This is a genomic window from Thalassospira australica (genome assembly GCF_000763295.1).
In the GTDB taxonomy this organism is placed as follows: Bacteria; Pseudomonadota; Alphaproteobacteria; order Rhodospirillales; family Thalassospiraceae; genus Thalassospira; species Thalassospira australica.
Map to the genome: position 1 here is coordinate 115,343 of NZ_JRJE01000006.1, position 115,343 is coordinate 230,685.

The window sequence follows — 115,343 nt, forward strand, 5'->3', positions numbered from 1 at the left end:
GCCGGCCCAGTCGGTTTCGCCCGGGGTTGTATTGTCGCTAAATGAAATCTTGTGGGTTTGATCAATCACCACCTGATCGTCGATACAATCAACCCGATTGGTCCAACGGCCATGGACGGAATCAAATTCCAGCAAATGAGCCGCAGTCTCGGCCCCGCCCTTGATTTCATTGATGTGGACGAATTCAAGATTCGGGTGTCCCCATCCGGCGCGCAAAACAAGGCGGCCCATGCGGCCAAATCCATTAATACCGACGCGGATTTTACGACTCATGTCAGGACTCCGTTACTTTGGACGTTGGGGTGTCGTGAAACCAGCCCCGTGATCGGTTGGCGATTGCCACCAGCGACAGCATGACGGGGACTTCGACCAGCACGCCAACAACGGTTGCCAGTGCTGCCCCCGATGAAAAGCCAAACAGGCCAATGGCCGTGGCAACAGCCAGTTCGAAAAAGTTCGACGCACCAATCATTGCCGAAGGGGCGGCAATCTTGTGTTCAACGCCAAGAACCTTGTTGGCGACATAGGCGATGGCCGCAATGAAATAGGTCTGCAAAATGATCGGCACAGCCAGAACGGCGATGATCATCGGTTGCGCGATAATCTGCTGGCCCTGAAAGGCAAACAACAAGACCAGTGTGCTCAGAAGCGCAATCATCGAGATCGGCTTGAGTTTGGCATCAAAGGCATTGAAATGGTCAATGCCCCCCTTCATGAGGCGGCTTCGGATTGCCTGACCGGTGATTACCGGAATAACGATAAAGGCGATAACCGAAATGGTCAGCGTTTCCCATGGGATGGTGATCGCCGAAATGCCCAGCAAAAGCGCGACAATCGGCGCAAAGGCAAAGATCATGATCGTGTCATTCAGTGCCACTTGCGTCAGGGTAAAGTTCGCATCGCCCTTGGTCAGGTGCGACCAGACAAACACCATCGCCGTGCAGGGGGCTGCACCTAACAGGATCAGACCGGCGATATAACTTTCAATCTGTGCTTCGGGCAAAAGCGGGCGGAACAGAAAGCCGATAAACAACCAGCCAAGGGCTGCCATGGTGAATGGCTTGATCAACCAGTTCACACCAAGCGTCACCGCGATGCCACGCCATTGACGGCGCATTTCATTAAGGGCACCGAAATCAACCTTCATCAGCATTGGTACGATCATCAACCAGATCAGTACCGTAACCGGCAAATTGATTTCATAGGCGGTCAGGTTTCCGATTGTCTGAAACAGGGTTGGGAACAATTGCCCCAACAGGATGCCAACAATGATGCTGGCCGCAACCCAGACGGTCAGAAAGCGTTCAAACAAATTCATGGTGGTGGCATCTTCCTTGTTTATTCGCGGTTCTCGGATGGGCTGGTCTGCCCGATTTTGTCGAGTTCGCTTTGCAGGGACAGACGATCAAGCGATTTGAACGGAAGGCTGGTGAAAATTGATATCCGATTACGCAGCATTCGATAGGTCTCGGCAAAGGCCAGACGCTTTTCCGCGTCACTGCCGGTCACGGCCGCAGGATCAGGAACCCCCCAGTGGGCGGTCATCGGAGATCCGGGGAAAATCGGGCATTCTTCATTCGCGGTTGCGTCGCAGACCGTGAAAACGAAATCAAATTTGATGTCGTCCTGCTCGGAATAGGTTTCCATCGCCTTGGATGAAAAGTCTGAAAGATCATGGCCAAGGCTTTGCAGAAGTTCTTGCGCATATGGATGCACGTCACCGCGCGGATGTGATCCGGCACTATAGCCAAAGAAATGGTCATGCCCCTCATGCTTGAGGATCGCTTCAGCCATGATGCTGCGTGCCGAGTTGGCCCGGCATAGAAAAAGCACGTTGTATGTACCAGCAGACATATCGTTTCGTCCTTTGAGGCGACAGTATGTATTAACAGCAGTCCGTCTGGACGGCCGGTGATAATCCGCAAAGTTCCGGGCGGCCGTGGCAACAATCGTCTGTCAGGAACCCCAATAGACTGCGCATGACTTCGGGCACGATGTGATAAATCATCGAGCGTCCGTCACGCGTTGCCTTGATCAGTCCCGCATGACTTAACGTCGCCAGATGCGACGACATCGTGTTGTGCGGGATGCCGATCTGACGTGCGAGTTCCCCTGCCGCCATTCCGTCTTCGCCGGTCTGGGCCAGCAGGCGGAATGCCGCCAGTCTGTGTTCCTGTGCCAATGCGCCAAGCGCGGCTATTGCGTTTTTTGTGTCCATATGTCGAGAATTATCGACATATTTAACGAAGCGCAAGTGACAATTGTATTTCAGCATCAATAGCGCTGTCGCGTGGCAGTTTTTTCTTTGTTAATCAGATGATTACGGGGCATCAAAGAAAACACTTTTAAATAACTAGAAATATAGTTATATTGTCGACATGATTGAAAAAGACATTGCACCAGCCTTTGCTGCATTGGGTCATGAGGCCCGATTGAAAATCTATCGTCAGTTGGTCAAGGCCGGTGATGACGGGTTGAATATCGGTGACATCGGGCGGTTGCTTGACCTTCCGGCATCCACATTGGCTCATCACCTGGGCACATTGGTGCAGGCCGGTCTTGTGCATCAGGAAAAGCATGGTCGTGAAACCCGCAACCGGGCCGATTTTGATGTAATGAGAGACTTGCTTGGCTTCATTGCCGATGAATGTTGCAGCGGTGTTGATCTTGGGGGCGGTGCTGCCCTCGCCACTGCCACCACCACGGAGTCTGAAACGGTCGCATAATGCGGTCTTTCGCTTAACTTTATATAACTATTTTTCTAGGGATATGGATATGACTGCGCTTGCCCTGAAACTTCGCCGTATCGGTACATCAGCGCGCCAGATTGACCGGGTCTTGCTGGCTGCAGTGGGCATTTTGCTCGCGGTTTATCTGTTGGACCGTGCGCAGTTTATCCCCAGCATCGTCTTTACGCTTGAGGCCTTTGTCGGAACCGCACCGTACCTTGCGCTGTCGATTGGGATTGCGGCTTATGCGACGGCGACGGGCGCTGATAATCTGATTTCACGCGCTTTTGCTGGCCACCCGATCCGCATGGTCTTTACTGCAGCGGCCTTTGGCGCATTGTCACCGTTTTGCTCTTGCGGCGTGATCCCGTTGATTGCGGCATTGCTTGCAATGGGTGTTCCACTCGCGCCGGTGATGGCGTTCTGGTTGGCATCCCCTGTGATTGATCCTGCGATGTTTGTTTTGACCGCAGGCACCCTTGGCACTGACTTTGCCGTCATCAAGATGATTGCTGCCATCGCCCTTGGTCTGATGGGGGGCTTTGTCACCATGTGGCTGATCTCACGGGGATTTTTATCTGACCCACTGCGCGAAGGTGTTGGCAATGGTGGCTGCGGTGGCGCAAAAGTGCGCTCGCACAAGGATGTTGTGTGGAAGTTCTGGCAGGAAGATGACCGTGTCGCCAAATTCCGCAAATCCGCCATATCAAACATGATTTTCCTGGGTAAATGGCTGGCGTTTGCCTTCCTGCTTGAAAGCATGATGGTCGCTTACGTACCCGCCGAAAGCGTCAGTGGGTTGCTTGGTGGGGATGGTGTTGGTCCGATTGCCATTGCGACGCTTGTCGGGGTTCCGGCATATTTGAACGGTTATGCCGCCCTTCCGATCATGGAAGGCCTGATTGGGCAGGGCATGCAGGCTGGTGCCGCCATGGCCTTTCTGGTGGCCGGCGGGGTGTCCTCCATTCCAGCCGCGATTGCGGTGTTTGCGCTGGTGAAAAAGCCGGTATTTGCGTTGTATCTGGTCTATGCGCTGGTTGGATCGTTTGCGATTGGTGTGATTTCGCAGGTTTGGCTGGGGTAATCGGGGCTTTACATGTCCGATATGACGATTTCACGGTGGCAATGGGCGTAAAAATCGCTACATTGCGCGCCAAGAAATTCATACGGATTAAAGTTGAGACATCATGTCGACGATTGACCAGCAGGTATCGCGTCGCCGTACCTTCGCCATCATTGCCCACCCGGATGCGGGTAAAACCACACTGACCGAAAAGCTGCTTCTTTTTGGGGGTGCGATTCAGATGGCCGGTGCGGTTAAGGCGAAAAAGGAACAACGGGGTGCCCGTTCGGACTTCATGAAGATCGAACAGGACCGCGGTATTTCCGTGTCGTCGGCTGTGATGACCTTCGAGTTTGAAGAGAACATCTTCAACCTGCTTGATACGCCGGGCCACGAAGACTTTTCCGAAGATACCTATCGCGTTCTGACCGCGGTTGACTCGGCCGTCATGGTGATTGACGGCGCGAAGGGGATCGAGGCCCAGACCCGCAAGCTGTTTGAGGTCTGCCGTCTGCGTGACGTGCCGATCACGACGTTCGTCAATAAGCTTGACCGCGAAGCCCGTGATTCGTTCGAACTGATTGATCAGATCGAACAGGATCTGGCCCTTGATGTGTCGCCGGTAACCTGGCCGATTGGCTCAGGCCGTGATTTCCATGGCTGTTACGATCTGGTCAATGATCAGCTTCTGTTCATGGAGAAAGGCGGCAATGTCGTCAAGGACGCTATTCCGATCAAGGGTCTTGATGATCCAAAGCTTGATGAACTGATCCCGGATTATCTTCTTGAGAAGCTGCGCGAAGAAGTCGAAATGGTGCGCGAAATGTGCCCGCCATTTGATTTGCAAAGCTATCGCGAAGGGCATCTGACCCCGGTCTTCTTTGGTTCGGCGGTCAATAACTTTGGCGTGCGTGAATTGTTGCGCGGCATTGGCGAAATCGCACCGACCCCGCGCCCGCAGGAAGCAGCAACGCGTCTGGTTGAGGCGGTTGAGCCAAAAGTAGCGGGCTTTGTGTTCAAGGTCCAAGCCAACATTGACCCGAACCACCGGGATCGCATCGCGTTTATTCGCCTGTGTTCGGGCCACTTCAAGCGCGGCATGAAGCTTAAACATGTCCGTGCAGGCAAACAGATGGCGGTGCATAACCCGATGCTGTTCTTTGCCAATGAACGTGACATTGCCGAAGAAGCCTGGCCGGGTGACATCATCGGTATTCCGAACCATGGGACGTTGCGCATCGGCGATACCCTGACCGAGGGCGAAGATTTACGCTTCCGCGGGGTTCCGGCCTTTGCGCCCGAATTGCTGCAAAAAGTCCGCCTTGATGATCCGCTCAAGGGCAAACATCTGCAGCGCGCGCTTGAACAGCTTGCCGAAGAAGGCGCATCCCAGGTGTTTAAACCGATGATGGGGGCGGACTGGATCGTTGGTGTTGTCGGGCAGCTTCAGTTCGAGGTTCTCAAGGAACGCATTTCAGCCGAATACGGCATCAAGGTGCATTTCGAACAGACCCCGGCCTATGCCGCCCGCTGGGTGATGGGCGATGATCCGCTGGAAGTCAAAAAGTTCCGCGATGCCAACCAGTCGGCGCTGTTTGAAGACCATGACGACACACTGGTCTTCATCGCACGCAACGCCTGGCATCTGGAAACCACACAACGCGATTGGCCGAACCTCAAGTTCGAAAGTACGCGTGAACAGAATTTGGTGGTGGTTTGATTTTCTTTTTAAAAAAATAGTGAGTGTATCTAAGTAAATTAAAATTTTATATTTTAATTGGTTTTAGCTAGATGGTGTTGTTTGTTGCGTTCCAATTTTCTGATTTTCTTTGATCATCGACAATACAAAATTATTTGTCTCAGATAAAGTTTCGGAGAACTCAAGGCTGTGTTTTTCGTAATTGGAAGGTAGTTGTAGTCCTGATATTCTTCTTATATTTGCTTTTCTTCCATAAGAAAATCGCCATTTGTGAGTGGTGTTAAATAATACAGCATAATAAACTATCTCTGGTAATGCTTTGAATTGTCGAGTCTTTAGTATGGTGCAGGAGTCCCCGCCATTCCCTTTGGGTAGAAATTCGCCAAAGTGTACGGTTGCATGTCCTAATCCTGAAATACAAATTGCTGGGCCTGTGAATACTTTGTCCCCAAATTGTGGTGATACGTAGGCTACAACACCATTGTTAAGTTCGGTGTTTGTCACAAAAGGTACGTCACCGTGATCGTAATCATCGATGCTACGTGATTTTGCGGTGGATAATTGAAATAACTTTTCTATTTTCATTTTTACTGCAAGGATTTTCTTATTTTCTGGAATAAAAACTCGGAATATAATTTTTTTGTTTCGTTTTTTATGTCTTCTTTTGATGCAGAGGGGCGGTCTAGGTATTTTTGGGGGACTATCTCAAGGTTCGGGTCGCTAAGATCAACGGTCTTAAGTTGGATGAAGCCAGGTTCCTCATTGACGATTCCTCCAGCAACAAAAGACTTCGCTTCTTTCTGGATTGTTTCTAGTTGTGAATCTCTTCCGTGCCTTAACCGTCTGCGTTTGAGTTTTGAGAAGCCATCATCTATAATCCTCGCAAACAGAGTTTTCTGGTCTTCTTTGTGAGGTTTCCCTTTTTCAATAATTACAATGACCGTTTCCACCGATGCTTGCGGGTAAAACAGATCGTTAGGCAGTGAAAATACAGCAAGGATGCTATTGCCCTCAATTGTTCTTTTTCTCCATGATTGATCTCGTCCCATCGAGCACATTACTGATATGGGAAGTACTGCCAATAAAAGTCCTCCTTCCTGCATCTGATCTATGGCGTGTTGGACGAACGTAAATTCCTGCTCATCGCTTCTTTTCAGGGAAAACGGCGGATTCATTAGGGTCTTGGTGACTGGGGGCCTAGTGGTGGTGGTGGTTATGTACTCTGCACTGGCTTCACCATTTCGAATTTTTCGGTTAAGGTTGAGTGCTAGGCAATCGTTATTGATGATGTTGTTTTTGCCGTCCCCTCGAAAAATCATATTGACAATGGCAAGGGTAGCTACATTGGCTTGTTGTTCAACGCCGAATATTTTGTGTTTCTTGAACATTTCGACTTGTTCTGGAGTGTCTCTTCGAACTTTGTCGTATGCTGCTACGAGAAATCCACCTGTTCCGCACGCCGGGTCGTATACAAGGTCGTCGCCGGTTATGTTCAGCACTTCGACGGCAAATTCAGCGATGTGCCTAGGTGTGAGCACGATTCCGATGTCTTTTGCTCCGTTTCCGTATTTAAGAAAAACTTCATAGAATTTGCCTAGTAGATCATGGCTTCCATCCATCGCTGCCTTAATGTTTATTTTACGTAACAGGAAAAATACTTTTATTATTGCAGATCTGTATTTTTCCTTCGCCGCATTTTCTTGGGGTAGGCGTAATTCGATGTATTCGGAGAACTCTCTCTTTGAGTGTGCAATTAAAACATCTTCAGATCTGTTGTTAATATCTTTAACTAGTACGTCTGGAGATGCATTGAAGTTTGGAAGTGTGTCTGAAACCATTGCCAGTAGAATTGCTGACATGACTGTTGCTCTGAGGTCTTTGTTGATTGACGCCTTGTGTAGTTCTTCGTTGATCTTTTCGGCTACTTTTAATAGAATAATCTCGCTTATGATTAAATCATTTAGTGCGTTTGTGTTGTTGTCTGTTAAATATTTAGCTTGATCTGGTGACAGCAAGCCTGTGATTGGTTTGCCATTGTATTGTACGTTCTGTATTGTTCCGTCGTCGAATATATATGCTGTTTTGACTAGGTAACCTTGATCGTCAGATCCTGCTACTCCCGTAACAATCTGTGCTTTGATAATCGATGAATTTTCATTGATTGATTTTGCATATTCCGCTGCCTCATGAAAGGCTGTGTCTATATCCTCAATTTTCGCTTTCGCTTCTATAACCCAAAATGATTGCTCTCTTACTTTTACTACATATTCAGGCCTTTTCCGATCAAGGCCATTTTTAATTTCAGGGTGGTCAAGACACTCTTGTTGTGTGTAAAGCTGGCCAGCGGCTACTCTGTTTGGATTTTTAGTAGTCCAGCCAAGAGCGTTGAGATCATTTTTTATGAAAACATAAGAGGAGAATTCGGATATTCTTGTCATACTACTCTCAACTTGTGAAAAATTTAATTTTTCTAGAAGAAGGCTACTTGTAAATTCAGTGATTTTGGAGAGTAGCTCTCCGTCTATAGAAATTTGCGGAATACAAGATATGTTGAATACCAATTAAACTACCTTTGATGCAATAAATCTTGCTTTTAAAGAGCTTAAGGTAATTTATCGATGTTTTTTTGGTAGGGATTTTCAGTTGGTTTAGTTGAAAGTATAGCGACATATAGTGACGAGAGTCATCCCAACCGCCATGGCGGCAAACAGGTTGCGCGCAACGGCCATGGTGATCACGGTGGCAGCCGCACCTGCGATGCCGATTGTGCCTGCCGAAAGGGCGCTTGGCACCCAGACGGAAATCAGGACTGCACCGGGCAGGCGTTCAAGCACATGTGCCCAACGGCCATGCTGCGGCAAACGGTCCGCCATCAAAAGACCGCCCAGACGCATGCCATATGTCACAGCTGCCATACCAAGGATGGTCAGAACGGATTCAAGGCTGAAGCTGGTCAGGTCAGGGAACTGGGTCATTTTCCTGTGTCCGTACCAAACCGGCCTTCGGGTGCGCCATAGACGGTAGTGCCGTCAACGGCAATTTCGGTTTCCGGGCTGGTGTCATCCATATCAGGCCGCCAAGTCAGGGCTGCGGTGATCACCCCCGCAGCAGCACCCAGCAAAACCGACCAGGTGCCCGGCAAGACAAAGTGACCAATGATCGATCCGATGGCGGCCGCGATCCATGGCAAAAGGTCAACCTTGCCCTTCCACATGCCAATGGTGAGTGCTGCAAAAACAGCGGTGAAAGCGAAATCAAGCGCATAGACTTCCGGGTCGGGAATACCTCCGCCCAACAGGTACCCCACCGTATTGCCTGTGGCCCAAACCACGCCAAGGAACATCCCGCCGCCCAAAAGGAAACCCGGATTGGCAAGGGTGGGCTGTGTCATGGAAACCGCCCAGTTTTCATCGGCTACCATATGCATGCCAACGACCTTGACCCAAAGCGGACGCCCACGAAATACCGGGCGCAGCGATGCCCCGATCAGGACATAGCGCATATTGATCACCGCAGTGGCGATGATGATGGTGGCGGCCGGAATGGTTTCGCGCCACAGATCGACCGATACAAATTGGGCCGATCCGGCAAAGACCGCCAGGCTCATGAAAAGAAGCTCGCCCAGCGACAATCCACGCTGGGCGGCAAGTACACCCAGAACTGCACCAAAGATGATGGTACTGGGCAGGAGCGGCAGACAGGCAAGTGCGCCGCGCCTGATGGTATCTGCATCGAAATGCCCGACTTCGGGCTGTCTGGGGCGTGACATTTTCGACGTTTCCTTTGTTCGTTTCGCGCCAGTTCATTGTGTGGGGCGACGGGCGCATTGTCGTGGTCATGGTGTGCGAGGGGACGTTTTAGTCCCTGCACCATGGTCGATGTTGCAGGGGTCGTATTGGACGAAATTGCTATTGCGATGTCGTTTGTCGATTTCTCTTAGTCGGGGTTTACGCCAAAATCCCTGATCAGCATATCGAGAAAAAGCTTGGTGATGGGGTCTGCCTGTTTGCTGTCATCAAGACTTGCCTGAAATGTGACAGTGACCCTGAGCCGATCTGGCTGGATCGCGCGCATGCGTCCGGCGTCGACGAATTGCTGCGCATAATGTTCGGGCAGATAGCCCAGAAATGCACCGGATAAAATCAGGCGGGCCTCTGCCTCCATGTCCGAGACGGTGGCATGGGGGCGGGCGACGGCGAATTCTTTCAAATCCCGGCCAAGCCAGGATTTGCGCCCGATCAGGCGATAACGCCGGATTTCATCAATGTCGATTTCCGCATCCAAACGGCCAAAAAGCGGATGATCCGATCCGCAATAAAACCGGTGGATTTCGTCATATAGCGGGATATAGCGCAGGCCAAGCACCGTTTTTGGAAAGCTGCAAATGCCGATCTGAATGTTGTCGGTGACAACTTCGCGCAGCAGATCGTTGGGTGGATAGGTCACGATGTTCAAAGTTACGTCGGGCGCGCGGTCCATAAACCGGGCGATGGTCTGTTCGATCCGGCGCGCTGCCGGATCGGTTATGGTATTATCGGTCAGGCCAATGGTCAGAGTGCCGCTGAGTTTGTCGCGCAGCGCCCGCATCTTGGTTTCATATTGCCCGATTGATTTGAAAAGCCGGTGTGCTTCTTCAAATGCGACCTGGCCCTCGGCTGTCAGGGCAAAACCGCTGCGCCCGCGTTTGCACAGCGTGAAACCCAGTCGGGCTTCCAGGGTGGTGATATAGCTTGATATTGTTGAAAGTGACAGATTGAGATCGCTTTGTGCTGCGGCAAATCCCCCTGCCTCAACAATGGTCAGGAATATCCGCAGAAGTTTCAAATCCGACTGTTCCGTGGTCATCGGGCCTTTTCCATACGCAATCGATCTTAGTTTGGGGATTCCCAAAGTAAGGTTCAGCATTACGTGATTTTTTCCATCTCGGCAATTTGATCTGATGGATGCCATCATCATTCAAAAGGGCTGTCGGCGGACATCCGAGCTGACCGACAGGCCCACCTGTTTCAGGAGGTTCCATGTTTACGGACGAAAAACTTGCCAAGCTGCGAGAAAAATACGGCAACACCAAAGGATCAGATGTGTTTGACCCGCATTTTAGCGCGGTCGCCAGGACGCAGTTTTCGGAAAATGGGGAACGTAAATGGCCGTTCTCCGGGGTGCCGACTTTCCTTGATGCCCCCTATATGGCGGATGCGGCGCAGAATAATTTTGCCGGGCTGGATGTCGCGCTTGTCGGGGTTCCCATGGACCTTGGGGTTAGCAACCGGGCAGGCGCACGTCTTGGTCCGCGCGCGGTGCGTAATATCGAGCGGGTCGGCCCGTATGAACATGTTCTGCGCATGGTGCCAAGTGCGCTTGCGCGGATTGCCGATATTGGTGACGTGCCGTTTCGCAGCCGCTATTCGCTTGAAAAGTGTCACGAAGATATTGAAGCTTATTTTAACAAGATCATCGAGGCTGGTGTCATTCCGATTGCGGTCGGGGGTGATCATTCAATCAGCTATTCGATTCAGAAGGCTGTTGGCAAGGATCGTCCGGTCGGCATGATCCACCTGGATGCCCATTGCGATACCGGCGGGGTTTATGACGGATCCAAATTCCATCATGGTGGCCCGTTCCGTCAGGCGGTAATGGATGGCGTGCTTGATCCCGAACGGACCATCCAGATCGGCATTCGCGGCCCGTCGGAATATATTTGGGAATTTTCCTATGACAGCGGCATGAGCGTTATCCACGCCGAAGAAGTGCCCAAAATGGGCGTTGACGCCGTCATCGCCAAAGCGCGTGAAGTGGTTGGCGACGGACCGGTATATCTGTCATTTGATGTGGATTGTCTGGACCCGTCGTTCGCACCGGGTACGGGGACGCCGGAAATTGGCGGTCTTACCACGCGTGAGGCGCTCGCAATTCTGCGGGGCTTGCGTGGCCTTGATTTTGTCGGTGCGGATGTTGTGGAAGTCGCCCCGCAATATGACGCCACCACCAACACAGCCCATGCAGGTGCACAGATATTGTTCGAGGAGCTGTGCCTGATTGCGGAGGCCCTTAATACTCGTCGCGGTTAGGTGCCAACTTGGTGTTTGAATTCTTATGTGGGGTGCGGTCAAGGCTTGCGATAAACGCGCCGGGGCTGACACCCCACATGGTTTTGAAATGCCGGTTCAGGTGACTTTGATCGGCAAAGCCGGTGGCGGCTGCTGCATCGGCAATGCTTGCGCCGTCAAACAGCAGCCTTTTCGCACGTCGTAACCGCATGTGATTGAAATAGGCGTGCGGTGGCAGGCCGGTTGCTTCGCGAAAGACGCGCAGCAAATGAAACCGGCTAAGCCCGGTAACCGCTGCCAGATCATCCAGTGCGATATTCTCATCAAGGTGGGCGGCCATATAATCAATTACGGCCTTGACCCGTTTGTCTTCTGATCCCGGACGATAAAGGTAGGGCGGCGCATCCGCATGACGCAGTGACAAGCGCGCAGCACTGTGTAAAAGGCAACTGTCACGTTCGAGAAGCGGCGCGCTATCAGCGTGTTCTGGCTGAAACATGCGATGAAGATTCTGCAACAGAAGATGCAGGTCAGGATCATCAACAACGCAATTGCCAAAGAACGGCAAGCCCGGGTTTTTGGGCGACAATTCACTGATCAGATCGCCGAATACCGCCGGATCAATGAACATGATCTGGTACTGGTATCCGTCATCGGATGCCGGGCCGCCGTCATGTACCTGCATCGGGTTCATCATCAAAAGCTGCCCGCGTGCGGCGACATAATTGGTCCCGCGTGACATAAAACGCTCCGCCCCGTTCAGAATGGTGCCAAACGCGTAATAGTCATGACTGTGCTTTGGAAATGAGAAATTCTTGTAATCGGCTTCGAACATATCAATACCGTCGGCTGCCCGCCAATGACGGGCAACCTCGCGAGGACGCAGATTGCCCTTGGGGCGGCGCCTCGGTACAGCGCTATGTCGCGATACTTCATTCATGGGGGCAGTATAACTGCGAATTTTAATCACAGCTTGTACAATATTGTCATGGCGACATTTCGAAATGTGATCAGACGCAAGTCATTTCGCAGCGCATCAATTCGTATCCGAACCGCCGATTCGCGCAATTTTCCTTAGAAAACGACCTTTTTTGGTCATTTTGGGCGTCATATGACACTTGTCTGTCTGTATAGGTGTATTTCGAATGAACATGAAAATGTTCATTCGTGCATAATTTTGCACTGCGAAGTTTTCCATTGTGGATACTTGGTCTAGACAAATCGAGAATTCATACAACTGTTACAAATAGGTGGCCCGCGGTCATGTATGGGTGGCGCCATATGTATTGATTACTGTTTGGATGCCCCATGTTCTTTGACCGAATTCGCATCGGATCGCGCATTTTTGCCGGTTTCTTTGTTCTGGTGGTCCTGCTTGTTGGTTTGTCTGCTTTATCTTCGACCTATCTTTTGGGCTTTGGTTCGCATGCGGATCGTATTGCCAAAAGCACCGGGCTGGTCGGACTTGCCAACGACTACGCGCTGAAACTTGAGCGCCTGTCGAATCAGGTTCTGCTGTATGCCCAGACCGTTGACCCACTTGATCGTGACGGCATTACCACGATCCGCGAAGCCGCAGAACAAAGTGGTGCAACACTGGTTGCGGAATTGCGTGAAACCGGTGATGCGGATCGCGCCGATGCGCTTGAAAGTCTGAGTTCCGATTACCTTGCAACGCTTGAGCCGCTTGTGCTGCGTGCGGAAAACCTTTCTGCTGCATCTGAAACCATGTTGCTGGGCGCCAATCAATTGGGCAAATCGGCTGCACGGCTTGAAGATTTCATTGCCAAGCGTGATCCGGCCATTGCCGAAAAATTTTCCGATAAACTTGGGGCAGCCAATCTGGCGGCAATTGTGAACTCCCTGCAATTCCCGATCCTGCGGACGCCGGAATCCCTTGAAGCCGCCCGTGCCCAGACATCGGCGTTAACCGATCTTCAGGATGAAATCAAATCGTCCTTTGACGGGCTGAAGCGCAGTGACAAAAAACTGTTTTCCTATGCGATCCGCGACAATGACCTCTTAAAGCAGGGTGCAAACCAGCTTGAAGGATCGATTGCCGGTTTCCGCCAGTCGATGGATGATTTCAAATCTGCCGTCCGTGAAGTTCAGACCATTACGCAAAACATTCGTGCTGAAGCGATGGCCAATCAAAGCGCCCTTGTAAGTGCCGCCTACAGCCAGTCTGAAAACTCAGCGCTTACCAACATTGTGGTTGCAGCCATTGGTGTTGTGATTGCCATTGCGCTGGCACTTGGCATTGCGCTAAGCATCCTGCGGCCGCTTAAGCGTGTGAACAGTGATATGACACGCCTGAGTGAAAACGACACCGATATCGACCTTGTTGATGTCAAACGCGGTGATGAATTTGGCGCCATGGCACGGACCGTTGCAATCTTCCGCGAAAACGCGCTCAAGATTGAAAAAATGGCCGAAGAACGTATTACCCTTCAACGCATCGAAGAGGAAAAACGCCGCGCATCGCTTGGCGCAATGGCTGAAACGATTGAAGGCGAAACCACTGGTCTTGTGAAATCGGTCAATCATCAAGTGACCCGCATGCGTGAAGCCGTGACCGAGGTTGCGGCTGCGGCTGAACGTGTCACCGTGCAAACAGAAACGGCAACTGGTGCCGCAAGCGAAAGCCAGGCGCATTCCAATGCGATTGGTGATGCCGCCAACCGATTGCGCGAGGCCATTGTATCGATTGCCAACCGTGTTGAACATCAGCGCGAAATTGCCCAGAACGCAGTCGGGTCGACCGAAGAATCAGCCAGAGCCGTTGACGATCTGCGCGAAGTGGCAAGCAGCATCGAACAGATTGTTGATCTGATCCGCGGCATTGCCGGGCAGACAAATATGCTGGCGCTTAACGCGACGATCGAGGCCGCACGCGCCGGTGAGGCGGGCAAAGGTTTTGCAGTGGTCGCAGCAGAGGTCAAAAACCTTGCAAGCCAGACCGAACGCGCAACCGAACAGATCACCGAACATGTCAATGCGATGGGGGCGGTGACAGATCGTTGCGTTGCATCTATGGAAGATGTTGGTGTGACCGTGCGCTCCATGATGTCTATTTCCGAAGAAGTCGCCGGTGATGTTGAACATCAACGCCGCGAAACAGAAGAAATCACCGGGGCCATTTCCCTTGCCGGTGATGCCGTACACAACGTTGGTACGGCCATTGGGGCGGTTTCCCAGGATATCGAAGTTACCCGCAAGCTTAGCCTTGATTTGAATCGTCGCGCGGATGAGGTCGATCGGAATGTGACCGAACTTACTGCATCACTGGACCGTGCCGTTGCCGCTGCGGCCGACAGTGACGACGCGGGTCCTGATGAAACGGATGTCGAAGGCCAGCATTCTGCGAACGGCGATAACCTGCTTGCCTTCCCCTCTGACGTTTATGGCAAGGAGCAGCGCGGCGCAGCCTGATACGCGGATCGCGGCACAATCTGCGTTATCGTTAGAACCTGATCAAGATGGGCCTGTACACCGTATTACCTGTGTACAGGCCCATTTTATTTGGATGGTCAGGCAGCTTGAAAACTACAGGGTTTTTTTGGTGTTCAGATACAAACCGCGACGTTTCTGATACACTTTTTCTGTGGTTCTGACAGGCAGGTTGCAATATCGTTTCCCATGCCGGTACTTTGCACGTCAGTTGTTAAACCCCTTTGGGTACTGATTTGAAATACCGAAGCTTTCTCTGTTTGGAAACAGGGGGCGTTGCTGCGAATTTGTCTGGTCAGACCGAGTTGGAAGTTCAATGTGATGGCGCGTAAATCAACGCTTCTGGTCGCAGGTGTCGCACTTATTGTTGTGGCGGCGTCGGCCTATATTTTTGCCAGGGACGAGATCACAGCTCTGATCTCACCCGAGGCACAACCTGCGCAGATCCAACAGCGTGGTGGCGGTAGTCGCAGCCTTCCGGTGATTGCGGAATATTCCAGCCTCATGGATGAAAAAACCGTGGTTGAGGCGGTTGGAACGGGCAAATCCGCCCTTGGTGTTGTGATCTATCCCGCTGTCTCTGGTGAAGTTTCTGACGTGCTGGTGCGTGCTGGTGATCGCGTTACCAAGGGACAGGTTCTTGTCATCCTGGATTCCGAACGTGAACGCCTTGCCCGTGACTTGGCCGCAGTTCAGGTCAAGGATGCCGAGCAACTTTTGGCGCGCTATGAAAAGGCCCGTCCACTGGGGGCTGTGGCCGACAGCGAAGTCGATATCGCCCGTACGGCCTTGGCCGAAGCCCGGATTGAACTGGATCAGCGTTCGGTCGATCTGGCTGATCGCACCATTTTGGCTCCATTTGATGGTATCGTTGGCATTCCGCAGATAGAGGCGGGGGATCGCGTTGACAGCTCCACTGTGTTGGTCACGTTAGATAACATTGAAAGCATCCTGGTCGATTTCGAGGTGGCTGAAACCCGCTTTGACAACGTCAGACCCGGTCAATCTGTCCGTGTCGAAACCTGGAGCCTGCCGGGAGAATTATTCACCGGGGTGATTGAATCCATTGGAAGCCGTATCGACCCGGTCAGCCGGACCTTTAGCGTCCGTGCCCGCGTGCCCAACCCCAGAAGCCGCTTGCTGGCGGGCATGTCATTTGCGGTTTACGTTGATATCGAAGGCAAACAGTACCCGTCAGTCCCCGAAATTTCGGTCCTTTGGGGCGAAGACGGTACCTATGTCTGGCGGATTGAGGATGACAAGGTCTCACAGGTTCCTGTCCGTGTCGTAAAACGTACCAACGGACGTATTTTGGTAGATGGCGGAATTTCCAAAGGCGATCTGATCGTGGTCGAGGGCGTGCTTCGTCTGCGCCCCGGACGAACGGTTTCCGCAACCATTCGTGGCGACAATCCGTCTGATGGTGGTGGCGACGGTGTTGCTGTCCGCGAAGGCGTTGGCGAGGGGTCCTGATCATGACGACGGGATCAGATCAACACGGTCACAATGACCTTGCATCGCTTAGCATTCGCCGACCTGTTCTGATCTCGGTCGTTGCGATGCTAATCATTTTGGCTGGTCTGGCCGCCATGCTGGGTGTGGAAATTCGCGAACTGCCCAATGTGGATCGCCCGGTCGTCACCGTGACGGCTGATTATGACGGGGCGTCACCGGAAACCGTTGATGCGGAAGTAACCGGCATTATTGAAAGTGCTGCGTCGCGAGTCAGTGGCATCAAGGAAATCAGTTCGCAAAGCGAAGAAGCCAATGCGCGCATTCGCATCGAATTCTATCCCGATATTGAAATCAACGATGCCGCCAGCGACATCCGCGAAGCCATCAGCCGTGCCGAACGCAGTCTGCCTGACGGGGTTGAAAACATTCAGGTCGTCAAGGCCGATGCCGATGCCAGCGCGATCATGCGCCTTGCCGTCGTCAGCAACAGTCTGACCGAAGAAGAACTTGCCAACATTGTCGATGATCAGATCACCCCGTCCTTGTTGTCTGTGCCCGGAGTGGCAGAGGTCGGGGTCAATGGCGATCGCGAACGGGTTTTACATGTGCGCATCGATCCGCTGCGCATGGCAAGTTACGGCCTTTCGGTTCAGGATGTGGCCGATCTGCTTGATACGGCACAGTTCGACATCCCTGCTGGCAGCTTTGATTCTTCTGACCAGACGCTTTTTGTCCGCGCCGATGCATCGGTTTGGGAAGTCGACAAATTAAATCAGATGCTGGTGCGCGACAGCGTTCTTCTGGGCGATGTTGCCGATATTTATTACGGGCCTGATGATGCCTCATCCTATGTGCGGTTGAATGGCCGCACCGTGATTGGCCTGAGCATTACCCGTCAGGCACAATCAAATACCATCGCCATTTCCAATGGTGTGCGCGCTGCGGTGGACCGCCTTAATGCGCAATATGACGACCTTGATGTTTTCGTGAATTCCGATGATGCGATCTTTATCGAAGGTGCATTGTGGGAAGTGATCTATAGCCTTGGTCTGGCTGTCCTGATTGTGATCGCCGTTCTGTATCTGTTTTTGCGATCCTTTACCGCGACCCTGATCCCGACCATTACCATCCCGATTGCGCTGATCGGTACGGTCGCGGCCATCTGGGCGATGGGCTTTTCGATCAATATCCTGACCTTGCTGGCGCTGGTGCTTGCGACCGGCATGATTGTCGATGATGCAATTGTCGTTCTGGAAAATATCCAGCGCCGCCGTCATCAGGGGCTTGGATCCATGGCGGCTGCGGTTCTTGGGTCGCGGCAGGTGTTCTTTGCTGTGATCGCAACCACATTGACCCTGATTTCGGTTTTCATTCCGATTTCCTTCCTGCCCAGCACCGCCGGGCGGCTGTTTCGCGAATTTGGCTTCGTGCTGGCCTTTGCGGTGGCGGTGTCATCCTTTGTCGCGCTTTCGCTTTGCCCGATGCTGGCGTCACGCCTTAAGCATATCGACCCGCATGATGGTAAGGTCGAACAAGCCCCCAACATGTTGGAGCGTATCGGTTTCTTCTTTGCCGACATCTATCGTCGCGTTCTCGAAGCAGCCCTTCGCAGTCCGGTCATTACCGTGATGATTTGTATCGTGTCCGGTGGGCTTGCCTTTGGCGTCTACGCCAGTGTGACACAGGAATTGCTGCCCGACGAAGATCGCGGTCGTATTCTGGTATCCATGCGCGGGCCAGATGGCGTGGGTATTGACTATATGGACCGGCAGGTCGAAATGGTCGAAGACATTCTGCGCCCGGTGGTCGATGCTGGTGATGCCTATAACATCTACACCATCGTTGGCCTGTGGGACCCGAACCGTGCATTGGTGATCGCGCCCCTTAAACCGTGGGAAGAACGAAGCCGTTCTCAACAGGAAATCACCGCATCCATTCAGGGGGGGCTGAATGCCATTCCGGGTGTGCAGGCATTCGTCTGGAAACCCAACAGTCTGGGATTGCGTGGTGGCACCGGCGAGGGGCTTCAATTTGCCCTGACGGGGACAAGCTATCGGACACTGGCGGAAAATGCCCGTGCCGTGCAGCGTGAGCTTGAGGCAAACTATCCCGGTCTGGTCGGCCTGCGGGTGTCCTATCAGACAACCCAGCCGCAGCTTCTGGTTAATATTGATCGCAAACGTGCCTTTGATCTGGGTATTCCGATCGAAGAACTCGATACCACCTTGCGTGCCATGATCGAGGGTTATGAAGTCACCGAAATCAATGTCGATGACGAGAATGTCCCGATTAAGCTGCGCAGTGCGCTTGGCAGCATCAATGACCCGTCCGATCTTGAAAACCTGTTTGTCACCGGCACCAATGGCCGGGTTCTGCCATTGTCCTCGGTCATCACCCTTAGCGAAGAGGCCGTGGCATCCGAACTTGAACGTGAAGGCCAGCAACGTGCGGTAACCATTTCGGCCAATCTGGCGCCCGGCTATACACTGGCCGAGGCCGTCGCGGATGTAAACGCCGTCGGGGATCAGTTGCTGCCGCCTGGTGTGGGTATCCTGTTCCTTGGCGATGCTGCTGCCTTGGGCGAAACGGCAAACGATGTGCAGATTACTTTCCTGATTGCGGTCCTTGTTGTTTTGCTGGTTCTGGCTGCTCAGTTCGAAAGTTTTACATCTGCTTTTGTTGTTGTGCTGACCGTGCCGTTTGGCCTGGCGGCGGCGATTTATGCGCTCGCCCTTAGTGGGACATCGATCAATATCTATAGTCAGATCGGGCTTGTGATGCTGGTGGGGCTGATGGCCAAAAACGGCATTCTGGTTGTTGAATTTGCCGATCAGCTTCGCGATGCCGGAAAATCCGTGCGCGAAGCCGTGCATGATGCGGCGATGGTGCGTTTGCGCCCGATCATGATGACGATGATTTCAACCGTTCTGGGCGGTTTGCCACTTGTCCTTGGCTCCGGCGCTGGCGCCGAGGCGCGGGCCGCGATTGGCTGGGTCGTGTTTGGCGGTCTTGGCTTTGCCACGGTCTTTACCTTGTTCCTGACCCCGGCATTGTATCTTTTGCTCGCACCGCTGGTGTCGGCCCGTGCCGATGGGGGTAAAAAACTGCAAAGCCAACTCCGTGCCGCAGAAGCCATTCCCGATACCGGCGAACTTCCCGAAGAGGCCATTCATGGTTCGCAAAGCAGTGGTATTGAAGGACATGCGAAATAACATGAAACATCCTCACATTTTCGCAATTTCCGGTTTGGCCCTGATGACCCTGCTTGCAGGGTGCCAATCGGTTGGTCCGAACTACAGCAAGCCAAACTTTGATCTGGTCGGGGCCTATACCCCGGAAATACCGGTGATTGCCGCGCAAAAATCCCAACAGGACCGGTGGTGGGAAAGCAGTACCGATCCGGTTTTAAATGGTCTGATTAATGAAGGCATCGCCAACAATCTTGATCTTCAGATCGCAATCAGCCGCATTCGCGCGGCCGCTGCAACCGCACGCGGTGTTGCCGGGGCCAATGGCCCGACCGTCGGGGCATCCATTGATGGATCGGCAGAACGTGCGACATCAAGCCGTGCAAGCGGTGACCAGGTAGATGATCTTGGCTTTGGCGCGGGGCTTGATCTTTCATGGACGGCCGATATCTGGGGCGGGCAGACCCGCGAGGAAGAAGTGGCCGAGGCCGACTATCTGCGTCAGGTTTATCTGCGCGAAGATGTCTATCGCACCATGATTGCCGACATCATCGGCAACTATATCGAGTTGCGCGGGGCCCAGCGGCGTTTGGGGTTGTTGCAGGACTCACTTGATCTGCAACGCCAGACCAGCAACATCGTTCAGGTGCGTTTGCAAACGGGCCTTGGCTCAGAACTTGACCTGTCGCGTGCCCGTGCCGAGGTTGCCGATATCGAAGCTTCCGTTCCGATCTTGCAGACCCGCATCGACAGATCAATCAACGCCATTTCAATCCTTGTTGGCGCGCAGCCGGGGGCCCATCGGGACCTGTTGCTGGATGTTCAGCCGTTACCGGAATTTCAAAGCAGCCCGCCGATCGGCATTCCTGCTGATTTGTTGCGCCGCCGGCCAGATGTTCGGGCCGCGGAACTCTCGTTGATTGCCGCGACGTCGCAAATTGGTGTGGAAACGGCAACACTCTATCCCGAATTGACACTGACGGGCTCTTTGGCGCTTGGCGCGACCGGTTATGGCACAGGGCCGATTGTGCGCACGGCCATGGCCGCCATTGGCGCATTGATTGACGTAACCCTTTATGATGGGGGCGAACGCCGGGCCAATATCACTGTTGCTGAAGAAGAAGCAGAACAGGCATTCCTGACCTATCGCCAGACGTTGCTGACAGCGATTGAGGAAGTCGAAAGTGCGATTTACGGCTATGTCGGGGCGATGGGGCAACGTGATTCCCTGATTGCATCCGTGCAGTATCACCGCGAAGCTTTTGAACAATCGCGCGTGCGCTATGTGCAGGGCTTGTCAGACTTTCTTGATGTGCTGGATTCCCAACGCAGCCTGACCATATCGTTGCAATCTTTGGCCGATGCGCAAACCGAACTGGAACTTGAAACCATCAACCTTTATAGCGCAGCCGGACTGAGCGTTGAGGATGTTGAACGCTATGCCGATGAGGCAGGCTTGGCTCTTGTGAACGGCTAAAGCATTTTACAAAAACACATATATCAGCAAACAGCGGCTTGAGTTTCTGTTCTGTTCGGCCTAGGTGTTTGGCAGACCAATGCCTTGGGGACGTCATGATCGGTGATCTGTTTGCCAATGAACCACCACGCAATCTTTTGCCGCATGACGGCGAAGTGTTGCTGCTGCGTGACATCATGGAACCTGATGATGCCGACCGGACCTTTGAACGTCTGAAAGGCACCATTGTCTGGCAACAGGAAACAGCCAAAATCCACGGCAAGGAAATCCCCGTTCCGCGTTTGACCGCATGGTATGGCGAAGTCGCCTATCGCTATAGCGGGGTTTATCACCCGGCAAGCCCGTTTCCATCAGCGGTGGCGCCGTTGCGCAAGTTGGCCGAAGACCTTTCGGGGGCTGAGCTTAACACGGTGTTGCTGAATTACTATCGTGATGGTCGCGACAGCGTTGCGTGGCATGCCGATGACGAAGAGGTCCTTGGCGAAAACCCGGTGATTGTCAGTCTGACCTTTGGCCAAGAGCGCCGGTTTCATTTCCGCCACAAGACAACCGGGGATCGCATCAGCATTGATTTGCCGCATAACTCGGCCCTGATCATGTCGGGTGCGACACAGCATTGCTGGTTGCATCAATTACCCAAAACCGCGCGTCAGGTCGGGCCGCGCATTAATCTGACATTTCGCAATACCTGCAGGGAAATGCGATAGGAAACGCATTATTGTCTTCTGGCTGACAGAAGGTCCTTCTGGCTATAGTGTGGCGAATTGAACATGATGGTTTCAGGGATACGGCACAGATGGCAAAGCGCGTAAAACTTCTGGATGTCGCCAAGGCGGCAGGGGTTTCGCAAGGCACGGCGTCCAACGCTTTTGGCAAGCCGGACCTCGTGCGCCCGGAAGTGCGCGAACGTATTTTCGAAGCCGCCAAGGAACTTGGCTATCGCGGGCCGCATGTGATGGCGCGTATGCTGCGCACCGGCAAGGCAGGCGCGCTTGGCGTGGTGTTTCCCGACAATCTTGAATATGCCTTTAGTGATCCGGTGGCGATTGAATTGCTGCGCGGGATCGGGCGCGAATGTGCGCGTCATGGTGTTAATGTCATGATCATTTCCGCTGAAAACCCCAAGCAGGCGATTGCGGCCGTCAACAATGCGGCTGTCGATGCCTTTCTGGTGCATTGCTATTCCGACAATAACGACATCATTGCCGCCATTCAGCGCCGCAATCAGCGCCTGATCAGCATTGATACTGATATTTCCGGCGCCGTTGGAACCGTGGTGCTTGATGATTTCAATGCGGCGAAAAATGCAGCCCGTCATTTGCTTGATTGCGGGGCGAAAAACTTTGCCATTCTGTCGCTTCAGGCGACCGAGCATGACCATTTCGGCCCGATGAACCCCAACCGACTGGGGGCGGCCAGCCACCGTGTCGTGCGTGAACGGATGGCGGGATATCACGCCGCACTCAAGGATGCCGGGATTTCTGCTGACGATATCGTGCATATCGAATGCGACAATCAGTCTGCCCACAGTGCCAAGATGACGGCAGAGATGCTGGCAAGCCACCCGGAAATTGATGGTATTCTTGCCATGTCCGATGTGATTGCCATCGGTGCGCTTGATGGCGCAAGGGCGACGGGACGCGCTGTTCCAAACGACCTGAAAGTCATCGGGTTTGATGGCATCGCCGCAGGCGAGCGGACCGACCCGCCCCTTAGTACGATGTATCAGGATACGGTGGAAAAGGGCCGTCTGGCGGCTGAAATGGCGCTATCTGAAGACGGTGGAAGAACCATCACGCTGGAAACCCGCCTTTTGTTGCGTGGTTCCAGTCAGCTAAGCTCGGCATAGCGATAACAATCGGTCGTGTGATCCATCACAATCCCGGTGGCTTGTAAGAACGAATAGATGATTGTGGTGCCGACAAATTTCATGCCGCGTTTTTTCAGGTCCTTGGAAATCCGGTCGCTCAGTTCGGTTGAAACCGGGACGTCGGACATCGTCTTCCAGTGATTGATCACAGACGTTCCGCCAACGAAATCCCAGATATAGGAATCGAAGCTTCCGAACTCATTCTGGATGGCGATGAATGTTTGCGCATTTTGAATAGACGCCGCGACTTTTAATTTATTTCGAATAATCCCGGGATCGGCCAGAAGGGCTTCTTTCTTGGCATCATCATAGGCCGCGATCTTTGTGACATCGAAATTGTCATAGGCGGCGCGATATGTGTCGCGCCGGGCCAGAATGGTCAGCCAGCTTAAACCCGCTTGCGCACCTTCAAGGATCAGCATTTCAAAGAAAAGTCGGTCATCATGCACCGGAACGCCCCATTCCGTGTCGTGATAATCAATGTAAAACGGTTTGGCGGCATGGATTTCGGCCCAGCCGCAACGGCAATGGTTGTCGTTATGCATGTTGATGGCTCCTTCAAGACGGGGCATTTTGAGCGGGAAATTTGCCAGGCCGCAAGCAGTAATCAGGCGGGATATGACATCTCCTGACAGTTTCTGGTGATTGGCAGGGTGACAGGGATCACAAAAGAGCGAAAACTTGGTGTCAATTGCATCAAAATCAACGCTGTGTGCTTGCGTTACACGGCATTGCCGACTAGGTTTTGCTGCATGCAAATATCTTACCGGGCGCAGACAGCTTGTCGCCCCGGCGATCGTAAGGAGCGGCGATGCTGGCGATTTTTTGGCTGATTGATACGGTAGTTGGAATCTACATTTTCATGCTGATTGGTTCTGCAATCCTGTCATGGCTTGTGGCGTTCAACGTGATCAATACCAGCAACCGGTTTGTCTATATGGTTGGTGATTTCCTGTATCGTGTGACCGAACCGGCCTTGCGCCCGATCCGGCGAATCATGCCCGATCTTGGCGGCATTGATATTTCGCCGATCATCCTGATTTTGGTGCTGCAATTTGCCAATATGCTGATCCAGACCGATGTTCGGATGGCTCTTGTCGGCTATTGATCGGCTGTTGATGTCTCAATTTGCCTGTTAAACTGTCTCATTCAGACAATGTCTGACCGCATGCCCGTGTTACGGTCCGAGCCATCAGGAGTTCGACTGTTTGTCAGGCTGACGCCAAAAGCATCGCGCAACGCGATTGGCGATGTGATGGTTGATGCCAACGGGCAGGAATACCTCAAGGCATCTGTGACGGTCGTGCCTGAAAACGGCAAAGCCAATCAGGCGCTGATAAAACTTTTGGCAAAAGCGGCCAAATGTCCTAAATCCTCGGTCAGGATCGTATCCGGGCAGACAGATCGCAGTAAAACGCTGCTGATCGACGGAGATCCCGACGCGCTGATGGCGAAATTATCCCAACTCACCGGGCGGACAGACATATGAGTGACGCGAAAATCATCGACGGCAAGGCATTCGCAGCCAACCTGCGCACCGACATCACAGCCGAAGTTTCCAAGCTTAAAGCAGAGCATGGCGTAACACCGGGACTGGCAGTGATCTTGGTCGGCGAAGACCCGGCCAGTCAGGTCTATGTGCGCAACAAGGGCAAACAGACCCTTGAATGCGGCATGAATTCCTATGAGCACAAACTCCCGGCCGACACCAGCGAGGAAGACCTTCTCGCCCTGATCGCCACGCTCAATGCCGATGAAAACGTTCATGGCATCCTGTGTCAGCTTCCGGTTCCCAAACACATCAACGAGCAGGCCATTCTGGCCGCCATCGACCCGGCCAAGGACGTTGATGGCTTCCACGTTGTCAATGCCGGTGCACTTGCCACGGGGGGCGAGGGCTTTGCACCCTGCACGCCCTATGGCTGCCTGATGTTGCTCAAAGACACCCTTGGGGATCTGTCGGGCAAACGTGCAGTGGTTGTCGGGCGTTCGAACATCGTCGGCAAGCCGATGGCGCAGTTGTTGCTCAAGGAAAGCTGCACGGTCACCATCGCCCATTCGCGCACCCGCGACCTTCCCGAAGAAGTCCGCCGGGCCGATATCGTCGTTGCCGCCGTCGGTCGCCCGAACATGATCACGGGTGACTGGATCGCACCGGGGGCTACTGTGATTGATGTTGGCATCAACCGGGTTGAGGGCGAAAACGGCAAGATGAAACTGGTCGGCGATGTCGAGTTTGAAACCGCATCGAAGGTTGCCGGTGCCATCACCCCGGTTCCCGGCGGTGTCGGCCCGATGACCATTGCGTGTTTGCTGAACAACACCCTGATTTCAGCCTGTCGGGCGAATGGTGTTGAAGTGCCGAACCTTGGTTTTGACAACTAAGTTGCAGCCAAATAATCTTAAGGCGGTCCATAGGGCCGCCTTTTTTATTTGTGCGGAGAATGCTTTGCGTGGGGCTTGTTGTCTTGTTCTTGCCGTTTTGATGCTGACTGGATGCCAAAGCACGGGGCATCAGCGAGGCAACTTTCAGTACATTGCCTTTGAGCAAGCATGCATCACGTATATCGGTGATGGTGTCGGTATGGCAGATGCGGTTCGCAAGGCACTGCCGTTTTATACTCCTGATATTGTGCCCGAGTGGCGCGACCATACAATGCGGGGGCCAACTACAATCAAAACCCGATGGTATACGATCCCGCATCGAGGTGATCTTGTGCATGCCGAGGATGGCAGTTACTGCAGGATTGGGCAATTCCGTGAAGACGCAATGCAGGTGATGGAAACTGTCGCAAACAATGACAGTTATGAGATTATTGAAAATCAAACATCGCCAAACGGCTACCGTCGCATGATCTTACGCCTGACAGAAAAGGATGGTGTTATCGTCCTGACAGAGGGGTCACATGCCAATTTCCTCCATGTGATGACATCGGAACTTTATATGCGACAGAAGCTCTATAACGACCCTGATATTCCTATTCAATCTGTGACACCTAACTCTTGAAGCGGCCTATTCCACAACAACATTGTTACGCCAACCGAAACGACGATGATTTCAACCGGCAAGACGATGCGCCAATAGTCGCTGAAGTGGAAGACGCCGGGGTCGAGGATGGGGATGTTGTTTGGCAGGCCTATTTTTACTTGTAATCGAAGTAAATGGATTATGGTTAAAGCACTGAATTAATGAGGTATTCTGGCGTCGATCCGAGCCGCTTTAAATCTATGAAGGACAGTATGACAGTTCCAAGGGAAAGCATTTGTTGTTTAGGTCTAAAGGCGCCTGTTGTGCTTTTAACTTTGCTGGCTATGGTCGTTTTACCCAACACCACGTTTGCGCAGGATACGTCAGAAGCAAGATTAGAAGCTGCTGAGCGGTATGCAAAAATCTTTGATGTGCCAAAAATGATGAATGAAATGGTGACACAGCTTGCACTTACTTATCCTGAAGATATGCGAGAGCCGTTCATCCAATTTATGTCAGAAGCATTAGACATCGAGATGGTCGAGAACTTGATCGCCACCTCAATGGTTGAGCATTTTACAGTTCGTGAATTGAATGCCCTTGCCGACTTTTATGGATCGCCTGAAGGTCTTTCAATAGTCGAAAAAATGCCAGATTACATGGCTGGTACTATGCCAAAGATCCAGGCACTCGTTTTTCAAGCATCGGAAAAATTTTGATAATTGGATTTAAGTTGATGTGAAAAAGGGCCGTTTTCTTATCCTCACAAATCTAGGGTCCAGACTCATTCAAATGATTTCTTTGAGGCCCGAATAGCTAGCCGCAAGGAGTGCGGCCTCACAACGGCCAGATCCACAACAACATCGGCACACCCACCGCAACGACGATGATCTCAATCGGCAAGCCAAGGCGCCAGTAGTCGCCAAAGCGGAAGCCGCCGGGGCCGAGGATGAGGGTGTTGTTTTGATGGCCGATCGGGGTCAGGAAGGCGCAGGAGGCGCCAATGGCGACCGCCATCAGGAACGGGTCGGAACTGGCATCCAGTTGGGCGGCACTGCCAATGGCAATCGGGCACATGACGGCGGCGGTGGCGGCATTGTTCATGAAATCAGACAGCGTCATGGTGACGACCAGTATCAGCCCGACGGCAATCACGGCGTTGCCTTGGGCAACCGATTCCAGCAGGAAACGCGCGATCAAATCGGCAGATCCGGTACTTTCCATGGCGTTTGCCACCGGGATCAGGGCGGCAAGCAGCACGACCACCGGCCAGTCAACCGCATCATAAAGGGTGCGCGGCGAAACCACCCCCATAAGCAACGAGGCCAGCACGCCAAGCGCAAATGAAATGGCGGCGGGCAGAATGCCAAAGGCGGCCAGGGCGATGGCAACAGCCATGATGCCGGTGGCCTTGAACGCGTCGGATTTGTCCCCCAGATGGAGCGAGCGTTCAGCCAAAGGCACACATCCCATGCGGTTGCCAAAGTCGCTGACGGCGTTGGGCGACCCTTGCATCAAGAGCACATCACCGGCCTGCATCTTCATGGTGCGCAGGCGGGTCATGGAGCGGTTGCCCTGCCGCGAAATCGCCAGAAGGTTGATGCCATAACGGCTGCGAATGCGGACATCGGCCGCTGATCGACCGATGAAGGCCGCGTTTGGCAGAACCGCGACTTCAATCAGCGAAATGTCTTCGGACTGCAGGACCTTTTTGCGGGCTTCGGCCTTGGCTTTTGCCGGGTCTATCGGGGGTTCTGCGTCTTCGGCAGCGGCGTCGCCCTTTTTCTCAGCGGCGCGTTGGGCCTTCTGGGCCTTGACCTGTTCCTTTGCCTCTTCCTTTTGTTCGGCGTTGGCTTCGTCGCTGCGAAATTCGGCTTCAAGCGTGAGTTCCAAACTGGTCAAAGCACTTGCCAGCCCTTCGGGTTCGGCTTCGATCAGAAGGATGTCGTCCTGCTGCAGTTCTCGATATGGGCTTGGTGCGGGAATGCGCCGTTCGTTGCGAATAAGGCCGATGATCTGCGCATCGGATTTATCAAGTTCAAGGTTGATGTCGCTCAGCAACATGCCGATGGATTTGCTGCCATCGGTAATGCGGGCCTCGGTCAGGTAGGAGCCGGTTTCAAATCCTTCTGCCCCGGCGCGTTCGCGGGTGGGCACCAAAAAGCGCCCCAGCAGAATGACAAACAAAAGCCCGGCAAGGGCAATCGCGATCCCCACCGGACTGTAATCAAACATGGCAAAGCCGGTGCCGGTTTGCTCGGCGCGAAAACCCGAGACAATCAGGTTGGGCGGGGTCCCGATCAGGGTCGTCATGCCGCCGAGGATCGAACCAAATGCAAGCGGCATCAAAATCTTGCCCGGCGGCAGGTTTTGCTTGTTCGCAATCTGAATGCCGATCGGCATCAAAAGGGCCAAGGCACCAACATTGTTCATGAAGGCCGACAGAATGGCGGCAAGCAAACTAAGGGCCGCCATGGTGACAAAGGGACCAGCCGATTGCGGCAGGACCGTGCGTGACAGGGTATCAACCGCGCCTGATTTTTGCAGGGCGGAGGACAGGATCAGGATACAGGCAACCGTGATGACAGCAGGATGGCCAAAGCCGACAAAGGCATCACCGGTTGGCACCAGACCCAGAACCACACAAACCAGAAGGGATGCCATCGCAACCATGTCATGACGCCAGCGGCCCCATAAAAACAGCACAACCGTGCCCAGAAGTACGGCCAGAATCATGATCTGTGGTGTCGTCATTTGGCCTGTCCTGTTGTGTGGCGCGCCATCGGGCGCAGGTCTTGCGAAAGCCTATGAGCGGGCAGCGGTGTGGTCAAGGTTCTCAGGCACAGAGATCAAAAATCCTCCTGCCCGGATTGTCAGGAGGATGTGATAGCATCATCCTGTTTTCATTTGCCAATTTGAATGTGTGCCCATGTCCGTTGACAATACCAAGATGCCGAGCACTTCGATAAAAATATCGGTTAAGCAGGCGCGCAACCTTGCGCTTGTCGGGCAGGGGTTTGATCGTGATGACAGCCGCCCTGTGACAAAACGCCAGATCATGAAGGCGATCCGCAAAACCAATATGTTGCAGGTCGATAGTGTAAACGTCCTGACACGTGCGCATTACATGCCGATCTTTTCGCGGCTTGGCGTTTATGACCCGAAACTTCTTGATGACATTGTTTGGGGCACATCACGCGACCGGAAGCTGGTTGAATATTGGGGGCATGAGGCGTCGATGATCCCGATTGAGGATTACGCCCTTTATCGCTGGCGGATGGAGGATGCGCGGTCCGGCAAAGGCATGTGGGGGCGGATCGCCCGCATGCAGCGTGAACAGCCCGAACTGATTGATGGCATTCTTGAACGGATTGAAAAGGAAGGTGCCCTTGCAGCCAGTGATTTGGAGCAGGAAGGCCCAAGCAGTGCCAAATGGTGGGGCTGGTCGGATACAAAAACAGCGATGGAATACCTGTTCTGGAGCGGTCAGGTTACCGCACGCAAACGGCGTAACAGTTTCGAACGGGTGTATGATTTACCCCATCGGGTGATCGGCGATGTGGCCCATGATCCGGTGCCCAACCGTCAGGACGCGATGTGTGACTTGATCTGCAAGGGGATCGCGGCCACCGGGGTTGCCGCCGAGATTGATCTTCGCAAATACTTCCGGATGCCCACCGATGAAACCAAGGCCTGTTTGGCGCGCCTTGTGGAAGAGGGGCGGTTGTTGCGGGCTGATGTCGAAGGATGGAAACACCCCGGTTATCTGTGTCCGAAGGTCAATCCGAGGTCGCGGGCGAAGCCAACCTGCCTGATGGTGCCGTTTGATCCGGTGATGTGGGAACGTGACCGGGTGGAGCGGATATTTGGCTTTAACTATCGGATCGAGATATATGTTCCGGCAGAAAAGCGTAAATACGGCTATTATGTCCTGCCATTTATGTTAAATGGCGAATTTGTTGCGCGCGTGGATTTGAAGTCGGATCGCAAGACAGGCGTTCTTTTGGTGCAAAGCGCGCATCTTGAAGATGGCTTTGCCAGGGGCGATGTCGCAGGCCCGCTTATGGATGAGTTGAACCGTCTTGCACGGTTCCTCGGTCTGGGCGGGGTCAGGGTGATGCCCGCCAATGACTTTTCAAAATATCTAGGGTCAGTGCCAGCCTTTTAGACAGGCAAAAGGTAAAAAGGCAAACGGGGCGCAGGTCCCACAACCGCGCCCCGTTTATCCGTCGTACTGGCCAACCACAAAAGCTTCAGGACAGTGTGGTTGCTTGTTGCACCCGGCCTTACCAGCAGGTGTAACCCCCATCGGCCAGAACGATGGATCCTGTCATCAGGCTGGAAGCGTCAGACGCCAGGAACAACACGACCGAGCCGACTTCGTCGGTTTCGCCCAGACGGGCCATCGGGGTGCCATTGATCCAGGCGTCATACATTTCCGGCTTGGATTTAACAAACTCATTCAGCGGTGTTGCGATATAGGTCGGTGCGACCGCATTGACACGCACGCCACGCCCGCCCCATTCGGCGGCAAGTGACTTGGTCAGTTGATGAACACCCGCCTTGGAGGCGTTGTAAAAAGCCTGTTCTTGCGGCTTGTTGACGATAAAGCCTGACATGGAGCCGACGTTGACGATGACGCCGCTTTTCTTGTCGAGCATCTGTTTGCCAAACTCGCGGCAGCACCAGAAGGTGCCGTTCAGATTGACGTCAATGACATTTAGCCAATGTTCATCTGCGACGGTTTCTGCCGGGGTTTCCGAACGCGCAATACCGGCATTGTTGACAAGGATATCAACGCCGCCCTGCTTTGCCATTTTTTCGGCACTGTCACGGACCTGATCGGTATTGGTGACATCCATGATGTCGATATCGGAAGAATAGCCTTTGGATTTCAGGTAATCGCGACCTTCTTCGGCGACACCTTCGGAGACGTCACCGATGATGACATGGGCACCCGCTTCGGCAAGGGCTTCGCAGCAGGACAGGCCGATGGCGCGACCGCCGCCCGTGACATAGGCACGACGGCCCGTAAGATCGAACTTTTTCAGGTACATTTTGGACTCGCAGTTATTTTTATTGGTAAGGCGGGACGCAATGGATGTGAGACATTGCGGCCCGGTTTGTTCACGTTTTAAGGGGTTCAAGCCCCCGAAAGCGTCAGGCCATGCTGGTCAAAGCGATGGATGCGATCCTGTTCCGGGGTCAGGAAAATCCGGTCATTTTCGCCAAGATCCACTTCACCGGTGGCACGCACTGTCATCGGGCCAAGGCCATCGGCTTCGACATGAAGGTATGTCTCAGCGCCAAGATGTTCGGCGATCTTGACGGTGGCCGCGATTTCGCCGCCGTCGGTCGAGACAGCCAGATGTTCGGGGCGCACGCCGATTTCATGGCAATCATGCTTGGCGGCAATGTCCCCCCCCAGAAAGTTCATCTTGGGGGATCCGATGAAGCCGGCGACGAATTTGTTGGCCGGGTTGCTGTAAAGATCCATCGGCTTGCCAACCTGTTCGACGCGACCAGCTTGCAGAACCACGATTTTGTCGGCCATGGTCATGGCTTCGACCTGATCATGGGTCACATAGATCATGGTGGTTTTCAGTTCCTGATGCAGACCGGTGATCTCAAGGCGCATGTTCACGCGAAGGGCGGCATCAAGGTTTGACAGCGGTTCGTCAAACAGGAAAGCCGCCGGATTGCGAACAATCGCACGGCCGATTGCAACACGTTGACGCTGACCACCCGAAAGCGCGCCGGGGCGGCGTTCGAGATAGTCGGTCAGGTTAAGGATCTTGGCCGCAGACTGGACTTTCTCGTCGATAACATCCTTGCTTTCGCCCGCCATTTTCAGGCCGAAGGCAATGTTGTTATAGACGGTCATATGCGGGTAAAGCGCATAGGATTGAAAGACCATTGAAAGGCCGCGTTTCGCCGGGGCTTCGTTGGCAACATCTGTTCCGTTGATCAGGATTTTGCCATCGGTGACATCTTCAAGTCCGGCAATCAGGCGCAAAAGCGTTGATTTGCCACAGCCCGATGGTCCGACGAAGACAACGAACTCGCCATCATTGATATCAAGATCGACACCGGGAATGACATCCAGCGTGCCAAAGGTTTTTTTGACTTTTTCCAGTCGGATAGCACCCATTTTGGTGTTCCTTCTTTCCAGATTTCTATCAGGCGGCGGTTATTTGACCGCGCCGAATGTCAGACCACGAACAAGCTGTTTCTGAGAGAACCAGCCAATCACGAGAATAGGGGCAACCGCCAAGGTTGATGCGGCTGAAAGCTTCGCCCAGAACAGGCCCTCGGGGCTTGAATAGGATGCGATGAAAGCTGTCAGCGGCGCTGCATCAGAGGTTGTCAGGTTGAGCGTCCAGAAGGCTTCGTTCCATGCAAGAATGATGTTGAGCAGCATGGTCGATGCGATGCCCGGAACTGCCATGGGCAACAGCACAAAGATGATTTCCTTGGGCAGGGTTGCGCCATCCATGCGGGCGGCTTCGAGGATGTCGGTCGGGATTTCCTTGAAATAGGTGTAAAGCATCCAGACCATGATCGGCAGGTTCATCAAAAACAGAACCATGATCAGACCAAAGCGGGTATCAAGAAGCCCCCAGTCGCGGAACAGAAGATAGATCGGGACCAGAACGCCAACCGGCGGCATCATCTTGGTCGACAGCATCCAAAGAAGCGCATCCTTGGTCCGCTTGGTCGGGTTAAACGCCATCGCCCATGCGCAGGTCACGGCAAAGACCAGACCAACCAGCGTGGAGCCGACCGCCAGAATGACCGAGTTCATGGCGAACTTGAAATAGTTCGAACGTTCCTGAACCTCGACATAGTTTTCCAGCGTCCAGTCAAACGAGATGAAGCTTGGCGGGATCGATATGGCTTCCAGTTCGCTTTTGAAGCTGGTCAGGACCATCCAGAAGATTGGGAAAAAGATCAGAAGACCCACGATCCATGCGAATACTGAAAAGCTGACATAGCCAAGGGGTGTCTGTTTGTTTTCCATTTCGTGCCCCTTAATTATCCAGATTCTTGCCAATAAGGCGGATCAGGAAGATCGCCACGATGTTGGCCAGAACAACCGCAACAATGCCACCCGCGGATGCGCCACCAACGTCGAACTGCAACAGTGCCTGCGTGTAAACAAGGAAGGCAATGTTGGTCGTTGCCAGACCCGGACCACCACCGGTGGTAACAAAGATTTCGGCAAAGACGGTCAGCAGGAAGATGGTTTCGATCAGAACGACCACCGTGATCGCCCGGCTGAGGTGCGGCAGGGTGATATAGAAGAAGATCGATACCGGACCTGCGCCATCCATCTGGGCGGCTTCCTTCTGATCACGGTCAAGCGATTGAAGGGCGGTGAGCAGGATCAGAACGGCAAAGGGCAACCATTGCCATGACACCATGATGATGATCGATGTCAGCGGGGCATTGGTGAACCAGTCAATCGCTGGCAAGCCAAACAGACTGGCGATCCAGGCAAACATGCCAGATACCGGGTCCATCAAAAGGTTCTTCCAGACCAGCGCATTCACGGTCGGCATGATGAAGAAAGGTGCGATCACCAGCAGGCGCAGGATGCCGCGCCCGAAAATCGGTTGATCAAGCATCAGGCCAAGAAGAATACCACCGACCACGGTGATGATGAGGACCGAGCCAACCAGCAAAAGCGTGTTTGCCAGCGATGCGAAGAACGCAGGGTCGGTCAGGAAAAATTCGTAGTTTAGTGTTCCGATCCATTCTTCCATTCCCGGCGACAAAAGGTTGTAGCGCAGGAAAGAGAAGTAAATCGTCATGCCCAACGGGACGGCCATCCACAAGAACAGGACGATGATCGACGGTGCGGACATGATGCGCCCGGTAAGGGTCGAGGCCCGTGTCGACATGATGTGCTCCCCGAAATTACGTTTCTATCCTTAGGTCCTGAGCCTTTCCCTTAAGGGAAAAAAAGGGTGGTGCATTTTGCAACCACCACCCAGGTTCCTCTCAGGTTGAGGAGGTGCAGACCGGAATTCCCATCAGCGGATTGAATTCCGGTCTGGGAGGGTTCTTAGTAATAACCAGCCTTGCGCATGGTGCGGTCGGTGCTTGATTGTGCAGCCGACAGGGCCTGCTCAACGCTCATCTGACCGGCGAGGGCAGCGGAGAACTGCTGACCAACCGTGGTGCCGATCCCCTGGAATTCAGGGATTGCAGCGAACTGCACACCAACATAGGGCTTTGGTTTCAGGGTCGAGTTGATCGGGTCTGCGCTGTCGATTGCCAGAAGGGTCTCGTCTGCGAACGGTGCCGCTTCAAGATATTTCGGGTTCTGGTAAAGCGACATGCGGGTGCCCGGCGGAACGTTTGCCCAACCTTCTTTCGAAGCAACCAGTTCGAGATAAGCTTTGGAAGTCGCCCAGGAGATGAACTTCTGCGCGGCATCTACTTTCTGGGACCCCATCGGAATGCCAAGGTTCCACGCCCAGAGCCAGTTGGCACCGGTGCAGGTTACAGCGCACGGTGCTTCGGTGAAGCCAACCTTGTCTGCAACTTTGGATTCTTTGGGATTGGTGACGAAGGAGGCTGCAACAGTGGCATCAATCCACATGCCGCATTTGCCGGAGTTAAACAGCGACAGGTTTTCGTTGAAGCCGTTTGACGTCGCGCCCGGAGGACCGTAGTTACCAAGGATGTTGGTATACATGTCCAGCGCATTTTTCCACTCGGCGCTGTCAAAGGTCGGGTTCCATTCTTCATCGAACAGACGCGCGCCAAAAGCATTGCCCATGGTGGTGATCAGCGCCATGTTCTCGCCCCAGCCTGCTTTGCCGCGCAGGCAAATGCCATACACACCTTCGTCAGGCTTGTGGAGTTTTTGGGCGATCTCAAGCGTTTGGTCCCAGGTCAGACGCCCGTCAATGGAGATGCCCGCCGCGTCAAACAGGTCTTTGCGGTACATCATCATCGAACTTTCGCCATAGAACGGTGCAGCATACAGATTGCCATCGTTCGAAACAGCGGAGCGGATGGCAGGCATGATGTCATCGACATCATAGTCGTCACCAAGCGCATCAAGCGGTGCGAGCCAGCCTTTTTCGGCCCAGATAGGCACTTCATAGGTGCCAATCGTCATCACGTCATACTGACCGCCCTTGGTGGCGATGTCAGTGGTAACGCGCTGACGCAGCGTGTTTTCCTCAAGCGTGACCCATTCAAGCGAAATGTCAGGGTTTTTGGCGGTGAAGTCATCCGTCAGCTTCTGCATGCGGATCATGTCACCGTTGTTCACGGTTGCGATGGTTAGTTTTGTTTCGGCATTGGCTTGTGCAATGCCACCAGCCAGCAGCGCACAAAGCGCCGTTCCCATTACGCGGTTCATATTTCCTCCCAAAGGACTATCTACCCGGTGAGCAACTTGGGTTGCTCGTGTTGATCATTTGCTCAGGTAATGATCATTCACTCAATTTGGAGGGTGGTTGTCAAATTAAATCGTTTTTGCAATGCACAAACAAAAGCCCCGCCAACGGTGTTGACGGGGTAAACTAATGATTGAATATCGTGAGATAGCTTGAATTGCTATTGCAGCAAACTTTCTGCTGTTGCCTCGTCGGTAATAAGGGTCGAAATCAGTTTTCCGCGCATGGCGCCGCGAATCGCAGCCGCCTTTTTGCTGCCTTTGGCAACGGCAATGGTATTGGTGGCGGGCTGAACCGCCGGTGCACTGCTGACACAGTGATTGACCGGATGATCAAGGATGTTGCCGTCTTCATCGAACGACCAACTGAAAACTTCACCAATCCCGCCACTTTCGCGAAGGGACATGAGTTCGTTTTGCGAAATAAAGCCATCTATATAAAGTGGGGCGTCATCCCCCAGGTGACCAACTCCGATAAAGCGAATATCGGCTTCGCGCGCGAGCTTCAGGATATTGTCCATGGGGGGCTGTTGTTGCATGCGTTTGCGCATCTCCGGGTCTTCGATGATGACCGGGATCGGTAATGGGTAGTGCGGCGCACGTGTGCGGTCTGCCAGATCTGTCACCGCATCATAAAAACTTGCCGCGCCGTCATGGGCGATGGTGCCGACAAGCGAAACGATCTTGTGATGGCGGCCATCAATACGTCCGACTTCATCGACCATGGCGCGCATGGCGCGCCCGGTGCCCAGCGCGATGATCTGCGGATCGGGCGAACTTAAGGCGCGTTCAAGATAACCCGCCGCTGCCTGGGCCATGCCAAACATTGCTTCTGGTGCGGCCGGATCAGTCGGAACGACATCGCAATTGGCCAGATCGTACTTTTCACAGATTGCCTTGCCCAGTTCCATGCAGTGGGTAATCGGGTGATCAAGTCGGACTTTTACAAGCCCTTCGCTAACGGCTGCGGATACAAGGCGCTGTGCAGTTGGGCGTGATACGCCAAGCTTCGCGGCGATTTCGTCTTGCGTATTGCCTGCACAGTAATAAAGCCAACCAGCACGGGCTGCTTGGTCCAGGCGGTTGGCTTCTTTGCGGGTGCGTTTGACCATCCGATTCCCCGATGTTTCTTTTTGTTGATCAGTCCCGTGCAATCGGGTCGCTATCTTGTTATGTCGAAATTTATTCTTTTTCCCACAGGGTCAAAACTCATATCCGTTGTCCTTCAGATCCCCCGGGTTTGAGTGGGTTGCTTTGTCGCAAAACCTTGAAAGATGTATATCTTCCTGCGGTTTAGCTTCGCGTATCCGCATCAACCGGGCAGACCGGGACAGTCATATGAATGAATTTTGACCCTAGCGTCTTTTGTCGGGGGTTGCCAGTACGTTGCGCCAACCAGATATGACAAAACCCGCCAGCAAAGGGCGGGTTTTGTTTTCAGATCAACGGATTGTGCGCCGCTGCGGGTTATTTCTTGGGCAGAAAATCAGCGATCAGTTTTTCGGCAATCTGGACCGCGTTAAGGGCAGCACCCTTGCGCAGGTTATCGCCAACACACCACAGCGCCAGACCGTTTTCGACCGTCGGGTCCTTGCGCACGCGTGAGACAAAGACATTGTCTTCGCCCTGTACTTCCTGCGGGGTGACATATCCTTCGTCCTGACGGTAATCGACGACGGATACGCCCGGGAAGGCTTTCATCGCTTTGCGGGCTTCTTCCACCGTGATCGGTTTTTCAAACTCGATATTGACCGCTTCGCCGTGGCCGACAAAGACCGGGACGCGAACACAGGTCGCATGAACGGCAATCTCGGACGGGGCAAGGATTTTGCGTGTTTCGACCGACATTTTCCATTCTTCGCGGGTCGCGCCATCATCCATGAAGTTGTCGATATGCGGGATGACGTTGAAAGCGATCTGCTTGGTGAATTCTTCCTTCTGGGGAAGATCGTTCACATAGATGCCCTTGGTTTGGTTGAACAGCTCGTCCATGGCGGCACGACCGGCACCCGATACCGACTGATACGTCGATACGACAATACGTTTGATCGTTGCGATGTCATGAAGCGGTTTGAGGGCCAGAACCATCTGAATGGTCGAGCAGTTCGGATTGGCAATGATGTTCTTTTTGGCGTAACCCGCCAGCGCATCGGCATTGACTTCCGGCACAATCAGCGGAACACCCGGTTCCATGCGCCAGTAACTTGAATTGTCGATGACGACACAGCCTGCGTCGGCAGCCTTGGGCGCGAGTTTCTTTGCTGTTTCGCCGCCTGCGGAAAACAAGGCGATATCAACATTGGAGAAATCAAAGGTCGCGGCATCCAGAACACCAATGTCGGTATCTTCGCCATAGCCAACGGTGCGGCCGATCGATTTTGACGACGCCAGCGCAAAGACTTCATCGGCCGGGAAATTACGTTCGGCAAGGGTGTTGAGCATCTCGCGCCCGACATTTCCGGTCGCGCCAACAACAGCGATTTTATAGCCCATCTGTGTGCCTCTTTTCGGTCTGTCAGGCACGGTGTCCGAAGCCGGGGCCATCCGGGAGTGCCGGGTTGGTTGATCGGGCAGTACGGGGCCGGTGCCTGTTGGTAATGTCTGATAATCTGCGGCGAGATGTAAGGGGTTCTCGGGCATTGCGCAAGCGCATCGTTGACATTGCTCCTATGATTACTACTTGAGATCGCAGAAAATTCTGGCAGAATTGTTACAGGGGTTCCTGTGTCGAACCTGAAATCAGAATCGTTTAGCAGCTTGCCAGTTTGATTTCTGTATTTCGGCCTGGTCGCAATTACGCTACCGCTGCCATCAACTGACGACCTTCCGGACGGCCAGATAAAACGATCCTGATCAGGGGATTGATGCAGATATGTGGCACTGCTGCGCTGCATATGGGGCGATCACTAGGGTCATGACCCTATTCCGACTTTTGCAAAAAGGACGGCCAATGACGTACCCGATGAATTTGGATTGGACACAGAAAAAGGTTCTCGATTTCTTTCGCGAACACGTCACGCGCGGAACATTGATTTTTCGTGTGGATGACAAACATGAAGTTGTGTTGGGCGATGGCACCGACCCGCGCGCCGGGATGACTGTGCCGGACTGGACCAACACGCTTAAAATGGCGCTCAGCCCGGATCCGGGGTTTGGCGAAGCTTTCATGCATGGCGGTTTTGATGTCGTCAAAGGCGAGATGGAAGACCTGATCAGGGTCCTGCGCCTGAACTTTGAAGGCGGGCATTCGTCGAACGGGTTTGGCAGTTTTATCGAAAAACTGCAGGCGCTTAAATTTCAGATATCACAGTTTACCAGTGTCGCCGCCGCGTCCAAGCGTGTGCGCCATCACTATGATATCGGCAATGATCTTTACACACAGTTCCTTGACCCGGAGATGCAATATTCATGTGCCTTCTGGGATGACGGGGCGCAAACCCTTGAAGAAGCCCAGAATCGGAAAATGAGCCTGACCACCCAGCGGCTTCAGATCAATGAGCCGGGGTTGCGGGTGGTTGATATTGGCTGTGGTTGGGGTGGTTTAAGCCGGTTCATCCATCGCGAAACCGGGGCCGAAGTGCATGGCATTACGCTTTCGACCGAACAGTTCAACTGGGCGCAGGAAAAACGTGCCGAGATGGGCAACAACATGCAGGCGGGGCTGGAGTATCATCTGCTGGATTACCGGATTTTTGCTGATGCCAATGCCGGGAAATACGACCGTGTCGTTTCGGTCGGCATGTTCGAACATGTCGGGCGTCATCAGTTCAAAACCTATTTTGAGAAAGTCGGCGAACTTTTAAAGGCAGGCGGGCGTGCGGTCATCCACACCATCATTAAACCGCGGGCAGAATTTACATCCCCCTGGATTGATAAATATATCTTCCCCGGTGGCTATATTCCCGCGGTCCACGAAGTGATCGAGGCTGCCGAACATGCCAGTTTGAGGGTCGAAGCATCGCATTTCCATCCCGGTCGGAATTATGCACAGACCCTGATGGCCTGGCGGGACCGGTTCCGGGCGGTGGCCGATGATCTTGATCCGGAAAAGTATGACGAAGAATTCAAACGCATGTGGGAGTTCTATCTGGCCGGATGCATCAACGCCTTTGATGATTCCGAGGGCGGCGGCGGCATGCGGGTTGGGCAGTTTGTCTTTACCAAGCCGGGCTTTGAATATACCTGACCAAACGGGGGCGGGAACTTTGGTTCCCGCCCCCGTTTGTTTTGCAAGTCGCCAACCCCACATGAAAAACAGGGACATCGTTTTGCGTCCCATCATTAACCATGCTGATGACCACGAGGAAGCTACATACGTGCCTTTGATTTGAAATCACATCGTGTGATCGACCGGCGCAACGAATGTGAAAACAATTTCACCGGTCATTTTGTCGGGAGGAAACGACATATGCTCAAATCCTTGAACTGGGACGACGCCAACGATCAAAAAAACACTGCGTCATCTGACGGGCGACATATCGGTCAAACTGAAGATTATGTGCGCGCGCTGAGCGAGATCGAAATTTCAAGCTGTGAGCGGGACATGTTGCGCGTTCATGCGATGGCGCCAGGGCGTGAGATTACTGGTTTGACACTTGCCAATACGGTTGGCCATTTTGGCGCGCGCATCGGCAATAAGAAATATGGCCGCTTGGCACGTAAAATATCTGCGGCGGCAGGGCTGCCAATTTGTGACAGTGATGTTAGCGATTATCTGGCAGCAATCTTTACCTTGGCCGATGGGCGGCAATCCGATGGCGAAGACTGGGTCTGGGTGATGCATCAGGAAGTCGCCGACGCGCTAAAAGAAGTTCGAATTATCTAGGGGCAGAACCTTATCGAATCCCAGAACTTGTCGCATCAAGGCGCATTGCGTTGGGATGGACTTTTCGTAAAGGGCTCTGCCATGGCATCAGGGGCCTGGTTTCGCTGTGTCTGCGCGGCTTTTGCCCACCATGCCAGTTGGCCAAGGGTTCGGTCGAAGTAGCCATCCCACCGGGTGCCATCAACTTCGGGCATATATGCCCCATCTTCGTTGAATATTTCCTGAGATTTCGGGATATGAATCATCGCCGAAACCGGAAGACAGCCGAGTTCGGATAGAAATGTGCGCATGTTGACCGCGGCTCTTGTGCCGCCCCATTGACCGGCGGAATAGGTGACGATCGCAGACGGCTTGTAGGCATAGAGCGAACTGCCAAAATGATTGAGAAGGTCTGCGAGAGCCGGACTCATTGAATGGTTGTATTCGGGGCTGACCATTACATAGCCGTCCGCTTTGCCAATGCGCTGCGCAAGCGTTTCCATATCTTGCGGTGCTTTGCCCTTCGCATAGGAAAAATGCGGTTTAAAAGGCTTTGGCAAGGTGATGTCCAAAGGATCGATCAACGACGCGTTGATGTTCGAGGCTTCAAGACGTCGCATGGTGGCTTGGGCGATGCGGTGTCCTAATCTGGCGGGGCGTGGTGGGCTGGAGTCACGGATCGAACCAAGGAAAACCAGAATATCAAGCGCCATACCAGACGATCCTTTTCGTAATAATAAGAGCGGTGTTAAAGGGTAGGTTTTTGGGACCGGTTTACCCAAAGAAACAGCCCGATGAAGTTCTGATATCTTCGTCTTTATCCAGAAGATTGGCCATCCGTTCTTCATCCTGTTGCATTCAACGGGGGTTGTCTAGGTTCGGTGGTGGAACGGGCCGATGCCACGGGGTGACAAAGAATAAAATCTGAAAAAATCAGACGTCTGCGTAACGCATCATGTTTCTGTGTCGTCCTTGTTGGCAGAAGGGAGTTTTCCCAAGCCACCAAGGAGAAACAGATATGAGCCGCTTTGCATTTCATGAAGTCAGTCCGGCCCTTTTTAACGCCCAGTTTGCCCTTGCAACTGCGTTGGGGCAGAACCCCACGATTGCGCCGGTCCTGCGCGACTTGATCGAAAGCCGCGTATCGCAGATCAATCAATGTGCCTATTGCGTGCGGATGCATTCCAAAAGTTTTGCCGAACATGGTGGTGATCCGATGAAACTGGCGATGTTGCCGGTCTGGCGCAGTGCGGATGGGTTTGATGCAGCAGAACGCTGTGCCCTTGATTGGGCGGAATGCCTGACCCGGTCTGAGCCGCAGGTACGTATTTCACAAAGTTACCGTGCGCTGCTTGATCATTTCGAAGAAGCCCAGATTTCAGAACTGACCTGCATCATTGCGACAATGAATTCATGGAATAAACTGGGTATCGCACAGCATGAATTTGCATAACCGGGCGTTGACCCGGACCCAAACAGATAAAAAGCGTTATAATGACGTGCAAAAGGCGGTACAGGGTTTCCCTGTACCGCTTCATCGGTTTGACAGGGCATCCATGGCAGATCAGAAATTTGAAACAAATCGCCGCAGATTGATGGCGCTTGCCTATCGCATGTTGGGCAGTCACGCCGATGCCGAAGACGCGGTTCAGGATGTTTGGCTGCGTTGGCGCAATCAGGATCATGATGCCATTCGCGATGCTACCGGATGGTTGGTGCGGGTTTGCAGCAATGTGTGTCTGGATGTTTTGAAATCCGCACGTCGTCAGCGCGAAAACTATGTCGGGCAGTGGCTGCCCGAACCCTGGCTTCCACCTGAACAGCCCATCGCTGAACAAAACCTGATGGAACGAGATGGTCTTGGGCAGGCCTATTTGCTGATGCTTGAACGTTTGGCCCCTGTTGAGCGGATTGCACTTGTGCTGCATGAAGTGTTTGATTGGGTCCACGATGATATCGCCCCGGTGATTGAGCGAACACCAAACAACACGCGCCAAATTCTGTTTCGTGCGCGCCGCAAAATGCAGCGCGAAGATGAACGGGATGCAACGCCAGAACCAGAAGGCAAGGCATGCGAACGTGCACAAATAGAAGCCTTTGTCGCAGCGCTTGGACAAGGTGACGTAAACCAACTGGTCAGCCAATTGGCACCTGATGTCATTATGCATTCCGATGGCGGGGGCAAGGCTTCCTCGGCGCTTAATCCGGTTTATGGGGCCGATAAGGTCGCACGGTTCTTTGTCGGAGTATGGCGCAAAAGCGATCCGACTGTGCGGGTTTTCCAATTGTCACTTGCACATGAAAACTGGCTGATAACGCAAGCCGATGGTGTGATTGATACGGCAGTCTGTGCGACGTCCCGCGATGGGAAGTTGATCGATGTGTTCGTCCATCGCAATCCAGATAAACTTGCCTTGTTTGAGCCATTGCTGACCCAGGCCGAAGAGCTTGGCGGCACCAGTATAAAGGCCGGGTAAAACCCGGCCTTTATGGAGAAATTGATCAAGTGTCTGACGATTATTTGATGTTTTCGTTGGCCTGAATGCGCAACCCCATCAGGTCGGCGGCAGTGTGGGGCTGAAGCCCGCCTGCGGCGATGACGCCAAATGGTACCGGCGCATCTGGTGACAGCTCGATGACCAGATGTTGCGGATTGCTAAACCAGTCAACCAGTTCGCTTATGGCGCTGGAGAGTTGGGGGAACTGGGCAAAATTCTGTTGCATCTGCATCAATGTCATGGCACCGACCAGTTGCAGGTCTTCAGCGGTTTGGCCGTTGCCTTGTGCGGCAAGGCGCAAGAACAATTTCACAAGCTTCTCGCCCTTGATTTCAAGGCGCGCACCATCCAGCCCGATTTGAGCCATGCCAATCTGTTGCAGCTTTTCTGACTGATCCAGCCGGGCTGAAAGAAGTTCGGTCATGACATCATGTGTCAGATTGCCGACACGGGCCGAAAGGCTTATGCCGCCAATTTCATCAATCGACAGATCTTCGATGTCATAGGTATAGACACCCGATGTTTCATCCCAGGTGACGTTGTTTTTGCCATTCATGGTAATGCGGTCGAATGTTTCAAGACCAAGCATCTCGGCGACCATCGGCTTGACCGGGGCGCCTTCACCCAATTCAATATAAAACCCTTCATAGGCAGCGCGTGCCTTTTTGGCGAAGGTCATGTTGGAACCATCAAGTTTTACCGGATCACCAAGGCTGCCATTTGCACGGTCCAGTCCAATGGTGAAGCGATTCTCGGGATCACCGTCCATTGAGACGGAAAAGTCCGAAAACAGGAAGGTTTCATAAATCAGCGGTGACATCACCAGTCCAAGGTCACCGATGGTTTGGTTTTGAAGTGCTTTTATCTGGACGTCGGGGTCTGCGGATTGGGCAACATCCGTCTCCATCTTGTCGAGAACGCGATGGAGACGGTTAAGTGAGAATTTTGAAACTTCAAACGTGCCAAGCTTTAGCGACGGGTTCTTGGCGTCTTCCTTTATCTCAATATCAATCCCAGAGACGTTTAGTTTTGCAAGTTCACCATTCTTGAGTCCGTCAATGGCAAAGCCCCCCAGTTTGCCAGTGCCTTCTTTGGCCTGAACAGCGGCGTTGGAAATGGAGAAATGGTCGATCGACAGGTTATCAATAAGGTGTTGCCATTCGCGGGCATCAAGTTTTTGGTCATCATCAAATGCGTCGGGGCGAATGGATTGGTTCAGTCCGGCAATATCGATTGCACTGATGCTCAGCTGACGGGTGTCATTGTCAAAGACTTCCACGTCCGTGATGTTCGCGGTTTCAACACCATTTGGGCTGAGCTGATCAACCGCAAAACCAGCAGCCGTGACTTTGGTGACATCATCTAACGTGATCATGACAGTACTGCCCGATATGGCTGCACAGTGCTCAAGGGGGGCGTCTGGTAGGGCAAGACTGAAGGGTACGTTGCTGGCAAGCACACAGTCGTTGGCAGCCATGGTTTCCATTGAAATGCCTTCGCCGGTTTGCGGACGGGAATATGAAAGGCCACGTGCGGTTATTTCACGGATGTTCTTATGGTCGGCATTGCCCAATGCCAACATGTCAGCAGTCAGAAGAAGTTCGGTTCCATCTTTCAGGACAAGGTCGGGTAACTCGCCGCTATCAATCGCATAATTTATGTCGCCGTCTGTTAAGGTGATGCGCAGGTTTCCAAGTGACGGGGTGCTTGAGGATGCCATGCGCCCGTCTTGCTTGACCATTGCATTGCTGATCAAAACATCGCTGGCAAGAACGTCACCAAACGGATTGCTGTTAAGCAGGGTCAGCCAATTCACACCTTCCATCGCCATGCTATCGGCGGAGATTTCGACGCCTTGCGGGGTCCGAAGGGAAATATCTGTCGCTGCCATGGTGCGGCCAAGCAAGGAGAGTTCGAAACTGTCAAAGCTTCCGGCAAGATCGGCATTCGGATTTGTCAGATAGGCCCGAAAACGCCCTTCAAAGAAAGATGGTGCGACAACATGCGCGCCAATGGCAGCTACAGCGAGAACTGCGATGCCGCCAATAATGATTTTCTTTTTGCTCATGTGACCCTGCCTGACCGCGAATGGAATTGTTTTGATTGATTAGGATGTTCCAATCAGCTTCCCGATTGGGTATGGGGGTGTCAACCCACACAAAAGAACAGGCCGGGCTAAAATAACCCGGCCTGTCAATATCTTAGTGCCAGTCTGAGGTTGGTATCAGACGAGCTTTTCGAGTTCGTTGATCAGGGACTCACCCATAACGGTGGTCGAAACCTTGGCCATGCCGGGCTGCATGATGTCTGCGGTGCGCAGGCCGCCCTTAAGGACGTTCTGAACCGCGTCTTCGATCAGGGTGGCATCGTCGCCCATGTCGAAGGAATAGCGCAGCATCATCGCAAAGGACAGAATGGTTGCCAGCGGGTTGGCGATGTCCTGACCGGCAATGTCCGGGGCCGAACCGTGTACCGGCTCGTAAAGGGCTTTGCGGGCACCGTTTTCATCCGCTGCACCAAGGGATGCGGACGGCAGCATGCCAAGCGACCCGGTCAGCATGGCCGCGCAATCGGAAAGAATGTCGCCAAACATGTTGGTGGTAACCATCACGTCGAACTGTTTCGGATTACGTACAAGCTGCATGGAGGCATTATCGACATACATGTGGCCGAGTTCGACTTCGGGGAAGTCCTTGGCAACACGTTCGACGACTTCGCGCCACAGAACGGTGGATTCCAGAACGTTGGCCTTGTCGACAGAGCACAGGCGCTTGTCACGTTTCATCGCCATGTCAAAAGCGACACGGGCAATACGTTCGACTTCCGGTTCGGAATACACCAGCGTGTTATAGCCAAAGCGCACACCATCGCGTTCTTCGATGCCGCGGGGTTCACCGAAATAGATGCCACCGGTCAATTCGCGCAGGATCATGATGTCCAGCCCCTTGACGATGTCTTCTTTCAGCGACGACGCACCGGCAAGCGCATCAAATACAAGGGCGGGGCGCAGGTTGGCAAACAGGCCCATTTCCTTGCGGATTTTGAGCAAGCCACGTTCCGGTTTGATGTCGAACGGAAGATCATCCCATTTTGGACCACCAACAGCACCGAGCAGAACCGCATCAGCTGCCATGGCATCGGCAAGCGTTTCGTCGCTCAGCGGGTTGTTGTGTGCATCAATCGATGCGCCGCCAATCAGGCCTTCGGTAATTTCGAAGTTCACATTGCGCTTTTTCGCCATCCAGTCCATGACGCGCTGAACCTGACGCATGACTTCCGGGCCAATTCCGTCGCCTGGCAGCATCAGTACTTTTTTGGTGGTCATAAAAGAATCCTTCCCAGATATTTTCGGGGCCGCTTACCCCGTAAAGACAGAAAAGGGGCGGCAAACAGGTGTTCGCAGCCCCTTTTGAATTAAAGCGAAAGCCAGGGCTGCGACGCTGCGCGCTTGGCTTCGAAATCGTTGATGGCATCTGCCTTCTGCAGGGTCAGGCCGATGTCATCAAGACCATTCAGCAGGCAATGCTTGCGGAACTCTTCGACTTCAAACTTGATGCAGCCGCCATCCGGTCCGGTGATTTCCTGACTTTCAAGGTCAACCGTCACGGTGGCATTTGCGCCGCGTTCGGCATCGGCCATCAGCTTGTCGACATCTTCCTGCGGCAAACGGATCGGCAGGATGCCGTTCTTGAAGCAGTTGTTATAGAAAATGTCGGCAAAGCTTGGTGCGATCACACAGCGAATGCCGAAATCCAGCAGTGACCAAGGTGCGTGTTCGCGCGAAGAACCGCAGCCGAAGTTGTCACCCGATACAAGGATCTGCGCATTGCGATATGCCGGTTTGTTCAGAACGAAATCAGGGATTTCGTTGCCGTCGTCGTCATAGCGCATTTCATCAAACAGGTTCTTGCCAAGGCCCGAACGTTTGATGGTTTTGAGGAACTGTTTGGGAATGATCATGTCGGTATCGACATTGATCATCGGCAGCGGTGCGGCAACACCGGTGAGCTTGGTGAATTTTTCCATTGTCTTATCCCTTGCTTCCAGTTTCCCAGGCCAGACCCAATGCTTCGATCAATTCTTCGGTTGCGTCGAGTTCCTGCGCAACAAAGTCAGGCAGATTGATGCCGGTCAGTTGCGGCAAAAGATGTTCGAGCACCGGAGCGCGCCCCAGACGCGGGGCGCTTTCGCGGAAATTGATCAATGTGTGATCGGCCATGGGAACCTTCCTTAACCGAGTTTACGAATGTCAGTCAGATGACCGGTGATCGCAGCGGCTGCTGCCATAGCCGGGCTGACCAGGTGGGTACGACCACCACGGCCCTGACGGCCTTCGAAGTTACGGTTCGAGGTCGAAGCGCAACGCTCACCCGGGGCCAGACGGTCCGGGTTCATCGCCAGACACATCGAGCAGCCCGGCTCACGCCAGTCAAACCCTGCTTCGATGAAGATTTCATGCAGGCCCTCGGCTTCTGCCTGTTCTTTGACAAGGCCGGAACCCGGTACGATCATGGCGTTGACAGATCCGGAAACCTTGCGGCCCTTGGCGACTTCGGCAACAGCACGCAGATCTTCGATACGTCCGTTGGTGCACGAACCGATAAAGACGCGGTCGATCTTGATTTCCTCGATCGGGGTGCCTGCGGTCAGACCCATATATTCAAGCGAACGCTCGATAGCTTTTTGCTTGCCGGCGTCTTTGCCATCGGCCGGGAACGGAACAGTGCCGGTAACCGGTACGACGTCTTCCGGGCTGGTGCCCCAGGTAACCTGCGGGACGATGTCTGCGGCATCAATTTCGACAACTTTGTCGTAATGTGCGCCTTCGTCAGACGGCAGCGTTTTCCAGTATTCAACAGCCTGTTCGAATGCCGCACCCTTCGGTGCCATCGGGCGGCCCTTGATATATTCAAAGGTTTTTTCGTCTGGGGCGATCAGGCCGGCACGTGCGCCGCCTTCGATCGACATGTTGCAGACCGTCATGCGGCCTTCAACTGACAGAGAGCGGATGGCCGAGCCTGCATATTCAATAACATAACCGGTACCACCAGCCGTTCCGATGCGACCGATGATCGCAAGGGTGATGTCCTTGGCGGTTACACCCGGGTGCAGGTCACCTTCGACCTTGACCAGCATGTTTTTGGCCGGCTTCTGAACAAGCGTCTGGGTGGCCAGAACATGTTCGACTTCGGACGTGCCGATGCCAAATGCAAGTGCGCCAAATGCGCCGTGGGTGGAGGTGTGCGAGTCACCGCAAACCATAGTCACGCCGGGAAGGGTGAAACCTTCTTCCGGGCCGACGATGTGCACGATGCCCTGACGCAGGTCGTTCATCGGGAAATAGTGAATGCCGGTGTCCTTGGCGTTCTGGTCAAGGGTTTCAACCTGAATGCGGCTGTCTTCTTCCTTGATGCCTTCGGAACGGTCAGACGTCGGAACGTTGTGATCTGGCACAGCCAGTGTCAATTCCGGATGACGCACTTTGCGGCCGGTATTGCGCAGGCCTTCAAAAGCCTGCGGGCTGGTCACTTCGTGGACGAGATGACGGTCAATATAAAGCAGGCAGGTACCATCATCCTGCGTGTCGACCACATGACTTTCCCAAATCTTGTCAAAAAGGGTTTTAGGCTGACCCATCTCGACCTCCTCATTAAATCGATCTTTTGAGCAGCAACAACCGTCCGGCCGGTGTGGTTCTGGATTTTACGAAGATAAAACCCAAGCATTCTGCCGGTATGGCGAACGCAATGTGGCGTTTTCTTCGCCGCAACCGGCTTTATCCGGTTTGCGAAATTTTATTACCCATAGCCACGCGGGTTTGATTGTTTTTGCCGCGGGAGTGCCTTTATACACTCAAGCCTCCAAATCGCAAGGCGCAGAGCGCGTGTTTTTCGCACCTCTACACCCGGAAATTGAACGGGCGGGAATGCGGCATCCAAAAGTAGCTAAAACAAGCAAAATTTGCCAAATTGTCGATAGGTAATAGATATCTGATATAACGAATTCTGATGATTTAATCTGCGGATTTCTGCGGGACTTTTGGATCGGGCGCAAAATTCGGCGATTCATTATAATACAATCAATACGGGTATTTGTCTGTTTTTCATCCCTTGCTGTTTCCCGAGCCGAATTGAGAATAGCAAAGCAAAACGGGCCCACCCGAAGGTGAGCCCGCTTGTTCTTCCGACACGCCGGAACGCGAAGAATTACTTCTTCTTGGTGCGCTCTGCGGTGGTCAGTTTGCCTTTGTGGCCGGTGGTCTGCTCGGCGATACGTGCAGATTTACCGGTACGGCCACGAAGGTAGTAAAGTTTCGCGCGACGTACGTCACCGCGGCGAACGACTTCGATTTTGTCGATTGCCGGGGAGTAGGACTGGAAGATACGCTCAACGCCTTCGCCCGATGCGATTTTACGCACGGTGAAGGAAGAGTTGAGGCCGCGGTTCTTACGCGCAATGCATACGCCTTCGAACTGCTGGATACGCTCGCGGGTTCCTTCAACGACTTTCAGGTGGACACGGACGGTATCACCTGCATCGAATTCCGGGACTTCGCGTTTTTCAACGATTTTGTCGAGCTGCTCTTTCTCGAGCTGCTGGATGATGTTGGTCATGGTTTAACCCTCTTTGATGTTCCCGTTTGCAACATACCGGTCCCAAAGGTCCGGGCGTCGCGCGCGGGTAATTTCTTCTGCCTGAGCATGCCGCCAGGCTTGTACCTTGGCATGATGACCGGAAAGCAAGATCTCCGGCACGTCACGCCCGTTCCAATTGGCCGGGCGCGTGTAATGCGGATATTCAAGCAACCCGGTTTCAAAGCTTTCCTCGTCGACGGACTCGGTCTTGTTGACCGTTCCCTCGATAAGGCGAATGCACGATTCAATCAGGACCATGGCCGGCAATTCGCCGCCCATGAGGATGTAATCACCGATGCTGACTTCCTCGGCCTGATGTTCATCCAGAACCCGTTGGTCGATACCTTCGTAACGACCGCAAAGCAGGATGGCACCAGGACCTGCTGCCAATTCGCGGCAACGTTTCTGGTTCAGCACTTTTCCCCGCGGGCTGAGATAAATCAGCGGCAACTGCGGTGCCGAGGCACGCAATTCCGACAGGGCGGCGTCGACAATATCCGGGCGCATGACCATACCGGCCCCGCCCCCAAAGGGATTGTCGTCTACAGTGCGGTGGCGGTCGGTTGCGTGATCGCGGATGTCTTTGACATCAAGCGACCAGATCCCGTTCTCAAGCGCACGACCAGCCAAAGACTGACCAAGCACGCCCGGAAACATTTCCGGGAACAGGGTTGCAACTTTTGCCTGCCACACAGACATCGATCAGGCCTCCTTCCCGCTGCCGGTCGCGGTTTCCGCGCCCACTGCATCAGCAGTAACGGCATCAGAATCGCGGTCGGCCTGAGAGTCCTTGCGGGATTTGTTCGGACGACGGCTGCGATTGCCGGGTCCGTCTTCATCCTGCAGTAGCCCCTCGGGCGGATTTACCACCATCTTGCGTTCCGAGAGCACCACGTCCGGCACAACTTCCTTGGTGAAGGGAAGAACCACAACCTTGCCCTTGGCTTCTTCAAGCGCGACTTCGATCACGTCGCCAGCGCCAAAATCAGCCACACCCCGAACGGTGCCAAAAACCGAACCATCAACATGGAAGGCTTTCAGACCGACAAGGTCAGCAAGATAGAATTCGTCTTCTTCAACCGTTTCCGGAAGTGCAGCACGCGGCACATGCAGCTTGGTTCCCCGCAGCCGTTCGGCTCCGTCCCGGTCGTCCACGCCTTCGATCTTGGCGATCAACTGGTCGCGGACATGCCCGACAGGAGACAGCTTGTATTTCAGGCGTCCCTTGGCGTCGAACAACGGGCCGTAACCAACAAGGTTATCCGGGTCGACGGTATAGCTTTTGACGCGCACGGCACCACGCACCCCGTGCGGGGCGGTGATCATGCCGACGCAGACATAAGCTTCGTCGTTTTTGGATTTGCGGGTATCAGCCATTTCGGTTCACAAGTTTCCGGTATCTGATCAAAGCGTGCTTTCAGCGATTACTCGCCTGCAGCTTCTTCAGCAGGTGCTGCTGCTTCGGCAGCGGCTTCCGCAGCAGCGGCAGCAGCAGCTTCAGCTTTTTCAGCTTTCTCACGAAGACGTTCCTGAGCTTTCGCTTTCGGAGCAGACTTCTGCGGCTGTTCGGTCGGTTTGAATGCTTCAGCCAGGCCAGCTTTGCCCAGGAAACGTGCAACACGATCGGTCGGCTGTGCGCCAACAGACAGCCAGTATTTGATGCGCTCTTCTTTGAAGGTTACGCGGTTTTCAGCATCCTTCGGGAGCATCGGGTCGTAGGTGCCGACACGCTCGATGAAGCTGCCGTCACGCGGGGCACGAACGTCAGCAACTACGATACGGTAGTACGGACGCTTCTTGGCACCGCCACGGGAAAGACGAATCTTGACAGCCATTCGGATAAGTTCCTTTCAGCTTGGGTTTGTAGTCTTCTAAATCATGACCCCAAGGGGTCTATTCACTTGGTCTTCAATCCGGCTTTATGGGCCGGTTTTGGTTCCTAAGAGGAATTCTTCAAGAACCGGGGGCTTGGCTATTTCTTTTTGCCGAACCCCGGAAATCCCGGAGGCATGCCACCGCCGCCTCCCAGTCCCGGCAACCCGGGCGGCAAACCGCCCCCGCCACCGGTTAATCCTTTGGGCAGGTTACCCAGGTCCGGCATTTCGCCGCCCTCAAGCATGGATGGGTCCATTTTCGGCATGCCGCCAAACAGACCTTTTTTGCCCTGCTTGCCCATCTTTTTGATCATGGTGGACATGGTCTGATATTGTTTCAGGAGCTTGTTGACCTCCTGAACGGTCAGACCGCAGCCTGCGGCAATACGCTTTTTGCGTGATGCCTTGATGACCGCCGGGTTTTCACGTTCGTGCGGGGTCATCGACAGGATGATTGCTTCTTGATGGGTCAGAAGTTTCGGATCAAGCTTGGTCTGCGACATCTGTTTTTTCAGCGCGCCCATGCCCGGCAGCATGCCCATGATGCCGGAAAGATCACCCATCTTCTGAAGCTGTTTGAGCTGAGCCAGAAGGTCGTTCAGGTCAAACTGACCCTTACGCAGCTTCTTGGCCATTTTCTCGGCGTCTTCGACCTTGATGTTTTCAGCAGCCTTTTCAACCAGGCTGACAACATCGCCCATGCCAAGGATACGGTTGGCGATACGGTCGGGATGGAAGGCTTCCATCTCGTCGATTTTCTCGCCGATACCGATCATCTTGATCGGGCAGCCGGTGATCTGACGCATCGAAAGTGCGGCACCACCCCGTGCATCGCCATCCACACGGGTCAGAACGATACCGGTGATGCCGACCTTTTCGGCAAATTCCTTGGCGACATTGACCGAGTCCTGACCGGTCATGGCATCGGTGACCAGAAGGGTTTCAACCGGGTTGACCGCGTCACGGACCTGGGCGACTTCGCTCATCAGTTCCATGTCGATATGCAGGCGACCGGCGGTATCAAGGATAACCGCGTCATAGCCTTCCTTGCGGCCGGTATCCATCGCACGCTTGGCGATCGAAACCGGTTTTTCGCCCATGACGATCGGCAAAACGCCAAGGCCGTTATCGTCGGCCAGAACCTTCAGCTGCTGCTGGGCGGCCGGACGATAGATATCGAGCGATGCCAGAAGGACTTTCTTGTTGCGCTTTTTGGTCAGGTTCAGCGCGATCTTGGCCGAGCTCGTGGTCTTACCAGAACCCTGCAGACCAACCATCAGGATCGGAACCGGCGGGGTAGAGGCAAGATTGATCTCTTCGCCTTCGCCCAGCATGTTTTTCAGTTCATCATGGACGATCTTGACGACCATCTGGCCCGGTGTGACCGAGCGCAGAACATCTGCACCAATCGCACGTTCGGTTGCGTTGGAGATAAAGGTTTTCACGACCGGAAGTGCCACGTCCGCCTCAAGCAGGGCGACGCGTACTTCGCGCATGGCTTCCTTGACGTCGGATTCTTTCAGCGCGCCACGTTTGCGCAGCTTATCAAGAACCCCGCCAAGGCGATCGCTTAGTCCTTCAAACATTCCAAATCCCGTCTGTGTTGCCGGTGTTTCCACCGTGTGCGCACAAAAAACTAAAACCCAGTGCTCGAAACTCGAGGACTGGGGGAGTCACCTCTGGGGCGACCTTTGGTGGAGAGGGTTTATTGGATCGGGGGTGGTGAGTCAAGCGCAATCGGGCGCAAAAGCGCATCATTCTGCGCTTTCTGAGTCAATTTCCCTGCAATCGGCGATTCACCTGTTTGATGACTTCATCCAACCGGTTGTTTAAGCGTCTGAAACATCCGGATTAATCGCGTGATTGTCAATTAACCGGGCCTTGCCAAGGCGGGCCGCAACGAAGATTCGCGCCGGTTTTTCCACCTTGTCACTAATCAGCTCAAGAGTTTGCGCATCACGGACTTCAAGGTAGTCAATCGGATCAAACCCGGCCGACAGGATATCTTCGCGTCCCTTGGCCAGAAGCGGACCAAGTTCGGTGCCCTTTACAGCTTCAGCGGTAATGCTGCCAAGCACCCGATTGAGGGTCGGGGCAATGGCGCGTTCGGATGTGGTCAGATAGCGATTGCGCGATGACATTGCCAAGCCATCTGCCTCGCGCTGGATTTTCGCGCCGATGATTTTAACCGGAATATTGAGATCCGCGCTGAACCGGCGGATAACCATCAGTTGCTGGTAATCCTTTTGCCCGAAAATCGCGCAATCAGGCATGGCTTGCAGCAGCAGTTTGGTAACAACCTGGGCAACCCCGTCAAAATGACCGGGCCGGGCTGCACCGCATAGCACATTGGTCATTGCCCCATCGACGGCGACCTTGGTGGCAAAGCCATCCGGATACATTTCATCGACTGATGGCGCAAAGCACAGTTCAACGCCGGCTTCGTCAAGCAGCTTCTGATCGGTGGGCAGGGTGCGGGGATATGCGCTGAAATCTTCGTTTGGACCGAACTGGGTCGGATTGACAAAGATTGATACGATGACCCGGTCGGCATGTTCACGGGCAAGTTTGGTCAGGCTGACATGGCCGTCATGGAGGGCGCCCATGGTCGGCACCAGCGCAATACGCAGGCCTTTGGCGCGCCAGTCGGCAACAGCCGCACGCAAATCTGCGACAGTGTGAACAGTCGTAAGGGACATTTTGATCGTCGTATCGAATGTTGCAGGAAATGAGTGCGATCTGGTCTAAACGCAGCAGACTTTAGACCGCGCGCAACTTACCTTTTTTCGGAACACCAAAGCAATGTTCATCCGTCGGGAACTGACGGGTGCGCACTTCGTCGGCATATTGGCCGACCGCTTCGGAAACAGCATCGCCAAGATTGGCGTAGCGTTTGACGAATTTTGGTGTGAAGTCGGAAAACAGGCCAAGGATGTCTTCGGTCACCAGCACCTGACCATCACAGGCGACGGATGCGCCAATTCCAATGGTCGGGATATCAATGGACTCGGTAATGCGGCGCGCGACCGCCTCGACCGTGCCTTCGACCACGACTGAAAAGGCACCTGCCTTGGCAACGGCAATGGCGTCATTGAGGACTTTTTCAGCACTTTCTTCGCCGCGTCCCTGGCTTTTGAAGCCGCCCATGGTGTTGACCTGTTGGGGCATCAGGCCGATATGGGCCATGACAGGTACGCCGCGCATGGTCAGAAATTCAATGGTTTCGGCAAGCTCTGCACCGCCTTCAAGCTTAACAGCGGCACAGCCGGTTTCAGCAAGAATATGGGATGCTGTACGGAATGCCTGTTCCTTGGATTCCTGATAGCTGCCAAACGGCAGATCAACAACAACGCAGGCGTTCTTTGATCCGCGCATGACGGCCTTGCCATGGTTGACCATCATATCGACAGTCACCGCAAGCGTGCTTTCCATGCCATAGACAACCATGCCCAGTGAATCGCCGACCAGAAGAAGGTCGCAATGCTCATCCAGACGTTGGGCCATCGGTGCAGTATAAGCCGTCAGGCAGACAATGGGTTCATTGCCCTTGCGGGCACGAAGCTCAGGGACGGAAGTCCGCCCCAACTTTTTTGTGGTGGCACTCATGACGTTTCTCCCCCGGATGAACCGGATATAACTGCCCAATCTCTGCCGGGCGTGTGACCATGTTTACAATATCATGACCATTTTCGGGAAACATTTTTTGCAATCGCGAAATAAGCAATTCGGGCAATGCCGCCGAATTTGTGCGGTTTCAAGTGTTTGGCTTGAACGATTGTCGAGGCTGACGGAGACGGCTGTGCAGATGCACAACGCAATCATAAACCTTCGGCAAGGTCTTCAAGCATATCAAGACCGACCGCTTCAATGTGGCGGTTGTCCTTGAGTGTAATCGTTGATTCCTTACGCAGTTGCGTCAGGGTTCGTGACACGGTTTCAATCGTCAGGCCAAGATAATCGGCAATGTCAGACCGGCTCATCGGCACATTGATGGTATCGGTGCTTTCGCCGCGATGTTCCTGACGGCGGGCCAGCATCAGAAGGAAGGATGCGACCTTTTCCTTGGCAGTCTTGCGCCCAAGCAGAAGCATCTGATCCTGTGCGGCAGCCAGTTCGTCAACCGCCATGCCAAGCATGCGTTTTTCCAGGTGGGGAAACGTATCAAACAGCTTTTCAAGCTTCTGGCGCGGGAACCGGCAGGCGCTGACGGGTTCAATCGCCTCGGCCGTGTAGCTGTAATTGGTATTAAGCGCCAGTCCCAGAAAATCGCCGGCAAACAGGAAACCGGTAATCTGACGGCGACCATCGCCAAGCAGTTTGTAAAGCTTTACGGAACCGGAGGTGACGTTAAAAACGTAGTCGGCGTCTTCGGCTTCGTGGAAAATGGTGCTGTGCGGGTCATAGTTGGCAAGAGTCAGCAATTTGCGCAGTTGATCATGTTCGTCGCCATGCAACGCCGAGCAAAAAGTTAAGTCCTTGATAGAACAGGCTTCGCAAAGTTGGGGGCGGACGGCCATCACAGACTCCGATGCTGGTGATCTGGCTGGGAAAGTAGGTTGCAAATCTATCTGATGAGGAGGGGCCGTTTCAAGCTATTCTAACTATCGTTCGGATCGATGCGCTTTGACTTTTCGGGAGTCTTGGTATCGTCATCATCAAAAAGAATGCGATTGGCCGCACCTTCCATGTCATCGAACTGGCCCGAACGCAACGACCACAGGAACGCACCAAGGCCAAGAAGCCCCAAAAACAGGGCAATAGGGATCAGGAGAAGAAGGTTGCTCATGGCATCATGTCCCTGCCTGTTGCGACATCCGGGCGGCTGGTTTGATGTCTGCTGTGTCTGGTTTGCCTGATCTGGCGTGCAGACGCAAGGCATTGGCAATTACGATCAATGAAGATGATGACATGGCAATTGCCGCAATCAGCGGGGTGACAAAGCCCGAAACGGCAAGTGGAATCGTTATGACATTATAGGCAAAGGACAGTGCGAAGTTTTGCCGGACAAGCCGGTCTGCCTTGCGCGCAACATCAATCGCTTCGATCACAGCGCCAAGCTTGTCTCCCTGAAACACAATATCCGCCGCGTTCTGCGAAATTTCAGCCGCCGTTGCCGGGGACATGGATGCGTGGGCCGCAGCAAGGGCAGGTGCATCATTGATGCCATCACCGACCATAAGATCATAATTTCCAGCGTCTGCACGGGTTTGGATATGGGCGGCCTTTTGGGTTGGCGACATCTGTGCCTGCCAGTCTGCAATGCCAAGCGTTTCGGCCAGTTGACGCACCGTTGTTTCGCGGTCGCCTGACAGAAGTGTCATCTCAAATCCACGTGTGCGCAGGTTATCAACCACGTCAGATGCATCACTGCGTAGGCTGTCGCGAAAGACGAAACGTGTTGCGGCCACGCCCGGTTCAGAAAGCCACAGTTCCGGGCCGCTGACATCTGAGGGCAGATCGGCGTTCTCAGCAATATTGCAAAAGGCGCGACTGCCAAGACGGATCGGACCAACCGGGCCTCGTGCCATCAACCCAAGACCGGGCTGTTCGGTCACATTTGCATGGGGGGCGACATTTCCGGCTGCTCGGACCAATGCACGGGACAGGGGATGGTTGCTGTTTGCGGCAATTTCGCCCGCAAGGGTCAGCTTTTCCAGGGGCGGTTGGTTGACCAGTTCCGGTTTTCCTGTGGTCAGCGTGCCGGTTTTATCAAAGATGACGCCGGTTATTTTTGTCAAACGTTCAAGGGCTGTGGCCGATTTCACAAGAATGCCCGCACGCAGCAAACGCCCGGTCGCGATCACTTGCACGACCGGCACGGCCAATGCCAGGGCACAGGGGCAGGTGATGATCAAAACGGCGATGGCATTCATCAATGCATCCTGCCAGCCAATTCCGCCAACCAACCACCAGCCAAAAAAGGTCAGAAGCGACAGACTGTGGACAATCGGGGCATATCCCTTTGCCACGCGATCAGCAACAGCGACATATTTGGCGCGCCCCTGTTCGGCATTTTCCATCAGCCGGACAATCTCAGACAGCAGCGTGTTGCCGCCAGTCGCAGTGACTTCGATGCGCAGCGGGGCCGATATATTGGTGGTTCCGGCAAAGACGGTGGCACCGGGGCGTGTCAGGACCGGGATGCTTTCGCCGGTAATGATGCTGGTGTCGATATCAGATTGGCCGTCAATGACCTTGCCATCAATGCCGATACGTTCGCCTGCCGCGGCCAGAACGATCATGCCCGGTTTGGCTTTTTGTGGGGCAATCAGGCGGCGTGTGCCATCCGTGTCAATGACCGTGATCGAACGGGCATTCAGCGACAAAAGATGTTCGGCGGCTGAGCGTGCCTGCCCGCGTGCCCGACCATCAAGATATCGTCCGATGAGAAGAAAGAAGAGAAGCGTGATCGCACTATCGAAATAGGCATGCGGTTCGCCGCGAATGGTTTGGGCCAAACTCATGCCAAGGGCAAGAATAACCCCCAGACTGATCGGCACATCCATATTGACCCGGCGATTGCGAATGGCACCAAGGGCGGATCGATAAAACGGCATTCCGGCATAGGCGGCAGCAGGAAGGGCGATCAGGGCGGAAATCCAGTGAAACAGATCGCGGGTTGCCCCGCCCATGCCCTGAAAATACCCGGCCCAGACCGACACCGACAGCAACATCACGTTGCCTGCCGCAAAGCCGGAAACCGCCAGACAGCGCAGCAATTCCTTGTTGCGCGAAACAGTCGCCTGTTCAAGGGCGGCCGGATCAAACGGGATCAGGCGGTAGCCCATTTGCATCACCGGGCGGATGATGTCTTCGATATCAGAAACATGCCCCTGCCAGCTTAGGCGCAGACGTCGCGTCGTCATGTTGACGCGCGCCTGCAACACAGCCGGGTTTCGCTGCAACAGGGTTTCGATCAACCAGACACAGGCGGCACAATGGATGCCATCGACCATCAAATGCAGATGGTGATGACCTTCGTCATCCGTGCTGGCAAGTTCGGTGAAATCGAAACTGGCGATTTCATCTTCATCTGGCCGCAGGGCGCGGACTTTTGGATCAATCGCCCGTCGATTGTAATAGGAACTCAGTCCAAGTTGGCCCAGAAGTTCATATGCGCCTGCACATCCGGCACAGCAAAAATCCGGTGCTGCGGGTGACACGGCAGTCACCGGCTCGCCGCAATGGCGGCATGACGGCACGGCGTGGGTCATGGGTTAACGACAACGCTTTCGACGGTTTGGTAATCATCGCCCATGGCATGCGCAATGGTGCGCAACTGCCAGCGTCCGTAAACCGGAAAGGCGGCACTGGCACGGTATTCGCCCGGTGCGATTTCGGCCATCGGCACGGTAACATCGAGATCATCGCGATCCGAACGTGCCATCATGACCGACATTTTCGCCCCCGTGATGGGGTTTGAATCCTTGTCGCGAAACAGCACAGTGATCGTGGCATTTTGATCAATGACACCGTTGACGGTGATCTTGCTGCGCCAGCCAAGTTCTGCCTGACGGGCAGCACCGGAAATGGCAGCGTTGTAATTGTTGCCCTCTTCAAAGGCGTGTTTGGTGACAAGGCCATTCCAACTGGTCATGGAAAAGGTGATCAGCGAAATATTGGCAATCAACATGATGGCAAAGCCACCGACAAAGTACCACGGAATCCAGCGGTCCGATTTACGCGGACCATTCTGATCGGAGGTAGAGGATGTCATATGCATTGCCATAACTTGTCTCCTGAACTGAAACGCCTGTGCGATCAGCGGTCGTTTTCGGGACCGGCGAACACTGTATCATAAGTTTCGGTATTGCCGGTTTCCTGGTCGGTTATCGTGAATTCGAACGCGGTCGATGCGCCGTCGAGTGATCCCGGGTTTGCTGCAACGAAAACCCGGAAACTTCCAACCCGGTCCGGGGCGACATCCAGATTAAACGTCCCGTCCTGATTGGGCGTTTGACCGATAACCTGAAAATCCGTCAATTCAAGGCCGTCAATTGACAGGGTATAGGTCTTTTCAGCCTGTTCCTTGTTGAGCACCTTAAGGGTATAGCCGTTTCGAACGTCGCCATCTGAAAGTGCGACAAACAGCGGGTTGCGGTCGCGCAGGACATTGAGCTCCAGCACCGAACGGTTGGCCAAGCCAAACATCATAACCGCTGCCACCAGCATCAGGATGATGGTGTAAAAAATGGTGCGCGGTCGGATGATCCGCACATGGGTTGCCTTGCCCTGTGAACGAAGCTGACTGTTCTGGACCGAGTCAAATCGTACCAGATCACGCGGGAAGCTGACCTTGTCCATCATCTCGTTGCAGGCATCGATGCACAGACCACAGCCAATACATTCCATTTGCAGGCCATCGCGGATATCAATCCCGGTCGGACAGACATTCACGCAAGCCTGACAATCAATACAGTGGCCGACTTCGGGAACTTCGCCACGTTGCAGGTTCTTGCGTTTGATCGGCCCACGTGGTTCGCCGCGCCAGCCTTCATAGGTGACGATCATGCTTTCATCATCAAGCATGGCCGACTGAAAACGCGGCCAGGGGCACATATAGGTGCAAACCTGTTCACGGGCCCAGCCCGCCAGCAAGTAGGTGGAGCCGGTCAGAAACGCGATGGTGACATAAGTGCCAAAGGTTGCATTGGCAGTGAAAATATCGACCATTACTGTCGGTGCATCATGGAAGTACAGAACAAACGCCCCGCCAGTCGCCATTGAAATGGCAACCCAGGCCAGATGGGTCGCCCCGATCTTCCAGACTTTTTCAAGCGTCCATTTGGATTTGTCAAGCCGCACGCGTGCGTTGCGGTCCCCCTGAATATGACGTTCGACCAGCATGAAAAGGTCGGTCCAAACTGTTTGCGGACAGCCATATCCACACCAGATGCGCCCAAACAGCGAGGTCGCCAAAAACAGGCCAATGGCGGCCATGATCAGGATGCCGGTGATATAATAGACTTCCTGGGGCCAGATTTCGATAAAGAAGAAATAAGCCCGGCCCAGATCCATATCAATCAACACGGCCTGATCCGGTGCAGATGGACCACGGTCCCAGCGCAGCCACGGGACAACCCAGTAGATGCCCAGAAGCGCAATCAGTGCAAACCACTTCAGGTTCCGAAAGCGCCCGGAAACGCGTTTGGGATAAACTTTGTCGCGTTTTTTATACAGCGGCACTTCGTCATACGAGCCGTCGGCAACAACGTTCGGATCGGCTTGCGGCAAATCGGACGGGACCATGTTCGCTACCTGTTTGTTGCTCTGAACCTGACGACTGCTCTCTATGCGGTGGGAACCGCCAGTCGTTTCGCAAGGTTCGGCTGTCAGGTACTTTTCATGTTCTGGCAGCTTTACAGAGCAGACTCTAATTATTCAAATCTCAGATCGACAATACGAAAGGCCCATCAGGGCCACCATGATACATGTCAATTAAGCCGTCATATCATTAGGAAAAGTGACGGGAGCCGCCATGTGGTCGGCAGAAAACAGGAAAGGCCCGCGATTGGAAATTGCGGACCTTTCCCTGATGTTCTGGTTTATTGACCGCCACCAAGGGAGTGGACATAAACCGTCAGCATTTTGATGGTTTCTTCATCAAGGCGTCCACCCCATGCGGGCATGACACCGCGACGGGAATTCATGACCGATTCAGTGATGTTGGCTTTTGAACCGCCATACAGCCAAATCGCATCGGTCAGGTTCGGGGCCCCGAGTTCCTGAACACCCTTGGCATTTTCGCCGTGGCAGGCGGCACAGTTTTCTTCGAAGACGACAGCACCGCGATCGATTGCCTGCATGTCGGTTGCCCGATCAGAAAATGCCAGAACATATTCAACCACATCATTGATCTGATCACGTTCAAGCAATTCATCACGGCCAAATGCGGGCATGTCATTGAAACGGGTGTCTTCGTTGGCATCCCAACGAATGCCGACATGAAGCGTTTCATTGATGGCCTCAAGCGATCCACCCCACAGCCATGCATCATCCTGAAGCGACGGGAAGCCCGGATTGCCGGACCCGCCGGTGCCGTGACAAGGCGCGCAGTTATCTGCAAACACGGCTTTGCCACCTGCCATGGAAAAGTTCAGAAGTTCGCTATCACTCACGATTTCCGGAAGTTCCAGGGCAGCCAGGCGTTCCATATATGGCGCACGTTCTGCAGTCACATTGTTCATGGTTTCATGAAGCTCGGTACGGTTGGTCGTGCCAAACGTTCCCTTGAGATAATCGTTGGCAGTCGGCCAAGAGGGGTAAACCACCCAATAGCCAACCGACCAAATGCAGGTGATCCAGAAGACATAGACCCACCAGGACGGCAGCGGGGTATTGAGTTCCTTGATGCCATCCCATTCGTGACCAGTGGTCTCGCGCCCGGATACTTGATCCTTCTCGACGTTTGTCGACATTGCTCTGTTCTCCCCTTAATCCTGATCCCGGAAGGGAATCTGGGCGTGTGATTCCATGTCCTTGTTGCGCTTTTTGCTGGGCCACATGACCCAGGCAATAATCGCGCCGAACAGCACCATCAGCCACAAACCCCACAGCGGGCGGAAAAAGTCAGCGAGTTGCGTAAAGATTTCCATGACGATCCCCCTTGCGTTAACGCAGGTTCATCTGCGGGTTGTAGGTGGTAAAATCGACCATCCGACCTAACACTTGCAGATACGCAACCAACGCATCCATTTCTGTCAGCTTTTGCGGATTGCCATCAAAATCACCTGTTGCCGCATTCGGGTAGCGTGCGAGGAAATCATCATCCCAAGCCGCATCCTCGCTGGCCTGCAGGTAAAGGTCGGCTTTGGCGGACGCGATCATCTCGTCGGTGTAGGGAACCCCAACCATCTTAAGGGTCTCAAGGTGGGCCTGGGCGTCATCAAAATTCAAGTTGCGCTCCGCCAGGAACGGATAGCCCGGCATGATCGATTCCGGCACAACCGCACGTGGGTCAATCATGTGGGCGACATGCCAGTCATTGGAATATTTTCCCCCGACACGCGCCAGATCCGGACCGGTTCGTTTCGATCCCCACTGGAACGGATGGTCATACATTGATTCTGCAGCAAGGCTGTAATGGCCATACCGTTCAACCTCGTCACGGAAGGGACGAATTTGCTGAGAATGGCAGTTATAGCAGCCTTCGCGGAGATAGATGTTTCGGCCAGCCTGTTCGAGCGGGGAATACGGACGCACCCCTTCGACCTTCTCGATGGTTTGTTCCATCGTAAACAGCGGTACAATTTCGACGATACCGCCGATGATGATGGTCAGAAAAATACCAAGCACCAGAACAAAGACGTTCTTTTCAACAATATGGTGTTTCTTAAGAAGCATATCTCGTTCCCCCTTATTCGGCTGCAACGGTTGCAGGTGTGCCGATTGGTGCTTCGTTGCGAAGATCCCCCTTGATGGTCTTGTAAACGTTCCAGACCATCAGCAGCGAACCCAGCACGAACAGCAGGCCACCGGTTGCACGAATGATGTAGTAGGGATGCATTGCCTCGACCGTTTCGATAAAGGAATACTGCAGGAAGCCAAGCTCGTCATAAGCGCGCCACATCAGGCCCTGCATGATCCCCGAAACCCACATCGACGTGATGTAAAGAACGATCCCGATGGTGCCGAGCCAGAAGTGATGGGCCACAAGGCGCATCGAATACAGGCGTTCACGGTTCCAAAGCACGGGGATCAGGAAGTAAATCGCACCAAACGATACAAAGGCAACCCAACCAAGCGCCCCGGAATGCACGTGACCAATGGTCCAGTCGGTATAGTGCGACAGACCGTTGACCGCCTTGATCGACATGACCGGACCTTCGAAGGTCGACATGCCGTAGAATCCGACAGCAGCAACCATGAACCGCAAAACCGGGTCGGTACGCAGTTTGTCCCAGGCCCCTGAAAGCGTCATCAGACCGTTGATCATCCCGCCCCATGACGGCATCCACAGCATGATCGAGAATGTCATGCCAAGGGTCTGTGCCCAATCGGGAAGGGCGGTGTAATGCAGGTGGTGCGGACCGGCCCAGATATAGAGGAAGATCAGCGCCCAAAAGTGAATGATCGACAGGCGATAGGAATAAACCGGACGTTCGGCACGCTTTGGAATGAAGTAATACATCATGCCAAGGAAACCTGCCGTAAGGAAGAAGCCCACCGCATTGTGGCCATACCACCACTGGGTCAGGGCATCCTGAACGCCAGAGAACATCGAATAGGATTTCGTGCCAAACAGCGAAACCGGGATGGCAAGGTTGTTGCCAAGATGGAGCATCGCAATGGTCACGATAAAGGCCAGATAGAACCAGTTCGCGACATAGATATGCGGTTCGGTTCGTTTCAGAAGGGTGCCGACAAACACCGCCAGATAGCAGACCCAAACGATTGTGAGCCAGATATCAACAAACCATTCCGGTTCGGCATATTCACGCCCCTGGGTCACACCGGTGACATAGCCGATGGCGGCCATGACGATGAATAACTGATATCCCCAGAAAACGAATGCCGGAAGCGCCTTGCCGCCATAAAGCGACGCGCGACAAGTTCGTTGTACGACATAGAAGGACGTCGCCAGAAGCGCGTTACCACCAAAAGCAAAGATCACGGCAGACGTATGCAGCGGGCGCAGACGTCCGAAATTGAGAAATTCGTTATCGAAATTGAGCGCCGGAAAAGCAAGCTGCCAGGCAATGACATCGCCCACGACAAATCCGATAACGCCCCAGAATACGGTCGCAAGTGCGCCCCAGCGCACAACGTCCATATTGTAATCGACAGCAACGGATGGCGATGCTGCCTGTGCCATGCTCCCCTGGCTCATGCTTGACTCCCGTTCAAGGTGGTCGGGTGAACTGTCCAAAACCCTCTTGGGCAGTTTCAATAGTCCCGGTGAACCGATGCCCAATTGCCTGCGGTCCACCTGCACAAAAAGCCCCACCCAAAATGCGCCATGGCAAAACGTCAGGGCGCTTAAGTTCCGGGCGAGGTTTCCAATTTCGAGTAACGAGTATGCGGGCTGTTGACCCAGATGCCATTGACCTACGTCAATCCGGGGTCGGAACTCATTAATTCACTTGGAATGAGTTCTGATCCCAGCCTTGCAAACCCATTGCCCATTCAGTCTGTGGAAATGTTATCGCCCGTCAGAGAGTTTTTGTGCCGAGGGTGTTTATGAACGTGAAACCGCCCAAGGGTGTTGATGCACATCAAGGTTGCCCGGATTTATTTGCGGCATGATCCGTAGAATTCGAGAGGGCAGGATCATGTCAGACGTCTATACGTCACTTCCACTTACAGCGCAGACAGCGGATATGACCTATCCGTTGGTTCAAATGTTGCAAGTCGACATGTCTTTTGACCGTTGGCGGACATTCGTCGACAGATACTGCATGCCGGTTACGCATGACGTCTCGAACATCACCTGCGACGGCGACAATATCCTTTGGCAGCGGCAGCGCGGGTTGATTGTCGTTGCCAATGAACGTGGCTATATCCACGGGCTTTTTTCCTATTATGTGCGTGATGACATGGCCGACGGGATGGTCTTGCATGTGGACAACATCATCGCCGTCGAAATTGTGACCGGCGACCATGTTCTTGATGCCATGCGTGATGCCATGACCCGCCTGGCCAGCATCCATGGCTGTCACAATGTGTATGTTTCGCTTGGCGAACTTGATGAACGGTTGCAGACCTATTTTGCACGCGCTGGTTTTACGCCAAGCAAGGTGCGTTATTGTGCGCCGGCAACGCCCAAGCTATCGGCCTGATTGATACGTTTTCTGATCCGTGACAAAGCAATTGGTGTGATGCCAATGAAGCTTGCGATCTGTGCCTGTGTCAGGCGCGGAACGATATGCGCATAATCCACCAGGAAGCGTTGGTAGCGATCCTGTGCAGACAGGCAGAGAAACTCGTATTCGCGTTTTTCCTTGCGCAGGCTGACCTGTTCATTGAAATCGAAAAAAAATGCCAGAAGCGTTGGTGAATTTGCCGCAGCCTTGCGAACCCTGTCATAGGGAATGGCCAATACGTCACAATCTTCAAGGCAGATGATGGAAAAGGTGCTTGGTTCGCCCAGCAACTGGCATCGCCGTGACCCCATCACGGATTCTTCTACAAAAAAGCTTTTGATCCATTCCTTGCCCTCAAAGGTGACATAGGACATCTGGGCCAGTCCGTTTTGCAGGAAAATCACATCCCGGCATATGTCACCTTGACGGATGATCTGACTGCTTTTCGCGTAATGTGCTGTGCGTTCGCTTCCGGCGATGGCGGGATCTGCACAAAGGCGATCAATGAGGGCACAAAAATCCATGTCGATAAACCCGGGTTAATGTCGCAAGGCCTTTTGATGGTTATCAGCGGTGATCTGACATCAAGATCACCCAGAAGGAAAGCCATTATGACCCAACAAAACGATCCTGTCCTGATTACGGGGGCGACTTCCGGTATCGGGTTGGAATTGCTTCGTCTGTATCATGCCTTGGGCAATCAGGTGATCGCGCATGGACGTTCGGAGACGAAGCTTTCGAAATTGTGCGATCAATATTCCGGCGTGCGTTCGATTAAGGCCGATCTTGGTGACGCCGATGCTGTTGATGCAATGATGGCGCAGGTGATGGCTGATTTCCCCGATCTGTCGCTTGTCATCAACAACGCCGCCATTCAGAACGACGGCCGGATGACGGATGCCGAATTTAGTGCGTCCAATGCGAAAAAAGAGATCGCGATCAATTTTCTTGCGCCTGTTCTTATCTGCCGCGCAGTGATCATGCACCAAATCGCGAAACGGCGTAGCAGGGTCAGGATCGTCAATGTTTCGTCGGGCTTGGCCTTTTTCCCGAAAACCAGCAGTGCGCTTTATTGTGCAAGCAAGGCCGCACTACACAGTTTTAGCCAGAGTTTGCGTTATCAATTGGCGTCTGCGGACGCTGCGGTGGCGATCAGCGAGGTATTCCTGCCCGTGGTTGATACGCCCATGACCAGCGCACGGAATGTACGGAAAATGTCAGCGAAGCTGGCCGCATTGTCGATCCATGATGGGATCGAAGCCGGGCAGGACGAGATTTACGTTGGGAAAGCACGCTGGATTCCCCTGATCAGCCGAATATCCCCGGCACTGATGAAATCAATTCTGCGCAACGGCTAATCCGGAGGGCATGACATGAAAGACTTGATCAAGACTGCATTCATTCTGGCGACTTGTTTTGCTGCGACATTTGGCATTTTGGTTGCGACCGGATTGTTGCAAAAAGCCGATGTGGTGACCTGGCTTGAGCGTGCGGGCGAAATTGATCCGTGGTTGGTTGCCGGTGTGGTGATTGGCCTTCTGTTTGCCGATCTGTTTATAGCAGTTCCGACCATGACGATCAGTTTGCTGGCGGGATATTTTCTGGGTCCGGTTGCAGGGCCACTTGCCGCAGGCACAGGCATGATCTTTGCCGGGGTTACGGGCTATGTCATCAGTCGAAAATACGGACGGTCAGTATTGCATCGCATTATGCGCGATGATGCCCGGTTGGCTGAAATGGAGGATGTTTTTGCCCGCTATGGCATGGCGGTCTTGATGATCTGCCGGGCAATGCCAATCCTGCCTGAGGTATCCTGTTGTCTTGCCGGGGTAACCAGAATGCGGGTTTTGCGGTTCGGCTTGGCGTATCTGATCGGGACGGTACCCTATGTGGTGGTGTGCGGGTATCTGGGGGCGCAAAGTTCACTTGCCAATCCGATGCCTGCGATCTGGGGGGCTGCTGCACTTTCGGTCGGCATGTGGTTGTGCTGGTTTGTACTTATCGGGGTTCATCGCCGCCGCGCAGTTCGGACACCCCGTCAGGTGATTGGCGATATTTCGGATTAACCCGCATGTGGACGTGTCTGGCAATCAGGATTATAAGGCGGGTATGAACGGTATTCCATTTGTCAAAATGCATGGTCTGGGAAATGATTTCGTTGTCTTTGATGGACGACGCGATCCCGCTGTGCTTGATCTTGATAACGCAACGGCCGCCCGCATCGCTGATCGCAAGACCGGTGTTGGCTGTGACCAGTTGATCGTCATTGAACCGGCCCGTGATGATCTGGCCGATGCGTTTATGCGCATTCGCAACAATGACGGCGGCGAGGTCGAGGCTTGCGGCAATGCGACGCGCTGTGTCGCGAACGTCGTCATGGGCGAGTTGGGCCGCAAGGAAGTCATTATTGAAACGGTGGTTGGTTTGCTTGATGCCAATGGTTTGGCGGATGGCCGGGTGACCGTTGATATGGGCCAGGCCAAACTGGACTGGCGTGATATCCCGCTGTCTGAGGCGGTCGATACCAATCACATTCCCCTGTCGCTTGGTCCGCTTTCGGATGCCGTCGGGGTGAATATCGGAAATCCACATGGCGTTTTCTTTGTCGATAATGCCGAAGAAATTGACATCGAAAAACTTGGTCCGGTGCTTGAACATCACGAAATGTTTCCCGAGCGCGCCAATATCGAAGTCTGTAGCCTTATCGGTGAAGACAAAATTCGCATGCGGGTCTGGGAACGTGGTGTCGGGGTTACCCGTGCCTGCGGAACCGGGGCCTGCGCAGTTGGTGTTGCAGCTGCACGGCGTGGATTGACCGGTCGCAAGGTTGAAGTGATCCTTGATGGTGGGCCGCTGACCATTGAATGGTTGCCCGATGATCATGTCTTGATGACTGGGCCGGTGGCGACCAGTTTTTCCGGTTTCTTACATGCGTCCCTGTTGGGGAACCACTAAGCAGAATTTGAAATCCGGCCGATATTTCCTGTTTGGCCGGTTTTTCATGCAGGTATTTGTACGGACTTGATCCAGTCTTGCGTCCATGGACCTGATCGGGCAAAACAGGGCGCATCAGGATTTGGTTCGATCCATGTCGGGACACCCAATCCCGTCTTTTGTGAAACTCAAAAGCAGGTTCAGATAATGGCTGACTTCAATACGCTTGACGGTGTCAATGTCGCTGGCAAGCGCGTTTTGCTGCGCGCTGATCTTAATGTTCCGATGAAGGATGGTGTTGTTGGGGATACGACCCGTATCGACCGCACAGTCCCTGGACTGATCGAATTGGCCGATGCCGGTGCGAAACTGGTGGTGATTACCCATTTCGGTCGTCCCAAAGGCGAACGCGTCCCTGAAATGAGCCTGAAACCGGTTGCAGATGCCCTTGCCAAGCAACTTGGGCGGTCGGTGAAATTTGCCGATGATTGCATCGGTGATGCGGCCGCAAGCGTCGTGAACAGCCTTGAAAACGGCGAGATCGCGTTGCTTGAAAACCTGCGCTACCACGCAGAAGAAGAAAAGAACGACCCGGCTTTCGTTGCAGAATTGGCGAAACTTGGCGATCTTTTCGTCAATGATGCGTTTTCATGTGCACACCGCGCACACGCTTCGACCGAAGGTTTGGCACGCGCGCTTCCGGCCTATGCCGGCCGTTTGATGCAGGTTGAACTCGAAGCCCTGGGCAATGCGCTTGAAGCACCGAAGCATCCAGTGATGGCAATTGTTGGTGGTGCAAAGATTTCCACCAAACTTGATCTGTTGGGAAATCTGGTGGCCAAGGTCGATCAATTGGTGATCGGTGGTGGCATGGCCAACACCTTCCTTGCAGCCAAGGGGGTTAATGTTGGCAAGTCGCTGTGCGAGCATGACCTGCTTGCAACCGCACGCGAGATTTTCACCAAGGCCGAAGCTGCCAATTGCGAAATCGTCCTGCCGGTCGATGGTCTGGTTGCCCAAGAATTTGCCGCCAATGCGCCGCATGATGTGTCTGACATCAATGATGTGGCAGCAGACGGCATGATCCTTGATGCTGGCCCGAAAACGATTGAAGACCTCAATAAACGCCTTGAAACCTGCGAGACGCTGGTATGGAACGGTCCGCTTGGTGCGTTTGAAATCACACCGTTTGATACCGCAACCGTTTCTGTCGCCCAACATGCCGCCAAGCTGACCAACGAAGGCAGGCTTCTGTCGGTTGCAGGCGGGGGTGATACGGTGGCAGCCTTGCGCCATGCTGATGCAGATCAGGCGTTTTCATATGTCTCGACCGCAGGCGGTGCGTTTCTTGAATGGCTAGAAGGCAAAACCCTTCCAGGTGTTGCAGCGCTCCGCGCCAAGTAAGCAAACGTGCCTAAGGCCCAAAATGACAAGCCCCGCCAAACTGGCGGGGCTTTCTTTTGCTCAAAGACAGAACAGGGCAGCGTGATTTAATTACGTTTTCTCGCTCTCGGCATAGAAAATAAGGCTGATGCTTCTGATTACTGGTGGAATAGACCGGATGATATGGGCCAGGCCCAAAACAAGCACACCGTGGGACCCTTTGAAATTGCCCGACGTCAAATCTTCAAACAGCGTATCACCTGTATCACCGAGTGCTGTGAACAATAAGATGAAGCCGACAGACGCATCGACCCACTGGTTGCGCGCCCAGGATTCCAGTCTTTTTAACCAAGGAAACATCGCTTACCCCTTTTAGCGTTGTTTGAAGGTCGCTCGGCAATCTCTGTTGGTTCTATGCTGTATGCGACCGGTCGTTTGGTTTCTTGTCTCAGGGGTATGATGATAGAGCTTCGCGCCAAGGTCGAGAGTATTAATGAATAAACTCTAATCTTGGTGCTTGTTCACGTCCGGCAGGCTGTTTTGCGCGGTGCTTTGCATGATCGCGTCCCGATCTTTCAGGAAGCTGGCATAGCCACCCTCCATCATTGCGCTGCCCAATTCTATATAGACTGTGAACAAGCGCGATAATGTGTCGGCCTCGTCGGTATCAAGTACAGAAAGCAACTCGCTCGATCGGGCCTGACCGGTTTCAAAATGCTCCCAGGCATGTTCAAGCAGGATCTTGCCCAGATAATCCAGATCGTCATACTTTCCCTGACCAATGGCATTGCGGATTTCACCAAGGGTGATATCGGCAGCAATCAGCATTTCCGCTGGGATCGTGACCAAACGGTCCGGGCCTTTGATGTCTTCGGGCAGGTCGCGCAGGATATGGATGATATAGCAAAAGATAGCCATATCGCGTGCGTGATACAGCGGCGGATTGGTCAGCGGCGAGGTATAGCCGATTTCCGGATCATGACGTGCAGAGATCAAATAGACAAAGATGGATGCCGGTGCGGCGGTTGCACCTTCGCAATAGGCAATGAAATCATCCCATTCATCCATCGGTTCTTCGGCAATGTCACGATGAAGGGCGTCTGCCAATTCAATCCACGGATCCGCAGGTAAATCACTGCGCCCAAGTGTCAGACGCAGGGCGTCATAGACAGAGTCATTGAGCGGCCCGCTTTCAGGCAGGGGATTATCCATATTGGCCTTGGCCGCCATGACCTGCGCCTGCCACTGCTGAATCGTATCAAGAATATCTTCGCGCATGGCATCGCGTTCGGCATCAGGCAGTTCGAGGAAGCCGTCATCGACGATATCGTCAATCACGCGCATGGATGCATAGGCGGCAAGGAAGAAACGCTGCCGTTCGGGGGAAAGCCGCATGGCTGCACGATAAAGGTTGGCGTTTTTTGCAGCTGCCAGCTTGTTACAGGCATCGAATGGTGCGCCAAGTACGGCATTTTCAGGTGGGAGCGAATGGCTCATGCGCGTCTATATTTCCCTTTGGTTGCCCTTCAAACAGTCATACAGGACTGCCAGCCCTGTGCAATAGTGGAATTGTTGCGGGCGCAACACCGTGTTGGGTTTGGGTCAGAATTTAATTCTGTAACTTGCCGTCAGTCCAAGCATGGCATCAATGCCATCAAGAAGGCCATCGTTGGGATTTTGCGCGCCAAGGTCACGTGAAACCGATCCATGCATACCAATCCAGATGTCGGGAAGTGGCATATATGACAAGGAGCCAGCCAGTCCGGCGTCGTTGGTCAGGCCATCACCGCCAACAACAAAACCATGGCGCGTAGACTGGCCTGCAGCGAATTCATCTGTTTGGTAAACGCCAATGCCGCCCGGTGCGGAACTGTCGAGATCAAAAAACGGCCCCATCGCAAACCCGATTTCAGGTGAGGGGGAATACCCAAGGCCGATTTGCCCGCGCATACCCTGTTCTGAGCGGGACGTGCTTCCCAGTTCCAACCAATAGTGCGATGTGTCTGTTGGATCATCTGCAGAAGGCCCAAGGGCAATGCCATAGCGCGCAGACGGGGTAAGATCGGCCATGGAGCCGATCCGACCGAATGGGGGCAGGATGCCTGTCCCAAACATGCTTCCGCCGGGAATCAGGTGTGTGCCATCTTGTGCAGGAATATTATCTTCCGGGGATTGGGCATAGGAAAACCCGTTCTGAATCAGACCTGCACACAGCAAAGTCGTCAGAAAAGTCGTAGTTCGAGCCGGATTTATCCAATTTTGTTTTGCCATGTCGCCTGTGCCCACAGGTGATCGAAAAGTCACGACAATCGAGGCAATATCCAAACTGCGTCATTACCTGAACACAGGAATGGTTTGATGTTGTTGGCCCCAACCAACAATCGACGAACCCTTTTCGCCGTTCTGACGTGCGAATATGAATTTGGGTTCTATATAAACGGGAAAGTCCGGCGTGGCATCTTCCTGCATTCTGCCGTGAAAGCAGATCAGGAAGTGTTTTTGCCCAGAAAATCCCGAATTGCGCCGATTTGCTCTTTGTCATTTAAATGGGGAGCATGGCCACAGTTCGCTACTACAAAAACCGGCATTTCCGGCTTTTTTTGTTTCATCTTCTCGACAATCGGTTTGGGAATCAGGTCTGATTGCGCGCCACTGATCAGCATTACCGGACACGGCAGGGCGTCAAATTCGGCCCAGGCATCAAGGGAATCAATATGTTCGGCGAAGACCCGCATGACTTCCGGGTCATAATGCATCATGAAGTTGCCGTTTGGCAGGCGGCGTACCGACCTTGATGCCAAAAAAGACCAAGTCGCGTCATCGGCTACCCCAAACGGGGCATAGACAAGCCTTACGAGTTGTTCGACCTCGTCGATGGTTTCAAACTCGGGGGATGCCCCGACATAGGATTTGATACTTGCAACCGCATCCGGATCAAGTTCAGGGCCGATGTCATTCAAGACCAGTCTTTCGATGCGCCCGGCGACTTCTGCTGTGGCGTAAAGGCCGATCAGGCCCCCCATGGACGTGCCAATCCAGTCACATGTTTCGATGTTGAAGTGATCGAGCAATTCAAACATTTGCGCAACATAGAAGGGTACGGTGTATTGCGTATCCGGATCGCTGGCCCAGCCGGAATATCCCCGCCCGATCATGGAGGGGCACAGAACATAGTACTGATCGGTGAAATGCGGGGCGACATGATCAAAATCGTCGGCCAGGCGAGCCAGGCCATGCATCATCAAAAGCGGTCGTTTGGATGGATCACCCCATGCCCTGACATGGACTTCATACCCGCAGCATTTGACGAAATGTTCGCGAAAGTCTGCCATGAAATGCTCCTTGTCAGGGACGGGGATTTTGCGGATCAGGTTGCGCGCTTTTGCGCAATCATGAACAGGCGATTGAACGGAAACAATGTGCGCCCGTCATCGCGCGAAGGGTACACCTGATTAAGGCGTTCCTTGTATTTTTTGGTGAATGTCGTGCGTGCTTCGTCATCGGGCAGGGCGTCCATCACCGGGCGCAGAATGGTCGAACTGGTCCAGTTATAAACTGCGTCTGGTCCGGTCAGGACGTGACAATATTGTGTCTGCCAAAGGTCCACGTCATCACATGCCGGGGCGAGAACATCAAAGTAATCACCCGGACGCATGATGCGTGCGACATGCATGGCGGCAGCGACTTCCTTGCGCCAGTCAATGCCTGCTTCGCCAATCAGTTGGTGGCTGGGGGCGAGGAAGTTATTGGGAACCTGAACGGCAAGGATGCCGCCGGGGCGAACAAACTCCAGAAGCCTTGGAAACAGTTTTGAATGGTCGGGCACCCAGTGCAGGGCCGCATTAGAAAAGAGCAGGTCAACCGGTTCGTCAGGTTGCCATGACGCAATGTCGGCTTTTTGCCATGTGATGTCTTCTTTGCGCTTGCGCGCAGTTTCAAGCATCTCGTCAGATGAATCGACACCAACAACGCGCGGGCCATTCGGTGTGTTTGCACCAAATGCATCGGCAAGCACCGCTGTCACGGAACCTGGGCCGCAGCCAAGGTCGACAATATGGCGGGGGAAAAATCCGCTTGCCGGTTTGGGCAAACGCGAAATCAGGTCGATGGCCGGTCGCAGGCGCTCATTGCCAAACAAACCGTAACGGGCAGGGTCCCAATGTGTATTGCTCATCGGATATTCTTAACGCGTTTCAAAAGGCATTTGAAGCGTCGAGGTAACCTGTTTCCAAAGATACATGCCCAAGTTCAGGACACGCGGTGCTACAAGTCGGGTTTGGCCGCTTAGTGGTCTTCGGATTCGAGTTGATCATAGTACCCCTTGATCAGGTGGAACATGAACAATACAGCCCCGATGAACAGGACAAGACCGATAAAGTAGGAATATCCGTCGAACGAACCTGAAGCATAAAACAGGCCAAAAAGACCAACCACAATGGTCAGAACGCCAAAGATCAACCGATCCATACCCATGTTGGTAATCCTCCAAGCCGAGTGGGTTCTTGATATATAAGATGTAGCGAAAACCTGACAATGATCAAGCCGCTAACGCAACCTTATGCACGATCCATTTCACGGATTCTTTGCGGTATGTCATGAAATGCCGCAGCTAGTTGCAAATAGACCGGGCGCTTAAACGGCACGATCAGATCCGGCAATGTCGCAAAATCATTCCAGCGCCAACTGTCAAATTCCGGGTTTGGCACATCAATGTTGATGTGTTTGTCCTTGCCGGTAAAGCGCATGGCGAACCATTTTTGCTTCTGGCCGCGATACTTGCCCTTGAACGCCTTGCCAATCAGGTGATCGGGCAAATCATAGGTCAGCCAGTCCGGTGTTTCAGAAACAATTTCGGCTTTGTTGGTGCCGATTTCTTCTTCCAGTTCTCGCAGGGCTGCCTCAACGGGTGTTTCGCCGTCATCAATGCCGCCTTGTGGCAATTGCCAGGCCCCTTCAAATCCGAAACGGTTGCCCATCCAGACAAGCCCGTCGGCATTAAACAGGGCAATGCCAACACAAGGTCGATAGGGCAGATCCTCTGCCGTGACCTTGTCCTTTTTTGCGACCTCGGTCTGTTTTTTGGGGGCGGACTTTTTTGCCATGATTGCTCCTGACTGGGGGGACCGGATGGCCACCTGTTCCTAGTTCTCGATTGTTTCGGCAGGTTCTTCGCTGTCTTCTTGCTGGGCGGCCTGTTCGGCCATGGCAGCGGCTTCGCGTTCTTCGGCTTCAAGACGGGCAGCTTCGGCTTCGTCGGCAGATTGTGGTGTGACCTGTTGGCTTGCCACGGCACTGACCGGTACCAGAACAACGCCCTGACGTCCGAGGCGGAAGGCCCAGTTACGCAATCGTTGAATGGTGACCGGATAGGAGTGCGCGATCCCCACGGCAACCCCGTTACGTTTCGCTACTTCGACCAATTCGGCCAGTTGGCTGTCAATCTGACGGCGGCTTGGCACCTCGTCAATAATGACATTGCCGATTGCGTTGGGCGTTCCATCATTTGAGGCAAGCTGTGCGCCATAACTGGCGACGCCGTTTCCAGACCCTTCGACATACATCAGACCCGTGCGCGAAATAAACTCAATCACCGGTCGAATGGCGCTGTCGAGGCTGCCGAACTTCGAGCCCTGACGGCTGACAAGACCGGCATAACCGGGGAAACGGGCCAGCAGCCATTCAAGGCGGACAAGGTTTTCGCCCTCTGACAGGGAGGTTAAAAGTGCGCGTGGACCGGGATCTGACAGCGGGAAGTCGACCGGTTCCATTGGCAGTTCAAGGAATACTTCATGGCCCATTGCCCGTGCGTCGCGGGCAATGGTTTGCAGGTCGCGGGCATAGGGCGAAATCGCCAGCGAGATGTTCAAGGGCAGATCATTGATCGCCGTTTCTGTGCGTTGCGGGTTAAGGCCAACCCCGGTCAGCATGACGGCGACAACCGGAACATCTTCAGGTAATTCGAATGGCCGTTTATACGCATCAAACGGGGTTGTCCCATCATCGCCTATACGCGGGATACGGCCAAAGCTGCCTTCTTCGTCAAGGCCGGGCAGTGGGGCTGGACGCAAGGGGTCAGGTTCGATGGGATCATCAAGGGAACCTTCTTCCTCGATCAGGGCCGCCAGTTCTTCGGGGGTGGGTGCATCGCTTTCGCCGGTAGCACTGGTGTCGTCCGGCGTTCCTATCAGATCAGACACGCCTTCAAGATCGCTGGCAATGTCTTCGGCGGACTGCGGTGTACCGCTGCTGTCATCGTTTCCGGATTGTTGTGCGGCACGATCGCGGTCCTGAACGTCCTGAACCCCGCGGGCAATTTCTTCCTGAAGTTCACGTTCTGTCCCCGGTACGGTAACCGTGGCGCCGGGCCCCCCCATGTGAAACAGCCGCCAACCCGTTTCCGGGTCAAGCACCGGGATCATTGCAACCGCAGTAGCCCCGAACGGTGACAGGAACACCATGATGATCAGCATTTTGGACAGCCAGCTCCGCCGTGATTTAGGGCGTTTTGGCAGCCGTTTTGTTTGAACATCAATCGGCAGTTCGTTGAACGGCAGGTCATCCAGGTCGACGTCGCTTTCATCATCAGCGGCGTCAGTCATCCCTTCGTCGAGGTCGTCGGCCAAATCTTCGGCCAGTTCCTCGTCGATGTCGCCGTCCTTCTTCTTTCGGAACGGCAAGGAATTTAGGATTTTCCTGATCACGAACAGCTAGTCTCTCATGATGCCTGACCCAGGCTTACCCGTTGGGGCGCGGGCCAAACAGGGAAATACCCCGGATCATGTCAAGCGCACGCGAAAGCTGGTAATCTTCAATCGCAACTTGCTCGGCCTGATCGCGGCGGGAATTTGCATCCTGTTCCGCATCACTGATGCCTTCGTCCTCATTGCGAAGTGCGCCGCTAAGCGATGCTTCGGAACGACGGGTCTCGGATTCGATGCTTTCGACGCGGGCTTGCGGAACAATGATGTCCGGAACAATTCCGACTTCCTGAATAGATTTTCCTGACGGCGTGTAATAGCGCGCCGTGGTCAGACGCAGGGCGACATTGCCGGGCATCGGCAGGATGGTCTGAACCGACCCCTTGCCAAAGCTGCGCGTTCCCATGATGACCGCACGGCGATGATCCTGAAGGGCGCCAGCGACAATTTCCGATGCCGATGCCGAACCATCATTGATCAAAACGACAATTGGCAAGCCTTCGGTCAGGTCGCCGCTACGTGCGTTGTAGCGTTCCGTATTCTGGGTGTCGCGCGGACGGGTCGAAACGATTTCGCCTTTATCAAGGAACGCATCGGAAACCGCAATTGCCTGATCAAGAAGACCGCCCGGATTGTTGCGCATATCAATCACCAGGCCCTTGATCTCGGGGCCGATTTCTTCGCGCATGTCGGTGATGGCGCGTTGCAGGCCGCTGTAGGTCTGTTCGTTGAATTTCGTGATGCGGATATAGCCAACGTCATCTTTTGGTTCTGCACGGACCGACTGGATTTTGATCACTGCACGGGTCAGGGTGACATCAAACGGCGTTTGTTCACCTTTGCGAATGATGGTCAGGATGATGTCGGTATTGACTTTGCCGCGCATCATTTCGACTGCATCATTAAGCGTCATGCCGCGAATGGCAGTGCCATCGATGTGGGTAATGAAATCGCCCGGTTGCAGCCCGGCCTTTTCAGCGGGCGTGTCATAGATCGGGGCGATGACTTTGACAAAGCCGTCTTCCATGGTGACTTCGATGCCAAGCCCGCCAAATTCGCCGCGGGTATCGACCTGCATTTCCTCGAAATTATCCATGTTCAGATAAGAGGAATGCGGATCAAGTGACGTCAGCATGCCGTTGATGGCAGCTTCGATCAGTTGTTTGTCATCGACGTCTTCGACATATTTGTCTTTGACCTGTTCGAACACGTCGCCAAACAGGTTAAGCAAGCGATAGGTCTCAGCCGAGGAGGTTGAAGATTGCGCCAAACTTGGCGACGCAAGGCCGAGAGTCATGCCGGTCGCGAGCGCGAGTACTGCCAATCGTGAGGTTTTCATCCACTTACCTTGCCGTTTTTCGAGGCCAGCCATGGAAGCGGATTGATTGCTTCCCCGTCCTGGCGCATCTCCAGATACAGTTTTGGCGAAGTTTCACCCATAATACCAACAGGTTCGCCCGCCAACAGATATTGTCCTACCACACTGTCAAGCCGATCAAAACCGGCGATAAGGCTATGGTAGCCTTCGCCATGTTCGATAATCAAGAGTCGGCCATACCCGCGGAAGGGCCCGGCAAAGACAACTTTGCCGTCAAAAGGTGAGACAACCTGCGCATTCGCGCGTGTGCTGATCTCAATTCCCTTGGCCCGATTGACGGTTAATCCATCCGGACCGCGTGATTTTTCCCCGAACAGTGTGACGACTTTGCCACTGGCAGGCATCCGCAAATTGCCTTGTGCAAGCGTGATCGAACTGCCAACAGCAAACTCTTCTTCTGATGTGTCGTTCCCCGTGGCCGCTGCGTTGTTTTCCGGTTCTGTTTTGGATACAGGCGCAGGCGGCGGGGTGTTTTTTGCAATGGTTGTTGTGCCAAGTGTATCGGCATCTGGCTCTGTGCGTGCGGCAAGTCTGATTTCCGGGCGCGATCGCGGTGTTGGGAGCCCTTCGGCGCGTTTTTGCAGGTTGCGCAACAATTCACCAAGCGATTTGGCTTCATCAGCTAGCAGGCTTACGGCTTTGGCGGCCTCTTCTGCTTCGGCCTCGGTCTGGGCGCGCAGACGACGCTTTTCATCAAGTAACGCGGCAAGCGATGTACGTTCGTCTTGCAATTGGGCTGTTGCGGCTGCAACGTCGCTTCGGCGTTGACGGATATCTTCGCGAAGGGATGCGATTTCAACCAGTTCCTTGCGCAGGTCGCGTGCATGTTGTTCTACGCCGGGCAAGGCTGCCTTAAGCAGTACCGCAGAACGCAATGTATCCTGCGGGGACGTTGGCAGGGCGATGACAGCCTCGGGCGGCGTCGTCGACAAACGCTGCAACGCCATCAGAATGCGGGCATATTGACCAGCCTTGTCTTCCAGACTGGTCGCGGCGTTCTTTTCACGGTTTTCAAGGGACTGAAGCTGATCTTCGAGATCGGTCAGGGTTGTTTCCAAACGCTGGGTGCGCCGTGCGACCGAGATCGCCTCAGACTGCAGGGCTTGTTCTTCGGTCCAGAGTTCGCGCGACTTGCGCGACAGAAACTCTTCCTGTTTCTGCTGTTCGGAAAGTTGATTTTCAAGCTGATCGAGTTGCTGATCGACTTTTTGCAGCGATTGGGCAAAAGAGGGCACTGCCCCGCCTGCCAGACACAGTGCAAGCACCGTCGCGGCAGGCAGGGCAATTTTCCATGTCCTATTAACTCGCAAGAAGCGCGTCATCTTGTTTCAGGCCCTTAAGCAGCGGTGTGCCGGTCATTTCAGCTGGCTGCGGCACACCAAGCAATTTCAGCAAGGTCGGTGCGACATCGGCAAGACGCCCATCTTCCAATGTTACCCCTTCCGGACCGTTAACAAGAATGGTCGGTACCAGATTAAGGGTGTGCGCCGTATGTGGTTCGCCGGTTTGCTGATCGACCATCACTTCGCAATTGCCATGATCAGCGGTGACAAAGGCAACGCCACCAACCGATTTGACGGCATCAATCACTTTGCCAAGGCAGGTATCAACGGCTTCGGCGGCTTTCATCGCGGCTTCAAGAATGCCGCTATGGCCGACCATGTCGGGGTTGGCAAAGTTCAGAATGATGGTGTCGTATTTCTCGGATTTAATTGCAGCGACAAGTTTTTCCGTGACTTCAGGCGCGGACATTTCCGGCTGCAGGTCATAGGTCGCGACTTTTGGCGATGAAACCAGAATACGGTCTTCGCCCTCGTAAACGGTTTCTTCCCCACCGTTAAAGAAGAACGACACATGCGGGTATTTTTCGGTTTCAGCAATGCGAAGCTGTTTCAGGCCTGCTTTGGAAACCACTTCGCCAAAGATGTTTGGCAGGGTTTGGGGCGGATAGATCGCATCCATGTATTTTGCGTGTTCGGACGAATATGCGACCATGCCGGCCTGAACGGCGAATTTCACGGGGGTGCCGCGATCAAAGCCATCAAACTCTGGTGCACACATGGCGGCCAGAATTTCGCGCGCACGGTCGGCGCGGAAATTGGTCATCAGCAGGCCATCGCCTTCTTGCATTCCTGCGTAATCGCCAATCACCGTCGGCAGTACGAACTCGTCGGTGGTGTCGGACGCATAGGCATTGGCAATGGCGGTTTCTGCGCTATCAGCAGTACGGCCATCGGCGTAATTTTTGCCATCAACCATGGTGAAATAAGCTTGGCTGACGCGTTCCCACCGGTTGTCGCGGTCCATGGCATAATAACGACCAGTCACGGTGGCGATTTCGACATTGGAATCGCCAATCATTGCGCGGAATTTTTCAAGGAATTTGGCCGCGCTTTTCGGTGCCGTATCGCGTCCATCCAGATAGGCGTGGATTTTGACCGGCACGCCGGCATCCGCGATGATTTTGGCAAGGGCGGCCATATGGACCTGATGGGAATGCACCCCGCCATCCGACAGGAGACCTGCGATGTGGCAAACGCCTTTGCTGTCTGACAGCTTGGTGATGATTTTTTGAACCGTGGCGGTATCGGCAATGGTGCCGGTTTTAACCGCTTCATCAATCTTTGGCAGTTCCTGCATGACCACGCGACCTGCGCCAAGGTTCATGTGACCGACTTCCGAATTGCCCATCTGACCTTCGGGGAGGCCAACATCCAGACCACAGGCTTTCAGAAAACCTGTCGGATTATTGGCGTAAAGGTCATCCCAGACAGGCGTATTGGCTAAGGCAACAGCGTTGTCCTTGCTTTCCTCGCGATACCCCCAGCCGTCGAGAATGCACAGCACCACAGGGCGCGGGCGCTTTACGGAATTCTTGTCAGTCACGTTCATAAACCCCACAGATAAAGATAAAGGCTGAATTACCCGTAAAGAATTACCAACTGATATGGTGACTTACAGGGTATTTTGCCATCAATCCTGCGACACGGCCGGAGTGGGTCAACCAATGTACTTCGCAGGTTAAAGCTCATAATGCGCAATCTAGCACGAATACACATGGCAGACAGCACCCGGGATGCGAATTTTTTGCAGTTTTAAACCAGTTCTTTTGACAGGTTCACAAGACGTAGATAGTCTTCAATCCAACGGTGAACCTCAGAATTGACGGTGACGTCATTTCACACCGCGACGGGAGAGTCCGGGAACAGTCGTGACCGGCGCCGAAGGAGCAATTGCCCTATAAAACTCTCAGGCAGATGGACCGTCGAGGATAGAGGCTCTGGAGAGAGAAAGTGGACAGCGCAGGGGAGAATGCGTTGTCTGGCTTCCACCGAAGGATGAACGCCTGTTTGCCGATGTTTTGGCAGGCAGGTCGACAATCTCAGGTCAAGGGACAGAGAGGGCACATACACCGGTTCTTAAACAGCGCGAAAACAAGCGTTTTATTGAGCCGTGAAGGAGGCCCTTGATGACACCGAATCCCGCAACCGATCCCTCTTCTGGATCGCAGAACCAATCCCAACATGACGTCAACCTGTCTGTAGTTGACCTTTATACCATCGGTATCGGCCCTTCGAGTTCGCATACGGTGGGGCCGATGCGGGCGGGGTATCGGTTTTGTCTCGAACTTGAAGCACGCAATCTGTTGCAAAAGACCGGCAGTGTCGTTGTCGATCTTTATGGTTCCCTTGCGCTGACCGGTAAGGGGCACGCCACCGATACGGCCGTGATCATGGGACTGAACGGCAAGCGACCGCGCAATATTGATCCCGATGACATTGATCCAACGATTAAAAGCATCGATGAGACCCATCTGCTTAAGCTGTATGGGCAGTATCCCGTGGCGTTTAACCGCGATACCAATCTGGTGTTTCATTTCACAGAATCCCTTCCACAGCACCCCAACGGCATGCGCATCAGTGCCTTTGACCGGGACGGATTGAAAATCCACAGTCAGGAATATTTCTCCGTCGGGGGGGGCTTTATCGTTTCAAGCGACGATCACGGTGCGGAATATTCCGGCGATAATATTACCCTGCCGTTCCCGTTTTCATCCGCGGATGAATTAATGGAAATCTGCAAGCGCGAAGGGCAATCGATTGCCGAAATCATGATGGCAAACGAACAAAGCTGGCGCAGTCCCGAGGAAACCATTTCTTTTGTTGATCGTGTGCATGACGCGATGATGAATTGTATCGATCGCGGGTGCCGTACGGATGGCATTTTGCCCGGGGGCTTGAATGTGAAACGCCGGGCATCAAAGCTTTACAAGGAGTTGACTGAAAAGCCCGAAGCAGGCTTGCGCGATCCGTTGACCGTGATCGATTGGGTTAATCTTTATGCCCTTGCCGTGAACGAGGAAAATGCCGCAGGAAGTCGCGTTGTAACGGCGCCGACCAACGGGGCGGCAGGCGTCATTCCGGCTGTCTTGCGCTATTACGAAAGGTTCGGGGCAAATGCCAATCAGCAAAATATCCGCGAATTTCTGCTGACGGCGGCGGCGATTGGATCAATTTATAAAAAGCGCGCTTCTATTTCGGCGGCCGAGGTTGGCTGTCAGGGTGAGGTCGGGGTTGCCTGTTCGATGGCGGCAGGTGCTTTGTGTGCCGTTCTGGGCGGAACGCCCGAACAGGTTGAAAACGCCGCCGAGATTGGTATGGAACATAATCTGGGTCTGACGTGCGATCCGATTGGTGGTCTGGTGCAGGTGCCCTGCATCGAACGCAACACCATGGGGGCGGTCAAGGCGATCAATGCCGCGCGTTTGGCATTGCGTGGTGACGGGCAACATACAGTGTCGCTTGATAAGGTCATTGAAACCATGCGTCAGACGGGACTCGACATGCAAAGCAAGTACAAGGAAACCAGCCAGGGCGGTCTTGCGGTCAATGTCAATGTGGTGGAATGCTAATACCTGTTCGTTAGAATAGGTGGAAATTCAACAGTTTTCGTCGGTTCTGCACGGACTTTTCTGGTTTGTGTTTCTTGTTTCTTGTCACTTTTGGTAGGGGTTCTGCTATGATTGTCCAATCAAAAAAGGGGCAAAGACCCCGTTATTGGTTGGACATAGACATGAGCAAAAAACTGTTCCGCATTTATATCGCGGTCAGTCTGGATGGCTTCATTGCGCGCGCCAATGGTGCGGTTGATTGGTTGGATGAATATGATCCGGCCGAGTTTGGTTTTGAAGATTTTCTGGACTCCGTTGGCACGTTGATCATTGGTCGGAAGACCTTTGATCAGGTCATGGAATTTGGTGATTGGCCCTATGAGACCCGTCGCACAATCGTTCTGACATCACGTGATCTTCCCGACGAACGCCCTGCCAACACAGAGGCCTATGGCGGCAGCATTATCGAACTGGTCGATCAATTGCGTGATCAACGGGCCGCTGATGGTGACATCTGGGTCGTTGGCGGGGGCAGTGTGGTGACACAGTTCCTGTTTGGCGGTTTCGCCGATCAGCTTGATATCTTTACAATTCCCGAAGTGCTGGGCGAAGGTATATCGCTGTTTGGCCGCGATGCCGGGGGAATAAGACCCCAGCTTCTGGCCTCGGAACGCTACAATTCCGGGGTCGTGCGCAGTCAGTACGGATTGGCCTGAAATGCAAGGCCGAAAGCCTATTCGCGGTGATACGGATGATTGGTCTGGATGGCGTGGGCGCGAAACAATTGTTCGGTGATAAGGGCACGCACAAGCATGTGCGGCCAAGTCGCCTTGCCCAGTGACCAAAGCGTATTGGCACGTGATTTAAGTGCTGCGCCATGCCCGTCGGCCCCGCCGATGGCAAAGGCGATGTTCCCGGCATATTGATCCATCCAACCGTCGAGTTTTTGGGAAAACTCGACAGAGCCATATTCCTTGCCGCGTTCATCAAGCGCGATCAGAAAGGCATTGTCGGGGATGACACCAAGCAGAAGTTCTGCTTCGCGGTCTTTAAGTTGATTGGGGGGGAGTTTCTTTTTTTCCTCGACTTCGCGCAGCACAAAAGGCCAGCGTAGCCGGGCAGCATAATGGTCAAACAGATCTTTCTCGGGGCCGGATTTCATCCGCCCCACCGCAGCAAGGGTAATTTGCATGTCTTTGATCCGGGCCGTTACGCTGATATCTGGCAGCCAGGCGGCGCGGACTGTTAGTACAGTCGCGCTGCCTGTTGTTTCAGTGCCGGGTTTTCAACGCCCCACATCTCTTCGATGTTGTAAAAGGCGCGTACTTCCGGACGGAACAGATGAACGATGACATCGCCGGTATCTACCAGCACCCAGTCGCCCTGTTCCTTGCCTTCTGCCAAAGCACGGCCCTGACCGGCATTCTTGATCGTTTCAACCAGATGTTCAGCCATCGACGCCACCCGGCGCGAGGATGAACCGGTTGCAATGATCATGTGATCGGCAAGGGAGGTTTTATCGGTCAGATCAATGGTGACAAGGTCTTCGGCCTTGTCATCTGCGAGGGTGCTCTGGATCAGCGAAAGCATTTCGGCCGAGGTCAGAGTTTGTTTTGCGGTACCTATGGTCGCCACCTTAATTTTCCGCGCGATGGTCGGGTTTAACCGAAAACACACATCGCAGCGATGCTTACACCTGCCATCTGCCTTCGGCGCGAATTGCGGTCGAAGAAGCCGGATGGCGCTTGATTGGCAGGTATACCCAGGCCGGTACATTCAGATCGGCCAGCAAACCCGCCCTGTCCATAGGGATGCGCCAGCGTTCCATACGGCGCGCGGCAGTCCCGGACAATGCCTTGTTAGAATACCCCTCACGGTCGATAACCGCAATGGGAGCACGTAAAATCAACCTTTCCCACCATTTCCACTTATGGAATTGGGCCAGGTTGTCTGCTCCCATCAGCCAAACGAACTTTGTTCGGGTAAAACGATGTTGCAAGGCTGCAAGAGTGTCGGCCGTATAGCGGGTTCCGAGCTCGGTTTCAATTGCAGAAACCACAATGCGGGGATGCTTTGCCATCATTAGTGCCGAATCAAAGCGATCGGCAAGGTCGGCCATACCCGTTTCCGACTTAAGCGGGTTCTGGGGGGAGACCAACCACCAGACAGCGTCCAACTGCAGGCGTTTCAACGCCTCGAGCGAAATATGCAGATGTCCTTCATGGGCGGGATTGAACGACCCGCCCAACAGGCCGACCCGGGGTGGGGCAACATGTAATCTGGGCGCTGCTGAGGTCATGGACGGGTCTGACCCTGACCGCGCACGATGTATTTATAGCTGGTAAGCTGTTCGACTCCGACCGGACCACGCGCATGGAGCTTGCCCGTCGAAATGCCGATTTCGGCCCCCATGCCAAATTCTCCACCATCGGCAAACTGGGTTGATGCATTCACAATCACGATCCCGGAGTCCACCCCGTTCAGGAACGTCGCGGTTGCCGTGGCGTTTTCGGCGACAATCGCGTCGGTATGGTGGGAGCCAAATGTGTTGATGTGATCAATAGCTTCGGCCACGCCCGAGACGACCTTGATTGACACAATCGCATCAAGGTATTCGGTAATCCAGTCATCGGCAGTGGCCGGTTTGATACGGGCATCGACTGCCTGTGCGGTTTCATCTCCGCGCAATTCACAACCCTTGGCCACCAATGCCTCGGCAATGCGGGGCAGAAGCCGGCCGGCAACCGAATTGTCAATCAGGATGGTTTCGGTCGCCCCACAGATGCCGACACGACGCATTTTTGCATTCACCACGATGTCGACAGCCTTTTGCGGATCGGCACTGGCATGGACATAGGTGTGGCACAGCCCTTCAAGATGCTTGAACAGCGGAATGCGGCTTTCATCGGTAATGCGCGAAATAAGCGACTTGCCCCCGCGCGGCACGATGACATCAATATAATCGGACAGTTTCAGCATTTCGCCAACGGCTGCACGATCCGTTACCGGGATCATCTGAATGGCATTTTCAGGCAGACCGGCCTCGTTGATGCCTGCGACCATGCAGTCAAAGATGGCGCGTGATGAATGGAAACTTTCCGAACCGCCGCGCAGGATGGCGGCATTACCCGATTTGATGCACATGGCTCCGGCATCGGCGGTCACATTCGGGCGGCTTTCATAAATGATGCCGATCACGCCAAGCGGTACAGATACGCGTGCAATATCAAGACCATTATGATCCGGGCTCCAGCGGGCCAGTTCACGCCCGACGGGGTCGGGAAGCGCGCCAACCGCTTCCACGCCTGCGGCAATGCCTTCAATCCGATCAGCATCAAGCGCAAGACGATCCAGAAGCGCATCCGTCAGGCCCTTGGCACGTCCGGCTTCCATGTCCTTTTCGTTGGCGGCAAGGATGGTGTTTGCATTTTCGCGTAGTTTGGCGGCGGCGGCCTTCAGTGCGGCTTCCTTTGGCGCAGCCGGGACCTGAGCAAGTTCGAGTGCTGCCTTGCGGGCTTTGATCCCCATATCGCGCATCAGTGCAGCGATATCATGGCTTTCGATACTGGCGAGCGCCGTCATGGTCCTGCTTCCGTTCTTGTGTTCGTGACCGCATTGCATGGATGCTTGCGGCAAGTTGTTCTGAGATTTTATCAACAAATTGGCAAAATAGACATCAAACGGGCCCACTGCAATGTCCTTGCGTGCATAAAGTATCGGCAATGCTTGCCAAACAACACGCAGCAGTCCATTTCTTGAGGACAGACTGAGATGACATGCCGTGCGCATACCGCAATGCTGTTCGGTGCCTGCTTGGGGATAAGGTTTTGAAAAATATGGGTTCCGATCAACCTTCGGCGCGTGCAGAGTTCGGCGTCGTTAAAACGTTTCTGCCCTATTTGTGGCCGCGCGGGGAGTTCGAACTTAAGGTTCGCGTTGTTCTGGCCTTGCTGTTCCTGGTCGGTGCCAAGGTCGCAAATGTCTATATCCCGGTACTTTACAAATATGCGGTTGATGCCCTTGGTGGCGGGGACAAGGCCGCGGATGCGGCGTCAAATGCGGCGCAGTCGGGCTCTACTGAAACGACGGCTTTGATCGTTGTGCCGGTGGCGCTGATCGTTGGTTACGGTCTGGTGCGTATTCTGGTGTCGGCCTTTGGCGAGATGCGTGACGCGGTTTTTGCCAAGGTCGCTCAACGCGCCATCCGCACATCTGCCCTTGGCGTTTTTGAACATCTGCATGGATTGTCGCTGCGGTTCCATCTGGATCGGCAGATGGGCGGGTTGTCGCGTGCGATTGAACGCGGGGTGAAGGGCATCGAGTTCCTTCTGTCCTTCATGCTGTTTAACATCCTGCCGACCCTGCTTGAAATCGTGATGGTCTCGATCATTCTGTGGGCGCTTTATGATGTCTGGTTTGCCATCATTACATTCAGCACGATCGTTATTTATATCGCCTTTACGCTGGTCGTGACCGAATGGCGGATGAAGTTCCGCCGTGAAATGAACAAGCGCGATGACGAAGCCAACACCAAGGCCATCGATAGCCTGATCAACTACGAAACGGTCAAATATTTCAATAACGAAGCCCATGAATCGAGCCGCTATGACAAGGCATTGCGTGGCTATGAAGTGGCCGCAGTGCAATCACAGGTGTCGCTTTCAAAACTGAACGTCGGGCAGGGCGCGATCATTGCCGTCGGGCTGGTATTGAATATGCTGTTGGCCGCCCAGGGGGTCAAGGACGGCACCATGACTGTCGGTGACTTCGTTCTGGTTAATACCTATCTGCTGCAGCTTTATATGCCGCTGAATTTCCTTGGTTTCGTCTATCGCCAGATCAAACAGTCGTTGACGGATATGGAACGGATGTTCTCGCTTCTGGATGTCGACAAGGAAGTCGAAGACAAGCCGGATGCCAGGGCTCTTGCCTGTGATGCTGCCGCTGTGCGGTTTGAAGATGTGCATTTTGCCTATAACCCGGATCGTCAAATCCTTAAGGGGGTTAGTTTCGAGGTGCCAGCGGGCAAAACCGTTGCCGTGGTCGGGCCAAGTGGTGCTGGTAAATCAACCCTGACCCGGTTGATGTTCCGGTTCTATGACGTCTCGGGTGGCAAGATCACGATTGATGGTCAGGACATTCGTGATGTAACGCAGAACTCGTTGCGTCGCGAAATTGGCATCGTGCCGCAAGACACCGTTCTGTTTAACGATACCATCGCCTATAACATTTCCTATGGTCGGCCGGGTGCCGAACACGATGAGGTCGAAAAAGCAGCCAAACTTGCCAGCATCGATGGTTTTGTTGCGGGTCTGCCGGAAGGCTTCAAAACCATGGTCGGTGAACGTGGTCTGAAACTTTCCGGCGGTGAAAAGCAGCGCGTGTCGATTGCACGGATGTTGCTTAAACGTCCGAAGATCATGATCTTTGACGAAGCAACATCGGCCCTTGATACCCGAACGGAAAAAGATATTCAGCAGGCACTGCGCGATGTGTCGCGTGGGCATACGACTCTGATCATTGCCCACAGACTGTCGACCGTGATTGACGCAGATGAGATCATCGTGCTGCGCGATGGGCAGGTGGCTGAACGTGGCCGTCATCAGGACCTTCTGGAACAGGATGGGCTTTATTCCGAAATGTGGGCGCAACAACAGGAAATTCGCGAAGCCGAAGAAATCCTGGCCCATGCCGGTGAAATCCCGACCTGATTGTATGTTTGTTTAGTGAAGGGTGACGGAGGTTCCCGCGTTTATTAGGTTCTTGTAATCACGGCAAGGGCCCGAACACCGCAGTGGTATCGAGCAACCAAAGCGCTGTGCTGATTGTGATAAAGGACAGCGAAGTTGTTGCCATAAGGGCGGCTGCAGTCATTCCTTCATGCCCATAACGCTGACCATAAATCGCATAGACGCTAAACATCGGGGCGCAGGCAAATGTAACAGCGGCGATCTTCATCTGTGGATCAAGATCGGGCATCAATCCGAGTAGGGCAAAGGTGAACAGGGGGTGCAAAACCAGTTTGCCAAAAACGATCCGCGATATGTCAAAACGAAGCCCTTGAAGTTTCAATCCGACAAGTCCGCCACCAATAACAAACAGGGCGACAGGGGCGGATGCGGACGCCAGCATGTCGACCACGGAAATTAAGGGGCCGGGCAAAGTGATGCCCGAAATTGAAATGCCAAGACCGATCAGGATGGCAATGATGATCGGGTTGCGTGCAAGTGCGGCAAAAGTCTTTGCAAGAACTTGCCAACGGGTGGTGCCAGCAGCTTGGGCACTGTCACCCAGAATAAGGGTCAGCGTTGTGATGACCAGATTTTCAATGATAATGCACAATGCCAGCGCGACACCCGCTGTCGGGCCCAGCAACTGCACGACAATCGGATAGCCGACAAAACCACTGTTGCTGCCCGACATTCCCATACCCTGAAGGGCTGAATTTTCCTGACTCCTTTTGCGGATCAAGCGCGCAAAGAAGTAACCGAGGGCAAAAACGATCAATGCTCCGCCCCCATATGCAAGCAGATAGTCGGTGTTGAGAATGTCGGTAATATCGCGCGCAATCAGGGACTGGATAACAAGGCACGGCAGGGCGAAATTGATGACAAACGCCCCCATGCCCCGGACGACATTCTGTGGAACAATATTGCGAAACACCGCGATATAGCCGATGGCGATAATCAGGAAGATCGGCATTGTAATTGCCAGAATATCAAGCATGTTTGCCACGGGCCTTTAATGTGGGTGAGCGCAGAGACCAGCTACCCCTGCTATGGGCAAAAGGTCAAGAAACGGAATGACTTTGACGATGAACCAAACGGTAATGGATTGGCCAACGCATCTGCAGCCACAAAGCTTTCTGGGACCAGACAGGCTTTCACATGCATCAGAGAAAGGTGCAAAAGCAGCTGAAATTATCGAACATTTTCAGGTTCTTGATCGTTTGGCGCAATACGATCCTGTGATCGCCGGAACCCTGCCAATAGCGCTTGATACGCCGGAGTCTGATGTTGATATCTTGTGTCATGTTTCTGATTTGATGGCGTTTAAAACGTTTTCTGATCAAACGTTTTCTGATCTTGATAAATATCGGGTGCACATGCGTGCGCCAACAGATCACTTAAGTGAAGCTGTTGTGGTTCGGTTTGAATGTGATGGTTTACCCATTGAGGTTTTCGCGACCGATTACCCGACGATTACGCAGTATGGCTTCGTCCATATGTTGGTCGAAGCGCGTATTTTATGGCTGATGGGGGATGATTTTTCGCAAGATGTCATGGCCTTAAAGCAAGACGGTGTGAAGACCGAACCTGCCTTTGCCCAAATGCTTGGTCTTGTGGGCGATCCCTATATCGCGCTGGCAGAGCTTGCAGCACTTTCGCCAACCGAACTGCGCACGCGACTTAAGATGATTTAAAGCAGGTCCTCAGGCCTGTTCCGTTGCAATTGGCAGGGCATGATAGACAACGTTTTCGGTGTCTTGTGCCTTGGCCTCGATCAGGGCTTTTTCAGCAACCTCAAGAATGTAACGTGCGGAGTAGTTGAATTTTGCGTCCGGTTCTGCCCAGGTTGCGCCAACACTGACCGTAATACGCACAGGATTGCCTTCCATATCGGTGAAACGGCATTGTTCGCGTACGGTGTCGCACAGCTTAAAGCCAAGGAAGCTTGTCTGTTCGCGACGTGCACCGGGCATCAGGCAGGCAAAACCATAATCATCGACCCGTCCGACAACGTCGCGATCGCGCAACGAGGATGTGATCGCAGCGACGATGGCCTGCACAATCCTTTCGACAGTGTCTGTGCCAAAACAATCAATCAGATCCTGATAATTATCGATTTCAAACCGATACACCCCAATGGGGGTGTGCTTGAGACGTGCATTGATCAGTTCACGATGAAGGAACTCTTTCATGCCATTGGCATTCCAGGACCGCGTTTTGCGATCAATCAACGCATCCTGTTTGGCGGGGTCAAGATCATCATAAACCTGTTGCGGGGTGCGCGCGCCGTATCGCAGGGCAATGGTGGTTTCCGCCCAATGACCAAGGTCTTCAAGAATCTGAAGGTCTTCGTCGGTGAACTTGCGACTTACACGATCAACCACGCAAAGCGTCCCGATTTTAAAGCCATCCGGATTGGTCAATGGCACACCGGCATAGGAACGAACATGGGGCACACCAGTTACCAGCGGGTTGTCACGGAAACGCGCGTCGCTTTCGGTGTCTTCGACAACAAATGCCTTATCGCCATTGATCACATGACCGCAAAATGAAATATCGCGCGGTGTTTCGTTGCTTGGCTGGTTGATGTTGGATTTGAAGAATTGGCGATCATTATCAAGCAGGGAAATCGCAACGATCTCTGTGCCAAAAATACGCTGCGCAACGCGGGTGATCCTGTCCAGTTCCGGGTCGGCGTCACTGGTCAGAATGCCCATGCTTTCAAGCGATTTTTGACGGGCAATTTCATTTTCTGGCAGATCCGCCTTTTGCATCCAATCTTCCCCCGGTTTCGCGCACATGGCCATCAGAATGATAGAAGTTTCAGTGCAGCAATCAAGTTGGCCTTTGATTTATGGTTGCGTGATTACCGCATCCCCCAGTGAGACCGTTCCGCTTGTAATCACCCGGCAGGTCACCCCGCCGCGCCAGTCAGGGCTCAGCGCATTCTGAAGTCCCGGGGCGACATCATCCATCCGGTTGCAAGGATCGGTTTCACCGGTAATTTCAAAAACAACCGTGCCGATCGTAAGTCTGGTGCCTTTGGTTCGTGGCAAGGCAATCCCACGCACAAGTAGGTTTGCACGGCGCTCCGTCCAGGGAATGTCAGGGCGGTCAATGTCCTGGCAGGCTGCTTGCCAGTCTTCCTCTGCCAGAATGGTGATCTGACGGCGGCGGAGTTTTCCACGGTAATCCCCATCAAGACCAAGCTCGGTCGTGATATCAACCTGATCAAGGGTTTCCATTGGGGCATGTGAGCGCGCTTTACGTGCAATGCCAATCAGTTCTGCTGTGCCCGTCATGGGAGTCCCCCGGAAGATAAGGTATAGATGACTTGTTGCAGTTCGATCAGGTTTTCCATTGCCCGGAAATGACCCAGCGGCCTGCAAAGTTTTCCGGCACCAGAATAGTCTGGCGTGGGGTGCCGCTTTCATCCAGACCGGGATAATCTGTGGTGTAATGCAGACCCCGGCTTTCACGGCGCCATAGGGCGGATTGAATGATCAGCTTGGCAACGACTGACAGATTACGAAGTTCCAGAAGGTCATTGGTAACGCGGAAGTTGCCGTAATATTCGTCAATTTCCGACAGAAGCAAATCGACCCTGTGCTGGGCGCGCTGCATGCGTTTTGTCGTGCGCACAATGCCAACAAAGTCCCACATGACATTGCGCAACTGTTCCCAGTTATGGGCAACGATGACTTCTTCATCAGAATCTGTGATGCCGGTTTCGTCCCATTCTGGCAAAGGATTGAAATGATCTTCGACCGGCAAGGCATCGATAATGTCTTTTGCTGCGGCTTCGCCAAAGACAAGACATTCCAGAAGTGAATTTGACGCCAACCGGTTCGCCCCATGCAAACCCGTTCCGGCGCATTCACCAATCGCATACAGCCCGGTCAGGTCGGTGCGCCCGCGAAGATCGGTCAAAACACCGCCACACGTGTAATGGGCGGCTGGAACAACCGGGATCGGCTCCGTGGTCATATCGATCCCGTAGGTCAGGCAGTTTTCATAGATGGTCGGGAAGTGTTCCTTGATGAAGTCCGCGCCCTTGTGACTGATATCAAGATAAACGCAGTCAGCGCCCAGACGTTTAAGTTCATGGTCAATGGCGCGTGCAACAATATCGCGCGGGGCCAACTCGCCGCGTTCATCAAACCGATCCATGAAACGCGTGCCATCCGGCAGCAGAAGCTTGCCGCCTTCGCCGCGGACAGCTTCGGAAATCAAAAAGGATTTGGCCTGCGGATGATACAGACAGGTTGGGTGGAATTGGCTGAATTCCATATTCATCACCCGACATCCGGCACGCCATGCCATGGCAATGCCATCGCCCGTAGAACCATCCGGGTTAGAGGTAAATCGATAGACCTTGCTTGCCCCACCGGTCGCCAGAATGACGGTACGCGCGTTAAATGATTTTACCGTGCCTGTCTCAAGATCAAGGGCATAGGCCCCGATGCAGCGACGGCCTTCACCACCAAATTTGCGATCCGTGACCAGATCAATTGCCAGATAGTTTTCAAAAATATCGATGTTCGGATGACTGACAGCCTGTCCTTGCAAGGTCGTCTGAACCGCGCGCCCGGTCGCATCAGCGGCATGGACAATGCGTCGGTGGCTGTGGCCGCCTTCGCGGGTCAGGTGGAAGGGCTGACTGTTATCGCCTTTTGGGTCACGGGTCAGTTGAATGCCAAGTTCATCAAGCCATTCAATCGCGCGCGGCGCGTTGCTTGCAACGAATTCAACAGTTTCGCGTTTGCAAAGATCCGCACCGGCAATCAGAGTGTCGTCAACATGACTTTCAATGCTGTCAGCCGCGTCAAGAACTGCAGCAATCCCGCCTTGCGCCCAGTTGGTCGAACCATCATCGATCTTTCCCTTGGAAAGAACGGCGACCTTTACATGCGGGGCAAGTTTGAGGGCCGTGGACAGACCGGCAGCACCACTGCCGATGATAAGCACATCGTACTGGAATGAGTTTTCGGACATTTTATCCCATCGCGTTTGGGCGGTGCCAGATGGCGGAAATTGGCGCGGTGGCGTCAACATCGGGCTCCGAACAGAGGCGTAGAATAGGACTGCTTTTCGCCAATCTCAAACATATTTGTCTGAAAAGATGAGAAGAATGCCGATCCTCATCAGGATTATCGGGCCGATTTATAATTCGGCTAACGCGAATTTCAGTCGGTTTGATCAGTGACGCCGGGGACTTTAAGCCAGGTGAGTTCATGCTTGTTGTTATAAAGATGCACGACCTTCGATCCGGGAATGTCTGCGAACTGGGTGATGGCCGAATAATCGGTATCGCCTTGCAGTTTGATGGTGCAGATAAAATTGGTTGCCATGCCTGCATCCATCCAGTGATTGACCAGTTGGAACAATCGATCCGGATAGCAAATCACGTCAGAGCACAGCCAATCGATATAGCCGACCTCTTCCGGGTTCAGGCCAAAGGCACTTTCCTGACGGAAATCAACGCGCGGCAGATTGGCGATCTTGGCATCAAGGCGGGCCTTGTCGATGGAAATGACATCGGTGCCAAATTCATGCAAAACCCAGGTCCAGCCGCCGGGGCTTCCGCCCAGGTCCATGGTGCGGTCTCCGGCCTGCGGATAGGCGCCAAGACGGGTGAAGGCCTCCCACAGTTTGAGGTACGCACGGTTGGGCGGGGTGATCTTGTCTTCTTCAAACTCGACCTCGCCGTTTTTCCACGGACTGGAACAATCGGCTGCTGCAATAATCGTATCGGGATCAATCAGCGTCCATGACCCAAGCGGCGCAGTTGGCGCAGGCTCTCCAAATACCTGACGTTTGGCTGACACATGCGGGAGGTTTGCTTCGATCAGTTTGGCGCGTGAAAAATGGTCAAACTTGAATAGGGCCCAATTGCGCTGATTGAATTTCAGGATTTTGGCAGCACCCTTGATCGACGGGATGGCAATGCGTACCGGGTTGCGCCAGACATTCTGTGCCCAGAAAACACGCCGTTCCGGACCGGGTGCAAACATCAACCGGTCGTGGCGTTCAATCACATCACCAAGTTCGGCGGCCAGCTGATCCTCAAAGCCCACAGGGGCGAGATAACCAGTGGCATCCATTGGCTCAATCACGGCGTCAACGCCGTCCGGGGTGTCGAATGTTTGTGTGTTTTCCATCATGGGCCTGCTTTTACGCCGTTTTGACCCAATAAAAAAGCGGGAAAGCTGCATAACAGCATTCCCGCCGGTGATTGCCGAGAAGTCAGGTGACAACTTAGAATTTGTCAGCCTGAACCAGACCGTCGATCAAAAGAACCTTGGTCGGGTCGCCTTTGATGCCAAAGTCATTATCGTTGATCATCGCAAGCGCGCCATTCCCCATGATGGCCAAACCTTCAAGCTTGTTAGGCGCTTCCGGGTAATCGGCACTGTCAAAACGAAGCGTCTTGGAAACTGCGACCAGATCGATGCTGCCAAGATCGTTTTGCTGTTCAAGCGAAGGGCTGGTCGACATGTCGTCCCAGCGGGTGGCAAGTATGTTGGTCGCACCCTTCAGTTCGACTTCATGCAGCTTGGTGGTCTTGTTGGTGCGTTCGAGAACCAGCAGACGATCATTGCCAAGGGCCAGAACTTCGGAGATACGCGGTGCGTTCTGTTTTTTCGACGGATCATTGCGGAAGGTCTGCGGATCATCAAGCTGATAGATGTATTCACCGCTCAGCTTGGAAGATGCACGATCATAAACAAACAGGCGCGTGTTCTTTGCCACCTTGTAGGCATCTGCATTCGGGTTGGCCAACGGGTTTTGAACCATGAAGTACAGCTTGCTCTCGTCTGGTGAGACTGCCATGGATTCAATGCCGCGGTTGGTCTGGCGTTTGACCAGAATGGCCGGAAGGCCGCCGGTAACTTTATAGGCCGAACCTTCGAAGTCTTTTTCCGAACCGGCCGGAACGATGCGTTCATTGACCGTACCATCAGCAGCGACATGGAGGATCGACGGACCGTTTTCCTCGCCAATCCAGTAAGACCCGTCAGAAAGGCGAATGATGCCTTCGGCATCGATCGAGGATACCGACTGTTCAAGCATGTTGCCGTTGGCATCGACCGGCTTTTCGGTTTTGGCAACGGTCAGTTTGTTGGTAAGTCCGGTTAGCGGTACGCCATTCTGATCCTTGATGGTGATGACGTCCTTGATGTCAAAGCTGCCATCGTCATTTAGGAAAATGGTATAGATCGACGGTGAATAATCCGGGGTCGGATAAACGCGGACTTTCTGGCCGTTGCAGACCTGATCGGTGGAAACGCCCAGAACGGTTTCGACATCGCCACAAACAAAGTTGGGGCCACGATCAGATACGGCATAGAACATGTTGGCCGGATCGCTTGGGCGGCGGTGCGCGCCGGAACCAAGACCAATCGTCAGATCACGTGCCTTGCCGCCCTCGACCATGACAGTCGAAAGGTTGTTGATTGCACTTTTGGTTTCAAAAACCTTGGCTTCACCCGCCATGGCTGACCCCGCCATCAGCATGGTGGTAATGCCGACTAGACCGGCTGCAAATGTCCGTTTCATCACTGGGAATTCCCCGATAAATTTCACAAAAACACTTAAGCTCAAGCCCGAAATGTTCGGGCGAACTGTGTTCTTGTTCACATTAAGGGGGTTATGTGACGGTTTGTTTGCGCTTGCGCGGCACTTTGATGAAACAAATCAGATGCTTGATGGGGGATGCGCCGGATTATTTCCAGAAATCTTCGCGGCGGACCGTAAAGGTTTCTGAAACACTGGCATATTCCTGATACCCAAGGCGGGCCAGCGGCTCAAACAGCGTGATGTCGACCATCCCGTCGCGAATAATTGCATCATCAATATGCAGTCCGATGACCGTGCCGATCACCATGGCGCAGGGGCGTTCGGGATTGTCACTGGGCAGATCGACAATCTGGAAAACCTTGCATTCCATATGGATCGGAACACCTTTTATCAGATGTGGTTTGACGCATTTTGCCGGAAGTTTTTCAAGTCCGGCATAGTCAAATTCGTCTTCATCGGGTGGCAGGGGTGCCGAAGAAAAATTGATTTCCTTGAGCATCGCCTTGGGCGCAACGCCAACAACAAATTCCCCGGTGGCACGGGCATTTTTCAGGCTGTCGACCGATCCCCCAGATGAAAACATCACCATCGGCGGTTTGCCATGCACTGCATTGAAAAACGAATAGGGTGCCAGATTGGGACGGCCATCCAGATCCACGGTCGACACCCAGCCAATCGGGCGCGGTGCGACACAGGCCTTGAATGGATCGTGGGGAAGGTTGTGCGCAGTTTTTCCGGGTTCGTAAAACATGGTGGCCCTTTGCTGGCGAAGTGTCGCTTGGTCTTTTCAGATTTGGTGGCTAAGACTAGGTGCGCCAGACAGGGCAGGCAAGCGCGTTCTTGTGTTAGGAAAAGCAATGAACCCGATGAAATCGCCAATCGAAACGCTGCGTGAAAGACTTGATCACGTACACCCGCTTTCCGATCCCGCGTGGAATGCGTGTGTGGGGTATCTTCAGGTGCGCAACTGGTACCCCAGAAAACTGATATTTGCTGCCGGTGATCAGGATCGGTCTGTTTACTTCATTGTCGACGGCATTGCGCGTTACTACTACATCGATGCAGATGGGCGTGAACGCAATAAATCGATTACCGGTGTTGGCGGCGCGCTTTGCAGCATGGACACGGCAATCAACGGAAACCCGAGCCCGTTTTTTGCTGAAGCCATTACCGACCTTCAAACAGTCGCAATCGGTTATGCCACGCTTTTGGAACTGTCTGATGCGTTTGGCGATTGGGCGATCGTTGTGCGTCGGTTATTGGAACGGCTTATCCTGAAAAAGGAACGTCGTGAGTCTGATTTTCTGATGCTTTCTGCCCGTCAGCGTTATGAGAAGTTTCTGGCGGAATTCGGGAATGACGCCACGCGGATCCCGTTGCGCCAAGTGGCGATGTATCTTGGCATTACCGATGTCGCGCTTTCACGTATTCGCCGTGACATGGGAATGATCAACTCTTAACCCATGTTAAGGTCACGGGTGAAATTCCCGCAATGATCGGTGTCTCGAAACAAGGAGGCACCCATGCAAAAACTCATCCCGCCTTACCTTTTTCTGATGTCCCTATTCTTGATCGCAGGTGCATCCTATGCGTGCTTCATACGCGATCATGCCCTGGTGTTTAACCCGTGGGGCGTCATTCCGTTTGTCGCTGGATTGCTGATTGCGGTGTTCGCGAAAAAGCAGTTCCGGAAACACCGAACCACGGTTCAGACATTTGCTGCCCCCGATACGCTTGTTACCACTGGCCTGTTTCGCCATAGCCGTAATCCAATGTATCTGGGGTTTTTAATTGCGCTTTCCGGTGCCGCATTTGCGACCCAATGCGCACTTTCAGCGATGGTCGTTTTGGGTTTCTTTGCGGCCTGCCGGTGCTGGTATATCGCGCATGAAGAACGCGTAATGCAGGCCGGGTTCGGGGATGCCTATCGGCAATATTGTGCCCAGACCCGACGCTGGATATGACCCGGAAAACCCAATATTTCAGCGCATTTTACTGCGCAGGTGCATATTCATGTTCGCGGACATGGTCCGGACGATCTGTGAGATGCAGGCGGGTTTGCGCCATAGGCGTTTCGGCGATGATTTTGCCCTGTTTGATAACAAACAAGCGGTTGGCGCGCATGCGGATGGCCTCAATCGTGTCACGCGCCTGCAGCACAACGAAATCGGCCTTGTTGCCGACCTCGATACCGTATCCTTCAAGGCCCAGAATTTTTGCCGGTTCTTTGGTCACCGCGTCAAAACAGGCGCGGATATCGTCCCGTGACGTCATCTGGGCGACATGAAGCGCCATGGATGCGACTTCAAGCATGTCGCCAGATCCCATGGAATACCAGGGGTCCATCACGCAATCATGCCCGAACGCAACCGTAAGGCCCGCATTGCGCAGTTCCGGCACACGGGTCATGCCGCGCCGCTTGGGATAGGTATCGTGACGGCCCTGCAGGGTGATGTTGATCAGCGGGTTGGCGATGGCGGAAACCTCTGCTTCGGCCATCAGGGCGATTAGTTTGGACACATAATAATTATCCATCGAATGCATCGATGTCAGGTGTGAGCCAGCCACCCGGCCCTGAAGCCCAAGGCGTTGGGTTTCATAGGTCAGCATTTCGATATGGCGTGACAGAGGATCATCTGATTCATCGCAATGCATATCGACCATCAGCCCGCGGTCGGCCGCCACCTGGCAAAGTTCTGTGATGCTTTGTGCGCCATCGGCCATGGTGCGTTCAAAATGCGGAATACCGCCAACCACATCGACACCCTTGTCCAATGCGCGAATAACGTTGTTCTTGGCGGTCGGGCCGCGCAGGTAACCATCCTGCGGGAAGGCAACAAGTTGCAAATCGATATAGGGCGCAACCTGCTTTTTGACTTCAAGCAGGGCATCCACCGCAAGCAAGCGATCATCGCAAACATCAACGTGGCTTCTGATTGCAAGCAGGCCTTTGGATACCGCCAGATCGCAATATTTAAGCGCCCGTTCAATCACCGCTTCGGGGGTCAGCAATGGTTTAAGCTCACCCCAAAGTGCGATGCCCTCAAGCAACGTGCCGCTTTCATTCATGCGCGGCAGACCAAGTGACAGGGTTGCATCCATGTGGAAATGGCTGTCGACAAAGGGCGGACTGACCAGCATGCCGCCGCAATCAAGCACTTCGACCGCAGGGACATCAATGTGGCTGGAAATTTCGACAATCCTGCCATTCTGACACGCGATATCCACACCGCTTTGCCCGTTGGCAATATTGGCATTTTTCAGGATCAGATCGGGTTGCATGGTGTCATCCTTGGTCTGGTGGTCGCGATATCAGAAACTTAGTCTGGTCAGGCTTTGGTTAGCGCTGCCCCTTGAACCATGGCACCAGAAGCGCCTTGGGGTAATCGGCTTTGCGGGCAACAACAATAAGCGCAATGATCGACAGGATATAGGGCATCATCAGGAAGACCTGCGATGGTAAAAATGCGCCAACTTCGGTCTGCAGACGCACCTGAAACGCATCAAACGCTCCAAACAAAAGTGCACCGATCAATGCTTTTCCCGGGCGCCAGCTTGCAAATACTGTCAGTGCAATACAGACCCAGCCACGGCCATTGATCATGCCAAAGAAGAACGCATCAAATGCCGACATGGTCAAAAACGCCCCGCCCAGGGCCATAAATGATGATCCGACGACAACCGCCCCGATACGCAGCGCGTAAACCGAAAGCCCCTGTGCCTCGACCGAAGACGGGTTGTCGCCAACCGCCCGGATCGCAAGCCCAAGTGGCGTGCGATATAAAACCCAACCGGTCACAAACACCAGAACAAGGGCCAGCATCGTCATCGCGGTTTGCGAAAACAGCGCCTGTCCAATGAAGGGCAGGTCCGACAGGAACGGAATATCGAGCGGGCGGAACGGTTCGATCCGCGGCGGGGATGAAACATCCGGCAGTGCTGTGCGATAGGTGAAATAGGAAAGACTGGTCGCAAGCAACGTCACGCCAATGCCCGATACATGCTGGCTAAGTCCCAGAGGCACGGTCAGGATGGCATGGATCAGGCCAAAGAACCCACCGGCAAGAGCTGCAACCAATATGCCGCCCCAAAGCCCGGCGCCAAGCCAAACAGCCATCCAGCCCGCCATGGCCCCGGCGGTAAAGATGCCCTCAATCCCAAGGTTAAGGACGCCCGCACGTTCACAGACCAGTGCGCCCAAGACGCCAAAGATCAGCGGGGTGGCAATGCGAATGGCAGCTTCCCAGAAGCTTGCGGCAAGCAGAATATCAATGATTTCCATGGTCTTTCCCCTTAGCCTGCCGTCGACTTGCGATCAAAATGAACCTTGAATCGGGTCAGGAACCCGCCAATCAAAACACATAGCAACGCCATGGCAACGATCAGGTCCGCCAGATAGCTTGAAACACCAATCGCGCGGCTCATGGAATCTGCACCGACAAATACCGACGCAACAAACAAGGCAGATGCGATCACACCAACCGGTGACAGACGGGCCAACATGGCAACGACAATTCCGGCATAGCCATAGCCCGGTGACAGATCGGTTGCGAGATAACCACGTGTTCCGGCAACTTCCGACACCCCCGCAAGACCGGCCAGTCCCCCCGAAAGGGCGGCGACAAGCACCATGGTTTTGGTCACCGAAATGCCGGAAAACCTGGCCGCCGGTGCGTTTTCACCAACGGCGCGGATTTCAAAGCCCCAAACCGTGCGTTTGACAAGAACGGCCAACGCCACAGCACAGCCAAGCGCAATAATCAGACCAATATGAACGCGCATCCGTTCTAGAAGTGGTGGGAAAATTGCACTGTCGATGATGGGTTCCGACTGGGGCCAGCCCATGGACATCGGGTCCTTAAGCGCACCTTCAAGCATCATCTGCACGAACAACAGGACGATGAAGTTCAGCAAAAGCGTTGTGACAACTTCATCCACCCCAAGACGGGTTTTCAAAAGTGTGGGCCCGATCAGCATCAGCGCACCGGCTGCCATACCGGCAAGAATGATAAGCGGGATCATCACCCAGCTTGGGCCGTCAACCACGCCGGAACCAATGGCAACCGCGGCCATGGCCCCCATATAAAGCTGGCCTTCTGCACCGATGTTCCAAAGCTTTGCGCGGAATGCAATGGCAGCGGCAAGTCCGGTCAGGATCAGGGGAGTGGCACGTGTCAGCATTTCAGAGACTGAAAAGACTGACCCAAAAGCACCCGTGATCATAAGGCCATAGGCCTTGAAAATCGGCGCACCTGCAAGGGCAAGTGGAATGGCGGCCAACAGGATTGCGATGGTCGCGGCAAGGACGGGGACGCCGTAAATCAGAAATGGGCCGGGATTACTGCGGGGTTCAAATCGGATCATGCCGTTTCTCCCGGATTGGTGGTCTTCGTGGCATGGGGGGCATGCGGTGCGGCTTTTTGTCCGGCCATCATCAGGCCAAGTTCGGATCGGTCGATGGCGTCGGTTGGCATGGCAGGGGTGATGTGCCCGACATGAATAACCGCGATCTGATCGGAAATGGTCAGAAGTTCATCAAGGTCTTCGGAAATCAGAATGACCGCAGATCCGCCTTGGCGGGCTTCAAGCAACCGACGATGGACTTCTGATTGCGCGCCAACATCAAGGCCACGCGATGGTTGATTGGCCAGAATCAGCCGTGGTGATTTTTCCAGCACACGCGCAAGGATCAATTTCTGGATATTGCCGCCCGACAACAGCCGTGCCGGCGCATCAGGGCCGGGGCACCGCACGTCATAATCGGTAATCGCATGTTCTGCGCGTTTGCGGATGGCATCAAAATCAAGGAAACCAAATTTTTGATATTCGGGGCTTCGGACATCTTCGATGGCGATGTTTTCGGCCACCGTCATTGACCCGACCATGCCGTCGTGATGGCGATCTTCGGGGATGCGGGCGATGCCGTTTTGAGCGAACGTATGAGCATCGAACTTTTCGATCTTATCGCCAAATATTTCAACCGATCCGCTGTCTGGTTTGTCCAGCCCGGCGATCAATTGTGCCAACGCGGCCTGCCCATTGCCCGATACACCGGCTATGCCCAAAATCTCGCCTTCGCGGGCAGTGATGCTGACCCCATGCAGGGACCTGCGGGAATCTCCGCGATCAATTGTGACATCGTTTAATGTGATGACCGGTTTGCCCGGTTCGCGGGCCGTGCGGCGACTGACGGGCACTTCGCGACCGACCATCATTTCGGCGATGGAATTATGGTCGGCGTCAGTGGTTTTCATCTCGCCAACCTTGGCCCCGCCGCGCAATACGGCAATCCGGTGCGAAACGGCGAGTACTTCGGCCAGTTTGTGGGCGATGATAATCACGGCAAGTCCGGTTGCGGCAAGCTTGCGCAGAATGGCAAACAGGCTGTCGGCTTCTTGCGGGGTGAGAACTGCGGTCGGTTCATCAAGGACCAGAAGTCGAGCATCGCGATAAAGCGCCTTAAGGATCTCTACGCGCTGTTTTTCGCCGACGGTCAGTTTGTGTACCGGCTGATCCAGGTCGACATTCAGGCCCGACCCGGCCATCAGTTCGTTAAGCTTGGCGCGTGCCTTGGTGCGGTCGCGCCGAAGGCGGAAAATCGGCTCAGTTCCAAGGACGATGTTATCAAGCCCGGTCAGGTTTTCGGCCAATGTAAAATGCTGATGAACCATGCCGATCCCGGCATCAAGGGCTGCCTGCGGGGCGCCCGGTTCAAGTTGTTCAAGGCCGCCGTCGCGACGGGCAACTGTAACCGTTCCTTCGTCTGCGACATAATGGCCGAACAGAATATTCATCAATGTGGTTTTGCCAGCACCGTTTTCACCAAGCAGGGCGACAATTTCGCCCTTGTGAACGGTCAGGTCGATGGCGTCATTGGCAACGAGTGCGCCAAATCTTTTGGTTACACCTGCCAGCGACAGCAGCAGGTCGTGCGACGTTTCGGGCGATATGTGCGCAGCAGATGACATTCGGGAAATCCGTTTTGTTTTTATGCGTCACGCTGTGGGGCGATTGGATGGTGGTTTTGAACGAAAAAGGGCAGTTCGGCTTTTACACCGAACTGCCCGAAAATCTGAAACAAATCCTACATTGTGGATTTAGGTTCTTCGTCATTCACCTCAACAGTGAAGGAGCCATCAAGAATTTCAGCCTCTTTGGCTTCAACAGCTTCGACGGTGCCATCCGGAAGAAGGCTTCCGTCAAGAACAACGCTGCCGCCGCCATATTCCATATAGCTGAACTTGCCGTAATCTTCGGCCTTGAATTCACCTGCTTTGACCGCCTCGATGGCGTGGTCAATGGTGGCTTCCATGTGCCAAAGCGCCGACCCCAGAATGGTGCCCGGATAATCCGCAGCGGTGTCGATCACGTTGCCAACGGCAAGAATGCCGCGTTCCTTTGCAGCATCGGAAACGCCAAAGCGTTCCGCATACATGATGTCTGCACCATTATCGATCATGGCAAATGCAGCTTCTTTTGCCTTGGGCGGATCGTACCAGCTGTTGATGAAGGTCACCATGAACTCGACATCCGGGTTCACCGATTTCGCACCGGCCATAAAGGCGTGCATCAGGCGGTTTACTTCCGGGATGGCAAAGCCACCGACCATGCCGATCTTGTTGGTTTTGGTGGCATTACCTGCCGCCATGCCAACAAGGTAGCTTGGTTCATGAATGAAGTTATCAAAGACAGAGAAGTTTTCGCCATCCGGGGCAAAGCTTGAGCCCATCAGAAATGCTGTTTCCGGATAGTCTGCCGCAACTTTGCGCGCTGCGCGCTCAACGCCAAAGACTTCACCAACAACAAGGTCGGAGCCGTTTTCGGCATATTCGCGCATGACGCGCTCATAGTCGGTGTTGGCGACGTTTTCGGAAAACTCATAGGAAATATCGCCGCGTTCCTCGGCAGCGTTAAGCGCCTTGTGAATGCGCGAAACCCACTGCTGCTCAACCGGAACCGTGTAAATTGCCGAAACCTTAAGCGGATCAGCGGCCTGGGCGGGTGCCCCAAAGCCAAAGGAAACGACTGCAGCAGCGCCGGCGATGGCCGACAGCATGGCGCGTCGCGTTAGGCGGAATGTACCAGACTTCATTATTGTCCCCCTGCGGATTATTGCCGTTATGCGAAGTTCAACCTTTTGCATAGATTGTGAGCAGATTGTATACGCGATCACAAAAGAGGCAAAGCTCGTTCTGTCCAAATGGTCAGTTTTCCACACTTTCGTGTAAGTATTTGGGAATAAACACGGTTTTAATGCATCGCAGCACGCGAATTTTTGGGGTGTTGTGCGCCTGATGCGCGATATGTGCACCTGCGAACGTGATGGGGGCTGATGCAAGGACGCAGTTTCTGCGGAGTCCTGCACCAAGATTGCACGATGAAGACCGCATCGCGGTGATGTGTGTGCAGGGGCAAAATCTTCCGGTTTTTCGGCCATACCGGTTAAGATTGTCTAAACGATCAGCGCAGTTTCTAACACAATGCGAATCCTTGAAAAATTTCGGAGTCGGTTAACTCTTTCATTAACTATTTCAGTTGATGCTTTCATCAAGATTTCAAGGGGGAACCTAGAAGGCATCATGACAAAAAAGACATCTTTACCACTTGATAAAGTCCTGGTTGGCGATTGCATCGAATTGATGAACAGCCTTCCGGAAAAATCCGTTGACCTGATCTTTGCTGATCCGCCCTACAACCTTCAGCTTGGTGGCGATCTTCTGCGCCCCAACAATTCCAAGGTTGATGCGGTTGATGATCACTGGGATCAGTTCGACAGTTTCCGTCACTATGACGACTTCACCCGCGACTGGCTGACGGCAGCACGCCGGGTATTGAAAGATACTGGTGCGATCTGGGTGATCGGTTCGTATCACAACATTTATCGCGTGGGTAACACACTGCAGGACATCGGGTTCTGGATCCTTAACGACATTGTTTGGCGTAAAACCAATCCGATGCCGAATTTCCGTGGCAAACGTTTCTGCAACGCGCATGAAACCCTTCTGTGGTGTTCCAAAAGCGAAGAGCAAAAAGCCATCACCTTTAACTACGAAGCGATGAAGCAGCTCAATGAAGGCTTGCAGATGCGCTCTGACTGGTTGATGCCGATTTGCTCGGGGTCGGAACGTCTCAAGGATGACAAGGGCAAAAAGGTCCATCCGACCCAGAAACCCGAAGCACTGCTTCAGCGTGTTCTGATGGCGACCACCCGCCAGGGTGATGTGGTTCTTGACCCGTTCTTCGGGACCGGTACGACCGGTGCTGCGGCACGCCGTTTGGGCCGTCACTTCATCGGTCTTGAACGCGAAGAAGGTTATGCCGAAGCCGCTCGTGACCGCATTGCCAAGGTTCAGATGCTTGATGGCGACAGCCTTGAGCTGACCGAGTCGAAGCGTTCCCTGCCACGCATCCCGTTTGGTGCGGTGATTGAGCGTGGCCTGTTGGCACCGGGCGATAAAATTTATGACAACCGTGGCAATGTTGCCGCGATGGTGCGGGCCGACGGGTCGATCAGTCATAAAGACAATGCCGGTTCAATCCATCAGGTCGGAGCACATGTACAGGGCGCACAGGCTTGTAATGGTTGGACTTATTGGCATTACAAGTGTGACGGACGACTGGTTTCCATCGACAATCTACGCAGCCAGTTGCGCAAGGAATTGGGACAGGTCCCCGCCTGATCCAGACCGGAAATTTTCGGTTAAATCATTGATGCCCAACAGAACCGGCGTGGTTGAAAAACCCGCCGGTTTTTGCTTTTTGCGGGAAAACTTGCTATGTCTTTGAGATGAAAGATTATCCGTAAGGATAGATGGAGACGAATATGCAAGCAGGTTCAGTAGGGAGTGCAGCATATGCACCCAACCCGGTTCAGGTTCAACAGGCCGCAGCGCCAATTGCCGAAACGGGTAATAACGACCTGAATTCACCGCCGACACAGCGGATAGAGCAAGCAGCAGAAACCGAAACGTCGCAGCAGGCAGCCCCGCCGCCGTCATCGGGCCGTGGACAGGTAATTGATATTTACGCCTGATCGCGCCGCGCGAGGTTAAAAAACAAAAGGCCTGTGGTTTTGACCATGGGCCTTTTTCTATGCAACTTGCTTTAAGCGGTGTCCTAGCGATATTTCAAAGCATGGCGAACGATTTTTTTCATAACGGTGGGCAGGGCAAATTCTGAAAGCCCGTCAACGGTGGTCCAGCTACCTTCCATGTTATCAGCCTGATCCGCGCCAAGTGTGGTCGCCAGAACCGAGACCTTGAGATGGAAGTGGGTGAAGGTGTGCCCAACTGTGCCGTCAAGTTCCGACCAGCTTGCTGTAACCGGGGCTTCGGACAGCATCACATCATCCGGGGCATCGATGGCGCGCCAGTCACTGCCTGGCACCTCATAAAGTCCGCCCAGCAATCCCTTTTCCGGTCGGCGGCGGATCAGAATGCGATCATCATCCTCGCGCCTTATCCAGAAGGCATAGCCAACCCGGGTCGGCTTTGGTTCCTTTTTGCGTTTCTTTGGCAAATCCGGGGCGATGCCTGACTTTCGCCCTTCGCAATCTGCCTGCCATGGGCAGATGCCACATGCCGGATTACGCGGTGTGCAGACCGTCGCCCCCAAATCCATCAGCGCCTGCGCATAGTCGCCCGGGCGATCTGATGGCGTCAGGGCAGCCGACTTTTCCTTGATCTCGGGTTTGACGTCAGGAAGCGGCGTTTCAAGCGCAAACAGGCGTGAAATTACCCGTTCGATATTACCATCGACCGGGCTGGCATGTTGGTTAAAGGCAATGGCTGCAACCGCACAGGCGGTATAAGGGCCGATGCCTGGCAGCTTCAGCAAGCCTTCCTCCGTATCGGGAAAAACACCCTCATATTCGGTCGCAACGACCTTGGCGCATTTATGCAAATTGCGCGCACGTGCGTAATAGCCAAGCCCCTGCCAGGCGTGCAAAACATCATCAAGGTCCGCGTTGGCAAGGTCAGTCACGGTTGGCCAGCGTTTCAGAAATGCGGCAAAATACGGCCCCACGGTCTGGACCGTGGTTTGTTGCAGCATGATTTCGCTTAGCCACACGTGATACGGGTTGGGCGTTTCGCCGGGCTCTGAGCGCCAAGGCAAGGTGCGATGATGACGGTCATACCACTCAAGCATGGTCTGAGCGAGGCGCTGGGTATCCTGATGGGTGAAATGCACGACGATCCCGTGTTATGTTGTTTTGAGGAACCAGAGTCTGGGTCCCGAAGTTACGCAGACCCTACGAAAGAAGCGGGCGTGAGCAAGAAAAAAGATACCGTCGATACGAAAAGCACCAAGGCGATAGATCAGGCAACTGCATCCCTTGCGGCAAAAAATGCGGTCAAAAAGAAACAGAAAATAACGCCGATGGGCAGTTCCGAACGTCGTATGGGGTTGCGCAATGTCGCGCCACTGGTTGGGAACCTTACCCGACCTTTGGTGCGCAAGCGCGGTTTCTTTCAGACCGAGATCATTCTGCATTGGGGCGAGATCGTCGGACGTGACCTTGAACAATTTACCATGCCGCTGAAATATACCCCGCCGCCCCGGGAAAGCATTGCTGGCGGTACGTTGCTGATCCGGGTTGTCGGGCCGGTCGCACTGGAACTGCAGCACCGCATGCCGCAAATTATTGAACGGGTGAACAGCTATTTCGGGTATCGGGCGATCAACAAGATTTCGATGCTTCAGGGGGATATATCGCGGCCGGAACGCACGGTTCATCGCCCGCCCAAAGCCCCGGAAGCCGATATTGACGCATCCCGCCAGGCCGATATCGAAAAAATAGAAGACCCTCACCTGCGAGACGTCCTGACCCGTCTTGGTCGTCACATTGCCGGGGCGACAGGGGGGCTGAAACCCAAAACCGGCAAAAAATAACGGGTCATTTCGGGTTTATGCCCGATAACCCATATCGAATCAGTTTCTTGAAATGAACGATCACGGAGTTGCCGCATTTTGTCGGCAACTTGGCGACTCGTTGGTGCGATAGCCGTTTTAGGGCGTGTGTTGACTCCCGCGCTGCAACAGGCTTGTAATCACAAAACTTTGTTTTAACGGAGGTTTCCTTGCTAAAGGCGGTTAAGTTTCTTACTGGTGCATTTCTGATGGCGCTTGGCGTTGCAAGTGCGCAGCAGGCACATGCAACAGAATGGAAAGAACATGTATTGGGCGATGCGAATGCACCGGTCACGATGATTGAATATGCATCTTTGACCTGTCCGCATTGTGCGTCGTTCCACAATGAGGTTCTGCCTGAGATCAAGGAAAAGCTGATTGATACCGGTAAGCTGAAACTCATTTACCGGGATTATCCGCTTGACGGTATCGCGCTGCGCGCGGCTGCAATTGCACAATGTGCTGGCGAAGGTCGCTATTTTGGTGTGCTTGGCATGCTGTTCAAATCCCAGATGACCTGGGCGCGTGCACAAGACCCGATCGCCAGCATCAAGGAAGTTGTGCGCTTTGGCGGCATGACTAGCGATGCGGTTGATGCCTGCATTGCCGATCAGGAACTGATTGATGGTATCGTGACCTCGCGCATGACCGGCGAACAGGAATTCAATGTTTCCTCGACACCAAGCTTCGTCCTTGATGGCGATACAATTGCCGGGTCGCGCGACGCAGAATTCTTTATCGACAAAGTCGAAGACCTTATCGACTAATGAAAACAAATCTGCCGGACACCGTTTTGTTTTGCGGTGTTCGGCAACAGGGGCAGAAGGTCGGACCGGGGGACATGATTGGTCCAGTTTAAATCGCTAAAGCTGACGGGGTTTAAATCCTTCGTCGATTCAACAGATCTTCTTGTTGAAGACGGGCTGACAGGTGTTGTCGGCCCGAACGGCTGTGGCAAATCCAATCTTGTCGAAGCGCTGCGCTGGGTGATGGGCGAAACATCGGCCAAGCAAATGCGTGGCTCGGACATGTCCGACGTGATTTTTGGCGGGACATCTTCCCGCCCTGCCCGGAATGTTGCCGAAGTCTCGGTGACCCTTGATAATAGCGAGCGCAAGGCGCCCGCGATGTTCAATGACTTCGAAATGCTTGAAGTTACCCGCCGGATCGAACGCGGTGGGGGATCGAACTATCGCGTTAATGGCAAGGACGTCCGTGCGCGCGATGTTCAATTGCTGTTTGCGGATGCCGCGACCGGTGCGCGATCGAACGCCATGGTTTCCCAAGGCAAAATCGGCGCGCTGATCGGGGCCAAACCGATCCAGAGACGTCTGATCCTTGAAGAAGCAGCCGGTATTACGGGCCTTCATTCGCGCCGCCACGAAGCGGAACTGCGTCTTAAAAATGCCGAACAGAATATGGAACGTCTTGAAGACGTTCTGTTGCAGCTTGATGGGCAGATTGCCAGTTTGCAAAAACAGGCCCGGCAAGCCGAACGCTATCGCAAGCTTTCCGAAAGCGTGCGTCAGACAGAAGCACTGCTGTTTCACATTCGCTGGACAGAAGCCCAAAAACGTCAGGAAGATGCGCGTGAATTGCTGGTCGCCGGTGAAAGTGCGGTACGCGATCTGACATCCTCGGTAACAGAGGCAACAACGGTTCAGGCCCATGTGTCTGCAAGCCTGCCCGATCTGCGTAAAAAAGAAGCCGATGCGGCTGCAGCCCTTCAGCGCCTTTTGATCGAGCGCGAAGGTCTTGATAAAGACAAAACCCAGATCGAAACCCAGATGAGCCAGCTTCGCGGGCGCATCCAGCAGATTGATGCCGACCTTGCACGTGAAGCCGAACTTGCCAGTGATGCGCAAGGTGCGCTGGAAAAGCTTAAAAACGAACGCGAAGAACTGAGCCAAGCTCAGGGTGGCGAGGATGATGAGCTGGATGAAGCGCGCGAAATGGCCGCCGAAAAGGCCATGCGCGTTGAAGAGCTTGAATCCGTAGTTGACGATATGACCAACAAGGTCGCCGAGGAAGAAGCCCGGCTCAAATCTGTCCAGCAGCGCCTAAGCGAATTAAATGCACGTCGCGCCCGCCTGACGGAACGTCATGACGAAGCGGTGGCAAAACTTGACGACATTCGCATCGAAGCCGACTTCACCGAAGCCCTTGAAGAAGCAAACGAGCATCTTGAAGAGTGCGAAGAGCTGTGTGAACAGCGCAAGATGGCGGTCGAAGAGGCCGAAATGCGCCTGGCTGAAATGCGGGATCGCGAAGACGGTCTGAAAACGGCTGAAAACGATGCGCGTGATGCTCTGCGCGATGTTGAAAGCCGCAAGGCCCGGCTGTTGGCCGAAGTTGAGGCGCTTGAAAGCCTGTTGCGTGGCGGGGATGACGATAAATATCCCGGTGTAATCGAAAATATATCAGTGCAAAGTGGTCTTGAGCTGGCAATGGCGGCTGCCCTTGGCGAAGACCTTGATGCGCCTGATGCCAGTGACGCCGCGATGCATTGGTTTGCGGTCGACCCGGCAACCGATGATCCAGCCTTGCCCGATGGGGTGACCGCCCTTGCAAAATATGTTGAAGCACCGGCGTTGCTGAACCGTCGCCTGTGGCAAATCGGCATTGTCGAAGACGAGGCAACCGGGAACTTTTTGGCCAAAACGCTTAAGGTCGGGCAACGTCTTGTATCGCGTGAAGGCGCGCTTTGGCGTTGGGACGGCTATCGTATTCTGGCTGGTGCCGAACTTCCGGCAGCGGTTCGCCTGCGCCAGCGAAACCGTCTTGAAGAACTGCGTACTGAGCTTGAAGAAGTCGATGCTGTGGTTGAAGCCGCAGCCGAGCGTGCTGAAATCGCCAGCGAAAATGTCGAACGCCTTGACGAAGAAATCGAGGCCGCACGTACTGCTGAACAAGAAGCACACCGGGCCGTGCGGGATGCGGAAAATACGGTGGCATCCGCCCGCGAAGAAATTGCCAATATCAAACGCGATGCCAGTGCGATTGAAAGCCGCCTTCAGAACGCCGAAGAGGCCGAAAAACGCGCACGGCAAGACCTTGATGAACTGATTGCCGAACAGGAAGAACTAGCAAGCCTGCCCGAAGAAAGCAGCGAAGGCCTGATGGAAATCAAGGCCGAATTGATTGAAAAACGTGCCAACCTGGCAGATGCGCGCGCCGACCAGATGGAAGCACGCAGCCTGCTTGAACGTATGCAAAGTGCGATGTCAGGTCGGCGCAAGCGTCTTGAATTTGTCGAAAACGAAATTGCCACCTGGAACGAACGTGCATCGGGTGCGGGCGAACGCGTTGCCGAGCTTCGCGAACGTCAGGAAGAAGCGCGGATGGAGATCGAAGAGCTTGAAGTCAAGCCTGAAGAGATCGAAGAACGCCGTGCGATCCTGTCTGACCGGATCGAGCTTTCCGATCAAACACGCAAAGAGGCTGCCGATGAATTGCAGCGTGCCGAAAACGCCTTGCGCGAAGCTGACCAGAACCTGAAAGAAGCCGAACAAAAATTGGCCGAAGCCCGTGAAGGTCGGGTGCGCTGCGAAGCCCTGCTTGAACAGGCAGAACAACATCGTCGCGACTTGATCGAACGTATTCGTGAACGGGTGAATGCCACACCGGATCAATTGGTTGAATTGGGTCAGATTGATCTGACCAAGGACCTGCCAAGCGAAGGCGATATTGAAGCCCGCCTGCAACGCCAGACGCGTGAACGTGAAAATCTTGGTGCGGTTAACCTGCGTGCCGAAGTTGAACTGGCCGAAATGCAGGAACAAAAAGACACGATGGTGTCTGAACGCGATGATTTGATTGCTGCAATTGAAAAGCTGCGCAATGGCATCAATCAGCTCAACCGCGAAGCCCGTGCACGTTTGAAAACGGCCTTTGACGAAGTTGACAAACATTTCCAGCAGTTGTTTGTCCGGTTGTTTGGTGGTGGTGGCGCGCATTTGATGCTGACCGAGGCAGATGACCCCCTTGAAGCCGGGCTTGAGATTTTGGCATCCCCGCCGGGCAAGAAACTGCAACATCTGTCGCTTCTTTCCGGGGGGGAGCAGGCATTAACCGCCGTCGCCCTGCTGTTTGCGGTGTTCCTGACCAATCCGGCACCGATTTGCGTGCTTGATGAGGTTGATGCACCGCTTGATGATGCCAACGTTGACCGGTTCTGCAAGCTGCTGGAGGCCATTGGCCGTCATGCCAATACCCGTTTCCTTGTGATCACCCACCATCGCATGACCATGGCGCGGATGAACCGCCTGTTTGGGGTGACGATGGCAGAACGCGGCGTATCATCGCTGGTATCCGTCGATCTGCATCAGGCAGAGGTCTATTCGAAAAAAGAACAGACCGAACTCGATTTCACCGGCTAAAGCACGTAGCGGTGCACAAATCCACTCAGCCGGACCTTCTTTCACCCTGCTGCGTCAAAGGGACTGATTTTTGTTGGTCCCCGCAGCATTAAACGATGCCCCGCATTGTCGTGCGTGCTGTGCCTCACCAAATGACACATCAAAGGCAAACAAAGTGACGCAGTTTTAAGGCTAGATGCCCTAAAGCGTGTTTCCGGACTCTTAATATTCTGATAGGGCCGGGGTGTTACACCTTAATGAAACTCATATTCTGCGAAGGCCCTGATGTCCCAAAAAGTACGCGAGCTCTACGAACAGTTCCCCTATCCGTTGCGTGACCCGCATCAGGAAAAAGACCGTTTGTTGATGCCACCGCTTGATACCCTGTCGCGGGTCAATCATTACTGCTTTGGTGGGGCGAAGAACTTTGACGAAGGTTTTCGTGCACTTGTCGCAGGCGGTGGTACTGGCGATTCCATGATCTGGCTTGGCGAACAATTGCGCGATGTTGGCGGTACTGTCACCTATCTTGAGCCGTCCGGGGCCAGCACAAAGGTGGCGCGATCACGGGCCGAAGCGCGTGGTTTGACCAACGTTACTTATGTAAACCAAACGATCTCGGAGTTTGCAAAATCCAAACCTGAACCATTTGATTACATCAATTGTGCGGGGGTTTTACACCATCTGGAAAACCCCGAAGAAGGCCTGCGTGATTTGACGTCGGTTCTGAAGGCCGATGGTGCTTTGGGGGTGATGGTTTATGGCCAGCACGGTCGGCTTGCAGTGACGGAATGGCGCAAAATGATCAAACCGCTGTTGGCAGGCAAGGATTTGACAGAGCAATTGGCGTTAACCCGAACGCTGTTGTCATCACTTCCCGAAGATAACATGCTGCTTAAACTGGGCGGTGGTCCGGGGTTTATCAAAGGGTTGCTTGAAAACGATCCGGAAATTGTCGATCTGCTGCTTCATCCGGTTGAATGCGCTTATGATGTTCATGGGGTCTATGATTTTGCTGCGTCTGCTGACTTGCATGTGGCAGCATTTACCGGGTTCTTTGGGTTTGGCGGCACCGGAAAGGCTCATTACAGCATTGAAAATCTGGTGCGTGATCCTGTTGTGCTGCGCGACCTTGGGGCAAAGCCGTTGCGTGAACAACAGGCTTTTTGTGAACGGTTTAGCGGGGCAATGCCGCTTCATGCGTTTTACCTGACCCGCAAAGACAAAGCACAAAGTGCGGATATCTTGCCCGATGCGGAACGTGCGCCCTATTTCTTTGTGCCGCCAAACGAGACCTTCTTTGATGATCTGAGCACATTGGCCGGTCAGCCCGTTTTGATAGAGGATGGCAGTGGGAATGCCGTGGATCTGACCGGTGGGCCGGATTTGGCGCGTCTGCTGTCTGTTTTTGACGGAAAGAATTCTGTTGCGCAGCTTGTGGCGATTTTGCGTGACGAAATCCTTGATACCCAGCCGATTGATATGAATTCAATTGCCATCAACACGTTGGGTGCGGTGTGGGCGTTGTTCCATAAGTTCGACTGGATGTTGGCAGCCAATCCGGATGGTTGGCAAAAAGTCGATGGGGAAAGAACGCTTAGTGTTCGCAAGCAATAACACCTTGATGACCTGGTGGGGCGAAGGGTGCCTGTCAGATTTCGTGAATCGGGTTTTCACAATGGGATAAATGCACCGACTTTTTCCTGTTTTGCCGTAAACGGTGTTTTACGCGGGCAATTTACCGGGTTGGCGGGAAAATCATGGAAATTGTTGTCGGGGGCCAGAAGGGGCGTCAAACAGGCAGGAATCAAGGGAAACTGCCGGTTGCGGATGATGTTGCCGTAGCACGGATAACCGTGATGACTGCGACTATTGCCTAACTTCAAAAGTGTTTTCCTTCACATTTTGTGGATTAAGGCATTGAAGTAAATTGATTTATAGTCATTTTGATGGGTGGGGAAAGGCCGGGTTTTACAGCTTGACAGCCCATGGGGTGCTAAGTATGTTGCCCGCGCATTTCCTTGCGACGTCTGCAGGGCTGCCACAGCGGGGTTCACCACAATGAGCGATGATAAAGATCGCGCTTCATTAGAAGAGCTTGAAAGCAAGTTGGCCGCCGTAAAAGGCAAGCGTGAAGAATTGCACAGCCCGAACCGGGCGACTGGCAAACCATCCCAAGGGATGGCGCTTGGCATGAGGATTTCGGCGGAAATGATCGCTGCGGTTCTTGTTGGCTTGCTGATTGGCTGGGCGCTGGATCGGGTGCTTGATACGACACCTTGGCTGATTGTTCTGTTTGTCTTTCTCGGAGCAGGGGCTGGAGGTTTGAACGCTTATCGCGTTGCCAAGGGATATGACAGTGCTGTCGGACTTGGTCGTGCGATGAGGGAGCGCAAGCAGGGGGACGAGGATTGACCTCGAAGCCTGATAATATTGAGCGAGGATTACGGTGGCTGGACCGCTAGAGCAGTTTGAAATCAAACCCCTGGCCGAACTTTCGGTTGCTGGTATTGATATTTCCTTCACCAACTCCGCACTCTGGATGGTGTTCGCAGCCGTTCTGGTAACCTGCTTCATGACGCTGTCGATGCGTCGTGGTGCATTGGTTCCGGGGCGCTGGCAGGGTGCTGCCGAGGTGATGTATGAGTTCGTCGCCAATATGCTCAAGGACAACGTTGGCAGTGCCGGGCGCAAATATTTCCCGTTCATCTTCACGCTGTTCATGTTCGTTATGTTCGGGAACCTGCTTGGCATGATCCCGCACAGCTTCACATTTACGAGCCACATCGCAGTTAACTTTGCGCTGGCTTTGGTGATTTTCATTGGTGTGACGGTCATCGGCTTTATGCGTCATGGTACGCATTACTTTCGGATGTTCTTCCCCGAAGGCGCGCCGATTGCGACCGCGATCATTCTGGTCCCGATTGAAATCATCTCCTATTTCTCTCGTCCGTTCAGCCTGGCGATCCGACTGTTTGCAAACATGACGGTTGGTCACATCATGCTGAAAGTTATCGGTGGGTTCGTCGGCCTGATTGGCATTCTTGGCGTGCTTCCCTTTGCGTTGTTGACGGGGATTACTGTTCTGGAGTTCGGCATTGCTGCGCTTCAGGCTTATGTGTTCACAATTCTCACCTGCATCTATCTCCATGATGCAATCCACATGCACTGATGTGTGTGGTTTGGTGTGATCTCTTCTGATTGCCTTTAAGAAATTCGAAAGGGTGAAGTTATGGAACTCGATGCTGCTAAGATGATCGGTGCTGGCCTGGCTGCTATTGGCATGATTGGTGCCGGTATCGGTGTTGGTAACATCTGGTCGAGCCTGATTGCGACTGTTGGCCGTAACCCGGCTGCAAAAGGCGACGTGGAACTGTATGGCTGGATCGGCTTTGCCGTTACCGAAGCTATTGCACTGTTCGCACTTGTCGTTGCGCTGATCGTTCTGTTCGTCTAATCGGCGCCTTTTGAGCGAATACTCGGCCCGGCGAGGGTCCCCCTCGCCGG

At 53.8% G+C, this 115,343-nt stretch carries 110 protein-coding genes and 1 riboswitch (1 of these 111 cut by a window edge); of the genes, 40 read left to right on the top strand and 70 right to left on the bottom strand.

The window, feature by feature from the left end; genetic code table 11:
- The 4 genes in view from JF44_RS0105940 to JF44_RS0105955 are tightly spaced (at most 31 nt apart) and all read right to left on the bottom strand, a layout consistent with a single transcriptional unit that may run on beyond the window.
- Positions 1-273 carry the beginning of an ArsJ-associated glyceraldehyde-3-phosphate dehydrogenase gene (locus JF44_RS0105940; protein WP_033068048.1) on the bottom strand. 744 nt of this gene lie to the left of the window's left edge, so 273 of the gene's 1,017 nt are visible here — the first part of the coding sequence; its start codon is at positions 271-273; its stop codon lies off the left edge, out of view.
- Position 274: 1 nt separating this feature from the next.
- Positions 275-1,318 (bottom strand): ACR3 family arsenite efflux transporter, encoded by a 1,044-nt coding sequence (gene arsB / locus JF44_RS0105945; protein ID WP_033068049.1) that lies wholly within the window; start codon positions 1,316-1,318, stop codon positions 275-277.
- Positions 1,319-1,338: 20 nt separating this feature from the next.
- Positions 1,339-1,854 (bottom strand): arsenate reductase ArsC, encoded by a 516-nt coding sequence (locus tag JF44_RS0105950; RefSeq protein WP_033068050.1) that lies wholly within the window; start codon positions 1,852-1,854, stop codon positions 1,339-1,341.
- A gap of 31 nt (positions 1,855-1,885) precedes the next feature.
- A complete protein-coding gene (locus tag JF44_RS0105955; RefSeq protein ID WP_033068051.1) occupies positions 1,886-2,218 on the bottom strand; it encodes an ArsR/SmtB family transcription factor in 333 nt (110 codons plus the stop codon).
- 160 nt (positions 2,219-2,378) lie between these two features.
- On the opposite strand from JF44_RS0105955, the gene JF44_RS0105960 reads away from it, so the two are divergent.
- From JF44_RS0105960 to JF44_RS0105970, 3 genes are all read left to right on the top strand, one after another.
- Entirely contained in the window at positions 2,379-2,726 is a 348-nt protein-coding gene (locus tag JF44_RS0105960) for an ArsR/SmtB family transcription factor (RefSeq protein WP_052065488.1), read from the top strand.
- 49 nt (positions 2,727-2,775) lie between these two features.
- A complete protein-coding gene (locus JF44_RS0105965) occupies positions 2,776-3,813 on the top strand; it encodes a permease (protein ID WP_156111610.1) in 1,038 nt (345 codons plus the stop codon).
- A 103-nt stretch (positions 3,814-3,916) separates the two neighbouring features.
- The gene (locus tag JF44_RS0105970; protein WP_033068053.1) at positions 3,917-5,512 is read left to right on the top strand and encodes a peptide chain release factor 3; all 1,596 of its coding nucleotides are present in this window, start codon (positions 3,917-3,919) and stop codon (positions 5,510-5,512) included.
- A gap of 63 nt (positions 5,513-5,575) precedes the next feature.
- Here JF44_RS0105970 and JF44_RS20300 read toward each other — a convergent pair whose 3' ends face one another.
- From JF44_RS20300 to JF44_RS0105990, 5 genes are all read right to left on the bottom strand, one after another.
- Entirely contained in the window at positions 5,576-6,076 is a 501-nt protein-coding gene (locus JF44_RS20300) for a hypothetical protein (RefSeq protein ID WP_156111611.1), read from the bottom strand.
- A gap of 2 nt (positions 6,077-6,078) precedes the next feature.
- Positions 6,079-7,929, bottom strand: a complete 1,851-nt coding sequence (locus tag JF44_RS0105975) for an HsdM family class I SAM-dependent methyltransferase (protein ID WP_052065490.1) — start codon at positions 7,927-7,929, stop codon at positions 6,079-6,081.
- 210 nt (positions 7,930-8,139) lie between these two features.
- A complete protein-coding gene (locus JF44_RS0105980; RefSeq protein ID WP_033068054.1) occupies positions 8,140-8,466 on the bottom strand; it encodes an AzlD family protein in 327 nt (108 codons plus the stop codon).
- Positions 8,463-9,260, bottom strand: coding sequence for an AzlC family ABC transporter permease (locus JF44_RS0105985; protein WP_033068055.1), 798 nt, complete (start codon positions 9,258-9,260; stop codon positions 8,463-8,465). The genes JF44_RS0105980 and JF44_RS0105985 overlap by 4 nt, the downstream gene beginning before the upstream one ends.
- 167 nt (positions 9,261-9,427) lie before the next feature.
- Complete coding sequence (locus tag JF44_RS0105990; RefSeq protein WP_033068056.1) at positions 9,428-10,336, bottom strand: LysR family transcriptional regulator; 909 nt, start codon at positions 10,334-10,336, stop codon at positions 9,428-9,430.
- Positions 10,337-10,509: 173 nt separating this feature from the next.
- Here JF44_RS0105990 and speB point away from each other — a divergent pair, with 173 nt between their 5' ends.
- On the top strand, positions 10,510-11,559 hold the full coding sequence (gene speB, locus JF44_RS0105995) for an agmatinase (protein ID WP_033068057.1): 1,050 nt from the start codon (positions 10,510-10,512) through the stop codon (positions 11,557-11,559).
- Here the strand turns inward: speB and JF44_RS0106000 are convergent.
- The gene (locus tag JF44_RS0106000) at positions 11,540-12,478 is read right to left on the bottom strand and encodes an AraC family transcriptional regulator (protein WP_052065491.1); all 939 of its coding nucleotides are present in this window, start codon (positions 12,476-12,478) and stop codon (positions 11,540-11,542) included. The two genes, speB and JF44_RS0106000, sit on opposite strands and share 20 nt — an antisense overlap.
- Before the next feature lie 368 nt (positions 12,479-12,846).
- On the opposite strand from JF44_RS0106000, the gene JF44_RS0106005 reads away from it, so the two are divergent.
- From JF44_RS0106005 to JF44_RS0106030, 6 genes are all read left to right on the top strand, one after another.
- Positions 12,847-14,970 carry a methyl-accepting chemotaxis protein gene (locus JF44_RS0106005; RefSeq protein ID WP_033068058.1) on the top strand — a complete coding sequence of 708 codons (2,124 nt, stop codon included), beginning with the start codon at positions 12,847-12,849 and terminating at the stop codon, positions 14,968-14,970.
- A 339-nt stretch (positions 14,971-15,309) separates the two neighbouring features.
- On the top strand, positions 15,310-16,461 hold the full coding sequence (locus tag JF44_RS0106010; RefSeq protein ID WP_033068059.1) for an efflux RND transporter periplasmic adaptor subunit: 1,152 nt from the start codon (positions 15,310-15,312) through the stop codon (positions 16,459-16,461).
- 2 nt (positions 16,462-16,463) lie between these two features.
- Positions 16,464-19,655 (top strand): efflux RND transporter permease subunit, encoded by a 3,192-nt coding sequence (locus JF44_RS0106015; RefSeq protein WP_052065493.1) that lies wholly within the window; start codon positions 16,464-16,466, stop codon positions 19,653-19,655.
- Position 19,656: 1 nt separating this feature from the next.
- Positions 19,657-21,108 (top strand): efflux transporter outer membrane subunit, encoded by a 1,452-nt coding sequence (locus JF44_RS0106020; RefSeq protein WP_033068060.1) that lies wholly within the window; start codon positions 19,657-19,659, stop codon positions 21,106-21,108.
- A gap of 95 nt (positions 21,109-21,203) precedes the next feature.
- The gene (locus tag JF44_RS0106025; RefSeq protein WP_033068061.1) at positions 21,204-21,815 is read left to right on the top strand and encodes an alpha-ketoglutarate-dependent dioxygenase AlkB family protein; all 612 of its coding nucleotides are present in this window, start codon (positions 21,204-21,206) and stop codon (positions 21,813-21,815) included.
- An 89-nt stretch (positions 21,816-21,904) separates the two neighbouring features.
- A complete protein-coding gene (locus JF44_RS0106030) occupies positions 21,905-22,957 on the top strand; it encodes a LacI family DNA-binding transcriptional regulator (protein WP_033068187.1) in 1,053 nt (350 codons plus the stop codon).
- On the opposite strand, the gene JF44_RS0106035 is transcribed toward JF44_RS0106030, so the two are convergent.
- A complete protein-coding gene (locus tag JF44_RS0106035; protein ID WP_052065538.1) occupies positions 22,939-23,523 on the bottom strand; it encodes a DNA-3-methyladenine glycosylase I in 585 nt (194 codons plus the stop codon). The genes JF44_RS0106030 and JF44_RS0106035 overlap by 19 nt on opposite strands.
- A 266-nt stretch (positions 23,524-23,789) precedes the next feature.
- On the opposite strand from JF44_RS0106035, the gene JF44_RS0106040 reads away from it, so the two are divergent.
- The 5 genes from JF44_RS0106040 to JF44_RS0106060 all read left to right on the top strand — a co-directional run bounded on the left by JF44_RS0106040 (position 23,790) and on the right by JF44_RS0106060 (position 26,665).
- Positions 23,790-24,086: a YggT family protein gene (locus JF44_RS0106040; RefSeq protein WP_033068062.1), complete on the top strand. Its 297-nt coding sequence runs from the start codon at positions 23,790-23,792 to the stop codon at positions 24,084-24,086.
- A 48-nt stretch (positions 24,087-24,134) separates the two neighbouring features.
- Entirely contained in the window at positions 24,135-24,467 is a 333-nt protein-coding gene (locus JF44_RS0106045) for a DUF167 family protein (protein WP_081944347.1), read from the top strand.
- Complete coding sequence (folD, locus tag JF44_RS0106050) at positions 24,464-25,363, top strand: bifunctional methylenetetrahydrofolate dehydrogenase/methenyltetrahydrofolate cyclohydrolase FolD (protein WP_033068063.1); 900 nt, start codon at positions 24,464-24,466, stop codon at positions 25,361-25,363. The genes JF44_RS0106045 and folD overlap by 4 nt, the downstream gene beginning before the upstream one ends.
- Positions 25,353-25,985, top strand: a complete 633-nt coding sequence (locus tag JF44_RS0106055; RefSeq protein ID WP_156111613.1) for a hypothetical protein — start codon at positions 25,353-25,355, stop codon at positions 25,983-25,985. The genes folD and JF44_RS0106055 overlap by 11 nt, the downstream gene beginning before the upstream one ends.
- Before the next feature lie 233 nt (positions 25,986-26,218).
- Positions 26,219-26,665, top strand: coding sequence for a DUF2059 domain-containing protein (locus JF44_RS0106060; RefSeq protein WP_162181386.1), 447 nt, complete (start codon positions 26,219-26,221; stop codon positions 26,663-26,665).
- A 118-nt stretch (positions 26,666-26,783) separates the two neighbouring features.
- On the opposite strand, the gene JF44_RS0106065 is transcribed toward JF44_RS0106060, so the two are convergent.
- A complete protein-coding gene (locus tag JF44_RS0106065) occupies positions 26,784-28,700 on the bottom strand; it encodes an SLC13 family permease (protein ID WP_033068065.1) in 1,917 nt (638 codons plus the stop codon).
- A gap of 175 nt (positions 28,701-28,875) precedes the next feature.
- On the opposite strand from JF44_RS0106065, the gene JF44_RS0106070 reads away from it, so the two are divergent.
- A complete protein-coding gene (locus tag JF44_RS0106070; protein WP_052065496.1) occupies positions 28,876-30,114 on the top strand; it encodes a winged helix-turn-helix domain-containing protein in 1,239 nt (412 codons plus the stop codon).
- Positions 30,115-30,232: 118 nt separating this feature from the next.
- Here JF44_RS0106070 and JF44_RS0106075 read toward each other — a convergent pair whose 3' ends face one another.
- The 7 genes from JF44_RS0106075 to JF44_RS0106105 all read right to left on the bottom strand — a co-directional run bounded on the left by JF44_RS0106075 (position 30,233) and on the right by JF44_RS0106105 (position 37,854).
- On the bottom strand, positions 30,233-31,003 hold the full coding sequence (locus JF44_RS0106075; protein ID WP_033068192.1) for an SDR family NAD(P)-dependent oxidoreductase: 771 nt from the start codon (positions 31,001-31,003) through the stop codon (positions 30,233-30,235).
- Positions 31,004-31,089: 86 nt separating this feature from the next.
- On the bottom strand, positions 31,090-32,097 hold the full coding sequence (locus JF44_RS0106080) for an ABC transporter ATP-binding protein (RefSeq protein WP_033068066.1): 1,008 nt from the start codon (positions 32,095-32,097) through the stop codon (positions 31,090-31,092).
- A gap of 39 nt (positions 32,098-32,136) precedes the next feature.
- A complete protein-coding gene (locus tag JF44_RS0106085; RefSeq protein WP_033068067.1) occupies positions 32,137-32,967 on the bottom strand; it encodes a carbohydrate ABC transporter permease in 831 nt (276 codons plus the stop codon).
- 10 nt (positions 32,968-32,977) lie between these two features.
- The gene (locus JF44_RS0106090; RefSeq protein ID WP_033068068.1) at positions 32,978-33,850 is read right to left on the bottom strand and encodes a carbohydrate ABC transporter permease; all 873 of its coding nucleotides are present in this window, start codon (positions 33,848-33,850) and stop codon (positions 32,978-32,980) included.
- Between the two features lie 164 nt (positions 33,851-34,014).
- Positions 34,015-35,325 carry an ABC transporter substrate-binding protein gene (locus JF44_RS0106095; protein WP_033068069.1) on the bottom strand — a complete coding sequence of 437 codons (1,311 nt, stop codon included), beginning with the start codon at positions 35,323-35,325 and terminating at the stop codon, positions 34,015-34,017.
- 197 nt (positions 35,326-35,522) lie between these two features.
- Positions 35,523-36,473 carry a sugar-binding transcriptional regulator gene (locus JF44_RS0106100; RefSeq protein WP_033068070.1) on the bottom strand — a complete coding sequence of 317 codons (951 nt, stop codon included), beginning with the start codon at positions 36,471-36,473 and terminating at the stop codon, positions 35,523-35,525.
- A 355-nt stretch (positions 36,474-36,828) separates the two neighbouring features.
- Positions 36,829-37,854, bottom strand: a complete 1,026-nt coding sequence (locus tag JF44_RS0106105) for an aspartate-semialdehyde dehydrogenase (protein ID WP_033068071.1) — start codon at positions 37,852-37,854, stop codon at positions 36,829-36,831.
- 469 nt (positions 37,855-38,323) lie between these two features.
- On the opposite strand from JF44_RS0106105, the gene JF44_RS0106110 reads away from it, so the two are divergent.
- On the top strand, positions 38,324-39,547 hold the full coding sequence (locus JF44_RS0106110; protein ID WP_033068072.1) for an SAM-dependent methyltransferase: 1,224 nt from the start codon (positions 38,324-38,326) through the stop codon (positions 39,545-39,547).
- 222 nt (positions 39,548-39,769) lie between these two features.
- The gene (locus tag JF44_RS0106115; protein WP_033068073.1) at positions 39,770-40,186 is read left to right on the top strand and encodes a hypothetical protein; all 417 of its coding nucleotides are present in this window, start codon (positions 39,770-39,772) and stop codon (positions 40,184-40,186) included.
- A gap of 35 nt (positions 40,187-40,221) precedes the next feature.
- Here JF44_RS0106115 and JF44_RS0106120 read toward each other — a convergent pair whose 3' ends face one another.
- Positions 40,222-40,878 (bottom strand): NADPH-dependent FMN reductase, encoded by a 657-nt coding sequence (locus JF44_RS0106120; protein ID WP_033068074.1) that lies wholly within the window; start codon positions 40,876-40,878, stop codon positions 40,222-40,224.
- Positions 40,879-41,183: 305 nt separating this feature from the next.
- Between JF44_RS0106120 and JF44_RS0106125 the strand changes: the two genes are divergently transcribed.
- Together JF44_RS0106125 and sigJ are read left to right on the top strand one after the other, a co-directional pair.
- The gene (locus JF44_RS0106125) at positions 41,184-41,618 is read left to right on the top strand and encodes a carboxymuconolactone decarboxylase family protein (RefSeq protein ID WP_033068075.1); all 435 of its coding nucleotides are present in this window, start codon (positions 41,184-41,186) and stop codon (positions 41,616-41,618) included.
- A 103-nt stretch (positions 41,619-41,721) separates the two neighbouring features.
- Entirely contained in the window at positions 41,722-42,642 is a 921-nt protein-coding gene (gene sigJ, locus JF44_RS0106130; protein WP_081944355.1) for an RNA polymerase sigma factor SigJ, read from the top strand.
- Between the two features lie 40 nt (positions 42,643-42,682).
- Here the strand turns inward: sigJ and JF44_RS0106135 are convergent, their stop codons facing one another.
- The 21 genes from JF44_RS0106135 to ccoN all read right to left on the bottom strand — a co-directional run bounded on the left by JF44_RS0106135 (position 42,683) and on the right by ccoN (position 63,986).
- The gene (locus JF44_RS0106135) at positions 42,683-44,731 is read right to left on the bottom strand and encodes an AsmA family protein (protein WP_033068076.1); all 2,049 of its coding nucleotides are present in this window, start codon (positions 44,729-44,731) and stop codon (positions 42,683-42,685) included.
- A 156-nt stretch (positions 44,732-44,887) separates the two neighbouring features.
- A complete protein-coding gene (gene leuB / locus JF44_RS0106140) occupies positions 44,888-45,988 on the bottom strand; it encodes a 3-isopropylmalate dehydrogenase (protein WP_033068077.1) in 1,101 nt (366 codons plus the stop codon).
- Between the two features lie 89 nt (positions 45,989-46,077).
- Entirely contained in the window at positions 46,078-46,689 is a 612-nt protein-coding gene (gene leuD, locus JF44_RS0106145) for a 3-isopropylmalate dehydratase small subunit (RefSeq protein ID WP_033068078.1), read from the bottom strand.
- A 4-nt stretch (positions 46,690-46,693) separates the two neighbouring features.
- A complete protein-coding gene (locus tag JF44_RS0106150) occupies positions 46,694-46,882 on the bottom strand; it encodes a hypothetical protein (protein ID WP_008889810.1) in 189 nt (62 codons plus the stop codon).
- Between the two features lie 11 nt (positions 46,883-46,893).
- A complete protein-coding gene (leuC, locus tag JF44_RS0106155) occupies positions 46,894-48,300 on the bottom strand; it encodes a 3-isopropylmalate dehydratase large subunit (protein WP_033068079.1) in 1,407 nt (468 codons plus the stop codon).
- Between the two features lie 569 nt (positions 48,301-48,869).
- Positions 48,870-49,277: a 50S ribosomal protein L19 gene (gene rplS, locus JF44_RS0106160; RefSeq protein WP_033068080.1), complete on the bottom strand. Its 408-nt coding sequence runs from the start codon at positions 49,275-49,277 to the stop codon at positions 48,870-48,872.
- Positions 49,278-49,280: 3 nt separating this feature from the next.
- Positions 49,281-49,997, bottom strand: coding sequence for a tRNA (guanosine(37)-N1)-methyltransferase TrmD (gene trmD, locus JF44_RS0106165; protein ID WP_033068081.1), 717 nt, complete (start codon positions 49,995-49,997; stop codon positions 49,281-49,283).
- Positions 49,998-50,000: 3 nt separating this feature from the next.
- On the bottom strand, positions 50,001-50,675 hold the full coding sequence (rimM, locus tag JF44_RS0106170; RefSeq protein ID WP_033068082.1) for a ribosome maturation factor RimM: 675 nt from the start codon (positions 50,673-50,675) through the stop codon (positions 50,001-50,003).
- 47 nt (positions 50,676-50,722) lie between these two features.
- A complete protein-coding gene (rpsP, locus tag JF44_RS0106175) occupies positions 50,723-51,133 on the bottom strand; it encodes a 30S ribosomal protein S16 (RefSeq protein WP_033068083.1) in 411 nt (136 codons plus the stop codon).
- A 137-nt stretch (positions 51,134-51,270) separates the two neighbouring features.
- Positions 51,271-52,758 carry a signal recognition particle protein gene (gene ffh / locus JF44_RS0106180; RefSeq protein ID WP_033068194.1) on the bottom strand — a complete coding sequence of 496 codons (1,488 nt, stop codon included), beginning with the start codon at positions 52,756-52,758 and terminating at the stop codon, positions 51,271-51,273.
- A gap of 243 nt (positions 52,759-53,001) precedes the next feature.
- Entirely contained in the window at positions 53,002-53,871 is an 870-nt protein-coding gene (gene panC / locus JF44_RS0106185) for a pantoate--beta-alanine ligase (protein WP_033068084.1), read from the bottom strand.
- A 61-nt stretch (positions 53,872-53,932) separates the two neighbouring features.
- Positions 53,933-54,778 carry a 3-methyl-2-oxobutanoate hydroxymethyltransferase gene (gene panB, locus JF44_RS0106190; protein WP_033068085.1) on the bottom strand — a complete coding sequence of 282 codons (846 nt, stop codon included), beginning with the start codon at positions 54,776-54,778 and terminating at the stop codon, positions 53,933-53,935.
- Positions 54,779-54,990: 212 nt separating this feature from the next.
- A complete protein-coding gene (locus JF44_RS0106195; protein WP_052065498.1) occupies positions 54,991-55,689 on the bottom strand; it encodes a cyclic nucleotide-binding domain-containing protein in 699 nt (232 codons plus the stop codon).
- Between the two features lie 80 nt (positions 55,690-55,769).
- On the bottom strand, positions 55,770-55,958 hold the full coding sequence (ccoS, locus tag JF44_RS0106200; RefSeq protein WP_033068086.1) for a cbb3-type cytochrome oxidase assembly protein CcoS: 189 nt from the start codon (positions 55,956-55,958) through the stop codon (positions 55,770-55,772).
- 4 nt (positions 55,959-55,962) lie between these two features.
- Positions 55,963-58,386: a heavy metal translocating P-type ATPase metal-binding domain-containing protein gene (locus JF44_RS0106205; protein ID WP_052065499.1), complete on the bottom strand. Its 2,424-nt coding sequence runs from the start codon at positions 58,384-58,386 to the stop codon at positions 55,963-55,965.
- Entirely contained in the window at positions 58,383-58,901 is a 519-nt protein-coding gene (locus JF44_RS0106210) for a FixH family protein (protein ID WP_033068087.1), read from the bottom strand. The genes JF44_RS0106205 and JF44_RS0106210 overlap by 4 nt, the downstream gene beginning before the upstream one ends.
- A gap of 32 nt (positions 58,902-58,933) precedes the next feature.
- The gene (ccoG, locus tag JF44_RS0106215) at positions 58,934-60,421 is read right to left on the bottom strand and encodes a cytochrome c oxidase accessory protein CcoG (protein ID WP_033068088.1); all 1,488 of its coding nucleotides are present in this window, start codon (positions 60,419-60,421) and stop codon (positions 58,934-58,936) included.
- 296 nt (positions 60,422-60,717) lie between these two features.
- A complete protein-coding gene (gene ccoP / locus JF44_RS0106220) occupies positions 60,718-61,590 on the bottom strand; it encodes a cytochrome-c oxidase, cbb3-type subunit III (protein ID WP_033068089.1) in 873 nt (290 codons plus the stop codon).
- A 15-nt stretch (positions 61,591-61,605) separates the two neighbouring features.
- On the bottom strand, positions 61,606-61,767 hold the full coding sequence (locus JF44_RS20135; RefSeq protein ID WP_081944350.1) for a cbb3-type cytochrome c oxidase subunit 3: 162 nt from the start codon (positions 61,765-61,767) through the stop codon (positions 61,606-61,608).
- A 16-nt stretch (positions 61,768-61,783) separates the two neighbouring features.
- Positions 61,784-62,515, bottom strand: a complete 732-nt coding sequence (gene ccoO, locus JF44_RS0106225) for a cytochrome-c oxidase, cbb3-type subunit II (protein WP_033068090.1) — start codon at positions 62,513-62,515, stop codon at positions 61,784-61,786.
- A 13-nt stretch (positions 62,516-62,528) separates the two neighbouring features.
- Positions 62,529-63,986 carry a cytochrome-c oxidase, cbb3-type subunit I gene (ccoN, locus tag JF44_RS0106230; RefSeq protein ID WP_033068197.1) on the bottom strand — a complete coding sequence of 486 codons (1,458 nt, stop codon included), beginning with the start codon at positions 63,984-63,986 and terminating at the stop codon, positions 62,529-62,531.
- Positions 63,987-64,443: 457 nt separating this feature from the next.
- Between ccoN and JF44_RS0106235 the strand changes: the two genes are divergently transcribed.
- Positions 64,444-64,950 carry a hypothetical protein gene (locus JF44_RS0106235; protein ID WP_033068091.1) on the top strand — a complete coding sequence of 169 codons (507 nt, stop codon included), beginning with the start codon at positions 64,444-64,446 and terminating at the stop codon, positions 64,948-64,950.
- Here the strand turns inward: JF44_RS0106235 and JF44_RS0106240 are convergent.
- Complete coding sequence (locus tag JF44_RS0106240) at positions 64,914-65,498, bottom strand: Crp/Fnr family transcriptional regulator (protein ID WP_052065501.1); 585 nt, start codon at positions 65,496-65,498, stop codon at positions 64,914-64,916. The genes JF44_RS0106235 and JF44_RS0106240 overlap by 37 nt on opposite strands.
- 87 nt (positions 65,499-65,585) lie before the next feature.
- Between JF44_RS0106240 and JF44_RS0106245 the strand changes: the two genes are divergently transcribed.
- From JF44_RS0106245 to JF44_RS0106260, 4 genes are all read left to right on the top strand, one after another.
- Positions 65,586-66,332: an SDR family oxidoreductase gene (locus JF44_RS0106245; RefSeq protein ID WP_033068199.1), complete on the top strand. Its 747-nt coding sequence runs from the start codon at positions 65,586-65,588 to the stop codon at positions 66,330-66,332.
- A gap of 15 nt (positions 66,333-66,347) precedes the next feature.
- Entirely contained in the window at positions 66,348-67,040 is a 693-nt protein-coding gene (locus JF44_RS0106250; RefSeq protein ID WP_033068092.1) for a TVP38/TMEM64 family protein, read from the top strand.
- Between the two features lie 43 nt (positions 67,041-67,083).
- Positions 67,084-67,929, top strand: coding sequence for a diaminopimelate epimerase (gene dapF, locus JF44_RS0106255; protein ID WP_033068200.1), 846 nt, complete (start codon positions 67,084-67,086; stop codon positions 67,927-67,929).
- A gap of 186 nt (positions 67,930-68,115) precedes the next feature.
- On the top strand, positions 68,116-69,312 hold the full coding sequence (locus JF44_RS0106260; protein ID WP_033068093.1) for a phosphoglycerate kinase: 1,197 nt from the start codon (positions 68,116-68,118) through the stop codon (positions 69,310-69,312).
- A 90-nt stretch (positions 69,313-69,402) separates the two neighbouring features.
- Here the strand turns inward: JF44_RS0106260 and JF44_RS0106265 are convergent, their stop codons facing one another.
- The 11 genes from JF44_RS0106265 to gpmI all read right to left on the bottom strand — a co-directional run bounded on the left by JF44_RS0106265 (position 69,403) and on the right by gpmI (position 80,259).
- Positions 69,403-69,651, bottom strand: a complete 249-nt coding sequence (locus tag JF44_RS0106265) for a hypothetical protein (protein WP_033068094.1) — start codon at positions 69,649-69,651, stop codon at positions 69,403-69,405.
- Between the two features lie 144 nt (positions 69,652-69,795).
- Positions 69,796-70,788, bottom strand: coding sequence for a squalene/phytoene synthase family protein (locus JF44_RS0106270; RefSeq protein WP_033068095.1), 993 nt, complete (start codon positions 70,786-70,788; stop codon positions 69,796-69,798).
- Positions 70,789-70,893: 105 nt separating this feature from the next.
- Positions 70,894-71,361, bottom strand: coding sequence for a hypothetical protein (locus JF44_RS0106275; protein ID WP_156111616.1), 468 nt, complete (start codon positions 71,359-71,361; stop codon positions 70,894-70,896).
- A 416-nt stretch (positions 71,362-71,777) separates the two neighbouring features.
- Entirely contained in the window at positions 71,778-72,623 is an 846-nt protein-coding gene (locus tag JF44_RS0106280) for an alpha/beta fold hydrolase (RefSeq protein ID WP_033068097.1), read from the bottom strand.
- A 35-nt stretch (positions 72,624-72,658) separates the two neighbouring features.
- Positions 72,659-73,465, bottom strand: coding sequence for a methyltransferase domain-containing protein (locus tag JF44_RS0106285; protein ID WP_033068098.1), 807 nt, complete (start codon positions 73,463-73,465; stop codon positions 72,659-72,661).
- A 110-nt stretch (positions 73,466-73,575) separates the two neighbouring features.
- Entirely contained in the window at positions 73,576-73,764 is a 189-nt protein-coding gene (locus tag JF44_RS0106290; protein ID WP_033068099.1) for a hypothetical protein, read from the bottom strand.
- Between the two features lie 83 nt (positions 73,765-73,847).
- A complete protein-coding gene (locus tag JF44_RS0106295; protein WP_052065504.1) occupies positions 73,848-74,393 on the bottom strand; it encodes an RNA pyrophosphohydrolase in 546 nt (181 codons plus the stop codon).
- A gap of 39 nt (positions 74,394-74,432) precedes the next feature.
- Positions 74,433-75,992: a divergent polysaccharide deacetylase family protein gene (locus JF44_RS0106300; protein ID WP_238318385.1), complete on the bottom strand. Its 1,560-nt coding sequence runs from the start codon at positions 75,990-75,992 to the stop codon at positions 74,433-74,435.
- Positions 75,993-76,026: 34 nt separating this feature from the next.
- Positions 76,027-77,328, bottom strand: coding sequence for a S41 family peptidase (locus tag JF44_RS0106305; protein WP_033068101.1), 1,302 nt, complete (start codon positions 77,326-77,328; stop codon positions 76,027-76,029).
- A complete protein-coding gene (locus JF44_RS0106310; RefSeq protein WP_033068102.1) occupies positions 77,325-78,689 on the bottom strand; it encodes a murein hydrolase activator EnvC family protein in 1,365 nt (454 codons plus the stop codon). The genes JF44_RS0106305 and JF44_RS0106310 overlap by 4 nt, the downstream gene beginning before the upstream one ends.
- Positions 78,667-80,259 carry a 2,3-bisphosphoglycerate-independent phosphoglycerate mutase gene (gpmI, locus tag JF44_RS0106315; RefSeq protein WP_052065505.1) on the bottom strand — a complete coding sequence of 531 codons (1,593 nt, stop codon included), beginning with the start codon at positions 80,257-80,259 and terminating at the stop codon, positions 78,667-78,669. Before gpmI ends, JF44_RS0106310 begins: the two co-directional genes overlap by 23 nt.
- Positions 80,260-80,547: 288 nt before the next feature.
- Positions 80,548-80,642: riboswitch (glycine riboswitch) on the top strand.
- Between the two features lie 194 nt (positions 80,643-80,836).
- On the opposite strand from gpmI, the gene JF44_RS0106320 reads away from it, so the two are divergent.
- A complete protein-coding gene (locus tag JF44_RS0106320; RefSeq protein WP_052065507.1) occupies positions 80,837-82,279 on the top strand; it encodes an L-serine ammonia-lyase in 1,443 nt (480 codons plus the stop codon).
- A 161-nt stretch (positions 82,280-82,440) separates the two neighbouring features.
- Entirely contained in the window at positions 82,441-82,974 is a 534-nt protein-coding gene (locus JF44_RS0106325) for a dihydrofolate reductase family protein (protein WP_033068103.1), read from the top strand.
- A gap of 17 nt (positions 82,975-82,991) precedes the next feature.
- Here JF44_RS0106325 and rlmH read toward each other — a convergent pair whose 3' ends face one another.
- From rlmH to JF44_RS0106345, 4 genes are read right to left on the bottom strand one after another with little or no spacing between them, the layout of a single operon-like run.
- Positions 82,992-83,450 carry a 23S rRNA (pseudouridine(1915)-N(3))-methyltransferase RlmH gene (gene rlmH, locus JF44_RS0106330; protein WP_033068104.1) on the bottom strand — a complete coding sequence of 153 codons (459 nt, stop codon included), beginning with the start codon at positions 83,448-83,450 and terminating at the stop codon, positions 82,992-82,994.
- A gap of 53 nt (positions 83,451-83,503) precedes the next feature.
- Positions 83,504-83,893 (bottom strand): ribosome silencing factor, encoded by a 390-nt coding sequence (gene rsfS / locus JF44_RS0106335; RefSeq protein ID WP_052065509.1) that lies wholly within the window; start codon positions 83,891-83,893, stop codon positions 83,504-83,506.
- 55 nt (positions 83,894-83,948) lie between these two features.
- A complete protein-coding gene (locus JF44_RS0106340) occupies positions 83,949-84,557 on the bottom strand; it encodes a nicotinate-nucleotide adenylyltransferase (RefSeq protein ID WP_033068105.1) in 609 nt (202 codons plus the stop codon).
- Positions 84,554-85,840 (bottom strand): glutamate-5-semialdehyde dehydrogenase, encoded by a 1,287-nt coding sequence (locus JF44_RS0106345; protein ID WP_033068205.1) that lies wholly within the window; start codon positions 85,838-85,840, stop codon positions 84,554-84,556. The genes JF44_RS0106340 and JF44_RS0106345 overlap by 4 nt, the downstream gene beginning before the upstream one ends.
- 254 nt (positions 85,841-86,094) lie before the next feature.
- On the opposite strand from JF44_RS0106345, the gene JF44_RS0106350 reads away from it, so the two are divergent.
- A complete protein-coding gene (locus tag JF44_RS0106350; RefSeq protein WP_033068206.1) occupies positions 86,095-87,969 on the top strand; it encodes an ABCB family ABC transporter ATP-binding protein/permease in 1,875 nt (624 codons plus the stop codon).
- Positions 87,970-88,027: 58 nt separating this feature from the next.
- Here JF44_RS0106350 and JF44_RS0106355 read toward each other — a convergent pair whose 3' ends face one another.
- On the bottom strand, positions 88,028-88,984 hold the full coding sequence (locus JF44_RS0106355) for an AEC family transporter (RefSeq protein ID WP_033068106.1): 957 nt from the start codon (positions 88,982-88,984) through the stop codon (positions 88,028-88,030).
- Between the two features lie 88 nt (positions 88,985-89,072).
- On the opposite strand from JF44_RS0106355, the gene JF44_RS0106360 reads away from it, so the two are divergent.
- Positions 89,073-89,681, top strand: coding sequence for a DUF4269 domain-containing protein (locus JF44_RS0106360; RefSeq protein ID WP_162181387.1), 609 nt, complete (start codon positions 89,073-89,075; stop codon positions 89,679-89,681).
- A gap of 9 nt (positions 89,682-89,690) precedes the next feature.
- On the opposite strand, the gene JF44_RS19885 is transcribed toward JF44_RS0106360, so the two are convergent.
- The 6 genes from JF44_RS19885 to JF44_RS0106390 all read right to left on the bottom strand — a co-directional run bounded on the left by JF44_RS19885 (position 89,691) and on the right by JF44_RS0106390 (position 96,319).
- On the bottom strand, positions 89,691-90,761 hold the full coding sequence (locus JF44_RS19885) for a sensor domain-containing diguanylate cyclase (protein WP_162181388.1): 1,071 nt from the start codon (positions 90,759-90,761) through the stop codon (positions 89,691-89,693).
- 78 nt (positions 90,762-90,839) lie between these two features.
- Complete coding sequence (locus tag JF44_RS0106370; RefSeq protein ID WP_033068107.1) at positions 90,840-91,289, bottom strand: MOSC domain-containing protein; 450 nt, start codon at positions 91,287-91,289, stop codon at positions 90,840-90,842.
- A gap of 46 nt (positions 91,290-91,335) precedes the next feature.
- A complete protein-coding gene (gene nadB, locus JF44_RS0106375; RefSeq protein ID WP_033068209.1) occupies positions 91,336-92,982 on the bottom strand; it encodes an L-aspartate oxidase in 1,647 nt (548 codons plus the stop codon).
- A gap of 191 nt (positions 92,983-93,173) precedes the next feature.
- Complete coding sequence (locus tag JF44_RS0106380; protein ID WP_202901483.1) at positions 93,174-94,148, bottom strand: SAM-dependent methyltransferase; 975 nt, start codon at positions 94,146-94,148, stop codon at positions 93,174-93,176.
- A gap of 97 nt (positions 94,149-94,245) precedes the next feature.
- A complete protein-coding gene (locus tag JF44_RS0106385) occupies positions 94,246-95,547 on the bottom strand; it encodes an esterase-like activity of phytase family protein (protein WP_033068108.1) in 1,302 nt (433 codons plus the stop codon).
- A gap of 166 nt (positions 95,548-95,713) precedes the next feature.
- Positions 95,714-96,319, bottom strand: coding sequence for a flavin reductase family protein (locus JF44_RS0106390; protein WP_033068109.1), 606 nt, complete (start codon positions 96,317-96,319; stop codon positions 95,714-95,716).
- Positions 96,320-96,425: 106 nt separating this feature from the next.
- Here JF44_RS0106390 and JF44_RS0106395 point away from each other — a divergent pair, with 106 nt between their 5' ends.
- Both JF44_RS0106395 and JF44_RS0106400 read left to right on the top strand, forming a co-directional pair.
- Positions 96,426-97,028 (top strand): Crp/Fnr family transcriptional regulator, encoded by a 603-nt coding sequence (locus JF44_RS0106395; protein WP_052065514.1) that lies wholly within the window; start codon positions 96,426-96,428, stop codon positions 97,026-97,028.
- Between the two features lie 63 nt (positions 97,029-97,091).
- Positions 97,092-97,532 (top strand): methyltransferase family protein, encoded by a 441-nt coding sequence (locus JF44_RS0106400; RefSeq protein WP_033068110.1) that lies wholly within the window; start codon positions 97,092-97,094, stop codon positions 97,530-97,532.
- A 28-nt stretch (positions 97,533-97,560) separates the two neighbouring features.
- On the opposite strand, the gene JF44_RS0106405 is transcribed toward JF44_RS0106400, so the two are convergent.
- The 5 genes from JF44_RS0106405 to JF44_RS0106425 form a co-directional block, all read right to left on the bottom strand.
- Entirely contained in the window at positions 97,561-98,850 is a 1,290-nt protein-coding gene (locus JF44_RS0106405; protein WP_033068111.1) for an amidohydrolase family protein, read from the bottom strand.
- Between the two features lie 58 nt (positions 98,851-98,908).
- Positions 98,909-99,850: an ABC transporter permease gene (locus JF44_RS0106410; protein WP_033068112.1), complete on the bottom strand. Its 942-nt coding sequence runs from the start codon at positions 99,848-99,850 to the stop codon at positions 98,909-98,911.
- An 11-nt stretch (positions 99,851-99,861) separates the two neighbouring features.
- On the bottom strand, positions 99,862-100,932 hold the full coding sequence (locus JF44_RS0106415) for an ABC transporter permease (RefSeq protein WP_033068113.1): 1,071 nt from the start codon (positions 100,930-100,932) through the stop codon (positions 99,862-99,864).
- Entirely contained in the window at positions 100,929-102,536 is a 1,608-nt protein-coding gene (locus JF44_RS0106420) for an ABC transporter ATP-binding protein (RefSeq protein ID WP_052065516.1), read from the bottom strand. Before JF44_RS0106420 ends, JF44_RS0106415 begins: the two co-directional genes overlap by 4 nt.
- A 116-nt stretch (positions 102,537-102,652) precedes the next feature.
- A complete protein-coding gene (locus JF44_RS0106425) occupies positions 102,653-103,660 on the bottom strand; it encodes a BMP family protein (protein ID WP_156111618.1) in 1,008 nt (335 codons plus the stop codon).
- Between the two features lie 487 nt (positions 103,661-104,147).
- On the opposite strand from JF44_RS0106425, the gene JF44_RS0106430 reads away from it, so the two are divergent.
- Complete coding sequence (locus JF44_RS0106430) at positions 104,148-105,248, top strand: site-specific DNA-methyltransferase (RefSeq protein ID WP_033068114.1); 1,101 nt, start codon at positions 104,148-104,150, stop codon at positions 105,246-105,248.
- 143 nt (positions 105,249-105,391) lie between these two features.
- Positions 105,392-105,601: a hypothetical protein gene (locus JF44_RS0106435; protein WP_238318386.1), complete on the top strand. Its 210-nt coding sequence runs from the start codon at positions 105,392-105,394 to the stop codon at positions 105,599-105,601.
- 83 nt (positions 105,602-105,684) lie between these two features.
- On the opposite strand, the gene mutY is transcribed toward JF44_RS0106435, so the two are convergent.
- Positions 105,685-106,758 carry an A/G-specific adenine glycosylase gene (mutY, locus tag JF44_RS0106440; protein ID WP_033068116.1) on the bottom strand — a complete coding sequence of 358 codons (1,074 nt, stop codon included), beginning with the start codon at positions 106,756-106,758 and terminating at the stop codon, positions 105,685-105,687.
- Between the two features lie 78 nt (positions 106,759-106,836).
- Between mutY and JF44_RS0106445 the strand changes: the two genes are divergently transcribed.
- The 7 genes from JF44_RS0106445 (at position 106,837) to JF44_RS0106475 (ending at position 115,293) form a co-directional block, all read left to right on the top strand.
- The gene (locus JF44_RS0106445) at positions 106,837-107,460 is read left to right on the top strand and encodes a DUF721 domain-containing protein (protein WP_033068117.1); all 624 of its coding nucleotides are present in this window, start codon (positions 106,837-106,839) and stop codon (positions 107,458-107,460) included.
- Positions 107,461-107,648: 188 nt separating this feature from the next.
- Complete coding sequence (locus JF44_RS0106450; protein ID WP_033068118.1) at positions 107,649-108,245, top strand: thioredoxin domain-containing protein; 597 nt, start codon at positions 107,649-107,651, stop codon at positions 108,243-108,245.
- A 78-nt stretch (positions 108,246-108,323) separates the two neighbouring features.
- Positions 108,324-111,857 carry a chromosome segregation protein SMC gene (smc, locus tag JF44_RS0106455; RefSeq protein ID WP_033068119.1) on the top strand — a complete coding sequence of 1,178 codons (3,534 nt, stop codon included), beginning with the start codon at positions 108,324-108,326 and terminating at the stop codon, positions 111,855-111,857.
- A 264-nt stretch (positions 111,858-112,121) separates the two neighbouring features.
- Positions 112,122-113,453: a class I SAM-dependent methyltransferase gene (locus JF44_RS0106460; RefSeq protein ID WP_033068120.1), complete on the top strand. Its 1,332-nt coding sequence runs from the start codon at positions 112,122-112,124 to the stop codon at positions 113,451-113,453.
- Positions 113,454-113,897: 444 nt separating this feature from the next.
- Entirely contained in the window at positions 113,898-114,251 is a 354-nt protein-coding gene (locus JF44_RS20590) for an AtpZ/AtpI family protein (RefSeq protein ID WP_033068121.1), read from the top strand.
- A gap of 34 nt (positions 114,252-114,285) precedes the next feature.
- On the top strand, positions 114,286-115,008 hold the full coding sequence (locus JF44_RS0106470) for a F0F1 ATP synthase subunit A (protein ID WP_033068122.1): 723 nt from the start codon (positions 114,286-114,288) through the stop codon (positions 115,006-115,008).
- Between the two features lie 60 nt (positions 115,009-115,068).
- Entirely contained in the window at positions 115,069-115,293 is a 225-nt protein-coding gene (locus JF44_RS0106475) for an ATP synthase subunit C family protein (RefSeq protein WP_033068123.1), read from the top strand.
- The last annotated feature ends 50 nt before the right edge of the window (positions 115,294-115,343 follow it).

Bases quoted from the DNA above. Each gene is read 5' to 3' on its own strand.
- ccoP (WP_033068089.1), bottom strand. From the start codon at position 61,590: ATGTCGACAAACGTCGAGAAGGATCAAGTATCCGGGCGCGAGACCACT.
- JF44_RS0106320 (WP_052065507.1), top strand. From the start codon at position 80,837: ATGACACCGAATCCCGCAACCGATCCCTCTTCTGGATCGCAGAACCAA.
- folD (WP_033068063.1), top strand. From the start codon at position 24,464: ATGAGTGACGCGAAAATCATCGACGGCAAGGCATTCGCAGCCAACCTG.
- JF44_RS0106095 (WP_033068069.1), bottom strand. From the start codon at position 35,325: ATGAACCGCGTAATGGGAACGGCGCTTTGTGCGCTGCTGGCTGGTGGC.
- JF44_RS0106345 (WP_033068205.1), bottom strand. From the start codon at position 85,840: ATGACGGCGCTCGCCAGTATCGAAAGCCATGATATCGCTGCACTGATG.
- JF44_RS0106310 (WP_033068102.1), bottom strand. From the start codon at position 78,689: ATGACGCGCTTCTTGCGAGTTAATAGGACATGGAAAATTGCCCTGCCT.
- JF44_RS0106210 (WP_033068087.1), bottom strand. From the start codon at position 58,901: ATGGCAATGCATATGACATCCTCTACCTCCGATCAGAATGGTCCGCGT.
- leuD (WP_033068078.1), bottom strand. From the start codon at position 46,689: ATGGAAAAATTCACCAAGCTCACCGGTGTTGCCGCACCGCTGCCGATG.
- JF44_RS0106390 (WP_033068109.1), bottom strand. From the start codon at position 96,319: ATGTTTTACGAACCCGGAAAAACTGCGCACAACCTTCCCCACGATCCA.
- JF44_RS19885 (WP_162181388.1), bottom strand. From the start codon at position 90,761: ATGCAAAAGGCGGATCTGCCAGAAAATGAAATTGCCCGTCAAAAATCG.
- JF44_RS0106085 (WP_033068067.1), bottom strand. From the start codon at position 32,967: ATGGAAAACAAACAGACACCCCTTGGCTATGTCAGCTTTTCAGTATTC.
- JF44_RS0106350 (WP_033068206.1), top strand. From the start codon at position 86,095: ATGGGTTCCGATCAACCTTCGGCGCGTGCAGAGTTCGGCGTCGTTAAA.
- JF44_RS0106340 (WP_033068105.1), bottom strand. From the start codon at position 84,557: ATGACCTCAGCAGCGCCCAGATTACATGTTGCCCCACCCCGGGTCGGC.
- JF44_RS0106460 (WP_033068120.1), top strand. From the start codon at position 112,122: ATGTCCCAAAAAGTACGCGAGCTCTACGAACAGTTCCCCTATCCGTTG.
- JF44_RS0106235 (WP_033068091.1), top strand. From the start codon at position 64,444: ATGTCAGACGTCTATACGTCACTTCCACTTACAGCGCAGACAGCGGAT.
- JF44_RS0106285 (WP_033068098.1), bottom strand. From the start codon at position 73,465: ATGAGCAATACACATTGGGACCCTGCCCGTTACGGTTTGTTTGGCAAT.
- JF44_RS0106415 (WP_033068113.1), bottom strand. From the start codon at position 100,932: ATGATCCGATTTGAACCCCGCAGTAATCCCGGCCCATTTCTGATTTAC.
- JF44_RS0105985 (WP_033068055.1), bottom strand. From the start codon at position 9,260: ATGTCACGCCCCAGACAGCCCGAAGTCGGGCATTTCGATGCAGATACC.
- JF44_RS0106290 (WP_033068099.1), bottom strand. From the start codon at position 73,764: ATGGGTATGGATCGGTTGATCTTTGGCGTTCTGACCATTGTGGTTGGT.
- JF44_RS0106305 (WP_033068101.1), bottom strand. From the start codon at position 77,328: ATGAAAACCTCACGATTGGCAGTACTCGCGCTCGCGACCGGCATGACT.
- JF44_RS0105950 (WP_033068050.1), bottom strand. From the start codon at position 1,854: ATGTCTGCTGGTACATACAACGTGCTTTTTCTATGCCGGGCCAACTCG.
- JF44_RS0106150 (WP_008889810.1), bottom strand. From the start codon at position 46,882: ATGGCCGATCACACATTGATCAATTTCCGCGAAAGCGCCCCGCGTCTG.
- JF44_RS0106400 (WP_033068110.1), top strand. From the start codon at position 97,092: ATGCAAAAACTCATCCCGCCTTACCTTTTTCTGATGTCCCTATTCTTG.
- JF44_RS0106105 (WP_033068071.1), bottom strand. From the start codon at position 37,854: ATGGGCTATAAAATCGCTGTTGTTGGCGCGACCGGAAATGTCGGGCGC.
- JF44_RS0106060 (WP_162181386.1), top strand. From the start codon at position 26,219: ATGACAGTTCCAAGGGAAAGCATTTGTTGTTTAGGTCTAAAGGCGCCT.
- JF44_RS0106000 (WP_052065491.1), bottom strand. From the start codon at position 12,478: ATGAATGAAGTATCGCGACATAGCGCTGTACCGAGGCGCCGCCCCAAG.
- JF44_RS20135 (WP_081944350.1), bottom strand. From the start codon at position 61,767: ATGGAAATCTTTACGCAACTCGCTGACTTTTTCCGCCCGCTGTGGGGT.
- JF44_RS0106360 (WP_162181387.1), top strand. From the start codon at position 89,073: ATGAACCAAACGGTAATGGATTGGCCAACGCATCTGCAGCCACAAAGC.
- JF44_RS0106040 (WP_033068062.1), top strand. From the start codon at position 23,790: ATGCTGGCGATTTTTTGGCTGATTGATACGGTAGTTGGAATCTACATT.
- JF44_RS0106030 (WP_033068187.1), top strand. From the start codon at position 21,905: ATGGCAAAGCGCGTAAAACTTCTGGATGTCGCCAAGGCGGCAGGGGTT.
- JF44_RS0106070 (WP_052065496.1), top strand. From the start codon at position 28,876: ATGTCCGTTGACAATACCAAGATGCCGAGCACTTCGATAAAAATATCG.
- rplS (WP_033068080.1), bottom strand. From the start codon at position 49,277: ATGACCAACATCATCCAGCAGCTCGAGAAAGAGCAGCTCGACAAAATC.
- JF44_RS0106110 (WP_033068072.1), top strand. From the start codon at position 38,324: ATGAATTTGGATTGGACACAGAAAAAGGTTCTCGATTTCTTTCGCGAA.
- JF44_RS0106355 (WP_033068106.1), bottom strand. From the start codon at position 88,984: ATGCTTGATATTCTGGCAATTACAATGCCGATCTTCCTGATTATCGCC.
- JF44_RS0106435 (WP_238318386.1), top strand. From the start codon at position 105,392: ATGCAAGCAGGTTCAGTAGGGAGTGCAGCATATGCACCCAACCCGGTT.
- JF44_RS0106385 (WP_033068108.1), bottom strand. From the start codon at position 95,547: ATGAAACGGACATTTGCAGCCGGTCTAGTCGGCATTACCACCATGCTG.
- leuC (WP_033068079.1), bottom strand. From the start codon at position 48,300: ATGGGTCAGCCTAAAACCCTTTTTGACAAGATTTGGGAAAGTCATGTG.
- JF44_RS20590 (WP_033068121.1), top strand. From the start codon at position 113,898: ATGAGCGATGATAAAGATCGCGCTTCATTAGAAGAGCTTGAAAGCAAG.
- JF44_RS0106090 (WP_033068068.1), bottom strand. From the start codon at position 33,850: ATGTCGACACGGGCCTCGACCCTTACCGGGCGCATCATGTCCGCACCG.
- JF44_RS0105990 (WP_033068056.1), bottom strand. From the start codon at position 10,336: ATGACCACGGAACAGTCGGATTTGAAACTTCTGCGGATATTCCTGACC.
- arsB (WP_033068049.1), bottom strand. From the start codon at position 1,318: ATGAATTTGTTTGAACGCTTTCTGACCGTCTGGGTTGCGGCCAGCATC.
- JF44_RS0106420 (WP_052065516.1), bottom strand. From the start codon at position 102,536: ATGTCATCTGCTGCGCACATATCGCCCGAAACGTCGCACGACCTGCTG.
- JF44_RS0106045 (WP_081944347.1), top strand. From the start codon at position 24,135: ATGTCTGACCGCATGCCCGTGTTACGGTCCGAGCCATCAGGAGTTCGA.
- trmD (WP_033068081.1), bottom strand. From the start codon at position 49,997: ATGTCTGTGTGGCAGGCAAAAGTTGCAACCCTGTTCCCGGAAATGTTT.
- nadB (WP_033068209.1), bottom strand. From the start codon at position 92,982: ATGTCCGAAAACTCATTCCAGTACGATGTGCTTATCATCGGCAGTGGT.
- ccoN (WP_033068197.1), bottom strand. From the start codon at position 63,986: ATGGCACAGGCAGCATCGCCATCCGTTGCTGTCGATTACAATATGGAC.
- JF44_RS0106275 (WP_156111616.1), bottom strand. From the start codon at position 71,361: ATGGCCGATCTTACCCCGTCTGCGCGCTATGGCATTGCCCTTGGGCCT.
- JF44_RS0106015 (WP_052065493.1), top strand. From the start codon at position 16,464: ATGACGACGGGATCAGATCAACACGGTCACAATGACCTTGCATCGCTT.
- JF44_RS0106005 (WP_033068058.1), top strand. From the start codon at position 12,847: ATGTTCTTTGACCGAATTCGCATCGGATCGCGCATTTTTGCCGGTTTC.
- JF44_RS0106295 (WP_052065504.1), bottom strand. From the start codon at position 74,393: ATGGCAAAAAAGTCCGCCCCCAAAAAACAGACCGAGGTCGCAAAAAAG.
- JF44_RS0106280 (WP_033068097.1), bottom strand. From the start codon at position 72,623: ATGGCAGACTTTCGCGAACATTTCGTCAAATGCTGCGGGTATGAAGTC.
- JF44_RS0106080 (WP_033068066.1), bottom strand. From the start codon at position 32,097: ATGGGTGCTATCCGACTGGAAAAAGTCAAAAAAACCTTTGGCACGCTG.
- ccoG (WP_033068088.1), bottom strand. From the start codon at position 60,421: ATGGTCCCGTCCGATTTGCCGCAAGCCGATCCGAACGTTGTTGCCGAC.
- JF44_RS0106025 (WP_033068061.1), top strand. From the start codon at position 21,204: ATGATCGGTGATCTGTTTGCCAATGAACCACCACGCAATCTTTTGCCG.
- sigJ (WP_081944355.1), top strand. From the start codon at position 41,722: ATGGCAGATCAGAAATTTGAAACAAATCGCCGCAGATTGATGGCGCTT.
- JF44_RS0106245 (WP_033068199.1), top strand. From the start codon at position 65,586: ATGACCCAACAAAACGATCCTGTCCTGATTACGGGGGCGACTTCCGGT.
- JF44_RS0106270 (WP_033068095.1), bottom strand. From the start codon at position 70,788: ATGAGCCATTCGCTCCCACCTGAAAATGCCGTACTTGGCGCACCATTC.
- JF44_RS0106265 (WP_033068094.1), bottom strand. From the start codon at position 69,651: ATGTTTCCTTGGTTAAAAAGACTGGAATCCTGGGCGCGCAACCAGTGG.
- JF44_RS0106380 (WP_202901483.1), bottom strand. From the start codon at position 94,148: ATGGAAAACACACAAACATTCGACACCCCGGACGGCGTTGACGCCGTG.
- JF44_RS0106035 (WP_052065538.1), bottom strand. From the start codon at position 23,523: ATGCATAACGACAACCATTGCCGTTGCGGCTGGGCCGAAATCCATGCC.
- dapF (WP_033068200.1), top strand. From the start codon at position 67,084: ATGAACGGTATTCCATTTGTCAAAATGCATGGTCTGGGAAATGATTTC.
- JF44_RS0106115 (WP_033068073.1), top strand. From the start codon at position 39,770: ATGCTCAAATCCTTGAACTGGGACGACGCCAACGATCAAAAAAACACT.
- JF44_RS0106075 (WP_033068192.1), bottom strand. From the start codon at position 31,003: ATGTACCTGAAAAAGTTCGATCTTACGGGCCGTCGTGCCTATGTCACG.
- JF44_RS0105955 (WP_033068051.1), bottom strand. From the start codon at position 2,218: ATGGACACAAAAAACGCAATAGCCGCGCTTGGCGCATTGGCACAGGAA.
- JF44_RS0105965 (WP_156111610.1), top strand. From the start codon at position 2,776: ATGACTGCGCTTGCCCTGAAACTTCGCCGTATCGGTACATCAGCGCGC.
- JF44_RS0106020 (WP_033068060.1), top strand. From the start codon at position 19,657: ATGAAACATCCTCACATTTTCGCAATTTCCGGTTTGGCCCTGATGACC.
- JF44_RS0105960 (WP_052065488.1), top strand. From the start codon at position 2,379: ATGATTGAAAAAGACATTGCACCAGCCTTTGCTGCATTGGGTCATGAG.
- JF44_RS0106250 (WP_033068092.1), top strand. From the start codon at position 66,348: ATGAAAGACTTGATCAAGACTGCATTCATTCTGGCGACTTGTTTTGCT.
- JF44_RS0106120 (WP_033068074.1), bottom strand. From the start codon at position 40,878: ATGGCGCTTGATATTCTGGTTTTCCTTGGTTCGATCCGTGACTCCAGC.
- JF44_RS0106100 (WP_033068070.1), bottom strand. From the start codon at position 36,473: ATGGTCAAACGCACCCGCAAAGAAGCCAACCGCCTGGACCAAGCAGCC.
- JF44_RS0106325 (WP_033068103.1), top strand. From the start codon at position 82,441: ATGAGCAAAAAACTGTTCCGCATTTATATCGCGGTCAGTCTGGATGGC.
- speB (WP_033068057.1), top strand. From the start codon at position 10,510: ATGTTTACGGACGAAAAACTTGCCAAGCTGCGAGAAAAATACGGCAAC.
- JF44_RS0106260 (WP_033068093.1), top strand. From the start codon at position 68,116: ATGGCTGACTTCAATACGCTTGACGGTGTCAATGTCGCTGGCAAGCGC.
- JF44_RS0106240 (WP_052065501.1), bottom strand. From the start codon at position 65,498: ATGGATTTTTGTGCCCTCATTGATCGCCTTTGTGCAGATCCCGCCATC.
- JF44_RS0106475 (WP_033068123.1), top strand. From the start codon at position 115,069: ATGGAACTCGATGCTGCTAAGATGATCGGTGCTGGCCTGGCTGCTATT.
- gpmI (WP_052065505.1), bottom strand. From the start codon at position 80,259: ATGAACGTGACTGACAAGAATTCCGTAAAGCGCCCGCGCCCTGTGGTG.
- JF44_RS0105975 (WP_052065490.1), bottom strand. From the start codon at position 7,929: ATGACAAGAATATCCGAATTCTCCTCTTATGTTTTCATAAAAAATGAT.
- ccoS (WP_033068086.1), bottom strand. From the start codon at position 55,958: ATGAGCAACCTTCTTCTCCTGATCCCTATTGCCCTGTTTTTGGGGCTT.
- JF44_RS0106405 (WP_033068111.1), bottom strand. From the start codon at position 98,850: ATGCAACCCGATCTGATCCTGAAAAATGCCAATATTGCCAACGGGCAA.
- JF44_RS0106430 (WP_033068114.1), top strand. From the start codon at position 104,148: ATGACAAAAAAGACATCTTTACCACTTGATAAAGTCCTGGTTGGCGAT.
- JF44_RS0106135 (WP_033068076.1), bottom strand. From the start codon at position 44,731: ATGAGCAAAAAGAAAATCATTATTGGCGGCATCGCAGTTCTCGCTGTA.
- rimM (WP_033068082.1), bottom strand. From the start codon at position 50,675: ATGGCTGATACCCGCAAATCCAAAAACGACGAAGCTTATGTCTGCGTC.
- JF44_RS0106195 (WP_052065498.1), bottom strand. From the start codon at position 55,689: ATGGCCGTCCGCCCCCAACTTTGCGAAGCCTGTTCTATCAAGGACTTA.
- JF44_RS0106370 (WP_033068107.1), bottom strand. From the start codon at position 91,289: ATGACGGGCACAGCAGAACTGATTGGCATTGCACGTAAAGCGCGCTCA.
- rlmH (WP_033068104.1), bottom strand. From the start codon at position 83,450: ATGCAAATTACCCTTGCTGCGGTGGGGCGGATGAAATCCGGCCCCGAG.
- rpsP (WP_033068083.1), bottom strand. From the start codon at position 51,133: ATGGCTGTCAAGATTCGTCTTTCCCGTGGCGGTGCCAAGAAGCGTCCG.
- JF44_RS0105980 (WP_033068054.1), bottom strand. From the start codon at position 8,466: ATGACCCAGTTCCCTGACCTGACCAGCTTCAGCCTTGAATCCGTTCTG.
- JF44_RS0106395 (WP_052065514.1), top strand. From the start codon at position 96,426: ATGAACCCGATGAAATCGCCAATCGAAACGCTGCGTGAAAGACTTGAT.
- JF44_RS0106125 (WP_033068075.1), top strand. From the start codon at position 41,184: ATGAGCCGCTTTGCATTTCATGAAGTCAGTCCGGCCCTTTTTAACGCC.
- panC (WP_033068084.1), bottom strand. From the start codon at position 53,871: ATGTCCCTTACGACTGTTCACACTGTCGCAGATTTGCGTGCGGCTGTT.
- ffh (WP_033068194.1), bottom strand. From the start codon at position 52,758: ATGTTTGAAGGACTAAGCGATCGCCTTGGCGGGGTTCTTGATAAGCTG.
- panB (WP_033068085.1), bottom strand. From the start codon at position 54,778: ATGAGTGCCACCACAAAAAAGTTGGGGCGGACTTCCGTCCCTGAGCTT.
- JF44_RS0105970 (WP_033068053.1), top strand. From the start codon at position 3,917: ATGTCGACGATTGACCAGCAGGTATCGCGTCGCCGTACCTTCGCCATC.
- JF44_RS20300 (WP_156111611.1), bottom strand. From the start codon at position 6,076: ATGAAAATAGAAAAGTTATTTCAATTATCCACCGCAAAATCACGTAGC.
- leuB (WP_033068077.1), bottom strand. From the start codon at position 45,988: ATGACCACCAAAAAAGTACTGATGCTGCCAGGCGACGGAATTGGCCCG.
- JF44_RS0106425 (WP_156111618.1), bottom strand. From the start codon at position 103,660: ATGAAGTCTGGTACATTCCGCCTAACGCGACGCGCCATGCTGTCGGCC.
- JF44_RS0106065 (WP_033068065.1), bottom strand. From the start codon at position 28,700: ATGACGACACCACAGATCATGATTCTGGCCGTACTTCTGGGCACGGTT.
- ccoO (WP_033068090.1), bottom strand. From the start codon at position 62,515: ATGCTTCTTAAGAAACACCATATTGTTGAAAAGAACGTCTTTGTTCTG.
- JF44_RS0106010 (WP_033068059.1), top strand. From the start codon at position 15,310: ATGGCGCGTAAATCAACGCTTCTGGTCGCAGGTGTCGCACTTATTGTT.
- JF44_RS0106205 (WP_052065499.1), bottom strand. From the start codon at position 58,386: ATGACCCACGCCGTGCCGTCATGCCGCCATTGCGGCGAGCCGGTGACT.
- JF44_RS0106410 (WP_033068112.1), bottom strand. From the start codon at position 99,850: ATGGAAATCATTGATATTCTGCTTGCCGCAAGCTTCTGGGAAGCTGCC.